Source organism: Microbacterium sp. SORGH_AS_0428, from assembly GCF_031453615.1.
Classification (GTDB): domain Bacteria; phylum Actinomycetota; class Actinomycetes; order Actinomycetales; family Microbacteriaceae; genus Microbacterium.
Map to the genome: position 1 here is coordinate 913194 of NZ_JAVIZT010000001.1, position 113896 is coordinate 1027089.

The 113896-nt window shown below is 70.5% G+C and carries 108 protein-coding genes, 1 tRNA gene and 1 riboswitch (2 of these 110 only partly in view); of the genes, 43 read left to right on the forward strand and 66 right to left on the reverse strand.

Annotated features, from left to right (window positions below):
• The 9 genes from atpA to prmC all read right to left on the reverse strand — a co-directional run.
• Positions 1-1295, reverse strand: partial view of a F0F1 ATP synthase subunit alpha gene (atpA, locus tag QE374_RS04460; RefSeq protein ID WP_309732525.1) — the 5' portion only. The gene continues 346 nt to the left of window position 1, outside the view; the window shows 1295 of its 1641 coding nt (coding positions 1-1295); it begins with the start codon at positions 1293-1295; its stop codon lies beyond the left edge, outside the window.
• A 63-nt stretch (positions 1296-1358) separates the two neighbouring features.
• A complete protein-coding gene (locus QE374_RS04465) occupies positions 1359-2150 on the reverse strand; it encodes a F0F1 ATP synthase subunit delta (protein ID WP_309732527.1) in 792 nt (263 codons plus the stop codon).
• Complete coding sequence (locus QE374_RS04470) at positions 2150-2710, reverse strand: F0F1 ATP synthase subunit B (RefSeq protein ID WP_309732529.1); 561 nt, start codon at positions 2708-2710, stop codon at positions 2150-2152. Before QE374_RS04470 ends, QE374_RS04465 begins: the two co-directional genes overlap by 1 nt.
• Positions 2711-2738: 28 nt before the next feature.
• Positions 2739-2975 carry a F0F1 ATP synthase subunit C gene (atpE, locus tag QE374_RS04475; protein ID WP_137416467.1) on the reverse strand — a complete coding sequence of 79 codons (237 nt, stop codon included), beginning with the start codon at positions 2973-2975 and terminating at the stop codon, positions 2739-2741.
• Between the two features lie 40 nt (positions 2976-3015).
• Positions 3016-3840, reverse strand: coding sequence for a F0F1 ATP synthase subunit A (atpB, locus tag QE374_RS04480; RefSeq protein ID WP_396653320.1), 825 nt, complete (start codon positions 3838-3840; stop codon positions 3016-3018).
• Between the two features lie 114 nt (positions 3841-3954).
• The gene (locus tag QE374_RS04485) at positions 3955-4452 is read right to left on the reverse strand and encodes a hypothetical protein (RefSeq protein WP_309732533.1); all 498 of its coding nucleotides are present in this window, start codon (positions 4450-4452) and stop codon (positions 3955-3957) included.
• Positions 4449-5615, reverse strand: a complete 1167-nt coding sequence (locus tag QE374_RS04490; RefSeq protein ID WP_309732535.1) for an MraY family glycosyltransferase — start codon at positions 5613-5615, stop codon at positions 4449-4451. The genes QE374_RS04485 and QE374_RS04490 overlap by 4 nt, the downstream gene beginning before the upstream one ends.
• On the reverse strand, positions 5612-6304 hold the full coding sequence (locus tag QE374_RS04495) for an L-threonylcarbamoyladenylate synthase (RefSeq protein ID WP_309732536.1): 693 nt from the start codon (positions 6302-6304) through the stop codon (positions 5612-5614). Before QE374_RS04495 ends, QE374_RS04490 begins: the two co-directional genes overlap by 4 nt.
• Positions 6305-6370: 66 nt before the next feature.
• The gene (gene prmC, locus QE374_RS04500) at positions 6371-7276 is read right to left on the reverse strand and encodes a peptide chain release factor N(5)-glutamine methyltransferase (RefSeq protein WP_309732538.1); all 906 of its coding nucleotides are present in this window, start codon (positions 7274-7276) and stop codon (positions 6371-6373) included.
• A 97-nt stretch (positions 7277-7373) separates the two neighbouring features.
• Between prmC and cysK the strand changes: the two genes are divergently transcribed.
• The 3 genes from cysK to QE374_RS04515 all read left to right on the forward strand — a co-directional run bounded on the left by cysK (position 7374) and on the right by QE374_RS04515 (position 10391).
• Positions 7374-8312: a cysteine synthase A gene (gene cysK, locus QE374_RS04505; RefSeq protein ID WP_309732540.1), complete on the forward strand. Its 939-nt coding sequence runs from the start codon at positions 7374-7376 to the stop codon at positions 8310-8312.
• Positions 8312-8887 carry a serine O-acetyltransferase EpsC gene (gene epsC, locus QE374_RS04510; protein WP_309732542.1) on the forward strand — a complete coding sequence of 192 codons (576 nt, stop codon included), beginning with the start codon at positions 8312-8314 and terminating at the stop codon, positions 8885-8887. Before cysK ends, epsC begins: the two co-directional genes overlap by 1 nt.
• A 106-nt stretch (positions 8888-8993) precedes the next feature.
• Entirely contained in the window at positions 8994-10391 is a 1398-nt protein-coding gene (locus QE374_RS04515) for an amidase (RefSeq protein ID WP_309732544.1), read from the forward strand.
• Between the two features lie 10 nt (positions 10392-10401).
• Here QE374_RS04515 and prfA read toward each other — a convergent pair whose 3' ends face one another.
• From prfA to QE374_RS04560, 9 genes are all read right to left on the reverse strand, one after another.
• Entirely contained in the window at positions 10402-11478 is a 1077-nt protein-coding gene (gene prfA / locus QE374_RS04520; RefSeq protein WP_309736613.1) for a peptide chain release factor 1, read from the reverse strand.
• Positions 11479-11504: 26 nt separating this feature from the next.
• A complete protein-coding gene (gene rho / locus QE374_RS04525; RefSeq protein ID WP_309732546.1) occupies positions 11505-13475 on the reverse strand; it encodes a transcription termination factor Rho in 1971 nt (656 codons plus the stop codon).
• 177 nt (positions 13476-13652) lie between these two features.
• Complete coding sequence (gene thrB / locus QE374_RS04530) at positions 13653-14597, reverse strand: homoserine kinase (RefSeq protein ID WP_309732548.1); 945 nt, start codon at positions 14595-14597, stop codon at positions 13653-13655.
• Entirely contained in the window at positions 14594-15679 is a 1086-nt protein-coding gene (gene thrC, locus QE374_RS04535; RefSeq protein WP_274287650.1) for a threonine synthase, read from the reverse strand. Before thrC ends, thrB begins: the two co-directional genes overlap by 4 nt.
• Before the next feature lies 1 nt (position 15680).
• Positions 15681-17003, reverse strand: coding sequence for a homoserine dehydrogenase (locus QE374_RS04540; RefSeq protein ID WP_309732553.1), 1323 nt, complete (start codon positions 17001-17003; stop codon positions 15681-15683).
• Entirely contained in the window at positions 17000-18397 is a 1398-nt protein-coding gene (gene lysA / locus QE374_RS04545; protein WP_309732555.1) for a diaminopimelate decarboxylase, read from the reverse strand. Before lysA ends, QE374_RS04540 begins: the two co-directional genes overlap by 4 nt.
• A 119-nt stretch (positions 18398-18516) precedes the next feature.
• Positions 18517-19326, reverse strand: a complete 810-nt coding sequence (locus QE374_RS04550; protein WP_309732556.1) for a DUF2993 domain-containing protein — start codon at positions 19324-19326, stop codon at positions 18517-18519.
• Position 19327: 1 nt separating this feature from the next.
• The gene (locus QE374_RS04555) at positions 19328-20992 is read right to left on the reverse strand and encodes an arginine--tRNA ligase (RefSeq protein ID WP_309732558.1); all 1665 of its coding nucleotides are present in this window, start codon (positions 20990-20992) and stop codon (positions 19328-19330) included.
• A 58-nt stretch (positions 20993-21050) separates the two neighbouring features.
• Positions 21051-21848, reverse strand: a complete 798-nt coding sequence (locus QE374_RS04560; RefSeq protein WP_309732560.1) for a transglutaminase family protein — start codon at positions 21846-21848, stop codon at positions 21051-21053.
• Positions 21849-21938: 90 nt separating this feature from the next.
• Here QE374_RS04560 and QE374_RS04565 point away from each other — a divergent pair, with 90 nt between their 5' ends.
• From QE374_RS04565 to QE374_RS04580, 4 genes are all read left to right on the forward strand, one after another.
• Positions 21939-22703 carry an SGNH/GDSL hydrolase family protein gene (locus QE374_RS04565; protein ID WP_309732562.1) on the forward strand — a complete coding sequence of 255 codons (765 nt, stop codon included), beginning with the start codon at positions 21939-21941 and terminating at the stop codon, positions 22701-22703.
• 190 nt (positions 22704-22893) lie between these two features.
• Complete coding sequence (locus QE374_RS04570; protein ID WP_309732563.1) at positions 22894-23157, forward strand: DUF6458 family protein; 264 nt, start codon at positions 22894-22896, stop codon at positions 23155-23157.
• A 4-nt stretch (positions 23158-23161) separates the two neighbouring features.
• On the forward strand, positions 23162-24496 hold the full coding sequence (locus QE374_RS04575) for a protein kinase domain-containing protein (RefSeq protein WP_309732565.1): 1335 nt from the start codon (positions 23162-23164) through the stop codon (positions 24494-24496).
• Positions 24497-24602: 106 nt separating this feature from the next.
• Entirely contained in the window at positions 24603-25211 is a 609-nt protein-coding gene (locus QE374_RS04580; protein WP_309732567.1) for an HD domain-containing protein, read from the forward strand.
• Between the two features lie 379 nt (positions 25212-25590).
• On the opposite strand, the gene QE374_RS04585 is transcribed toward QE374_RS04580, so the two are convergent.
• The 6 genes from QE374_RS04585 to QE374_RS04610 form a co-directional block, all read right to left on the reverse strand.
• Positions 25591-25663 (reverse strand) — tRNA-Arg (locus QE374_RS04585).
• Positions 25664-25710: 47 nt separating this feature from the next.
• The gene (locus QE374_RS04590) at positions 25711-26928 is read right to left on the reverse strand and encodes a hypothetical protein (RefSeq protein WP_309732570.1); all 1218 of its coding nucleotides are present in this window, start codon (positions 26926-26928) and stop codon (positions 25711-25713) included.
• Positions 26929-27100: 172 nt separating this feature from the next.
• Positions 27101-27424, reverse strand: a complete 324-nt coding sequence (locus QE374_RS04595; RefSeq protein ID WP_309732572.1) for a multidrug efflux SMR transporter — start codon at positions 27422-27424, stop codon at positions 27101-27103.
• A gap of 9 nt (positions 27425-27433) precedes the next feature.
• Positions 27434-27497, reverse strand: a riboswitch (guanidine-III (ykkC-III) riboswitch).
• Between the two features lie 31 nt (positions 27498-27528).
• Positions 27529-28368: a CPBP family intramembrane glutamic endopeptidase gene (locus QE374_RS04600; protein ID WP_396653321.1), complete on the reverse strand. Its 840-nt coding sequence runs from the start codon at positions 28366-28368 to the stop codon at positions 27529-27531.
• Between the two features lies 1 nt (position 28369).
• Positions 28370-29098, reverse strand: a complete 729-nt coding sequence (gene trmB / locus QE374_RS04605) for a tRNA (guanosine(46)-N7)-methyltransferase TrmB (protein WP_309732574.1) — start codon at positions 29096-29098, stop codon at positions 28370-28372.
• 21 nt (positions 29099-29119) lie between these two features.
• Positions 29120-29953, reverse strand: coding sequence for a DUF3097 family protein (locus QE374_RS04610; RefSeq protein WP_309732576.1), 834 nt, complete (start codon positions 29951-29953; stop codon positions 29120-29122).
• Between the two features lie 124 nt (positions 29954-30077).
• On the opposite strand from QE374_RS04610, the gene QE374_RS04615 reads away from it, so the two are divergent.
• The 5 genes from QE374_RS04615 (at position 30078) to QE374_RS04635 (ending at position 34954) form a co-directional block, all read left to right on the forward strand.
• Positions 30078-32075 (forward strand): TPM domain-containing protein, encoded by a 1998-nt coding sequence (locus QE374_RS04615; RefSeq protein ID WP_309732579.1) that lies wholly within the window; start codon positions 30078-30080, stop codon positions 32073-32075.
• Between the two features lie 33 nt (positions 32076-32108).
• Positions 32109-32906 carry a PspA/IM30 family protein gene (locus QE374_RS04620; protein WP_309732580.1) on the forward strand — a complete coding sequence of 266 codons (798 nt, stop codon included), beginning with the start codon at positions 32109-32111 and terminating at the stop codon, positions 32904-32906.
• A 52-nt stretch (positions 32907-32958) separates the two neighbouring features.
• Entirely contained in the window at positions 32959-33777 is an 819-nt protein-coding gene (locus QE374_RS04625) for an arginase family protein (protein WP_309732583.1), read from the forward strand.
• Positions 33774-34220: a Fe-S oxidoreductase gene (locus tag QE374_RS04630; RefSeq protein ID WP_309732584.1), complete on the forward strand. Its 447-nt coding sequence runs from the start codon at positions 33774-33776 to the stop codon at positions 34218-34220. Before QE374_RS04625 ends, QE374_RS04630 begins: the two co-directional genes overlap by 4 nt.
• A gap of 437 nt (positions 34221-34657) precedes the next feature.
• Positions 34658-34954: a GIY-YIG nuclease family protein gene (locus QE374_RS04635; protein WP_309732585.1), complete on the forward strand. Its 297-nt coding sequence runs from the start codon at positions 34658-34660 to the stop codon at positions 34952-34954.
• A 366-nt stretch (positions 34955-35320) separates the two neighbouring features.
• Here the strand turns inward: QE374_RS04635 and QE374_RS04640 are convergent, their stop codons facing one another.
• From QE374_RS04640 to QE374_RS04650, 3 genes are read right to left on the reverse strand one after another with little or no spacing between them, the layout of a single operon-like run.
• Positions 35321-35785: an SIP domain-containing protein gene (locus tag QE374_RS04640; RefSeq protein WP_309732586.1), complete on the reverse strand. Its 465-nt coding sequence runs from the start codon at positions 35783-35785 to the stop codon at positions 35321-35323.
• 54 nt (positions 35786-35839) lie between these two features.
• Positions 35840-36559 (reverse strand): tyrosine-protein phosphatase, encoded by a 720-nt coding sequence (locus QE374_RS04645; RefSeq protein WP_309732588.1) that lies wholly within the window; start codon positions 36557-36559, stop codon positions 35840-35842.
• Positions 36556-37032 (reverse strand): carboxymuconolactone decarboxylase family protein, encoded by a 477-nt coding sequence (locus QE374_RS04650; RefSeq protein WP_309732590.1) that lies wholly within the window; start codon positions 37030-37032, stop codon positions 36556-36558. Before QE374_RS04650 ends, QE374_RS04645 begins: the two co-directional genes overlap by 4 nt.
• Before the next feature lie 96 nt (positions 37033-37128).
• Here QE374_RS04650 and QE374_RS04655 point away from each other — a divergent pair, with 96 nt between their 5' ends.
• The 6 genes from QE374_RS04655 to QE374_RS04680 all read left to right on the forward strand — a co-directional run bounded on the left by QE374_RS04655 (position 37129) and on the right by QE374_RS04680 (position 43097).
• The gene (locus QE374_RS04655; RefSeq protein WP_309732591.1) at positions 37129-38058 is read left to right on the forward strand and encodes an alpha/beta hydrolase; all 930 of its coding nucleotides are present in this window, start codon (positions 37129-37131) and stop codon (positions 38056-38058) included.
• Positions 38059-38175: 117 nt separating this feature from the next.
• Entirely contained in the window at positions 38176-39678 is a 1503-nt protein-coding gene (locus QE374_RS04660) for an ABC transporter substrate-binding protein (RefSeq protein WP_309732593.1), read from the forward strand.
• Complete coding sequence (locus QE374_RS04665) at positions 39675-40628, forward strand: ABC transporter permease (RefSeq protein WP_309732594.1); 954 nt, start codon at positions 39675-39677, stop codon at positions 40626-40628. The genes QE374_RS04660 and QE374_RS04665 overlap by 4 nt, the downstream gene beginning before the upstream one ends.
• Entirely contained in the window at positions 40625-41518 is an 894-nt protein-coding gene (locus QE374_RS04670; protein WP_309732596.1) for an ABC transporter permease, read from the forward strand. Before QE374_RS04665 ends, QE374_RS04670 begins: the two co-directional genes overlap by 4 nt.
• The gene (locus tag QE374_RS04675) at positions 41515-42309 is read left to right on the forward strand and encodes an ABC transporter ATP-binding protein (RefSeq protein WP_309732597.1); all 795 of its coding nucleotides are present in this window, start codon (positions 41515-41517) and stop codon (positions 42307-42309) included. Before QE374_RS04670 ends, QE374_RS04675 begins: the two co-directional genes overlap by 4 nt.
• Complete coding sequence (locus QE374_RS04680; protein WP_309732599.1) at positions 42306-43097, forward strand: ABC transporter ATP-binding protein; 792 nt, start codon at positions 42306-42308, stop codon at positions 43095-43097. Before QE374_RS04675 ends, QE374_RS04680 begins: the two co-directional genes overlap by 4 nt.
• A 5-nt stretch (positions 43098-43102) precedes the next feature.
• On the opposite strand, the gene QE374_RS04685 is transcribed toward QE374_RS04680, so the two are convergent.
• From QE374_RS04685 to QE374_RS04695, 3 genes are read right to left on the reverse strand one after another with little or no spacing between them, the layout of a single operon-like run.
• Positions 43103-43711, reverse strand: coding sequence for an N-acetyltransferase family protein (locus tag QE374_RS04685; RefSeq protein ID WP_309732601.1), 609 nt, complete (start codon positions 43709-43711; stop codon positions 43103-43105).
• A gap of 10 nt (positions 43712-43721) precedes the next feature.
• Complete coding sequence (locus QE374_RS04690; protein WP_309732603.1) at positions 43722-44414, reverse strand: uracil-DNA glycosylase; 693 nt, start codon at positions 44412-44414, stop codon at positions 43722-43724.
• Positions 44415-44417: 3 nt separating this feature from the next.
• Positions 44418-44918, reverse strand: coding sequence for a phosphoribosyltransferase (locus tag QE374_RS04695; RefSeq protein WP_309736617.1), 501 nt, complete (start codon positions 44916-44918; stop codon positions 44418-44420).
• A 60-nt stretch (positions 44919-44978) separates the two neighbouring features.
• On the opposite strand from QE374_RS04695, the gene QE374_RS04700 reads away from it, so the two are divergent.
• The gene (locus QE374_RS04700) at positions 44979-46466 is read left to right on the forward strand and encodes an MFS transporter (protein ID WP_309732605.1); all 1488 of its coding nucleotides are present in this window, start codon (positions 44979-44981) and stop codon (positions 46464-46466) included.
• Between the two features lie 9 nt (positions 46467-46475).
• On the opposite strand, the gene QE374_RS04705 is transcribed toward QE374_RS04700, so the two are convergent.
• Both QE374_RS04705 and QE374_RS04710 read right to left on the reverse strand, forming a co-directional pair.
• Complete coding sequence (locus tag QE374_RS04705) at positions 46476-47237, reverse strand: hypothetical protein (protein ID WP_309732606.1); 762 nt, start codon at positions 47235-47237, stop codon at positions 46476-46478.
• 112 nt (positions 47238-47349) lie between these two features.
• The gene (locus tag QE374_RS04710; protein ID WP_309732607.1) at positions 47350-48129 is read right to left on the reverse strand and encodes an SDR family oxidoreductase; all 780 of its coding nucleotides are present in this window, start codon (positions 48127-48129) and stop codon (positions 47350-47352) included.
• A gap of 159 nt (positions 48130-48288) precedes the next feature.
• On the opposite strand from QE374_RS04710, the gene QE374_RS04715 reads away from it, so the two are divergent.
• Entirely contained in the window at positions 48289-49611 is a 1323-nt protein-coding gene (locus QE374_RS04715; protein WP_309732609.1) for a bifunctional o-acetylhomoserine/o-acetylserine sulfhydrylase, read from the forward strand.
• A 113-nt stretch (positions 49612-49724) separates the two neighbouring features.
• Complete coding sequence (locus tag QE374_RS04720; protein ID WP_309732610.1) at positions 49725-50930, forward strand: homoserine O-acetyltransferase; 1206 nt, start codon at positions 49725-49727, stop codon at positions 50928-50930.
• Positions 50931-50948: 18 nt separating this feature from the next.
• On the opposite strand, the gene QE374_RS04725 is transcribed toward QE374_RS04720, so the two are convergent.
• From QE374_RS04725 to QE374_RS04740, 4 genes are all read right to left on the reverse strand, one after another.
• A complete protein-coding gene (locus tag QE374_RS04725) occupies positions 50949-52160 on the reverse strand; it encodes an MFS transporter (protein WP_309736619.1) in 1212 nt (403 codons plus the stop codon).
• A gap of 89 nt (positions 52161-52249) precedes the next feature.
• On the reverse strand, positions 52250-52579 hold the full coding sequence (locus QE374_RS04730) for a thiamine-binding protein (RefSeq protein WP_309732612.1): 330 nt from the start codon (positions 52577-52579) through the stop codon (positions 52250-52252).
• Between the two features lie 13 nt (positions 52580-52592).
• Positions 52593-53861: a hypothetical protein gene (locus tag QE374_RS04735; protein ID WP_309732613.1), complete on the reverse strand. Its 1269-nt coding sequence runs from the start codon at positions 53859-53861 to the stop codon at positions 52593-52595.
• A gap of 38 nt (positions 53862-53899) precedes the next feature.
• Entirely contained in the window at positions 53900-54739 is an 840-nt protein-coding gene (locus QE374_RS04740) for an NAD(P)H-hydrate dehydratase (RefSeq protein WP_309732614.1), read from the reverse strand.
• A 28-nt stretch (positions 54740-54767) separates the two neighbouring features.
• On the opposite strand from QE374_RS04740, the gene QE374_RS04745 reads away from it, so the two are divergent.
• A complete protein-coding gene (locus QE374_RS04745; protein ID WP_309732616.1) occupies positions 54768-55832 on the forward strand; it encodes an NADH:flavin oxidoreductase/NADH oxidase in 1065 nt (354 codons plus the stop codon).
• Between the two features lie 7 nt (positions 55833-55839).
• On the opposite strand, the gene QE374_RS04750 is transcribed toward QE374_RS04745, so the two are convergent.
• Both QE374_RS04750 and QE374_RS04755 read right to left on the reverse strand, forming a co-directional pair.
• Positions 55840-56892, reverse strand: a complete 1053-nt coding sequence (locus QE374_RS04750; protein WP_309732618.1) for a hemolysin family protein — start codon at positions 56890-56892, stop codon at positions 55840-55842.
• Complete coding sequence (locus QE374_RS04755; RefSeq protein ID WP_309736621.1) at positions 56889-58220, reverse strand: hemolysin family protein; 1332 nt, start codon at positions 58218-58220, stop codon at positions 56889-56891. The genes QE374_RS04750 and QE374_RS04755 overlap by 4 nt, the downstream gene beginning before the upstream one ends.
• Before the next feature lie 444 nt (positions 58221-58664).
• On the opposite strand from QE374_RS04755, the gene QE374_RS04760 reads away from it, so the two are divergent.
• The gene (locus QE374_RS04760) at positions 58665-59078 is read left to right on the forward strand and encodes a hypothetical protein (RefSeq protein ID WP_309732619.1); all 414 of its coding nucleotides are present in this window, start codon (positions 58665-58667) and stop codon (positions 59076-59078) included.
• A gap of 120 nt (positions 59079-59198) precedes the next feature.
• On the opposite strand, the gene QE374_RS04765 is transcribed toward QE374_RS04760, so the two are convergent.
• Positions 59199-60656, reverse strand: a complete 1458-nt coding sequence (locus QE374_RS04765; RefSeq protein WP_309732620.1) for a GuaB1 family IMP dehydrogenase-related protein — start codon at positions 60654-60656, stop codon at positions 59199-59201.
• Between the two features lie 157 nt (positions 60657-60813).
• Here QE374_RS04765 and QE374_RS04770 point away from each other — a divergent pair, with 157 nt between their 5' ends.
• Positions 60814-64488, forward strand: coding sequence for a multifunctional oxoglutarate decarboxylase/oxoglutarate dehydrogenase thiamine pyrophosphate-binding subunit/dihydrolipoyllysine-residue succinyltransferase subunit (locus QE374_RS04770; RefSeq protein ID WP_309732621.1), 3675 nt, complete (start codon positions 60814-60816; stop codon positions 64486-64488).
• A 60-nt stretch (positions 64489-64548) separates the two neighbouring features.
• Here QE374_RS04770 and QE374_RS04775 read toward each other — a convergent pair whose 3' ends face one another.
• The 4 genes from QE374_RS04775 to QE374_RS04790 all read right to left on the reverse strand — a co-directional run bounded on the left by QE374_RS04775 (position 64549) and on the right by QE374_RS04790 (position 69251).
• On the reverse strand, positions 64549-65850 hold the full coding sequence (locus QE374_RS04775) for an alpha/beta hydrolase-fold protein (protein WP_309732622.1): 1302 nt from the start codon (positions 65848-65850) through the stop codon (positions 64549-64551).
• On the reverse strand, positions 65847-68336 hold the full coding sequence (locus tag QE374_RS04780; protein ID WP_309732623.1) for a DUF2156 domain-containing protein: 2490 nt from the start codon (positions 68334-68336) through the stop codon (positions 65847-65849). The genes QE374_RS04775 and QE374_RS04780 overlap by 4 nt, the downstream gene beginning before the upstream one ends.
• A gap of 76 nt (positions 68337-68412) precedes the next feature.
• On the reverse strand, positions 68413-68658 hold the full coding sequence (locus QE374_RS04785) for a zf-HC2 domain-containing protein (protein ID WP_137416407.1): 246 nt from the start codon (positions 68656-68658) through the stop codon (positions 68413-68415).
• Positions 68655-69251, reverse strand: a complete 597-nt coding sequence (locus QE374_RS04790) for a sigma-70 family RNA polymerase sigma factor (protein WP_192900669.1) — start codon at positions 69249-69251, stop codon at positions 68655-68657. Before QE374_RS04790 ends, QE374_RS04785 begins: the two co-directional genes overlap by 4 nt.
• A 110-nt stretch (positions 69252-69361) precedes the next feature.
• Between QE374_RS04790 and aroA the strand changes: the two genes are divergently transcribed.
• Genes aroA through bcp form a run of 3 tightly spaced genes read left to right on the forward strand, consistent with a single transcriptional unit; the run spans position 69362 to position 72218 of the window.
• Positions 69362-70690 carry a 3-phosphoshikimate 1-carboxyvinyltransferase gene (aroA, locus tag QE374_RS04795; protein WP_309732625.1) on the forward strand — a complete coding sequence of 443 codons (1329 nt, stop codon included), beginning with the start codon at positions 69362-69364 and terminating at the stop codon, positions 70688-70690.
• On the forward strand, positions 70687-71730 hold the full coding sequence (gene rsgA / locus QE374_RS04800; protein WP_309732626.1) for a ribosome small subunit-dependent GTPase A: 1044 nt from the start codon (positions 70687-70689) through the stop codon (positions 71728-71730). The genes aroA and rsgA overlap by 4 nt, the downstream gene beginning before the upstream one ends.
• A gap of 17 nt (positions 71731-71747) precedes the next feature.
• On the forward strand, positions 71748-72218 hold the full coding sequence (gene bcp, locus QE374_RS04805) for a thioredoxin-dependent thiol peroxidase (protein ID WP_309732628.1): 471 nt from the start codon (positions 71748-71750) through the stop codon (positions 72216-72218).
• A gap of 6 nt (positions 72219-72224) precedes the next feature.
• Here the strand turns inward: bcp and QE374_RS04810 are convergent, their stop codons facing one another.
• Entirely contained in the window at positions 72225-72614 is a 390-nt protein-coding gene (locus QE374_RS04810) for a histidine kinase (RefSeq protein WP_309732629.1), read from the reverse strand.
• Between the two features lie 245 nt (positions 72615-72859).
• Between QE374_RS04810 and QE374_RS04815 the strand changes: the two genes are divergently transcribed.
• Positions 72860-73108: a WhiB family transcriptional regulator gene (locus QE374_RS04815; protein ID WP_121060093.1), complete on the forward strand. Its 249-nt coding sequence runs from the start codon at positions 72860-72862 to the stop codon at positions 73106-73108.
• Between the two features lie 76 nt (positions 73109-73184).
• Here QE374_RS04815 and QE374_RS04820 read toward each other — a convergent pair whose 3' ends face one another.
• Genes QE374_RS04820 through QE374_RS04830 form a run of 3 tightly spaced genes read right to left on the reverse strand, consistent with a single transcriptional unit; the run spans position 73185 to position 76591 of the window.
• Positions 73185-74678 carry a histidine kinase N-terminal domain-containing protein gene (locus QE374_RS04820; protein ID WP_309732635.1) on the reverse strand — a complete coding sequence of 498 codons (1494 nt, stop codon included), beginning with the start codon at positions 74676-74678 and terminating at the stop codon, positions 73185-73187.
• A gap of 9 nt (positions 74679-74687) precedes the next feature.
• A complete protein-coding gene (locus QE374_RS04825) occupies positions 74688-75968 on the reverse strand; it encodes a P-loop NTPase (RefSeq protein ID WP_309732638.1) in 1281 nt (426 codons plus the stop codon).
• A complete protein-coding gene (locus tag QE374_RS04830) occupies positions 75965-76591 on the reverse strand; it encodes an SAF domain-containing protein (protein ID WP_309732640.1) in 627 nt (208 codons plus the stop codon). Before QE374_RS04830 ends, QE374_RS04825 begins: the two co-directional genes overlap by 4 nt.
• Before the next feature lie 114 nt (positions 76592-76705).
• Between QE374_RS04830 and QE374_RS04835 the strand changes: the two genes are divergently transcribed.
• Positions 76706-76987 carry a helix-turn-helix domain-containing protein gene (locus tag QE374_RS04835; protein WP_309732641.1) on the forward strand — a complete coding sequence of 94 codons (282 nt, stop codon included), beginning with the start codon at positions 76706-76708 and terminating at the stop codon, positions 76985-76987.
• A 5-nt stretch (positions 76988-76992) separates the two neighbouring features.
• Here QE374_RS04835 and QE374_RS04840 read toward each other — a convergent pair whose 3' ends face one another.
• The gene (locus tag QE374_RS04840) at positions 76993-77589 is read right to left on the reverse strand and encodes a hypothetical protein (protein ID WP_309732642.1); all 597 of its coding nucleotides are present in this window, start codon (positions 77587-77589) and stop codon (positions 76993-76995) included.
• Positions 77590-77705: 116 nt separating this feature from the next.
• On the opposite strand from QE374_RS04840, the gene QE374_RS04845 reads away from it, so the two are divergent.
• Positions 77706-78140 carry an Rv3235 family protein gene (locus QE374_RS04845; RefSeq protein WP_137416396.1) on the forward strand — a complete coding sequence of 145 codons (435 nt, stop codon included), beginning with the start codon at positions 77706-77708 and terminating at the stop codon, positions 78138-78140.
• A 55-nt stretch (positions 78141-78195) separates the two neighbouring features.
• On the opposite strand, the gene QE374_RS04850 is transcribed toward QE374_RS04845, so the two are convergent.
• A complete protein-coding gene (locus QE374_RS04850; protein ID WP_309732644.1) occupies positions 78196-79422 on the reverse strand; it encodes a pyridoxal phosphate-dependent aminotransferase in 1227 nt (408 codons plus the stop codon).
• Positions 79423-79562: 140 nt separating this feature from the next.
• Here QE374_RS04850 and QE374_RS04855 point away from each other — a divergent pair, with 140 nt between their 5' ends.
• On the forward strand, positions 79563-80021 hold the full coding sequence (locus tag QE374_RS04855) for an Lrp/AsnC family transcriptional regulator (protein ID WP_307319551.1): 459 nt from the start codon (positions 79563-79565) through the stop codon (positions 80019-80021).
• Between the two features lie 40 nt (positions 80022-80061).
• On the opposite strand, the gene secA is transcribed toward QE374_RS04855, so the two are convergent.
• Positions 80062-82848 carry a preprotein translocase subunit SecA gene (gene secA / locus QE374_RS04860; RefSeq protein ID WP_309732648.1) on the reverse strand — a complete coding sequence of 929 codons (2787 nt, stop codon included), beginning with the start codon at positions 82846-82848 and terminating at the stop codon, positions 80062-80064.
• A gap of 221 nt (positions 82849-83069) precedes the next feature.
• Here secA and QE374_RS04865 point away from each other — a divergent pair, with 221 nt between their 5' ends.
• Together QE374_RS04865 and QE374_RS04870 are read left to right on the forward strand one after the other, a co-directional pair.
• Complete coding sequence (locus tag QE374_RS04865) at positions 83070-83642, forward strand: PadR family transcriptional regulator (protein WP_309732649.1); 573 nt, start codon at positions 83070-83072, stop codon at positions 83640-83642.
• 56 nt (positions 83643-83698) lie between these two features.
• Entirely contained in the window at positions 83699-85015 is a 1317-nt protein-coding gene (locus tag QE374_RS04870; protein WP_309732652.1) for a hypothetical protein, read from the forward strand.
• 61 nt (positions 85016-85076) lie between these two features.
• Here the strand turns inward: QE374_RS04870 and hpf are convergent, their stop codons facing one another.
• The 5 genes from hpf to mtrA all read right to left on the reverse strand — a co-directional run bounded on the left by hpf (position 85077) and on the right by mtrA (position 90578).
• Entirely contained in the window at positions 85077-85736 is a 660-nt protein-coding gene (gene hpf / locus QE374_RS04875; RefSeq protein WP_137416390.1) for a ribosome hibernation-promoting factor, HPF/YfiA family, read from the reverse strand.
• 65 nt (positions 85737-85801) lie between these two features.
• Positions 85802-86458: a phosphoribosyltransferase family protein gene (locus QE374_RS04880; protein ID WP_309732654.1), complete on the reverse strand. Its 657-nt coding sequence runs from the start codon at positions 86456-86458 to the stop codon at positions 85802-85804.
• Positions 86459-86551: 93 nt separating this feature from the next.
• The gene (locus QE374_RS04885; protein WP_309732656.1) at positions 86552-88216 is read right to left on the reverse strand and encodes an LpqB family beta-propeller domain-containing protein; all 1665 of its coding nucleotides are present in this window, start codon (positions 88214-88216) and stop codon (positions 86552-86554) included.
• Entirely contained in the window at positions 88213-89895 is a 1683-nt protein-coding gene (mtrB, locus tag QE374_RS04890) for an MtrAB system histidine kinase MtrB (protein WP_309732657.1), read from the reverse strand. The genes QE374_RS04885 and mtrB overlap by 4 nt, the downstream gene beginning before the upstream one ends.
• 2 nt (positions 89896-89897) lie before the next feature.
• Positions 89898-90578, reverse strand: coding sequence for an MtrAB system response regulator MtrA (gene mtrA, locus QE374_RS04895; RefSeq protein ID WP_309732659.1), 681 nt, complete (start codon positions 90576-90578; stop codon positions 89898-89900).
• Positions 90579-90727: 149 nt separating this feature from the next.
• Here mtrA and QE374_RS04900 point away from each other — a divergent pair, with 149 nt between their 5' ends.
• Genes QE374_RS04900 through QE374_RS04920 form a run of 5 tightly spaced genes read left to right on the forward strand, consistent with a single transcriptional unit; the run spans position 90728 to position 96047 of the window.
• Complete coding sequence (locus QE374_RS04900; RefSeq protein ID WP_309732662.1) at positions 90728-92011, forward strand: glycerophosphoryl diester phosphodiesterase membrane domain-containing protein; 1284 nt, start codon at positions 90728-90730, stop codon at positions 92009-92011.
• On the forward strand, positions 92008-92643 hold the full coding sequence (locus QE374_RS04905) for a DUF4129 domain-containing protein (RefSeq protein WP_309732664.1): 636 nt from the start codon (positions 92008-92010) through the stop codon (positions 92641-92643). Before QE374_RS04900 ends, QE374_RS04905 begins: the two co-directional genes overlap by 4 nt.
• Complete coding sequence (locus QE374_RS04910; RefSeq protein WP_309732665.1) at positions 92640-93782, forward strand: DUF4350 domain-containing protein; 1143 nt, start codon at positions 92640-92642, stop codon at positions 93780-93782. Before QE374_RS04905 ends, QE374_RS04910 begins: the two co-directional genes overlap by 4 nt.
• The gene (locus tag QE374_RS04915) at positions 93779-94738 is read left to right on the forward strand and encodes a MoxR family ATPase (protein WP_309732667.1); all 960 of its coding nucleotides are present in this window, start codon (positions 93779-93781) and stop codon (positions 94736-94738) included. The genes QE374_RS04910 and QE374_RS04915 overlap by 4 nt, the downstream gene beginning before the upstream one ends.
• A 1-nt stretch (position 94739) precedes the next feature.
• Positions 94740-96047, forward strand: a complete 1308-nt coding sequence (locus QE374_RS04920) for a DUF58 domain-containing protein (RefSeq protein ID WP_309732669.1) — start codon at positions 94740-94742, stop codon at positions 96045-96047.
• A 152-nt stretch (positions 96048-96199) separates the two neighbouring features.
• Here the strand turns inward: QE374_RS04920 and katG are convergent, their stop codons facing one another.
• The 3 genes from katG to QE374_RS04935 all read right to left on the reverse strand — a co-directional run bounded on the left by katG (position 96200) and on the right by QE374_RS04935 (position 99973).
• Positions 96200-98443, reverse strand: a complete 2244-nt coding sequence (katG, locus tag QE374_RS04925) for a catalase/peroxidase HPI (protein ID WP_309732670.1) — start codon at positions 98441-98443, stop codon at positions 96200-96202.
• A gap of 19 nt (positions 98444-98462) precedes the next feature.
• Entirely contained in the window at positions 98463-98894 is a 432-nt protein-coding gene (locus tag QE374_RS04930) for a Fur family transcriptional regulator (protein WP_309732672.1), read from the reverse strand.
• A gap of 83 nt (positions 98895-98977) precedes the next feature.
• Positions 98978-99973, reverse strand: a complete 996-nt coding sequence (locus tag QE374_RS04935; RefSeq protein WP_309732674.1) for a stage II sporulation protein M — start codon at positions 99971-99973, stop codon at positions 98978-98980.
• 16 nt (positions 99974-99989) lie between these two features.
• Here QE374_RS04935 and QE374_RS04940 point away from each other — a divergent pair, with 16 nt between their 5' ends.
• Positions 99990-100814: an RDD family protein gene (locus QE374_RS04940; RefSeq protein WP_309732675.1), complete on the forward strand. Its 825-nt coding sequence runs from the start codon at positions 99990-99992 to the stop codon at positions 100812-100814.
• Here QE374_RS04940 and QE374_RS04945 read toward each other — a convergent pair.
• Positions 100811-101020, reverse strand: coding sequence for a DUF3499 family protein (locus QE374_RS04945; RefSeq protein WP_137416377.1), 210 nt, complete (start codon positions 101018-101020; stop codon positions 100811-100813). The two genes, QE374_RS04940 and QE374_RS04945, sit on opposite strands and share 4 nt — an antisense overlap.
• Positions 101021-101078: 58 nt before the next feature.
• Here QE374_RS04945 and QE374_RS04950 point away from each other — a divergent pair, with 58 nt between their 5' ends.
• Complete coding sequence (locus QE374_RS04950; protein ID WP_274287574.1) at positions 101079-101516, forward strand: metallopeptidase family protein; 438 nt, start codon at positions 101079-101081, stop codon at positions 101514-101516.
• A gap of 6 nt (positions 101517-101522) precedes the next feature.
• Here the strand turns inward: QE374_RS04950 and QE374_RS04955 are convergent, their stop codons facing one another.
• The 4 genes from QE374_RS04955 to manA all read right to left on the reverse strand — a co-directional run bounded on the left by QE374_RS04955 (position 101523) and on the right by manA (position 107534).
• Positions 101523-102932: a DUF5719 family protein gene (locus QE374_RS04955; protein WP_309732678.1), complete on the reverse strand. Its 1410-nt coding sequence runs from the start codon at positions 102930-102932 to the stop codon at positions 101523-101525.
• Positions 102929-105799, reverse strand: coding sequence for a glycosyltransferase (locus QE374_RS04960; protein ID WP_309732680.1), 2871 nt, complete (start codon positions 105797-105799; stop codon positions 102929-102931). The genes QE374_RS04955 and QE374_RS04960 overlap by 4 nt, the downstream gene beginning before the upstream one ends.
• Positions 105800-105873: 74 nt before the next feature.
• On the reverse strand, positions 105874-106200 hold the full coding sequence (locus tag QE374_RS04965) for a WhiB family transcriptional regulator (RefSeq protein ID WP_243227016.1): 327 nt from the start codon (positions 106198-106200) through the stop codon (positions 105874-105876).
• 170 nt (positions 106201-106370) lie between these two features.
• Positions 106371-107534 carry a mannose-6-phosphate isomerase, class I gene (manA, locus tag QE374_RS04970; RefSeq protein WP_309732683.1) on the reverse strand — a complete coding sequence of 388 codons (1164 nt, stop codon included), beginning with the start codon at positions 107532-107534 and terminating at the stop codon, positions 106371-106373.
• 41 nt (positions 107535-107575) lie between these two features.
• Here manA and QE374_RS04975 point away from each other — a divergent pair, with 41 nt between their 5' ends.
• Genes QE374_RS04975 through QE374_RS04985 form a run of 3 tightly spaced genes read left to right on the forward strand, consistent with a single transcriptional unit; the run spans position 107576 to position 111338 of the window.
• Positions 107576-108985 carry an O-antigen ligase family protein gene (locus tag QE374_RS04975; protein WP_309732685.1) on the forward strand — a complete coding sequence of 470 codons (1410 nt, stop codon included), beginning with the start codon at positions 107576-107578 and terminating at the stop codon, positions 108983-108985.
• Positions 108982-110289: an O-antigen ligase family protein gene (locus tag QE374_RS04980; RefSeq protein WP_309732687.1), complete on the forward strand. Its 1308-nt coding sequence runs from the start codon at positions 108982-108984 to the stop codon at positions 110287-110289. The genes QE374_RS04975 and QE374_RS04980 overlap by 4 nt, the downstream gene beginning before the upstream one ends.
• Positions 110290-110333: 44 nt before the next feature.
• Positions 110334-111338, forward strand: a complete 1005-nt coding sequence (locus QE374_RS04985; RefSeq protein WP_309732689.1) for a glycosyltransferase family 2 protein — start codon at positions 110334-110336, stop codon at positions 111336-111338.
• On the opposite strand, the gene QE374_RS04990 is transcribed toward QE374_RS04985, so the two are convergent.
• From QE374_RS04990 to QE374_RS05000, 3 genes are all read right to left on the reverse strand, one after another.
• The gene (locus QE374_RS04990) at positions 111323-112066 is read right to left on the reverse strand and encodes an ABC transporter ATP-binding protein (RefSeq protein WP_309732690.1); all 744 of its coding nucleotides are present in this window, start codon (positions 112064-112066) and stop codon (positions 111323-111325) included. The genes QE374_RS04985 and QE374_RS04990 overlap by 16 nt on opposite strands.
• Positions 112066-112857: an ABC transporter permease gene (locus QE374_RS04995; RefSeq protein WP_309732691.1), complete on the reverse strand. Its 792-nt coding sequence runs from the start codon at positions 112855-112857 to the stop codon at positions 112066-112068. The genes QE374_RS04990 and QE374_RS04995 overlap by 1 nt, the downstream gene beginning before the upstream one ends.
• Before the next feature lie 61 nt (positions 112858-112918).
• Positions 112919-113896: the 3' end of a DUF6541 family protein gene (locus tag QE374_RS05000; RefSeq protein WP_309732693.1), read on the reverse strand. It continues 1041 nt past the right edge of the window; the window shows 978 of its 2019 coding nt (coding positions 1042-2019); the start codon falls outside the window, past its right edge; the stop codon is at positions 112919-112921.

The window sequence follows — 113896 nt, forward strand, 5'->3', positions numbered from 1 at the left end:
AGCAGCTCGGTCAGACGAGCGCCGCGCTCGAGCTGACGACGCGAGGCCGCATCCAGGTCGGACGCGAACATCGCGAACGCCTCGAGGGAGCGGTACTGCGCGAGCTCCAGCTTCAGCGTGCCCGAGACCTTCTTGATCGACTTGACCTGGGCGTCACCACCGACACGCGAGACCGAGATACCCACGTCGACTGCGGGACGCTGGTTGGCGTTGAACAGGTCGGACTGCAGGAAGATCTGGCCGTCGGTGATCGAGATCACGTTGGTCGGGATGTAGGCCGACACGTCGTTGGCCTTCGTCTCGATGATGGGAAGGCCCGTCATCGATCCCGCCCCGAGCTCATCGCTCAGCTTGGCGCAACGCTCGAGCAGCCGCGAGTGCAGGTAGAAGACGTCGCCCGGGTATGCCTCGCGGCCCGGCGGGCGGCGCAGCAGCAGCGAGACGGCACGGTAGGCCTCGGCCTGCTTCGACAGGTCATCGAAGATGATCAGGACGTGCTTGCCGCCGTACATCCAGTGCTGGCCGATGGCCGAGCCGGTGTAGGGAGCGAGGTACTTGAAGCCGGCGGGGTCGGAGGCGGGAGCGGCGACGATCGTCGTGTACTCCATCGCTCCGGCGTCCTCGAGCGCGCCCTTCACGGAGGCGATCGTCGAACCCTTCTGACCGATGGCGACGTAGATGCAACGCACCTGCTTGTTCACATCGCCCGACTCCCAGTTGGCCTTCTGGTTGATGATCGTGTCGATCGCGATGGCCGTCTTGCCGGTCTGGCGGTCGCCGATGATGAGCTGACGCTGGCCGCGGCCGACGGGGATCATGGCGTCGATCGCTTTGATGCCGGTCTGCAGCGGCTCGTGCACGCTCTTGCGCTGCATGACGCCGGGCGCCTGCAGCTCGAGGGCGCGACGCCCCTCGGCCTCGATGGCGCCGAGACCGTCGATCGGGTTGCCGAGCGGGTCGACGACCCGGCCGAGGAAGCCGTCGCCGACGGGCGCGGAGAGGACCTCGCCGGTGCGCGTGACCGGGTGACCGGCCTCGATGCCGGCGAAGTCGCCCAGGACGACCACACCGGCTTCTTTCTCGTCGAGGTTCAGCGCGAGGCCCTGCGTGCCGTCTTCGAACACGACGAGCTCGTTGGCCATGAGGCCGGGGAGGCCTTCGACGTGCGCGATGCCGTCACCGGCGTCGATGACGGACCCGACCTCTGCCGTCGCGGCGCCGGTCGGCTCGTATGCTGCGACGAAGTCCTTCAGGGCGTCACGGATGACGTCGGGGCTGATGGAGATGTCTGCCATTGTCTTCCTTCGGTTCATGGGGCCTCGGCCCCGAAGTCTCCGCCGGTGCGGCGGGAAGTCTTGTCAGCCGGCGAGCCGCTGACGGAGGTCGGCGAGGCGCGCGGAGACGCTCGCGTCGATGACGTCGTCGGCGATCTGCACGCGCAGTCCGCCGACGATCGACGGGTCGATGACCGTGCTCAGCGACACATCGGCGCCGTAGCGTGCCGACAGGGTGCCGCGCAGGCGGTCGCTCTGCGCGTCGCTGAGCGGCGCCGCCACCGTCACGGTGGCCACGACTCGGCCGCGCTGCGCCGCGACCAATGACAGGGCACCCGCGAGCGCCTGGCGGACACGACGCTCGCGCGGCTGCTGCACGATACCCGACACCACCAGAACCGTCGCCGCACTCGCGCGGCCGTCGAGGAGCTTCTCGACGAGCGCACCCTTGGCGGCGTTGTCACCCATGCGCGAGCCGAGTGCGAGCTCGAGCTCGGGGTTCTCGGCGACCGTGCGGGAGAAGGCGAACAGCTCTCCCTCGAGGTCGGCGTCGGATGCCGCGACGGAGGCGGCGCGCACGGCGAGTTCTTCGACACCGTCGACGAGCTCGTCGGCGGAAGACCAGCGCTGCACCACCACGGCCTCCAGCAGCTGCACGGTGACCGAGGAGAACCTCGGACCGAACACGTCCGCGATGACCTTGCGGCGCGCGTCGGCGGCCGCAGCGGAATCGGACACCGCACCCGCGAGGGCAGGAGAGGAGCCGAGGACGCGGGCGGCCTGGAACAGCTCCCCCGCGACCTCGAGATCCACACCGGATGCGTCACCCAGAGCGGCGTTGGTCGCCGCGAGGGCTTGCGTGGTGGCGCTTCCCATTACTTGGCCGCCTTCTCAGAGGCCTCGAGCTCAGCGAGGAAGCGGTCGACGACGCCCTGAGCCGACTTGTCGTCGCTCAGCTTCTCTCCGATGACGCCGCCGGCGAGATCGAGAGCGAGCGTGCCGACCTCGGCGCGCAGCGTGACCAGGGCGGTCTGGCGCTCGGCCTCGATCTGGGCGCGCGCCTGGGCGCTGACCCGGGCTGCCTCCGTCGACGCGGCCTCGCGTGCCTCGGCGACGATCTTCTTGCCGTCCTCACGGGCGACCTCACGGATCTCACCGGCCTCCTTGCGCGCCTCGGCGAGCTGAGCGGTGTACTCCTCCAGCGCGGCCTCGGCCTGACGCTGTGCCTCGTCGGCCTTGGCGATGTTGCCCTCGATCGCGGCGGCCCGCTTGTCGAGGAGCTCCTGCATCCGAGGAAGCACGACGCGCCAGAAGACGAACAGGATGACGACGAAGCACACCGCCGACCAGACGATGTCGTACACCGCAGGGATGAGGGGGCTCGGGGCTGCCGCGCCACCTTCCTCGGCGGCGCGGGCGACAAGAGCGTTCAGCATCCTGTCTCCTTACTTTGGTCGATGGGGCTCAGGCGCCGAAGATGAAGCCGGTCGCGATACCGATGAAGGCGAGCGCCTCGGTGAAGGCGATACCGATGAACATGAGGACCTGCAGGCGGCCGGCGAGCTCGGGCTGGCGAGCGACGCCCTCGATCGTCTTGCCGACGACGATGCCCACGCCGATCGCGGGGCCGATGGCGGCGAGGCCGTAGCCGATCGTCGCGACAGATCCGGTCACCTGGGCGAGAACCGTAGTTGCGTCCACGGATGTTTCCTTTCGTTGTGGGCGGCGGGTGCCGTCCCGATCAGTGCTCTTCAGCGACGGCGAGCTGGATGTAGACCGCAGTCAGGATGGTGAAGACGTATGCCTGGAGGAAGGCCACCAGGATCTCGAAGAGGGTGAAGGCGAAGCCGAAGGCGAGCGTTCCGGCACCGAGCAGCGTCCAGAATCCGCTGAGCCCGAAGACGAAGAACTGCGTCGCGGCGAAGAACAGCACCAGCATGAGGTGTCCGACGATCATGTTCATCAGCAGACGCAGGGTGAGCGTCACCGGCCGGATGATGAAGGTCGAGAGGAACTCGAGCGGGATGATGATGATGTACAGCGGCCACGGCACGCCGGAGGGCATCAGCGAGTTCTTGAAGAACTTGCCCGGGCTCTTCTTCACACCCGCGTAGATGAACGTCACGTAGGCGACGACCGCGAGCAGCAGCGGAACCGCGATGACGCTGGTACCGGCGATGTTCAGACCGGGGATGATGCCCGTGATGTTCATGAACAGGACCATGAAGAAGATGGTCGTGAGAATCGGCAGGAAGCGATTGCCGTCTTTGCGCCCCAACAGGTCGTGCGCGATGTTGACCCGGACGAAGTCCAGCCCCATCTCCACGACGCTCTGGAAGCGGGTGGGGACCAGTCGCATCCGTCGCGTACCGACGAGGAACAGCACGACGAGCACGACGGTCGCCAGGATCTGGATCAGGTTGATCCGCGTGATCGCGAACGGAGTTCCCTCGAAGAGGATCGCATCCGGGAAGAACTCCCAGATAGAGGGCGCATGGAACTCGGCGCCGGATTCCTCGGCGGAAACGATCAGGGTCGCAGCTTGACTAAACAGCGCTTGCTCCAACTTCGGGGCACCGGTCTAAACCGTTGCGACGATGGATGATGTACACCGCGCTCGGGCACTCTGGCGCTCGTGGTCGGGTGCCGGAACAGCCTATCAAACTCCCAGGGTTGGAAGTCACACCGACCCCGTCGGGCGGACGTCGTCGGTGCGCTCCCCCTCTTCGGGGTCGGTGGGCAGCGTGGTGTCCGACACGTGGGGCAGCCGGCGGCGCATGAGCACGACGACGTCGACCACGAGCGAGGCGATGACGCTCACGACGAGGGCCACGAAGAAGACGCCCGGCACGATCCATGCCGCTCCGCGCAGCGCGAGCATGACGAGCACGAACACGACGAGCTTGAGGATCCAGCCGCCCAGGACGATGCCGAAGAAGATGGGCACGTACAGCGGGTCGCCGAACCACCGGTTGGCGATGAGGATGCTGCCGGCGGTGATTCCGAGGAACACGGCGGAGATCAGCACGCCCACGAGCGCGCTGACGAGGCCCTCGGCGCCGGCGACGAGCAGACCTCCGACGGCTCCGGCGACCAGCAGCACGCCGATCACGGCGGCGAACCACAGCAGGGCGGTGCGCAGGAAGGGAGTGCTGGAGACGGGTGTGGGGGCGCTCATGGTGTTTCCTCGGCGATCTCGTCGGGGGCGGTGGTGGATCTCGAACGGCGGGCGGGGAGGAAGGTGACGACGAGGCAGGCGGCGACGCCGACCACGCCGAAGGCGACACCGATCCAGTACTGGCCGAACCAGTCCTCGCGAGTGGCGATGTACATCAGCAGGAAGGTGATCCCGATGATCGCCGTCCACGCGTAGAAGATGAGCACGGCATCGCGGTCGGAGTGCCCCATGTCGAGCATCCGGTGGTGCAGATGCTTGCGATCGGGCGAGAACGGCGACTTGCCCGCCCGCATCCGGCGGAACACGGCGGATCCGAAGTCCAGCAGCGGAAGGATGACGACGGCGATCGGAAGCAGGATCGGGATGAACGCACCCAGCAGCTGCGAGCGACCGAGCTGATCGGGATCGAGCGCGGCCGGGGAGAGGTTGCCCGTGATCGACACGGCGGAGGTCGCCATGAGCAATCCCAGCATCAGGGCTCCCGAATCCCCCATGAACATCTTCGCGCGGTGCCAGTTGAAGGGCAGGAAGCCCGCGCACGCGCCGACGAGGACCACGGCGATGAACGAGGAGAGGTTGAAGTAGTTGTTCGAACCGATGTCGCGGGTGAGGACGTACGCGTAGACGAAGAAGATCCCGTTGGCGATCAGACACACGCCCGCCACGAGACCATCCAGCCCGTCGATGAAGTTCACCGCGTTCATCACGATCACGATCGAGAAGACCGTGAGCACGATGCTCATCCAGCTCGAGCCGACGGTGACCCCGCCGATCGGCAGCGCGTAGATCTGAATGTTGCCGAACCACGCGACGATGCCCGCGGCGACGAACTGGGCGCCCAGCTTGATCATCCAGTCGAGATCCCAGAGGTCGTCGGCGATGCCGACCAGAACGATCAGCAGAGTCGCGGCGAGGATCGACAACGTCGGCCACGGGTTCGTCCAGAAGATCGCGAAGAACGGGTTCGTGGAGGAGATAGCGAAAGCCGCGACGACGCCGAGGAACATCGCGATCCCGCCCAGACGCGGAGTCGGGCGGGTGTGGACATCGCGTTCACGGATCGCCGGGTGGAGCTTGTACCGGATGGCGACACGCCAGACCATCCACGACAGCGCCGCCGTGATGAGCGCCGTGACGAGGGCGATCAGCAGGTACTGCGTCACGCGGAGTCGCCCGCGCCCTCATCCGGCTCCGGCTCGAGCCGGTCGCCCAGGATCGCCAGGATCTCGGAGCGGTCGACCGCGCCGTAGCGGAGGATGCGGGCGTGTCCCGTGCCGCCGAACGCGAGCGGCGTCGCGTCGATGATCGTCGAGGGCACTCCGCGATCGCTCGCACCGTCGTCGAGGTACACGGAGACGCTGTCGCCGAGCATGTCGAACGCGGTGTGCGCGTCGATCGCGGCGGGCTTGCCGGTGAGGTTGGCGCTCGAGACGGCGAGCGGGCCGGTCTCCTCGAGGAGCTCCAGTGCGATCCGGTGCGCCGGCATCCGCACGGCGACCGTGCCGCGAGTCTCCCCCAGATCCCAGGACAACGAGGGCTGAGCGGGCAGGACGACGGTGAGCCCGCCCGGCCAATGCGCCTCCACGAGCCGTTCGACGGGCTCAGGCAGGTCGCTCACGAGCGCACGCACGGTCGACAGGCCCGCGACGAGCACCGGCGGCGGCTGCTGGCGCCCACGGCCCTTCGCCGCGAGCAGTGCCGCGACCGCGGAGGGGCTGAACGCGTCGGCGGCGACACCGTAGACCGTGTCGGTGGGCATGACGACGAGCTCGCCGCGCGCGATCGCCTGGCGGGCCCCGCGCATACCGGCCAGAAGCTGCGACTCGTCGCGGCAGTCGTAGAGAGGGGACATGTCGGCTCCATTCTAAGTGCGAGGCGGCCGCTGACCGGGGAACGGAGCGGCGTTCGCGTCAGAGGATCAGGGTCGGGTCGCGGTGGTGGCCCGGTCACGGAGTGTGAGGTCGGGATGTGTGGCGGCCGCCCGCCACCCCGCCGCGGTGAGCACCTCGCGCACGGACGCTCCCTGCACCTCGGCGTGCTCGATGATGATCGTGCCCCCGGGATGCAGCAGGCGGAGGCCGACACGCGCGAGGACGCGCACGACGTCGAGGCCGTCCTCGCCGCCGTACAGCGCCTGTGGCGGATCGTAGAGACGAACCTCCGGGTCGCGCGGAACAGCCTCCGCGGGGACGTACGGCGGGTTGGACACGAGAACCGAGACGCTCTGATCGAGATCCCCGAACGCGTCGGCGAGATCGGCGAACACGAGCCGGGCGTTCGGGGCGTTCACGCGTCCGAAGTTCTCCTTCGCCCAGATGAAGGCGTCGACGGAGTTCTCCGCGGCGTGGACGCGCGCGTGAGGAACCTCGGTCGCCATCGCCAGGGCGATCGCTCCCGAGCCGGTTCCCAGATCGACGGCGACCGGCTCCGGCGAGGCGCTGGCGCGCAATGCGTCGATGGCCAGCTGCGCGACCATCTCGGTCTCGGGGCGCGGCACGAACACGCCGGGCCCCACGGCGAGCTCCAGATGCCGGAACGGGGCGAGGCCGGTCAGATGCTGCAGCGGCTCACGTGCCGCGCGGCGCTCCACGAGGCGCATGAGGCGATCGAGCGCGTCGACGTCGAGCTCGGCCGCGCGGATCGCGGCAGCCTGCACCTCGCCGCGACCGATCCCCAGCACGTGGGCCACAAGCAGCTCCGCGTCGACGCGCGGGTCGACGATTCCGGCGCGTGCGAAGCGCGCCGAGACGTCGCCGAGGACGACGTCGATCCGCGAGATCGCGGACGCGTGGACGTGCTGATCAGAGGGCGTGGGAGGGCACATGAGCCCGCCCAGCCTACCCGCTGCGTCATACTCGGCCTCCGCCGGGATTGCTCCCCTAGGCTGGGCGCACCTCGTCCCCGACTCGAAAGGTCGCGTCATGCCCGGCATCCACTCCGACATCACCTCCGCGTTCGGCGAGACGCCTCTCGTGCGTCTGAACCGCGTGACGGAGGGCGTCGACGGCGTCGTCCTGGCCAAGCTCGAGTTCTACAACCCCGCCTCCAGCGTGAAGGACCGCCTCGGCATCGCCATCGTCGATGCCGCAGAGGCGTCCGGCGAGCTGAAGCCCGGCGGCACGATCGTGGAGTCCACGAGCGGCAACACCGGCATCGCCCTCGCGATGGTGGGAGCCGCCCGCGGGTACCGCGTCATCCTCACCATGCCCGCGTCGATGTCGAAGGAGCGGCGCATCCTGCTCAGGGCTTTCGGTGCCGAGCTCGTGCTCACCGACCCGACGAAGGGCATGTCGTTCGCGGTCGACGAGGCCAAGCGCATCGTCGCCGAGACGCCTGGCGCCGTCTGGGCCCGTCAGTTCGAGAACGAGGCGAATCCCGCCATCCACCGCCGCACCACGGCCGAGGAGATCCTGCGCGACACCGACGGCAAGGTCGACTACTTCGTCGCGGGCATCGGCACGGGCGGCACGATCACGGGTGTCGGCGAAGTGCTGAAGGAGCGCGTGCCGGGCGTGAAGATCGTCGCCGTCGAGCCCGCCGACTCCCCCATCCTGACCAAGGGACACCCGGGACCGCACAAGATCCAGGGCATCGGGCCGAACTTCGTCCCCGCCATCCTCAACCGCGACATCATCGACGAGGTCATCGACGTCGAGTTCGACGACGCGATCCGCGTCGCGCGGGAGACCGCGGCCAAGGACGGCGTGCTCGTGGGCATGTCCAGCGGCGCCGCGATCTGGGCGGCCCTCCAGATCGCCGCGCGTCCCGAGGCCGCGGGCAAGAACATCGTCGTGATCATCCCGTCGGCGGGCGAGCGGTACCTCACGACCGCGCTGTTCGAAGACCTGCGCGAGGACTGATGCCGGTCGCCGTGATTCGCCGCATCCGGGAGGACATCGCCGCCGCCCGGATGCGGGACCCGGCCGCTCGCGGCGGGGTGGAGATCGCCCTGCTGTACCCGGGACTCCACGCGATCTGGGCGCATCGCGTCTGGCACGCGCTGTGGCGTCGAGGCCTGCGCTTCGTCGCGCGGGCGGGCTCGCAGGTGACGCGATGGCTCACGGGCATCGAGATCCACCCCGGTGCTCGGATCGGGCGCCGCTTCTTCATCGATCACGGCATGGGCGTCGTCATCGGTGAGACAGCGGAGGTCGGCGACGACGTCATGCTTTACCACGGCGTCACCCTCGGCGGCCGCCAGCGCGAAGGCGGTAAGCGGCACCCGACGCTCGGCAACGGTGTCGCGGTCGGCGCCGGCGCCAAGATCCTGGGGCCGGTGCACATCGGCGCGCACAGCGTCGTCGGAGCCAACGCGGTGGTCACGCGGGACGCCCCCGCCGACAGCGTGCTGGTCGGCGTGCCCGCGAAGGTTCGCCCCCGCGGACGCAACGAGGACACCCGCGCACTGCTCGCCGCGCCCGAGTACTCGATCTAGCCGCGACGTCTGCACGGCCCGATCGAGCGACGCCGCCGCATCCGCCCCAACGGGACACTCCCGCACCGCCGGTCGTGCACATGTCGCGGCGCCGTACGCTCGGAGGATGAGCGAGCTGCACGAGTCGTCCCTCGTCGAGCTGGCGCGGATGCTGCGCGACGGCGATCTGGATCCGGTTCAGGTCACGCGGCATTACCTGGCGCGCATCGCGGCACGGGCGGAGCTGGGCGCGTTCGCCGCGGTCACCGCTGACGCCGCGCTCGAGCGCGCGCAGCGGCTCCCGCGGGGGACGGCGCCAGGCCCCCTGTACGGCATCCCCCATGCCGACAAGGATCTGGTCGCGCGGGCGGGCCTCCCCACGCGATACGGCTCGCGCGCCCGCGCGGATCACGTCCCGGCCGTGTCCGATCCGTTGGCGCTCGCCCTCGATGCCGCGGGCGTCGTGAACGTGGGCAAGACCGCGACGAGCGAGTTCGGCCTCACCGGCTACACGGAGCCGCGGACCGGGTCACCGGCGCGCGATCCCTGGGATCTGGCGAACGGCGCGGGCGGGTCGAGCGGCGGCGCGGCGGTCGCGGTCGCGGCGGGCCTGCTCCCGGCGGCCGTGGGTTCGGACGGCGGCGGCTCGATCCGCATCCCCGCCGCGACCGTCGGCGTCGTGGGGCTCAAGCCGTCGCGGGGACGCCTGCCCATCGGCTCGGGGCTGGACTCCCCCGACCAGCTCGCCGTGACCGGACCGCTCGCACGCAGTGTCACCGATGCCGCCTACCTGTTCGACACCCTGATCGGGCTCGCCCCCTACCCCTACGCGACCGCGGCGCCCGGACCGGGCAGCACCACCGATGCCCTGCGACGGATGCCGCAGCCCGCCCGGATCGGCGTCACCACCGTGTCCCCGTGGGACGACGACGAGGACATCCGCCTGGATCCCGACGCTCGCGAGGCGGTCGCGCGAGCCGCATCCTGGCTCGCCGGCGACGGGCACGAGGTCGAGGACGCGACCTGGCACCCACGCGGATATCCGGACATGTTCCGCCGGCTGTGGCGGGTCAGCGCCGCGCGCATCCCCCTCTCCGACACGGACATGGACCTCGTCGAACCCCTGACCGCGTGGCTCGTGCAGCAGGGACGCGCGCTGTCGGGCATCGAGGCGCTGGAGGCATTGAGCGCCGCGCGGGCGTTCGAGCGTCAGACCGTCGCCGCCTTCGCACCCTACGACGCTGTCCTGATGCCCGCCCTCGCGCAGACGCCGCGGCCGGTGGGCTGGTACGACGAACACGATCCGCTTCGCACGTTCGCCCTCCAGGTGGAGTACGCGCCGTACTCCAGCTTCGTCAACGTCGCGGGGCTGCCGGCGGTGACGCTGCCCGTGACGGTTGCGAGCTCCGGACACCCCGTGTCCGTCCAGCTGGTGGGCAGACCCGGCGGCGAGGCCGCCATCCTGTCGCTCGCGGCGCAGCTGGAAGATCACCGCGGCGCGCTGGCGCATCCGCCCGTCTGGTGACGAAGAGCGCTCACTCCCCCGCGAGCGCCGCCAGCCGAGCTTCTTCGTCCGCGGCGATGGCGGAGTCGATGATGGGCCCCAAGGCACCGTCCATGACCTGATCGAGGTTGTACGCCTTGTAGCCGGTGCGGTGGTCGGCGATGCGGTTCTCGGGGAAGTTGTACGTGCGGATGCGCTCGGAGCGGTCCATGCCCCGGATCTGCGAGCGTCGGGCGTCGGATGCGGCGGCGTCCCGTTCCTCCTGCTGCTTGGCGAGCAGGCGGGCGCGCAGCACGCGCATCGCCGCCTCACGGTTCTGCAGCTGGCTCTTCTCGTTCTGCATCGACACGACGATGCCCGTGGGCACGTGGGTGATGCGCACGGCCGAGTCCGTGGTGTTGACCGACTGACCGCCGGGGCCGGACGAACGGAAGACGTCGATCTTCAGATCGTTCTGATCGATCTGGATCTCCTCCGGCTCATCGACCTCGGGGAAGACGAGGACACCGGTGGTGGAGGTGTGGATGCGGCCCTGCGACTCGGTCGCCGGTACCCGCTGCACGCGATGAACGCCGCCCTCGTACTTGAGGTGGGCCCACACACCGGCGGCGGGGTCGGTGCTGGAGCCCTTGATCGCCACCTGGACGTCCTTGTAGCCGCCCAGGTCGGATTCGTTGCGCTCGAGCAGTTCGGTCTTCCACCCCTGAGACGCCGCGTACTGCACGTACATGCGCAGCAGGTCCGCCGCGAACAGCGCGCTCTCGGCGCCGCCCTCGCCGGCCTTGATCTCCATGATCACGTCACGCGCGTCGTCGGGGTCGCGCGGGATGAGCAGGCGCCGCAGCCGCTCCTGGGCGGCGTCGCGCTGCTCCTCGAGCGCGGGAACCTCATCGGCGAACGCCGCATCCTCGCCCGCGAGTTCACGCGCTGCTGCGAGGTCGTCCGCGGCCCCCTGCCACGCCTCGTACGCGTGCACGATGCGGGAGAGCTCGGCGTAGCGTCGGTTCACCCGCTTCGCGCGGGCCGCGTCGGCGTGCACGGCGGGGTCGGAGAGCTCCTCCTGGACCGCCTTGTGCTCGTCGAGGAGCCCGCGAACGGACTCGAACATGCCGGAATCGGACACGGCCGACAGGGTCAGCGGATGTTGTTCTCGTGACCGTGCGAATGTCCGCCCGAGGCCGGAGCCGGGATGGACTTCTGCATCTGCACGAGGAACTCGACGTTCGACGAGGTCTCCTTGAGCTTGCCGAGCACGACCTCGAGGGCCTGCTGCGGGTCGAGACCCGCCAGCGCGCGCCGGAGCTTCCAGGTGATCTTGACCTCGTCGGCCGACAGGAGCATCTCTTCGCGACGCGTGCTCGACGCGTTGACGTCGACCGCGGGGAAGATGCGCTTGTCGGCGAGCTGACGGCTCAGACGCAGCTCGCTGTTGCCGGTGCCCTTGAACTCCTCGAAGATGACGTCGTCCATCTTGGAACCGGTCTCGACCAGCGCGGTCGCGAGGATCGTCAGCGAGCCGCCGTTCTCGATGTTGCGCGCGGCGCCGAAGAAGCGCTTGGGCGGGTAGAGGGCGGCGGCGTCGACACCGCCGGAGAGCACACGACCGCTCGTCGGCGCCGACACGTTGTACGCGCGACCGAGGCGGGTGATCGAGTCGAGCAGCACGACGACGTCGCGACCGAGCTCCACGAGGCGCTTGGCGCGCTCGATGGCGAGCTCGGCGACCGTGGTGTGGTCTTCGGCGGGACGGTCGAAGGTGGAGGCGATGACCTCGCCCTTCACCGTGCGCTGCATGTCGGTGACCTCTTCGGGGCGCTCGTCGACGAGCACGACCATGAGGTGGACCTCGGGGTTGTTGTGCGCGATCGCGTTGGCGATCTGCTGCAGCACGATCGTCTTGCCGGCCTTGGGCGGTGCGACGATGAGGCCGCGCTGACCCTTGCCGATGGGAGCGACGAGATCGATGATGCGCTGCGTCAGCTTCTCGGGAGCGGTCTCCAGGCGCAGACGCTCCTGCGGGTAGAGCGGGGTGAGCTTGCCGAACTCGACGCGCTCGGCCGCATCCTCGACGGAAAGGCCGTTGATCGCGTCGACCTTGACGAGCGCGTTGTACTTCTGACGGCCCGACTGCTCGCCCTCACGGGGCTGCTTGATCGCGCCGACGACGGCGTCGCCCTTGCGGAGGTTGTACTTCTTGACCTGGCCGAGCGAGACGTACACGTCGCTCGCGCCCGGCAGGTAGCCGGTCGTGCGCACGAACGCGTAGTTGTCGAGCACATCGAGCACGCCCGCGATCGGGATGAGGACGTCGTCCTCGCCGATCTCGGTCTCGAACTCGTCGCCCTGCCCCTGGCCGCGGCGCTTGTTGCGCTGGCGGCCCCGGCCGGACTGCTGCTCGTCGTCCTCGGCGGCGGGGGCGGCATTCTGGCCCTGGTTCTGCTGGCTGCCCTGGCCGTTCTGGCCGGCTGCGCCCTGAGCGTTCTCGCGACGGTTGCGGTTGCGGCTGCGGCTGCGGCTGCGGCTGCGGCCGCTCTGCTCGCCGTCGGCGTTCTCCTCGCCGGAGGCTTCGGAGGCCTTCTCACCGGAGGCATCGGCAGCGGGCGCCGCGTCGGCTGCCTCGGCGGGCGCGGTCTCGGACTCGACCGATGCCGCATCCGTCGACGCGGCATCGACGGCAGCGGCTTCCGGCGCTGCCGGCTCGGCAGCGACCTCAGCGGTCTCGGCCGGCGCCTCTTCCGGAGCGGCTGCAGACTTGCGTGCCCGGCGCGGGGCCTTCTTGGCCGGAGCCTTCGTGACGGGCGCCTCTTCGGCCGCGACTGCGTCCTCCGCGGCGGGGGCGGCGTCGGCGGTTGCCTCGGCGGCCGGAGCCTCGGATGCGGCGGGCGCCTGGTCGGTGGCCTCGCCCGCAGCAGCGTCCGCGGCGGGGGCCTCGGCGCTCTTGGCTCGACGGGGCGCGCGCTTGCGCGGCGCCTTCGCCGGGGCCTCGACGGCCGGAGCCTCGGCCGCAGGCGCGTCGGCGGCCGGAGCCTCGGTTGCGGGGACGGCCTCGGCGACGTTGTCGTCGACGTTGGCGTCGGTGGACTGGATCTCGGAGATGGACTCCACGAGTACTCCCTTGATGAAACGTGTGTCAGCGCGTGACCGCACAGAAGGCCCAACAGACAGGCATTCGTCTACACCCAGCGCATGCTCGGGATACGCGCGACGGCATCGCGGGGATGTGTCACGGGTATGAGTGCAGGGGTCACGCGGCCGGTTCGCAGATTGCGACGGAGGCCAGATTCACGTCAGTGACGTGGCACCCTCCGCGTTGTCCCTCACTGTACCACCCTTGAAGTCGACCGCGAGCATGAGCGCCTCCCACGGAGTGTCCGCGTGCGAGGCGACCAGCTGCGCCGCTTCCAGACGACGTCCGGGACCGTCGGCGAGCACGAGGACGGAGGGCCCCGCCCCGGAGACGACCGCCGCGAACCCCTCCCGGCGCAGCGCCTGGACGAGGCGGTCGGTCTCCGGCATCGCCGCCGCGCGATAGCTCTGGTGCAGCTTGTCCTCGGTGGCGGCCATGAGCAGTTCGGGGCTCTGCGTCAGCGCCGCGATCAACAGCGCCGAGCGCGAGACGTTGAAGACCGCATCCGCGCGCGAGAACTGATCGGGCTGCAGGCCGCGCGCGACCGAGGTCGACATCGTGAACTCGGGCACGAAGACGATCGGGGAGACACCACGGTGCACGAGCAGCTTCTTGTGCTGCGGACCGTTCTCGTCGACCCACGCGATCGTGAGACCGCCGAAGAGGGCGGGCGCGACGTTGTCGGGGTGACCCTCGAGCTCCGTGGCGAGCCGCAGCAGCGTATCGGCGTCGAGATCCACCTCCCCCTCGAGCAGCCCCTTGGCGGCCAAGAGCCCGGAGACGACGGCGGCACCGGAGGAGCCCATCCCCCGGCCGTGCGGGATGACGTTGCGCGCGCGCAGCCGGAGGCCCGGCATGGGCAGACCCGCATCCGCGAAGGCGTACGCGATGGCGCGCACGACGAGGTGCGACGCGTCGCGCGGAACCTGGTCGGCGCCGGCCCCGTCGACCTCGATCTCCAGCAGGCCCGGCTCGAGGGCTTCGACCTCGAGCTCGTCGTAGACGCTCAGCGCCAGTCCGAGCGTGTCGAAGCCGGGGCCGAGGTTGGCGCTCGTGGCGGGCACGCGCACTGTCACCGCGCGGCCCACGGCGACCGTCATTGAGAGCCCTGCGGGGCGAGCTCCAGCACCGAGGCGACCTCCGACACGGAGTTGTCGACGACGGTGGGGGCGACCTCGCCGCCGGATGCGTCGCGCAAGGCCCACTGCGGGTCCTTGAGCCCGTGACCGGTGACGGTGAGCACGACACGGGCACCCGCGGGGATCACTCCGGCCTCGGCCCGGTCGAGCAGCCCCGCGACGGAGATCGCGGAAGCGGGCTCGACGAAGACGCCGACCGTCTCGCTCAGCAGCTTCTGCGCGGCGAGGATGCGGTCGTCCTCGATGGCGCCGAACCAGCCGTCCGTGGCGTCGCGCGCCTCGAGGGCGAACTGCCAGGACGCGGGATTGCCGATGCGGATGGCGCTGGCCACCGTCTCGGGGTTCTTGACGACCTCGCCGCGCACGAGCGGAGCGGAGCCGGCTGCCTGGAGTCCGAACATCCGGGGCACCTTGGTCGAGACGCCGCGTTCGGCCTCCTCGGTGTAGCCGCGCGTGTAGGCGGTGTAGTTGCCCGCGTTGCCCACGGGGACGATGTGGAAATCGGGGGCGTCGCCCAGTTGGGAGACGACTTCGTAGGCTGCCGTCTTCTGACCGTCGATGCGGTCCGGGTTGACCGAGTTCACGAGGTGCACCGGGTAGTTCGCGGCGAGCTCGCGAGCGATCTCCAGGCAGTCGTCGAAGTTGCCGCGGATCTGGATGAGCTTGCCGCCGTGCGCCACGGCCTGGCTGAGCTTGCCCATCGCGATCTTGCCCTCGGGCACGAGGACGGCCGCGGTGATGCCGGCGTGCGCGGCGTAGGCGGCGGCCGATGCCGAGGTGTTGCCCGTGGAGGCGCAGATGACGGCCTTGGCCCCGTGCTCGACCGCGCGCGAGAGCGCCACCGTCATACCGCGGTCCTTGAACGATCCGGTCGGGTTCATGCCCTCGAACTTGACCCAGACCTCGGCACCGGTGCGGTGCGACAGCGCCGGTGCGGGGATGAGCGGGGTGCCGCCCTCGCCGAGGGTGACCACCGTGGAGGCGTCGGTCACGCCGAGGCGGTCGGCGTACTCGCGGAGGACTCCGCGCCAGAGGTGTGCCATGTCAGTCTCCTTCTACCCGCAGGACCGAGACGACCCGCTCGACGACGTCGCTGTCCGCGAGTCGGTCGACCGTGTCGCTGAGATCCTGCTCGCGTGCTTTGTGCGTTCCGATGACCAGGCGCGCCCGGCCCGAGTCTGCGCCGTCTTCGGCGATGACCGTCTGCTCGACCGTCGCGATCGAGACGTGCCCCTCGCTCAGGGTGCCGGCGATGTGGGCGAGCACACCCGCCTGGTCGCTGACCTCGAGCGTGATCTGATACCGCGTCTGCGCGTGGCCGATCGGCAGGACCGGGAGGTTCGCGCGCGTGGACTCCCCCACCCCCACGCCGCCGGCGATGTGGCGACGTGCCGCGGAGACGACATCGCCCAGCACGGCGGATGCGGTCTGCACGCCGCCCGCGCCGGCGCCGTAGAACATCAGCGAACCCGCCGCCTCCGCCTCGACGAAGACCGCGTTGTTGGCGCCGTGGACACTGGCGAGCGGATGCGAGCGCGGCACCAGCGCCGGGTACACCCGCACCGAGATCGCCTCGCCGGTGGGAGAATCCTGCCCGGTGAGCCGCTCGCAGACCGCGAGCAGCTTGATGACGTAGCCCGCGTGGCGAGCCGCATCCATCATCTGCGTCGTGATCGCCGTGATGCCCTCGCGGTGGACGGACTCGAGCGGAACGGCCGTGTGGAAGGCGAGCGAGGCGAGGATGGCGGCCTTCTGCGCCGCGTCGTAGCCCTCCACGTCGGCCGTCGGGTCGGCCTCGGCGTAACCGAGCGCCTGCGCCTGCGCCAGGACGTCGGCGAACTCCGCACCCTCGGTGTCCATCCGGTCGAGGATGTAGTTCGTCGTCCCGTTGACGATGCCCATGATGCGCTGCACGCGATCGCCGGCGAGCGAGTCGCGCAGCGGGCGGATGATCGGAATCGCACCCGCCGCGGCGGCCTCGTAGTAGACCTGCGCCCCGACCTGGTCGGCGGCGTCGAAGATCTCGGAGCCGTAGGTCGCCAGCAGGGCCTTGTTCGCCGTCACGACGTCGGCGCCGGAATTGATCGCCTGCAGCAGGTGGGTCCTCGCCGGCTCGATGCCGCCGATGAGCTCGATCACGATGTCGGCGCCGACGATGAGCGACTCGGCGTCGGTCGTGAAGAGCTCCTGCGGAAGGTCCACGTCGCGCGGGGCGTCGACGTCGCGCACGGCGATGCCGGCGAGCTGGAGGCTCGCTCCCGCGCGGTCCGCGAGCTCATCGCCGTGCTTGAGCAGGAGAGCTGCGACCTGCGACCCGACGGCGCCGGCTCCCAGCAGAGCGACCCGGAGGTGGCGATGGTCGATCATGAATCACCTTTCTGCGCGAGGAGGGCGTCACGGGCGAGGAGGTCGTCGACCGTCTCGCCGCGCACGATGACGCGCGCCTCGGCGTCACGCACCGCGACCACCGGGGGCCGCGGCATGTAGTTGTAGTTGCTCGACAGCGAGAAGCAGTAGGCGCCGGTGGCCGGCACCGCGAGCAGGTCGCCGGGAGCGACGTCGGCGGGGAGGTACTCGGCGTCGACGACGATGTCGCCCGACTCGCAGTGCGATCCGACCACCCGGACGAGGGCGGGTGCCGCATCGCTCACGCGGGAGGCGATACGGGCGGAGTAGTCGGCGCCGTAGAGCGCCGGACGGGCGTTGTCGCTCATCCCGCCGTCGACGCTCACGTAGGTGCGCACGAGACCGTCGCCGAGGGAGACGGGCTTGACCGTGCCGACCTCGTACAGCGTGACACCGGCCGTTCCGACGATCGCGCGTCCCGGTTCGAACACGAGCGTCGGCACGGGCACGTCCAGGCGTGCGCAGGTCGCAGCGACAGCGGTCACGATGGCGTCGGCGAGCTCCTCGATCACGGCCGGCTGCTGGTCTCGCGTGTAGGCGATGCCGAAGCCGCCGCCGAGGTTGAGCACGTCGAGACCGCCCAGCTCCGCGTGGAGGGCGACGAGCCGCTCGGCGGATGCGGCGAAGCCCTCCGAACCGAAGATCTGGGAGCCGATGTGGCAGTGCAGGCCGACGAGCTCGACGCCGGGGATGGCGCGCAGCAGAGCCGCCGCCTCCCGCGCGCCGTCGAGGGAGAAGCCGAACTTCTGGTCTTCGTGCGCCGTCGCGAGGAAGTCGTGGGTCTCGGCGTGGATGCCGGTGTTGACGCGGATCAGGACGGGCTGACGGCGAGAAGCACCATCGGTCACCGACGCGAGGCGCACGATCTCGTCGACGCTGTCCACGATGATCGTCCCGATCCCGATCTCGACGGCCCGCGCCAGCTGGCTCGCAGACTTGTTGTTGCCGTGCAGGCCCAGCAGCGACGGATCCGCGCCCGCGGCCAACGCCACAGCCAGCTCGCCGGGGCTCGCGACATCGATGCGCAGACCCTCCTCGAGCACCCACCGCGCCACGGCCGCGGAGAGGAACGCCTTGCCCGCGTAGTAGACGCGCGCTTCGGCGCCGTGCCTTCCCGCGGCCCGCTGGAAGGCGGCGAGGATCCGACGGGCGCGGCCTCGCACCTCGTCCTCGTCGAGGACGTAGAGCGGGGTGCCGAAGCGTGCGGCGAGATCCCCCGCATCCACGCCGCCGATCTGCAGACGTCCGTCGCGACGCGAGGCGGATCCGGGCCACACGACCGGCGGGAGATCGTTCGCGTCGTCCGGCACGAGGAGCCACTCTTCGGCGGCAGCGCGGTCGTGCGAGGAGGACACTACGAGACCCAATCGGTGGTGAAGGGCGGCGGGAATCTCAGCGGCGGCGGAGCCGTCACGACACCCCGACGCGAGTCCCTTGAAGTCTAGGGCACCGCCTATGCCGCTCCCGCCATGCGTCAGGCGCAGCTGCCCTTCTCCCGCGCACCGGCATCCGTGAGCAGCTCGCCCGCGATGTCGAAATCGGCCGCGAGCCGATCGCCTTGCACCGCGACCTGGCTGAGGGTGAGCCCGCGCGGCAGGTACTGCGCGACGCACACCCGGTACCCGGCGAGCAGAGGGTCGGCGACGGAGCCGAACTGGGCGCGCAGGCCGTCCGCGGTCACCTCGGCACCGGCCACGCTCAGCGACACCGGGGTGAGCACGAGCCGCCCCTCCGCCGCCGACGGGGTGAGAGCGACCTGCACCGGCACGGCGAGGCCGAACACCGACAGCTGGGTCGACGCGCTCACGTCGGGCTGAGCGATCGTGAGGCCGTCGATGGCCACCGGCGCCGCCTCCGCCAGGAGCGGGCGGAGCTGCTCGGCGTTCAGCGACACCGTCGCCTCGCCGGAGCCGAGCGTGAAGGGTGCGCGGATGCCGAGATCGCGGAGGGTGACCGACACGTCGCCCGTGAAGTCTCCGACCGTCACATCGTCGGCGGCGATGCGCACCTGGCCGACCTGGCCCAGTGCCAGATCCAGCAGCAGCGAGGGATCGGCGATGTCCACATCGATCTGCTGATCCGCGGCGAGATCGAGTCGCGACACGAGCTGCTGCTTGACGGCCTTCGTCACGAGGTCTCGCGCCACCCATTCCCCCGCGAAGAACGCGGCGACGATGAGCAGCAGCACCACCAGCACCGCGACGAGCCACGGCCACCGGCGGCGCCGGCGCACGGTGCGGGGCGCGTCGTCCTGGTCGTCGAACAGCCCCATCACCTCGCTCATGTCACATCCGCTCGGGTGCGCTGACGCCCAACAGGTCCAGCCCGTTGCGCAGGACCTGGCCGGTCGCGTCGTTGAGCCACAGCCGCGTGCGATGCAGGTCGGTCACCTCGTCGTCGCCGAGCGGGATCACGCGGCAGTTGTCGTACCAGCGGTGATAGAGACCCGCGAGCTCCTCCAGGTATCGGGCGATGCGATGCGGCTCGCGCAGGTCGGCGGCGAAGGCGACCAGCCGCGGGAACTCCTGCAGCGCACCGAGCAGCGCCGACTCGGTCTCGTGGGTGAGCAGCTCCGGGGAGAATGCCGTGCGCTCCACCCCGGATGCGGCGGCGTTGCGCGCCACGTTGTGGGTGCGGGCGTGGGCGTACTGCACGTAGAAGACCGGGTTGTCGTTCGTGCGCTTCTGCAGGATCTCGGGGTCGAGCGTGAGCGGCGAGTCGGCGGGGTACCGCGCCAGCGAGTACCGCAGGGCGTCGGTGCCGAGCCAGGCGCGCAGGTCGTCGAGCTCGATGATGTTCCCCGCGCGCTTGGAGAGGCGGGCGCCGTTGATCGAGACGAGCTGGCCGATCAGCACCTCGATGTCCTTGTCGGGGTCGTCGCCCGCCGCGCCGGCGAGCGCCTTGAGCCGGTGGACGTAGCCGTGGTGGTCGGCACCGAGCAGGTAGATCTTGTGCGCGAAACCGCGATCCCCCTTGTTGAGGTAGTAGGCCGCATCCGCCGCGAAGTAGGTGTACTCGCCGTTCGAGCGACGGATGACGCGGTCCTTGTCGTCGCCGAAGTCGGTCGTGCGCACCCAGACGGCGTCGTCCTGCTCGAAGACATGGCCCTGCTCCCGCAGGCGTTCGACGGCCTCGTCGACGAGACTCGGGGACCCCGCGTGCAGGACGCGCTCGGAGTACCAGACGTCGAAGTGCACGTTGAACTGTTCGAGAGAGGCCTGGATCTCGCCCAGCTGCAGCGCGTACGCGAGCTCGGTGGTGAAGCTCAGCTGCTCCTCGGGCGAGGCGGACAGCACGCCGCCGGGCTCGCCGTGGAAGTCCGCCGCGCGCACGCGGTCGGCAAGCTCCTGGATGTAGGCGCCGACGTAGCCGTCCTCCGGAGCCGGCTCGCCCTTCACCGCGGCGAGCACGGAGCGGCCGAAGCGCTCCATCTGTGCACCCGCGTCGTTGATGTAGAACTCGCGCACGAGCGGGGCGCCGCTCGCCAGGAGCAGACGGGCGATGGCGTCGCCGAGCGCCGCCCAGCGGGTGTGGCCGATGTGGAGCGGACCGGTCGGGTTCGCGCTGACGAACTCGAGATTGATCGAGTTGCCGCGCTGGGTGGTGTTGGAGCCGAACGCCGCGCCCGCCTCGACGATTACGCGCGCGAGGGCACCGGCGGCCGCCGCATCCAGACGGATGTTGATGAACCCGGGACCGGCGATCTCGACGGAGGCGACGCCGGGAACATCACCGAGAGGGCCCGCGATCTCCGCGGCGAGCTCCCGCGGGTTCGCGCCCACCTGCTTGGCGAGCTTCAGGGCGATGTTGGACGCCCAGTCGCCGTGGTCACGATTCTTCGGGCGCTCGAGGACGATGTCCGACACCGCCACCTCGACACCGGGGCGTCGCGCCTCGACGATCGGTGCGACGACGGCGTGCAGGGCGGCGGAGAGCTGTTCGGGATCCATAGGCGTCCCATTCTACGTTCGTCCGCTGTCGCGCCCCGGTCCGCGTGGACGGGCCCGCTCAGGCCATCGGTACGAGCGCCGCGTGGTCGTCGACGGTGCCGGGCGCATCCTGCACGGTCGCGTCCACTTCGAGCCGCTCCAAGCCCACATATCCGCCGTGGTAGCTCAGGAACGCGCAGTCCGCCGCGTCTCTGCCTGTGGCGATCCGCACGAGCGAGGAGCGCGGGGCGAGGCGGGTGGCATCGACCACGCTCCATTCGCCCTCGACGAGCACCTCGGCGACGGCGTGGAAGTCCATGGGATCGAGCTGAGGCGCGTAGCAGGCGACGTAGCGGGCGGGCATGTCCATCGCACGCAACAGCGCGATGACGAGATGGGCGTAGTCGCGGCAGACGCCCTGCCCGCTGGCGAGGGTCGTGACCGCACTGTCGGTGCCGAGGCTCATGCCCGGCGTGTAGGTGACGCTCGTGGCCACGAAATCGGAGACGGCCTCCACGAGCTGTCGGCCGCTCAGCCCCCGGAAGAGTCGCCGCGCGGTGGCGAAGACCTCGTCGGACTGGGCGTAGCGGCTCGGCCGCAGAGCCGCGATGGTATCGATCTCCGTCGTGACAGGCGGTGCGCCCGGACCCACGACGGCCTCGTAGTGCACCTGGAGGAGTCCCGCCTCGCCCGTCAGGCGGTGCAGGCGGTTGCCTGCCGCGTCCAGGAGCTCCCTCGGCAGCAGCTCGCGCCCGTCCTGCACCAGGCTCAGCCGCTCGTTCACGACGCCCGCCGACCGCGCCACCGCGATCTGCAGGATGAGGTCGACGGAGGAGCCCAGTTCGAGGTCGAGTTCGGCTCTCACTTGGCGCTGCACCGGCCCATCCTCGCACGCGGATCGAGGGCCGGGGCCCGCCGCATCCCTCCTGCGCACCCGCTCCGGCCCGTCGCACCGTACGCTCGTGCCATGACCCGATCCGCCCGGCTTTCGCCGCGCCGCGCGATCGCCGTCCTTGCGGCGCTGGCGGCGGCGATCGCGTGCATCTGCGCACTCGCGCTGACGCGCCCCTGGGCGGCAGGGGCGCTGCCGGTCAGCCGAGCGGATGCGGGTGGCGCCGCGCCTGCTCCGGTGGTGTCGATCGCGCTCCCCGACAACCCCCGCATCCTCGTTCTCGGCGACTCCTGGACCTACGGCTCCGCCGCCTCCGCGCCGACGCTGGGTTACGCGTACCTCCTCGGCCCGCTCATGGGCGGCGAGACGAGCGTGAACGGTTCACGGGGCAGCGGCTATCTCGTTCCCGGCATCGACGGTGGAACCTTCTCCGAGCGCATCGCCGAGTTGGATGCGTCCGACCGCCCCGATCTGATCGTCGTGCAGGGCTCGATCAACGATCGGAAGGTCCCCCTCGAGGGCTACGACGAAGCCGTGCGCGAGGCCTGGGACTCGCTCGCCGCGCTGTACCCGGATGCGCAGATCGTCGTCCTCGGACCCGCTCCGCAGATCCTTCCCGTAGAGGCGGCGACCTCGGAGATCGACGATCGGCTGGGCCGGGCGGCGGCGTCGCGCGGCTGGCCGTACATCTCGCCCATCGGGGAACAGTGGATCACGCCGGACAATTACGCGTGGATCATCGACAGCGGACCGATCGGCCGCCATCACCCCACGACCGGGGGCCACGCGTATCTCGCGGAGCGGCTCGCGGCTGCCCTCGACGGCCTGCGCTCGGACTGAGCCTTCCGGCGCGGAGGGGCATTATGCACCTTTTCGCGGAGCGGGACCACCGGAGCTCCCCCGGCCCATCCGCTGGCTAACGTGATCGCCGGGGGCACGGCGACCCGCCGCGCCCGTGCCCGAGCGCCGGCCCCACCGTCGCCGTCCGGGACCCCACCTATCGGGCTGGTCCCGGGCAGGAGTCGTGAACATGGGTATTGGAAGCGGAATCGCACTCTTCGTGATCGGAGCGATCCTGGCGTTCGCCGTGAACGTCGATCTCGGCGGCTACGTCAACCTGAGTCTCATCGGATACATCCTGATGGGCGCGGGGGTCCTCGTCTTCCTGATCAGCCTGGTCCTGGTCATGCGTCGTCGTTCGAGCGTGTCGACCTCGCGCACCGCGGTCGACCCCGCCAGTGGTGAGCGCGTCACGACGCGTCGCACTACGGACAACGGCGAACCCCTCGCCTGAGTACGTGTCCGACATCCTCGACGCCGTTCCCGCCGGGACCGGCTCGCTCCTCGCCGGTCGCTACCGCCTGATCGAACGCGTCGGCAGCGGAGGAATGGGCACGGTCTATCGTGCCCGAGACGAACTGCTCGGCCGTGATGTCGCGGTCAAGCTCTTCCACTCGGAGCGTGCGGACGGCGTCGAGGACCGTCGGAAGGTCGGCGAGGCCACGATGCTCGCCTCGCTCTCGCATCCGTGCCTGGTCACCCTGTTCGACGCGTGCATCGGGACCGAGGCTCCGAGCTATCTCGTCATGGAGTACATCGCCGGCCCGACTCTGCGCCAACGCCTGGTGGACGGCGCCCTGGGGCTCGATGAGGCCGCCGCCATGGCGAGCGACCTCGCCGCGGCACTGGAGGCCGTCCACGCGGCAGGGATCGTGCATCGCGACGTGAAGCCCTCCAACGTCATGCTCCGTGCCCGCGGTCGCGGAGCCGGCAGCGTCGGCTATCAGGCGGTGCTCGCCGATTTCGGCGTCGCGCATCTGGTCGACTCGACGAGGCTCACGACACCCGGCGATGTCATCGGCACAGCGGCCTATCTCGCGCCGGAGCAGGTGCGCGGCCACGCGCCGGTTCCCGCCTCCGACGTCTACTCTCTCGGGCTGCTCCTGATCGAGGCGATCACAGGTCGGCATCCCTTCGCGGATGCGCCGGCGGCCAGCATGCTGCTGGCCCGGCTCACCCGGCAGCCCGATGTTCCCACGGGCATCGGCTACGCGTGGCGTTCCCTGCTCACCGCCATGACGGTGCACGATCCCGCTTCCCGCCCGAGCGCGAGCGAGGTCCTCGATCGGGCCCGTGCACTGCCCTCCACCACGGCGAGCGCCGCGACCGTCCCCCTGGACGACGCGTTGCTCGTCGCGACGTCACCGATCTCCGTCTCGGCTCCCCCCGCGGCGGCCACCGAACCGCTGCCTGCCCCGCTCGCGCTGCCGGCGCCTCGCCGCCGCCGGCGCATCGTGGCCATGTCGGCAGCTGCCGGCGTCCTCATCGTCGCAGCCGCGGCTGTGGGCATCTCGACCGTCCTGGCGCCGGCGCCGGTGAGCGAGGAGTCCGTCGTTCCCGTGCAGCTGAACACCGTCCCGACGGACGACGGATCCGACCAGGCGCCCGCCGAGACGGTCGAGTCCGACGATCAGAGCGTGGTGCCTGCCGACACCGTCACTCCGCGGCCGGGGCCGGTCACGGATCCACAGCCGGGGCCGGTCACGGATCCGCAGACGGGACCCGCATCGGAGAACGGTTCGAATCGGGGCCCCGGCAACAACAACGGGAACGGGAACGGCAAGAAGCCCTGACGTCGCAGGAACGCCACAGTCCGGCGTCATCCCGCCGTCCTCGGCACCGGGACCGATGAGGCGCGACGCGACGTTCGACACTGGGGGGCGAGAGACGAGGTACCGCGTGCCGTACGACATCGACGAACTCCTGCGCCCACCATCCGCCACCGCCGCGCTCGCGCTGCAGGTGGCCGAGCAGTGGTGCTCCCCGGCCGTCCTGCGGCACAGCATGCGCTCCTGGGTGTGGGCGCGATCGCTCGCGGATGCGGAGGGGCTGGACTACGACGCGGAGCTGCTGTTCGTCGCGGCCGCGCTGCACGACATCGGCGTGGCGGAACCGTTCGACGCACACCGGACGCCGTTCGAGGGCGCCGGAGGCGCTGCGGCATGGGTGTTCGCGGCCGGAGCCGGTTGGCCGAGCGAGCGCCGGGTCCGGCTGCAGGAAGTGATCGAACGCCACATGTGGGTCGAGGTCGACCCGACCCTGGACGCCGAGGGCCACCTGCTGGAGGTGGCGACGAGCCTGGACGTCGCGGGGGCGGGCTGGTCGAGGTGGGATGCGCAGCTTCTGCGCGTCGTGACCGCACGACTGCCGAGGACGGATTTCGCCGCCGAGTTCGACGCGGCGATCCGGGACCAAGCCGAACGCAAGCCCGCCTCCGCCGCGGCACGGCTCGCGCGGAGCGGACGCATCGCGGACGGCGAGCTCACCTGGCTCTCACTCGTGCGTTGACCCGCCTCAGCCTGGTGGGCCTCCACCCTCAGTCGGCCCGCGCGAACGGTCGCGAGGCATCGACGATGCGCCGCAGCGACACCGCCGCTCCCATCGATCGAGCGCGCTCGATCCCGACGAGTGCCGGATGCGGCGACAGTAGGCGGCGAGCGCCTGATCGCGTCCCCCAAGCGGGCGACAGACAGCGCGTCCCGCGGCAGCGTAACGTCGAAGGCCGCGGGGAATCGAGGCAGCGGGGCGCGCCGACGAGGGCGGCGCGCCCCCATGGGCGCCGCGAGATCATGGCCGGGCCTCGACGTGCACCCGCGCGTCGCACCGTTCGTCGTCGGGCGCGAAGAAGGCCCCGATCCGCGGAAGGATCGAGGCCTCTTGTACGCCGTGCCCCCGGAGGGATTCGAACCCCCGACCTACGGTACCGGAAACCGGCGCTCTATCCCCTGAGCTACGGAGGCGTACCGATCGAGACTATCACCGCCCGCTCCGGCCCCGTGACGGCGGATCAGGGGTAACCGCGGGTCCAGAGGCCGTAGACGGCGAAGAACTGCAGCACGACGAGGGCGATCAGGATGCCGTTGCGCGCCCGCTTGGACGCAGACAGCCTCTCATGCGCGAGAAGCGGAGACATCGGCATCAGCAGGCGGAAGGTGCTGGCCTGCGGCAGGAACACACCGAAGATGTAGAGCCCGTAGCTCAGCCCGTACGCCGCGACCACGATGCCGAGTCTGCGCACCGGTCGCGACCAGATCAGCAGGGCGAATCCCACCATGAGCGCGACCACGAGCAGCCAGCCGAACACGCTCAGGTACTCGCCCATGAAGCGGAACCATGGCGTGAGGGGCATGAACTCGCCGTTGCCGACGAACGGACGCCACCAGGCCGTCTCCGTGAGGAGGTAGGCATGCGGGGTGCCGGTCCACGCATCCGCGATCCACGACCACGCGAGCCCGGCGAGCGCTGTGACGCCGCCGGCCACGAGCAGCCCCACCACCTCGCGGCGCGGGAACGGATCGACTCCCCGGCGCCACCAGCGCACGAGGAAGACGATGCCCAGAGCCAGCGCGAGGGCGAGGGCGCCGGGTCGCGTGAACGCGGCGATCAGCGCGATCGGGGTGATCCATACGTACTTCCGCTTGACGGCCAGCAGCAGCGCGGCGAAGGTCAGCGTGAGAACGAGCGATTCCGCGTAGGCGATGACGAACACGAACGACAGCGGTGCGAAGGAGAAGAAGATCACCGCCCACTTGGCCTGGCGCGGCGACGCGACCGCACGCAGCAGCAGGAACAGCAGCACGGTCGCCGTGGCGCTGAAGAAGATGCTGAGCCCGATGCCGGCCGCACGCCAGTCGGAACCGACGAGGTCGCCGACGAGGCGCTCCAACCACGGATAGATCGGGAGGAAGGCCCAGTCGTTCTCGAGCACGTTGCCGTTGGGACCGATGGGGATGACGGGCGGATACCCGATCAGCGAGATGCGACCGTAGCGGTCGGCGTCCCATCCCGTCAGGAAAGCGGCGAACGTACCGACCGGTCGGTCCTGCGCACCGAAGCCCCATCCCGCGGCCGTCGATACCAGGTACCAGAAGAGCAGGAACGCGAGGTTCACTCCGCGGGCGATGGCCCAGTAGCCCATCACCTGGGCGAGCTCGATGCGGCGAACCGGCCGCACGCGGGGATCGGGTCGGGATGCGTCGTCGACCCAGCCGTGTATGGCCCTCACCGCACGACGCCATCGCGGCGTACGCGTGTTCTCCGAATCGGCATGCAGTTGCGAACCGGTCACCGTCACGACTTTCCTCTCCCCGCGTGGCGCGAGCGATCCTAGGCGAATCGGCTATGCCGGCCCCCACAGGATGCTCCCATCTTCGGGCGCCGAGCAAAAGCCTGTGGGCTCAGGAAGCGTCGCCGGTGAGCTTCAGACCGATCACGCAGCCCACGAGCCCCGCGATCAGCAGCAGCCTCACGATCGTGAACGGCTCGGCGCCGGTGACCATCGCCCAGATCACCGTCAGCGCGGCTCCGATCCCCACCCAGATCGCGTAGGCCGTGCCGGTCGGGATCTCACGCATGGCGAACGCGAGTCCGCCCATGCTCAGCACGAGCGCGACCGCGAAGACGATGCTCGGCAGGGGCTTCGACAGTCCCTCGGACCGGCCGAGCGCGCTGGCCCAGACGGCTTCGAGAACTCCGGAGATGATCAGGACGATCCACGACATGACGTGCCTCTCGGCCAGTCTTGTCGCTCTCCGGGTACTGATCCGTCGTCCGGGGGCCCGGTCGGGACCCGCGACGACTCTATCGGAGGCAGCAGGACAGAGGCTCAGACGAGGAACAGGCCGTCGAGCAGGCCGGGGTTGTGCGCGTGGACGAGCACCGCGAACACGACCGCGTCGAACAGCAGATGCACCGTGACGACGTACGCGAGGGAACGCGTGCGCAAGAAGATGTATCCCTGCAACAGCGCGAACGGGAGGGTGAGCACCGGCCCCCACGCGCGGTAGCCGAGCTCCCACAGGAACGAGACGAAGACGATCGCCTGCACGAGGTTCGCGGTCAGATCGGGCAGGTGTCGGCGCAGCAGCGCGAAGACGGTGCAGATGAAGAACAGCTCGTCCCAGATGCCGACCGCCCCGACGCCGATGAACAGGCGGGCGATGAGATCGGGGGTGTCCACGACGGGCCAGTTCTGATAGACGCCCGAGCTGATGAAGTAGAACGGCAGGATCAGCCACCCGAGAAGGAGCACCGCCACCAGCCACACCCACTGGAAACGGCTCCACCGGCCGCCCCCGCGCCACGGGAAGCGGATCGCTCGATCGCGATAGACGAACCTCGACACGACGTAGGGAACCGCGACGGCCCCGCCGAGCGCGAGGGTGAATCGCACCATCGCGGCGTTGTCGAGTTCGGCGGCGAGCGGGATGGCGCTGACGATGAGCATGCCGGCGGAGATCAGTGACAGATCGCGAAGAAGCGACGCGTCGCGGGGCTGACGGCGATCCGCCCACCACGCCGTGGCAAGGCCCGCCGCGAGCAGGCTCCACCCCAGCCAGGGAGTGAGGAGCACGAAGAACGCCGGCGCGGCGAGCGCGACCAGCAGCGAGGCCGCGAGCGGCCATGCCCGCAGCGGAGTGCGGCTGACCGTCTGCGCGGCGGGCACGTCAGTCGCCCGATCGACGGTAGGCGAGGTCGCGGATCGCGCGCCCCACGCGTTCGCCCTTGCGCTCGAACGCCGTGATGACACGCCCCTCGAAACGCGGCGCCCAGTCCCCCTCGAAGGCGCGATCGAATGCCGTCGTCTCATCCAGGACGGAGCGCATCTGCAGCGCGTAGTCCTCCCAGTCCGTGGCGAGGCGCAGCATCCCACCGGGGCGCAGCGCACGCGAGAGCGTCGGCACGACGTCCGGCTTCACCAACCGTCGCTTCGTGTGCTTCTTCTTGTGCCACGGATCGGGGAAGAAGATCCAGACCTCGTCGACCGATCCCGGCGGCAGCAGATGTTCGAGCACCTCGGGAGCGTTCGCCTCGACCAGGCGCAGGTTGCGCACACCGGCGCGGTCGGCGTCGAGCATGGTCCGCGCGAGCCCCGCGCGGAAGACCTCCACCGCGAGGAAGTCGATGTCGGGTCGCGTGGTCGACGCGTGCACGATGGCGTGGCCCTGCCCGGAGCCGATCTCGACGATCAGCGGAGCCCGCCTACCCCACACCGTCGACACATCGATCTGCGCGTCGGCCGCGACGGAGGTGGCGGCGTTGTCACGCGGGACCGGCAGCAGCAGGTGCGGGCCGAGCTCGGCCCAGGCGCGCTCCTGCGCCTCCGACATCCTTCCGCTGCGGCGCACGAACGAGACGGGGCGATCGCGGAAGACGCCGGATGCGGGATCGGTCATCCCCCCAGGATACGAAGCCCCTCAGGCCGTGACGAAGTCGATGAGCTCCTCGACACGCCCCAGCAGCGCCGATTCCAGGTCGCGGTAGCTGTGGACGCTGGCGAGGATGCGCTGCCATGCACGCGCGAGGTCGGCTTTGTCGCGCGCCGGCCACCCCAGCCCGCGACACACGCCCGTCTTCCAGTCGATGCCCCGCGGCACCTCCGGCCATGCCGGGATCCCGACAGCGCGCGGCGTGACGCACTGCCACACATCGATGAACGGATGACCGACGATGCGCACGTGGGCTCCGTGTCGACCGCGCGCGACCTCCGCCGCGATCCTCGACTCCTTCGACCCCGCGACGAGGTGGTCGACGAGCACACCGTAGCGACGCTCGACCGTGGGAGGCTCCGCCTCGAGCAGGTCGGAGAGTAGGTCGATGCCCTCGAGGTACTCCACGACCACGCCCTCCACCCGCAGGTCGTCCCCCCACACCTTCTCGACGAGCTCGGCGTCGTGCTTGCCCTCGACGAGGATGCGGCTCGGACGGGCGACACGGGCGCGCTGATCTGCAACCGCGAACGAACCGGATGCGGTGCGCGCACGCCCGGCGGCGGCCGCGGCCGACGGCGCCACGAGGCGGACGGCCTCGCCGTCGACGAGGAAGCCGGGGCCGAGCGAGAACATGCGTCGCCGACCGGTGCGATCCTCCAGCTCGACGAGTCCGCCTTCGACCGACGTCACCGCGCCGCAGAATCCGTCCTCGGCGACCTCCACCACCGTGTCGCGCTCGGCGGGGAGCTCGGCGAGGGTCTTCGTGTTCCGCTCCCGCCAGCCGGCGGCGAGCACATCCGTGGGGTACCGGTCATCCATAACGCCGAGCAGCGTAACCAGCGCGCGCACGCATACCCGGCAGCGACCCGCATCCATGGCGCACACAGACTCGCCCTCAATAGACTCGGACGAGGGCGCCGTCCGCCCCCGAGGGAGGCCATCGATGCGACCGCGCTGGGCATATGCACTGGTGGCCACGCTGGCCGCGGTCTTCCTGGTCGCGGGGCCTGCCGCAGCGACGCCGCCGGTGCAACTCGGCGCGTCCTACGTGAGCGACGAGGCGGGGGTCCTCGGCGACGCGGAGCGCGCTCAGGTCGAAGACCGCCTCGAGCAGCTCGCTGAAGCCGACAACCTGAACCTGTGGGTCGTCTACGTCGATCGCTTCAGCAGCCCGTCGGACGCGAAGGACTGGGCGACGCAGACCGCTGAGCAGGGCGGCCTGGGACCCAACCAGTACCTGTTGGCCATTGCCGTCGACGCGCGCCAGTACTGGATCTCCAGCGACACCTCGGGCCCGCTCAGTGAGAGCCAGATCACCACCGTCGATCAGGACTGGGTGTATCCGGCGCTCCGAGACGGCGACTGGGCGGGTGCCGCGATCGCGGCAGCCGACGGAATGTCCGCGGCCCGCAGCGGCGCAGGAGGCGCTGGCGACTCCGGCGGCAGCGGCGGCGTCGGCGGCGTGCCCGGCGCGGGATCCTCCGGCTCCGGCGGCGCGGTGGGCATCGTCATCGTCGTCCTCTCCGTCGTCGCACTGGTGGGGGTGGGCGCGTACTTCGTCATCCGCGCGGCTCGTCGGCGTGCCGCATCCCGCCCCGCGGAGAGCACCGAAGACCTGGGCACGCGGGCGGCCGCCGCTCTCGTCGCCACCGACGACGCCCTGCGCGAGGCGGAGCAGGAGCACGGCTTCGCGGCTGCGCAGTTCGGCGAAGAGGCGACGAGCGGTCTTCGTGATGCGCTGACCACTGCGCGCGCGGAGCTGGATCAGGCCTTCACGCTGCGCCAGCAGCTGGACGACGAGCTCCCCGACACCGATGAGCAGGTCCGCGCCTGGCACGAGCAGACGCTGCAGCTCGCTTCCGCCGCCGATGCGCGGGTGCAGGCGCAGCTGGACGCCTTCGCAGACCTGCGACGGATCGAGCAGGACCTTCCGGCCACGCAGGACCGGCTCCGCTCGTCACGGACCGAGGCGGCTGCCGCCCTCCAGGCCGCCCAGGAACGCTTCGCGCAGCTGTCCGCCCTCTACCCTGCCGCGGCGCTGAGCACGATCGCCGACAACGCAGCGCAGGCCTCCGACAGGCTCGCCCTCGCCGATGCCCAGCTCGCCGCGGCAGACGCCGCGGTCTCCGTCGGAGACACGGGTAAAGCCGCCGTCGCACTGCACACCGCCGAGCAGGCGGTGGCGCAGGCACGCCAGCTCGCCGATGCGGTGGGCGCGCACGGCGATCGCCTCGCCGCCGCACAGGCGGAGATCCCCGTTCTGCGTGCCGAACTCGCCCGAGACATCGCCGCAGCCGAGAGCCTGCCCGATCCCGACGGTCGACTGTCCGCCGCATCCGCGGCCGCCCGAGCGCAGCTGGACGCGGCGGACGAGGACCCGGTGGCGGCCCTCTCCGCGCTGCAGCGGGTCGACGACGAGCTCGACGCGCTGCTCAGATCCGCTCGCGACGCAGCGGCGCGCGCCGAGCACGCGCGACAGGTTCTGCCGCCGACCCTCGCACACGCACAGGCCCAGATCGGAGCCGCGGAGGACTTCATCTCCTCGCGGCGCGGGGCGGTGGGCGCCACCGCCCGCACCCGCCTCGCTGACGCCCGCGCATCGTTCGCCCTGGCCGAGCAGCAGGCGCAGACGGCGCCCGAGCAGGCGTTGGATGCGGCCTCGCGCGCCGCGCGCCTGGCAGCCGATGCCATCTCCGCCGCCCAGTCGGACGTCTCCGGCTTCTCCGGCGGTTCCTCGGGCGGGGGCGACTTCGGCGCGATGCTCGGCGGCATCCTCATCGGCTCGGCTCTCGGCGGCGGTCGCCGACGAGGCGGAGGCTTCGGCGGCTTCGGCGGCGGAGGCTTCGGCGGCGGTGGCTTCGGGGGCGGTGGCTTCCGCGGCGGCAGCGGCGGCGGCTTCGGCGGCGGAGGTTCCCGCGGGGGCAGCGGCGGCAGATTCTGACGGACTTCACGAACCACGACGAAAGGAAACACGATGGCCAAGCAGTCCATCTTCGGACGCATCTCCACCCTCGTCCGGGCGAACATCAACGCGATGATCGACCAGGCCGAGGATCCGCAGAAGATGCTCGACCAGCTCGTCCGCGACTACACGAACAACATCGCCGACGCTGAAGCGGCGATCGCCGAGACGATCGGCAACCTGCGCCTCCTCGAGCGCGACCACCAGGAGGACGTCCAGGCGGCCGCCGAGTGGGGCAGCAAGGCGCTTGCCGCCAGCCGCCGCGCCGACGAGATGCGCCGCGCCGGCAACACGACCGACGCCGACAAGTTCGACAACCTCGCCAAGATCGCCCTGCAGCGCCAGATCTCCGAGGAGAACGAGGCGAAGGCCTCCGCTCCGCAGATCGCGGCGCAGACCGAGGTCGTCGACAAGCTCAAGGACGGCCTCAACGGCATGAAGCAGAAGCTCGAGCAGCTTCGCTCGAAGCGCAGCGAGCTCCTTGCCCGCGCGAAGGTCGCCGAGGCTCAGAACAAGGTGCACGACGCCATCAAGAGCGTCAACGTCCTCGACCCCACGAGCGAACTCGGTCGCTTCGAAGACAAGATCCGTCGCCAGGAGGCGCTGGCCGCCGGCAAGGCGGAGCTCGCCGCATCCAGCCTCGACGCACAGTTCGAGAGCCTCGAGGACGTCGGGGAGCTGACGGAGGTCGAGGCGCGCCTGGCCGCGCTGAAGGCGGGCGGGTCCGCGCAGGGCGCCCTGGGTGCCGGCGCCGCGGGCGACGGACTCGGCCAGCAGCAGCAGCAGCTGCCGCAGCAGCACCAGCAGTGAGAAGACGGAGGGGCCGCGTGCGGCGCGGCCCCTCCCCCATCCGGGAGTCGAGATGACACGGTTCCTCATCACGCCCGTGTGGCAGGGCTCACCCTCCGCACGCGCGATGCAGCTTGTGGACGGTGCGGAGGCCATCGCGGGCGATCTGCCGCGCGCGGCGTGCACGAGCGTGCCGGTTCCGCTCGGAGCCGGCGAAGCGCTCGGCACCGGCGTGCACCGCTACAGCGCACTGCGCCAGGTGCAGCACGATCTGCGTGAGGCCCTCGCCGCATCCGACGAGCGCGCGCTCACCATCGGCGGCGACTGCGCCGTCGGCGTCGCCGCCGTCGAGCATTCGGCGCGCGCCGGTCGCATCGCGGTCGTCTGGGTCGACGCGCACCCTGATCTGCACACGCCGGAATCCTCCAGCTCGCACGCGTTCGGCGGGATGGCGCTGCGCGCCGTTCTCGGCGACGGCGCACCCGATCTTGCGCTACCCGTGGGCGCCGTCGCCCCGGCCGACGTCGTCCTGGTCGCCGCGCGCGCCGTCGACGAGGCCGAACAGGAGTACATCGACGCGCACGACATCACCGTGATCGGTGCGGCAGCGCTCTCGGATCCCGCTCTGCTCGCGCAGACGGTTCAGGGGCTCGGCGTCGACGCGGTCCACGTCCACATCGACGTCGACGCGCTCGATCCCGCCGAGATGCCCGGCGTGAAGGACTCAGAGCCCTTCGGCGCCTCGCTGGCCGAACTGGTCACGGCCTTGAAGGCGCTGCGGGAGGCGGTGCCGCTGGCCGGCTCCTCGCTCGCGGGATTCGCCCCCGCATCCCCCGCCGCCGCGAGCGATGACATGGGCACTCTGCTGCGACTGGTCGGAGCCCTCGCGTGAGTGCCGCACGACCGCCCGCGGGGTGGCAGCAGCGCGCCGACCGCGCCGTGGCGCGATCGCGCCAGGTGGAACGGTGGATCCCGTCCTTCCTGCTGGACTCGCCGATCAGCGCGCTGGGCTACGCCTACGGATGCGCGGTCGGATGGATCTGGGGAACGCTCTGGAGCCGCGGGCGCATCGAACGGCGCGGCCGCTTGTACGTGTTCCGCGGGATGCCGTCATGGGCGTTCCCGCGCGGCGGGGTGTGCGTGGGTCACTGCTTTCTCACCGGCGACGGCCGCATCGACGACAGGCTGCTCGCGCACGAGTCCGTGCACCAGCGCCAGTGGCGCCGGTTCGGGATGCTGATGCCAATCCTCTACAGCCTCGCCGGACGCGATCCGCTGCAGAACCGCTTCGAGATCGAGGCCGGTCTGGCCGACGGCAACTACATCCCCCGCTAACCCACGCTTCGACTCGCTCCGCTCGCTCAACGACCAAAACGCACACCGTTCGTCAAGCGACGAGCGCAGCGAGGACACGAAACGGAACCCACACCACGTCTCGACTCGCTCCGCTCGCTCAACGACCAAAACACGCACCGTTCGTCAAGCGACGAGCGCAGCGAGGAGACGAAACGACACCCACACCACGCTTCGACTCGCTCCGCTCGCTCAACGACCAAAACACGCACCACTCGTTGAGCGACGAGCGCAGCGAGGACACGAAACGACACCCACACCACGCTTCGACTCGCTCCGCTCGCTCAACGACCAAAACACGAACCGTTCGTTGAGCGACGAGCGCAGCGAGGAGACGAAACGTCCGCAACGGGCTGTGGATGACTGTTGCGGACTGTGGGAACAGCATCCGAGCACGACCGCGGGCCTAGCGTCTGCACATGCCCCATGTGTACATGCTCGAGTGCGCCGACGGCACGTTGTACGTCGGCAGCACGGTGGACCTTGAACGCCGGCTCGCGCAACATCAGAGCGGTGCGGGCGCCGCGTACACACGCCGCAGGCTACCCGTGCGGCTCTTCTGGTGTGCGGAGTTCGCACGCATCGACGAGGCGTTCGGCTGGGAGAAGCGCCTCCAGGGCTGGAGCCATGCGAAGCGCCGCGCCTTCGCCGAAGGCGGGCTGGATGCCGTGATCGGCTGGAGCGCCCGCTCGCGGCGCGAGGCTGCAGATTCATGAGCGACGAACGTTCCGTCACGACGTTTCGTCTCGCTCCGCTCGCTCAACGACCGGGGTCCGTCACGACGTTTCGTCTCGCTCCGCTCGCTCAACGACCGGGGTCCGTCACGACGTTTCGTCTCGCTCCGCTCGCTCAACGACCGGGGTCCGTCACGACGTTTCGTCTCGCTCCGCTCGCTCAACGACCGGGGTCCGTCACGACGTTTCGTCTCGCTCCGCTCGCTCAACGACCGGGGTCCGTCACGACGTTTCGTCTCGCTCCGCTCGCTCAACGACCGGGGGTGGTCACCGCGTTGCGGCTCGCTCGACGACCGGAGGGGGTCACCACGTTCCGCGCGCTCGACGCGCGCGCCGGAAACGGCGCGCTCAGGCGGTCGCGAGTCCGAAGCGCGCGGGCGTGTGGATGCGGGCCGCGTCGATGCCGCGACGCTCGACCAGGTGGTCGAAGATGTCGGCGGTGCCCAGGTAGCCGCCCAGCAGGGTGACCGCGGTGCCGCATCCGTCGTCGTCGCACAGCATCTCGTCGGCCCACGCCACGACCGCGCGGCTGAGCGCCTCGCCGGGCGCGCACGAGCGTCCGGTACCGGGAGCGCCGGAGCGGCTGTCGCGGGTCAACCACGTGATCGTCATGCGGGCAGGGACGCGGATCTCGGCGATGTGGGCCGCATCCGGAACCTCGACGAACACCCGGCCGGTCGAACACATCGGCAGCGTGGCGAGAAGCATCTCCAGGTCGTCGAGCGACGACTCGTCTGCGGTCACCAGGTGCTGCGCGCGGGCGTGCTTGGACGCACGGCACGCGTTCGCGTTGTGGACGTCGTTCTCGGGCATGATGAGGCGAGTATACGCCCACCAAGGAAGGTATGCCTCACCTTGGCTGGATCGCTATGCGATGAGAATGCGGCGAAGCTCGACGAGCTCGGCATCGCCGACGCCCGCGGCGGAGAGGTAGTCGCCGACCGAGCCGTACTGCGCGCGCAGCCGACCGAGCAGAGCCCGCATGACCGGGGCAGGTGACGCCGTGGCCAGTTCCACGGCGTGGCGGGCCTCGGGGTGGGCCGCGCGGAGCCACGCCACCACCTGACGGTTCCTCGCCGCAGGCAAGGATGCGGCGGTGCGGGCGTAGTCGGCGACCACGGCGTCCTCGTCGACACCCGCCGCTGCGAGGATCAGCGCGATCGAGACGCCGGTGCGGTCCTTGCCCACCGTGCAGTGCACGAGGACGGGCTGCTCCTCCACCACCGCCCGAGCGACGGCGGCCAACGCGGGCCCGGCGTCGTCGACGAGCCGGTCGTACATCTCGGCGAGACTCACGTCCTCGGCGAAGAACGACGCGACGGATCCGAGGAACAGCGGCACACGCACGGTCTCCGGCGCATCCGGCCCGAGGAAGCTGGGATCGGTACGCACCTCGTCGTCGTCGCGCAGATCCACGATGCGCCGCAGGCCGAGCTCGGCGATGCGGCGGCGGGTGCTCTCGTCCAGGCGGGCGAGGTTGCCGGAGCGGAACAGCACCCCGCTGCGGGTCGCCCTCCCTCCCGCGGGGAGCCCGCCGACATCGCGGAAGTTCACGGCCCCGGCGACGAGACCGCCGGGCTCGCTCACGGTGCCGGCGCGGTGCGGGGCGGCACCGGGTACCGTCCGGCGATGGCCACACGGTTGAACGCGTTGATCGAGATGACGATCCAGCTCAGCGCGACGTACTCGGCCTCGGAGAGGACGGAGCCGACCCGGTCGTAGACCTCGTCCGAGACGCCCTCCTCGTGGATGAAGGTGAGCGACTCGGTCAGCTCCAGCGCCGCACGCTCGCGCTCCGTGAAGACGCCCGACTCGCGCCAGGTCGGCAACTGGGCGACGGTGTCGACGTCGAGACCCGCCTTCATCCCGCGGTCGAGGTGCACGCGCACGCAGTAGGCGCAGCCGTTGAGCTGCGAGGCGTGCAGCTGCACGAGCTCCTTCAGCCGCGGCTCGACGCCGGCATCCGCCGCGAGAGCTCCCACCTGCTTGGCCATCGTATCGATCGCCTGATAGACCTCCGGTGCCGCCTTCGACAGGTGCACGCGCCGCTCCTCACCCATGCCGCCCACCCTACCCACGCCCGCGCCGGCACGGGGCGGTTGCGCAATGAGACGCATCGGCGCCCCGCAACCGCTCGCCCGCCGTAGCATTCGGGGGTGACCGACGACGCTTTCGACGAGTTCTCCTTCCTGCCCGCCCAGGCCGAGGGCCTCGGACTCACGACGCCGTTGCCCGCGACCGAGCGGCGCGATCTGACCCTGCCGGACGGCAGGACCCTCTCCGCCCTCCGCTACGGCGACGAACCCCCCGTCGTGACCTTCCTCCACGGCGCCGGCCTGAACGCGCACACCTGGGACACCACGATCCTCGCGCTCGGACTGCCCGCGCTGTCGATCGACCTCGCCGGGCACGGCGACTCCTCCTGGCGCGATGACGCGCGCTACGTCGCGCGCACGCTCGCCGAGGACGTGGTGCCGGCTCTCGAGGCCTGGACCGAGGCCCCGCAGGTGCTCGTCGGGCATTCCCTCGGCGCCCTCACCGCGACCGCCGTGGCAGCGGCGCGGGGCGACCTGGTGCGCAGCCTCGTACTCATCGACCTCACTCCCGGAGTGGATCCCGCGGCGGGCCCCGCGCAGATGCGCGCGTTCTTCGCCGGCCCCACGGACTGGGCCGACCGGGAGGAGCTCGTGGATCGGGCGCTCTCGTTCGGGTTGGGCGGCTCGCGCCAAGCGGCCACCCGCGGCGTCTACCTGAACTCGCGTGTGCGCCCCGATGGACGCGTGGAGTGGAAGCACCATTTCGCCCACCTCGCGGCGGCGGCCGCCGCATCCGATACCGGAGCCTTCGCACCGGATGCCATGCGGGAGCTTCTCGCCGCGAGCGGATGGGACGACCTCGCCGCCGTGCGCGCGCCGATCACTCTCGTGCGCGGCGACGCGGGTTATGTGACCGAGGCGGATGCGGACGAGTTCCGCAGGCATCGCCCTGATGCCGACGTCATCGTCGTGCCCGCGCACCACAACGTGCACGAGCAGATCCCGGACCGCCTCGCGGTCCTGCTGAGTCGGATCGTCGAGGCCGCATGACGCAGTCGAATTGTGACGTGACGCAGACTCCCGCAGCCGCGACGGCGATCTAGGCTGGTACACCGCACCGACCCCCGTCCTCCCTCCATGCCCCCGCGTCCGCGGAAAGGACCTCCCATGCACCGCCGAACGCCCCTCGCCCTCGCAGCGCTCGTGGCCGCCGCCGTTCTCTCCCTCTCCGCCTGCGCGCCCTCCACGACGCCGACGCCGACGGGCTCCCCGGATGCGGACTCCTCCGTCGTCGTCCGGCTCGCGCTCGAGCCCACGAACCTCGACATCCGTCAGACCTCGGGCTCCGCGCTGGATCAGATCCTCATCGACAACCTGTACCAGGGTCTCGTCGCGCGCACGCCCGAGCAGGAGATCGTGCCGGCCCTGGCGAGCGATTGGACGGTCTCGGACGACCGGCTGACCTACACGTTCACGCTGCGAGAGGGCGTCACCTTCCACGACGGCCAGCCGCTGACCCCCGAAGATGTCGTCTTCTCGCTGACCCAGCACCGCGACAACGCGGGATGGGTCGATGCCTCCACTCTCGCGAACGTCACCGGGGTGACGGCGGACGGCCAGAAGATCACGCTCACCCTCTCCGAGCCCGACTCGCAGCTGCTGTGGAACCTCAGCGGGCGCGCGGGCATCATCCTGAAGGAGGGCGACGGCGTCGACTACCAGACGGCAGCCAACGGCACCGGTCCCTTCACGCTCGAACGCTGGACGCGTGGCGACAACATCACATTCGCGCGCAATCCCGCCTATTGGGGCACGCCCGCCAAGGCGGCGGAGGTCGTCTTCGACTACATCCCCGACAACCAGGCCGCGCTCAACGCCGCGCTGGCAGGCGAGGTCGACGTGGTGACGGGCTTCGACGCGAACCTGAAGACGCAGATCGAGGCGAACGGCGACTTCTCGCTCGTCGTCGGCGACTCCACCGACAAGGGCACCCTCGCCTTCAACCAGACCTCGGGCCCGCTCGCGGACAAGCGCGTGCGTCAGGCCATCCGCCAGGCGATCGACCACGATGCCTTCGTGGAGGCGCTGGGCGCGGGCAAGACGATGTACGGCCCGATCCCGTCCCTGGACCCAGGCTACGAAGACCTCTCGGAGGTCGCCCCGTACGATCCTGACGCCGCGAAGAAGCTCCTCGCGGATGCCGGTGCCGCCGACACGACGCTGACGCTCACCATCCCGTCGTTCTATCCGCCGACGATCTCGCAGCTTCTCGTCTCGGATCTGAACGCCGTCGGGATCACCCTCAAAGTGGACTCGGTGGACTTCCCGACCTGGCTCACGAACGTGTACACGAACCACGACTACGAGCTGAGCTTCGTGCTGCACACGGAGGCGCGCGACTTCATCAACTGGACGAACCCGGAGTACTACTTCACCTACGACAACCCGCAGGTGACCCAGCTGTACACGCAGGCGCGTGCGGCCACGACGGATGAGGAGGCGGCGAAGCTCCTCGCGCAGGCGGCCCGGATCGTCTCGGACGACGCGGCCGCGGACTGGCTGTACAACGGAGCCAGCGTCGTCGCGGTCGGCACGAACGTGTCGGGCTTCCCCTCGGTGAACGTCAACGAGCGGCTCAACGTGACCGAGCTCGGCAAGAGCAACGGGTGATCCGATACGCGCTGATGCGACTGGCCCTGCTCGCCGCGGGGCTGGTCGTCGCCAGCGTGATCATCTTCTTCACCCTGCGCATCCTGCCGGGCGACGTCGCGCAGCTGATCGGCGGCACGAACTCCACACCGGAGCAGATCGCCGCCATCCGTGATCGGCTGAATCTGGATGCTCCTCTCGCCGCGCAGTACCTCGACTGGGTCGGCGGGGTGCTGCGCGGCGATCTCGGCGCCTCGCTGCTGACCGGAACCCCGGTCGCCGCCGAACTCGCCCAGAAGGCGCAGATCACCCTTCCGCTCGGCGCGCTCTCGCTGATCATCGCCCTGCTGTTCGCCGGCCCCCTCGGTGTCGTGTCCGCGCTGCGGCGTTCCCGGCTGGGCGGCACCGTCATCGGCGTGGGCGCGCAGACGCTCGCGGCGGTTCCGGTCGTGTGGGCCGGCATGATGCTCGTGATCGTGTTCGCCGTCTGGTGGGGCGTGCTCCCGGCACAGGGCTTTCCCCGCGACGGTTGGAGCGATCCGGGGGCGGCGCTTCGGTCGCTCGTGCTGCCGGCGTTGACGATCGGCATCGTGGAGGGCGCCATGCTGTTGCGATTCGTGCGCAGCGCCACGCTACAGGCCATGGGACAGGACTACGTGCGCACCGCCGCCTCGCAGGGACTCACGCGCACGCGTGCGCTCATCCGGCACGGGTTGCCGGGCGTCGGCCTGTCGGTGGTGACGGTGCTGGGGCTGCAGGTCGCCGGCATCATCGTGGGCGCCGTGGTCATCGAGCAGCTGTTCTCGCTGCCCGGCATCGGACGGATGCTCGTGCGTGATGTGTCGGCGCGCGACCTGCCCATGGTGCAGGGCGAGCTCCTCGCTCTCACGGCGTTCGTGCTGCTGGTCGGCTTCGTCGTCGACCTCGTGCACCGTCTGATCGACCCGCGTCAGAGGGAGTCGGGGGCATGAGCGGGTCGCGCGTTCCGTGGTGGCGCCGGTTGCTGTCGGAGCCGGCCGGTGTCACCGGCGTGGTCATCGTCCTCGCACTGCTGACGGTCGCCGCCCTCGCGACGTTCTGGACCCCGTACGACCCCCAGGCCGCGGATGTGGCGGGCCGCTGGGCCGGGCCGAGCCCCGCCCATCTGCTGGGCACCGACGCCACCGGCCGCGACATCCTGAGCATCCTCATGGCGGGCTCGCGCACCACCGTCGTGGTAGCCGTCGGCGCGGGTGTCATCGCGACGATCGTGGGGCTCTCACTGGCCGCTCTCGGCGCCCTCACCCACCGCTGGGTGCGGGAGTCGGTCGCAGTCCTCGTCGACATGCTCGTCGCCTTCCCGGTGCTGCTGATCGCGATGATGATCTCGGCGGTGTGGGGCGGCTCCCTCGCCGTCGTCGTGTGGTCCGTGGGGATCGGTTTCGGTGTCAACATCGCCAGGGTGAGCCGGCCCGAGCTGCGTCGTGTGCTGCACAGCGACTTCGTCCTGGCGGCGCGCGCATCGGGGCTGTCCGGATGGCAGAACCTCACGCGCCACCTGCTGCCCAACGTGGCCCCGGTGTTCATCGTGCAGTTGTCCTGGTCGATGGCCGTCGCGGTGCTCGCCGAGGCGGGACTCAGCTACTTGGGCTTCGGAGCCCCCGTGACGGATCCGTCATGGGGGGTGCTGCTGTCGCAGCTCCAGCAGTACCTCACCGTCTACCCGCTGTCGGTCCTGTGGCCCGGGCTCGCCATCACGGCCACCGTGCTCGGGTTCAACCTGCTGGGCGACGGACTCCGCGACGCCACGGACCCGACTCTTCGCACCCGGAACGGCTCGGCACGCCGGGCACGCACCCACCTGCCGGAGGTCGTCGCATGAGCCTCGAGGTGACCGACCTCGTCATCGACATCGACGGAGTTCGCGTCGTCGACGGGCTCAGCTTCCGGGTGGCCGACGGCGAGCGGCTCGGGATCATCGGCGAGTCCGGATCGGGCAAGTCGCTCACCGCGCTCGCGATCCTCGGACTGCTGCCCGAGGGCGCCACGGCAAGCGGCAGCATCCGGCTGAACGACCGCGAGGTGATCGGCGCCGCCGAGCGCGACCTTGCCCGCATCCGCGGCGACGAGGTGGGCATCGTGTTCCAGGAGCCGCAGACCGCCCTGAACCCGATCCGCACGGTCGGCCGCCAAATCGCGGAGGCGCCGCGCATCCACCGCCGGCTGGGACGCGCAGCACGACGAGAGGTCGCCGTCGCCGGCGCGCGGCGCGTGGGGCTTCCCGAGCCGGAGCGCATCATCGACCGCTATCCGCATCAGCTGTCGGGGGGCCAGCGTCAACGCGTCGCGATCGCGATGGCCCTCGCGATGGATCCGGGGCTGCTCATCGCCGACGAGCCGACGACCGCGCTCGACGTGACGATCCAGGCGGAGATCCTCGACCTGCTGGGCGCACTCGTCGCGGATGCGGGGATGTCGCTCGTGTTCATCACGCACGACCTGGCGGTACTCGCGCAGATCGCGACGCACGCCGTCGTGATGGAGAGCGGCCGCATCGTCGAGCAGGGTCCGGTGGCGACGCTGCTCACCGCGCCGCGCTCGGCGACGGCGCAGGGGCTGCTCCGGGATGCACGGGCGACGCTGTGGCGGCCCGACCAGAAGGAGGAGCGATGACCGCCCTGCTCTCCGGTCGCGGCCTCTCGCGCACCTACCGGGCGCCGCGCACCGCGCATCTCGCGCCGCGGGCGATGACGCATGCGCTCGACGGGGTCGACATCGATGTGCACGAGGGCGAGTCGCTGGGCATCATCGGCGAGTCGGGGTCGGGCAAGTCGACGCTCATCCGCCTGCTTCTCGCGCTCGACATCCCCACCACCGGCACGGTGCGCTTCGAGGGCCGGGAGGTCGACCCGACCGCTTCCGCGCGGCGGCTGCACTGGCTCAGGCGCCAGACCGGCATCGTCTTCCAGGACCCGTACGCGTCGCTCGATCCGCGGATGCGGGTGGGCCGCATCGTGGCAGAGCCGCTGTGGGCCCTGGGTATCCCGGGCGACCGCGAGGCGCGCGTGGCCGAGGTGCTCGCGGATGTGGACCTTCCCGCCGACGCCGCCGGGCGCTATCCGCACGAGTTCTCGGGTGGACAGCGCCAGCGGATCGCTCTCGCCCGCGCCCTCGTGCACCGGCCGCGCCTGCTGGTGGGTGACGAGCCGCTCTCGGCGCTCGACGTGACGGTGCGCGCGCAGATCATCGGCCTGATCGACCGGCTGCGCACGCGTGACGGACTCAGCCTCATGATGGTCTCGCACGACATCGGCGTCGTGCAGGCACTCTGCGACCGCGTGATCGTGCTGAAGGACGGCCGGATGGTCGAGGAGGGGCCGACCTCGCGTGTGCTGCGGCATCCGAGCGCCGAGTACACGCAGCGACTGCTGGCCGCCGTCCCCACGCTCCCCGAGGCCTGAGCGCGTCAGCGCGAGAACAGACCGCGCTTCTTCTTGGGCTTGAGCGACTTCTGCAGATAGACCGTTCCGAGCCAACGCCCGAACTTGAACCCGACGCGGCCCATGCGGCCGACCTCGGTGAAGCCGAGCTTCTCGTGGAGACGGATCGAACCCTCGGCGCCCTTGTCGCTGATGACCGCGACGAGCTCGCGGATGCCCTTGTCCTCGCAGGCCTCGATGAGCGCCGCCAGCAGAGCCGTCCCCAGGCCCTTGCCCGAAGCCGCCTGTCCGAGGTAGATCGAGTCCTCCACCGTGTAGCGGTAAGCGGATTTGCCCGCCCAGGGCTGTGCGAGCGCGTATCCGAGGATCTGCCCCGACGGACTCTCCGCCACCAGGAAGGGCAGCTCGAGCTTGCGAAGGTGATCGAACTTCTCCCGCCACTTCGTCAGCGACCACTTCTTCTCATCGAAGGTGACGACCGAGTTGGTGACGTAGTAGTTGTAGATCTCGCGGATGTCGGGGATGTCCGCGGTCGCCGCATCGCGGATGCGGAACTCGAAGCCGCGCTCGGGCGGAGCCTGGCGACGCAGGTGTCGCGGAAGCCGCCGACGGCGCTGGTATTCCTCTTCGAGCATGGCGCCCAGCCTACGCGGGAAGCCGCCAATCGATGCCCGTGCCGCCCTGCGCGATCAGCAGCTCATTGACGCGGGAGAACGGGCGGGATCCGAAGAACCCCCTGCTCGCGGACAGCGGCGACGGATGCGGGGACTGGATGCTCGGCACCTCGCCGAGAATCGGCGTGAGGCTCGCCGCATCCCTGCCCCACAGCACCGCGACGAGCGGGCCGCCTCGTCCGGCGAGGACGCGGATCGCGTGCTCGGTGACCTTCTCCCACCCCCATCCGCGGTGGGACGCGGGCGAGCCCGGCGCCACGGTCAGGACCCGGTTCAGCAGCATCACGCCCTGCTCGCTCCACGCGGAGAGATCACCGTGGACGGCCGGCGAGATGCCCAGGTCGTCGTTCAGCTCGCGATAGATGTTCGCGAGACTGCGCGGGATGGGCCGCACGTGCGCGTCAACGGCGAACGAGAGACCGATCGGGTGACCGGGCGTCGGATAGGGATCCTGCCCGACGATGAGCACCTTGACATCGGCGAGCGGCCGCTGGAAGGCGCGCAGGACACGGTCTCCCGCGGGCAGGTAGGCACGCCCCGCGGCCGTCTCGCGGCGCAGGCGCTCCCCCAGCGCGGCGATGTCGTCGGCGACCGGGGCGAGCGCCTCGGCCCACCCTGCATCCATGAGGCCCGCCGCGGCGAGCTCGGGCAGCGTCCTGGCCATGCGTCAGGCGGAGCCGGGAAGACCCTGGTCCTCTTCCAGGACCGAGCCCTGCCATGACCAGGGGAAGTCGATCCACAGATCGGTGTTCTTCCAGCTGAAGTCCGGCTGGATGATCGTCGTCGGCTTCGTGTAGATCACGGCGGAGCGCACATCCGCCCCCCGCTCGACGAGCAGGCGCACCGCGAGATCGAGTGTGCGACCGCTGTCGGCGACGTCGTCGACGAGAAGCACGCGACGCCCGTTGAGGTAGGTCATGTCGAGCTCAGGGGGAAGCAGCTCCGGAGCGTCGAGCACCGTGCCGATGCCGGTGTAGAACTCGACGTTGATCGCGCCGCAGTTCTTCACACCGAGTCCGTACGCGATCGCTCCCGCCGGCAGCAACCCGCCGCGGGCGATGGCGACGACGACCTCGGGCACGAAGTCGGCGGCGATCACGTCGCGGGCGATGTCACGGCTCGCTTCGCCGAACAGGTCCCAGGTCAGAGTTTCGCGTTCGGGCGCCACGGCGCTCTCCTCGTTCGTCACGGTCCCAGCCTAGAGCGCGGGGCGGTGTAGCGTTTCGCCATGACCGGCACCCGTGCGCCCGGTCGATCGGCGCTCGGCATCACGGCGGGCCTGATCGGCTGGTTCATCCTCGTCGAGATCGTCAGCGGCATCCTGCAGGGCTATTACGTGCCCCTGTTCAGCGACATCGTCGTGCACCTGGGCGTCCACGACGCCGACGTGAACTGGTTCGAGGCCGCGCAGCTGCTGCTGTCGGCCCTGGTCGTCCCGGTGATGGCCAAGCTCGGCGACATGTACGGGCACAAGCGCATCCTGCTGATCGCCACGGTCCTCACGGCCGGGGCGACGTGGTGGATCGCGTTCGCCGGTTCCTTCTGGAGCTTTCTCATCGCGTGGGCGCTGCAGGGCTTCTACGTCGTCTGGCTGCCGCTGGAGATCGCGCTGATCTTCGAGCGCGGCCGCCGGCAGGGCCGCGGCGTCTCCGCCACCCGCCGCGCGGCAGGTCTTCTCGTCGTCGGCCTCCAGGCCGGCGCCATCATGGGAGCGCTGGCGGCGGGGCGGCTGTTCGCCGCGACCGCCGAGAACCTTCCCCTGACCCTCATGCTGCCGGCGATCGCCGTGACCCTCATCGGCGTGGTCATCTGGCTGGGTGTCCCCGAGTCCGAGCCCGTTGCAGGGCGCCGGCTGGATGCGGGAGGCTTCGTCATCCTCGCGCTCGCGCTCCTGCTCGTCACCGGGGCGCTCACCTTCCTCCGCATCAACGGCCCCGGCTTCGTCTGGACGTGGCTGCTGCTTGCGGCCGGTCTCGTCGCCTTCGTGTGGTTCGTGCGATTCGAGCTCCGCCAGGAGGACCCCGCCGTCGACATCCGCGTCCTGCGCAGGCCCGAGATGTGGCCCGTGCAGGCAACGGCGGCCCTGGTGGGCATCAGCCTGCTCGGCGCGCAAGGCCCCCTGTCGACTTACGCCGGCACCGACTCCTCGCTCGGGTACGGACTTGGCCTGGACGCGACCGGCCGCTCCAACGTGATCGGCGTGTACCTCGTCTCCCTGATCGTCGGCGCGGTCATCTTCTCGATCACCTCGCGGCGGGCGAGCCCGCGCGTCGTGCTCATCGGGGCGGCTCTGCTCGTGGGCATCGGCTACCTGCTGTTCCTGCCGCTGCATCGCGAGCTGTGGCAGGTTCTCATGAACCTGTCGATCGCGGGTCTCGGGTCGGGTGCCCTCGTGGCCGCACTGCCCGCCGCCGCGGCGGCCGCCGCCCCGCGCGGCCAGACCGGCATCGCCTCCGCGCTCACCAACACGACCAAGACGATCGGCGGCACCTTCGCCTCCGCCGTGTTCGGCGTCGTGCTCGCGGTCGGCGTGGGGGCGGTCGCGAGTTCGACAGCGGCGTCCCTCGGCGGCTACATCACGGTGTGGATCGTGTGCGCCGCCGGCGGTTTCGCCGCTGCTGCGGTGCTTCTCGTGGTGCCCAAGGTGGCGTTCGCCGACACAGACACGGAGGCCACGGCGCACGCCGCTGTCTCCGGAGGCACGACCGCGCGCTGAGCCCGAGGATCAACCGGCGTCGCGGCGACTCTCCGTCTGTTCGATCCCGTCGATGACGAGGGTCGTGGTGCGCAGGATCTCCGACCACTCCGTCGGGTCCGTCGTCACGACATCGCGCGAGCGGGTCAGAAGCAACTGATCGTCGATGACCTCGACGTCCCACCCCTTCAGCCCCGCGAGGAGGGCGGAGCTGAACGAGAGACCGTCCTCCTCGGACGGCACGCCCGGTGCAGGCTGCGATCCCGCAGCCAGGGCGCGCGCGTCGCTGTTCGCCGACGGGAGCACGATGCGCGGCAGTGGACGGTCGAGACGGATGCGGATCCACCCGCCGAACTGGGTGGTGCGGTACGCGCTCGTGCCCCACTCCTGCACGAAATCCGACCACTCGATGCGACATCCGTCCGGCGTCATCCACCGCAGCGCGCGCGTCTGAAGCAGCCGCCCGCGATAGCTCCGGGTCGGCAGGTCAGCGGGGAACGGGCCCGGGTGATAGGTGAAGCCGTTGTCGGCCGCGAAGCGGGCGAGCGCCCAGTGCTGACGAGGCCACATCCGACGTCGTCCGGTTCGCACAGCGGCGCGTCCCAGCGCGATCAGTGCGAGGGCGAACAGCACCGCGGCCGCCATCGCGCCGATCACCTCGACGGGCGTCGCCCCTTGTCTGCGGGTCAGCAGCGACACCGTCCCGAGAACGGCGATGAGCGCGGCGAGGCCGCTCAGGCCGGCCCCGCAGAGCAGGAGCACGACGCGGGGGCGGGAGCGCGGAGGATGCACCCCGGGATGCTCCCCCACGAATGCGCGCCAGAACCGACGGAGCTCGCGACGACGGGGCCTCGCGGTCAGCGCGTCAACAACGAGTGCCGGTGCGCTCGCCGCGCCCACGCGCTCAGGCCTCGCGTACGCGCAGAGGCTCGCGGGCGACGAGGTGCTGCGCGGACTGCGCGACGGGCCGCACCGTCACGAGGTCGAGGTTCACGTGACCGGGGGCGTTCAGCGCGTACGCGATGACGTCCGCGACGTCGTCGGGAGTGAGAGGGTTCTCGACGCCGCGGTAGACGGCCTCCGCCGCATCCTTGTCACCGCCGAGCCGGTTCAGCGAGAACTCCTCCGTGTAGACCATCCCCGGAGCCACCTCGCTCACGCGGATGGGCTCGCCGTTGAGCTCCAGCCGCAGCGCCTTGACCAGCATGCTCTCCGCGGCCTTCGCGGCGTTGTACCCGCCGCCGCCCTGATAGGCGACCTGGGCGGCGGTGGAGGTCACGAAGAGCGTGTCGGCGTGGCCGTCGGATGCGGCGGCCCGCCGCAGCTGCGGCAGCAGCAGCGCGACCAGACGCTGGGTCGAGACCACGTTGGCCTCGTACATCCATCGCCAGTCGTCCGGGTCGCCGTCGGCGACGTCGTCGACACCGCGCGCGCCGCCCGCGACCTGCACGAGAGCGTGCACCGGACCGGATGCGGCGAGCCAGTCGGCGAGCGCCTGGACGTCGGCCTCGACCGTCAGATCGGCGGCGTACGCCACGGCGCCGGTCTCGGCCTCCAGAACCGCCAGCCGCTCGGCGCGACGCGCGACCGCGACGACCTCCCATCCGTCGGCGCGGAGTCGGCGAGCGCTCGCCTCGCCGATCCCCGTGCTCGCACCCGTCACCACTGCTCGTCTGTTCGCCATGCACTCACGCTAGGCCCTCGCGGTGAACCCGGTGTTACACCGCCGCTGCCGAGCCCTTGTTACCCCGCGTTTCTCGGACGTTGTCGCCCGCACCGCGCCCCTCTAGCCTCGTCATGTTCGCGACAGCCGCCGCGGCACCCGCAGACTTAGGAGCACGTGATGTCCGCACCCGAGAACTGGCTCTTCGAGACCAAGCAGATCCACTCCGGCGCCGCACCGGATCCCACCACCAAGGCGCGCGCGACGCCGATCTACCAGACCACGTCGTACGTGTTCGACAACGCCGATCACGCCGCGAACCTCTTCTCGCTCGCCGAGCCGGGCAACGTCTACACCCGCATCATCAACCCCACGCAGAGCGTCGTCGAGGAGCGCATCGCGGCGCTCGAGGGAGGCACGGCGGCGTTGCTGGTCGCCTCGGGTCAGGCGGCCGAGACGTTCGCGGTGCTCAACATCGCCGGAGCCGGCGACCACATCGTCTCCTCTAGCTCGATCTACGGCGGCACGTACAACCTCTTCAAGTACACGCTCGCCAAGCTCGGCATCACGACGACGTTCGTCGAGAACCAGGACGACCCGGAGGAGTGGCGTCGCGCGGTCCGCCCGAACACCAAGCTCTTCTTCGCCGAGACGGTCGGAAACCCCAAGATCAACGTCCTCGACATCCGCGCCGTCTCCGACATCGCGCACGAGGCCGGCGTTCCCCTGATCGTCGACAACACGATCGCGACCCCGTACCTCATCCGCCCCTTCGAGTTCGGTGCCGACATCGTCGTGCACTCGGCGACGAAGTTCCTCGGCGGACACGGCACGACGATCGGCGGCGTCATCGTCGACGGCGGCCGCTTCCCCTGGTCGCAGCACGTCGACCGCTTCCCCGAGCTCACCGAGCCCGACCCCTCGTACCACGGCCTCAGCTACACGGGCGCGCTCGGCGACGGCGTCGCCTACGTCACCAAGGCCCGCGTGCAGCTGCTGCGCGACCTCGGTGCCGCGATCGCCCCCATCAGCGCGTGGCTGCTGCTGCAGGGCATCGAGACCCTCTCGCTGCGGGTCGAGCGCCACGTGCAGAACGCGCAGGAGATCGCGGAGTGGCTCGAGAACCAGGACGACGTCGCCTCCGTGAACTACTCGGGTCTTCCGACCTCGCCCTGGTACGCGGCCGCGAACCAGTACGCCCCCAAGGGCGTCGGCGCGGTGCTCTCGTTCGAGCTCAAGGGCGGTGTGGGCGCCGGACGCGCCTTCGTCGACAACCTCACCCTGTTCAGCCACCTCGCCAACATCGGTGACGTGCGCTCGCTCGTGATCCACCCCGCCTCCACGACGCACTCGCAGCTGACGCCGGAGCAGCAGCTGACGGCCGGCGTGACCCCGGGCCTCGTTCGCCTGTCGGTCGGCCTCGAGAACGTCGCCGACCTCAAGGCCGACCTCGAGAGCGCGCTGGCCGCCGCCCGGCGTGCCTCGGAGGCCGCGCGCGCCTGAACCGCCTGACACGAACGCCCCGGATGCCGCATCCGGGGCGTTCGTGCGTCCGCGAAGCGTCGTCGTGACGTAACACGGACGCGGCAGGGCGAGGAGGCCGGGAGAATGGAGCGATGGACTGGCAGACCTCCGAGGACACGGTGCCGAGCGCGCCCGTCACGGAGGCGGACGCCCGGCTCGCCCGTGGCCGGCCGCCCGCGAGCGGTGCCTGGCGCGACGGCGACCCGGCCGGCGACCGGCGGTTCGCGGCCTTCCGCGGTTTCCGCACCGAGAACGGCGCCGTCCTGCCCGCCGCGCGTCTCGCCTACGAGAGCTGGGGCGAGCTCTCTCCCGCGGGCGACAACGCGATCCTGATCCTGCACGCTCTGACCGGCGACAGTCACGTGCGTGGCGACGCGGGGCCGGCCCACCCCACCGACGGATGGTGGCACGAGATCGTCGGGCCCGGTGCCGCGATCGACACGGACCGCTGGTTCGTCGTCGCCCCCAACATGCTCGGCGGATGCCAGGGCTCGACCGGTCCCGCCACCATCGCCCCCGACGGCACCGAGTGGGGCGCGCGCTTCCCGTACCTGACGATCCGCGACCAGATCGCGGCGCAGGCCCTGCTGGCGGACGAGCTCGGCATCGGCAGCTGGCGCGCCGTCGTCGGCGGCTCGATGGGCGGTATGCACGCGCTCGAGTGGGGGGCGACCTACCCCGAGCGCGTGGAGCGGCTGGCTGTGCTGGCGGCGCCCCCGCTGACCACGGCCGACCAGGTCGCCCTGAACTCAGTCCAGCTCGAGGCCATCCGCATCGACCCGGGCTACGCCGGTGGCGACTACTACGACGCGCCGGCCGGCGAGGGCCCCCACCGCGGACTCGCGCTGGCTCGACGCATGGCGCTGCTGAACTATCGGAGTCCGACCGAGCTGAACCTCCGGTTCCAGCGCTCCTGGCAGTCCGAGGTGAGCCCGCTCGGGCGCGGCGGCCGGTTCGCGGTGGAGTCCTACCTCGATTTCCACGGCAACAAGTTCACGCGCCGGTTCGACGCGAACAGCTACCTCACCCTCGTGGAGGCCATGAACTCGCACGACGTGGGGCGCGAGCGGGGCGGCGTCGAGGACGCTCTGGGACGCATCACCGCGCGCACCCTCGTGCTCGGCATCGACAGCGACCGTCTCTTCCCGGTCGAGGGGCAGCACCGCATCGCCCACGGCATCCGCGACACGCTCGACGGCGACCAGGCGGCCGTCATCACGAGCGACTACGGCCACGACGGTTTCCTCATCGAGACGGATGCGGTCGCCCACCACCTGGGCCGACTGCTCGACGCGTAAGGCCGCCCGCAGCGCCCGTCAGCCCGCTGACGATGTGGAGTGCGCGTAGACGATCGGGACGCCCCGGCGGCGTTCGACCCCGTACGCGGTGAAGGCGATCGCGAGTCCCGCCGCCGCGAGGGCGGCGCCGACCCAGGGCGGCGCGACGAAGCCCCACCCTGCGGCGATCACGGCACCGCCGAGGGCGGCACCTAGGCTGTTGCCGATGTTGAGCGCGGAGTGGTTGAGCGCGGCGGCGATCGACTGGTTGTCGCCCGCCACATCCATCAGCCGCGTCTGGATGGCGGGGCTCAGCGCCGACGAGACGGCACCCACGACGAACACCATGACCGCGAGCGCCCAGATCCAGGCGGCCGTCAGGGCGAGAACGGCCAGCGACACCGCCAGCACCGCGAGGCCGAGCAGCAGCGTCCGGCGCAGGTTGACGTCGGAGAGGTGTCCGCCCAGCAGGTTGCCGACCGTCATCCCGAGCCCCATTCCGACGAGCACGAGCGGCACGACCGCCTGCGGCGCGCCGGCCACCTCCGTCACCAGCGGGGCCACGTAGCTGTAGACCGCGAAGAAGCCGCCGAAGCCGATCGAGCCGATGCCCAGCGTGAACCAGACCTGCGGGATGCGGAACACGCCCAGCTCCGCACGCAGCGTGCGCCCCGGCCGTCCCGGCGCGCGCGGCACGAAGACGGCGATGCAGATCGTGGCGAGCGCGAAGATCGCGGCGACCACGCCGAACGCGACGCGCCATCCGAACTGCTGTCCGAGGTAGGTCCCCGCCGGCACCCCGACGACGTTCGCGACGGTCAGTCCGGTCAGCACGAACGCCACACCCTGCGCACGCCGGCCCGGCCCGAGCACGTCGGCCGCGACCAGTGCGCCGATGCCGAAGTACGCGCCGTGCGGGAGCCCCGCCAGAAAGCGCGACACCGCGACCAGCTCGAAGTTCGGCGCGATCACGGTGAGGGCGTTGAACACAGTCAGCGCCAGCGCGAGGACCACCATGACGCGGTGGCGCGGGAACCTCGCGACGAGTCCGGCGATCGTCGGCGCACCGACGACGACGCCGAGTGCGTAGAGGCTGATCAGCCAGCCGGCCTGGGCGATGGCCGCATCCGGGTCCGCCGCCGCCTGGTTCGGCAGAAGCGCGCCCGCGATGTCGGGCAGCAGGCCCATGACCGTGAACTCGGTCATGCCGATGCCGAAACTGCCGATGGCGAGAGAGAGGAGCGCCCACATCGCCGCCCCCTTCGTCTGGGTCGAAGAGGTCACCGGAACATGTTAGTCATGCGGACCGGGGCCGCCGAATCGTTTCGCTCGCCGGATCGTCAGGCCGAAGCGGCGTCGCCGGCGGCCGCATTCCCGATCGCCCGCTCGAGGCGCTCGATCTTGCCGTCCAGCTCACCCGTGTACCCGGGGCGGATGTCGGCTTTCAGCACCAGCGACACACGCGAACCGAACGGCAGCACCGCGTCGGTGGCCGCCTTCACCACGGTGAACACCTCGTCCCACTCCCCCTCGATCTCGGTGAACATCGAGCTGGTGCGGTGCGGGAGTCCCGATTCGCGCACGACCTTCACGGCCGCTGCGACCGCGTCGTGGACGGATCCGTCCGCACGGCCGGTGCCGCTGGGAGCGACGGAGAAAGCGACGAGCATCGCGGGCCTTTCGTCAGGCGGTGAGCACGCGGGGCGTGCGGGTGAAGCTCGAGCGTGTGCGCACCCGAGCGAGCTTGACCACCGTCCACGCGGCGATCACGACGAGCAGGATGTTGCGGACCGTGATGACCACGACCGGGAACGGCAGCGCCACCAGCAGATCGAAGTAGACCATCGGATAGATGATCTGCGTCGCACCGGCGATCGCGAGCACGAGGACGGCGGGACCGTACCAGCGCCTGCGGTCCAGGACCAGGGCGATCACCAGCGGCACGCTCAGCCACACCATGTACTGGGGCGAGCCGACCTTGTTCAGCGCGATGAAGGCGGCGACGAGTGCGAGCGAGAGCGTGGGGAAGACGGCGCTGAAGTGAGCGCCGCGCCACATCTTGTACGCACCCAGCGCCGCGATGCCCAGCACGCCGACGGCCAGCAGAGGCGTCATCACGGCGATCACCGGGTTGACGGCGGGGCCCGACACCTCGAACGTCAGAAGATCGGGGTCGTAGAAGATCTGCGAGGGGCCGCCGAGCATCGCGTCCCACAGGTAGAAGGTGCTGACGGGCGATTCCACCTGCAGTCCTCGACCGGTCTGGTCGCTGACGAACCCGAAGGCGTAGGCCGCACCGCCCAGCAGCAGGACGGCGCCGAGCGTCACGCCGCTGACGGCGGCGGCCGCGCCGATCACGGCGAGACGTCGACGGACGGCGATGACCGCGGCCGCCAGGAGGGCCGCCGGCCACACCTTGATCCACGTGGCCACGGCGAGAAGACCGGCGCCGAGCCACGGACGGCCGACCAGCCACAGCGCTCCCATGATGCCCAGCGGCACCGTCACCGCATCCAGTCGGTAGAGCGCGACCGGGCCCATCAGCGCGATGAACGCGAGCCAGAACCAGGCCGCCGTGACACGTCCGCGGGAGCGTCCGCGCCCCACGAGGACGGCGAACGCGGCGGCATCGACGAGGCCGACCATGATCGCCCACGCAGGCGTGTACGACACCGCCCAGGCGAACAGCCACGTGGCGAGCATCGGCAGCATCGCGAGCTGCGGGTAGACCCAGGCGTCGGTCAGTCCGACGAAGCCGTAGTAGGCGCTGACCTCCTGGCCCGTCGCCGTGTCGGTCTGCGGCCACCACCCACCGTTCAGGTACGCGCCCGACCACGGCTCGTACACCCGATAGACGTCGCCCATGGGTTCGTTGGGCATGACCCATCCGAGAACGGAGACCCCGATATGGACGACGAGGAAAGCGATCCACAACAGAGCCCGTCTCGACACGGGCCTCATCCTACGTGGCGTGCCACGGAGCTTCCTGATCAGCCGTGGGTCGCGAGGGTCGCCCCCACCGCCCGCGGCAGGTGCTCGGCGACGTCCCCCGCCGTGATCGGACCTCCCCGGCTCCCCCGGCGCTCGGCGGCCAGCGCGCCGGCGCGTCCGTGCAGCCACGCCGCGGCGGCCGCTGCATCCGCCAGTCGTTCCGGCGAGGGATCGCCCGCCGCGACCGCACCCGCCACGACCGCTCCGAGCGCACCCGCGAGCACGTCTCCCGTGCCGGCGGTGGCGAGCCAGGGCACGCCGGAGCGGATGCGGCGAAGGCCGCCGTCGGGATCCGCCACAAGCGTCACGGATCCCTTCAACAGGACGACGGCGCCCATCTCGCGAGCGGTCTGGAGGGCCTCGTCCTCCCTGTCGCCGAGGGGCGCGAGCCCGAGGGCGTCGCGAAGCCGCGCGAACTCCCGGGCGTGCGGAGTGAGGATCGTCGGAGCCGCGGCATCGGGCGCCAGATCGAGCGCCCCCGCGTCCACGACGACGGGGTCGCCGCCGGCCAGCACCTCCCGCAGCGCCGCGGTCTCGGACGGATCGCGAGACGCGGCATCCGTTCCCGAGCCGATCACCCAGGCTTGGACGCGTCCGGGCGCGGTGACCGTCTCGGGTCGGTGCGCCAACACCATGTCCGCCGCACGAGAGGGCCCGATGTAGCGCACCATCCCGCATCCGGTGCGCCAGGCGGCACTCACTCCCAGCACCGCCGCGCCCGGATAGGCCGCCGACCCGGTGCGCAGGCCCACCACCCCCCGGGAATACTTGTCATCGTCCGCTGTTGGCATGCGAAGGATGCGCGCGGTACGCGCCGCATCCTGTTCGATCGCCGTCATGGCGCCACCCTATCCGCGAAGGAGTACCGTGACCGCGCTGTTCAGCCCCTACACGATTCGAGGCGTCGAGTTCCGCAACCGGCTGTGGGTGGCCCCCATGTGCCAGTACAGCGCGAAGGACGGCTTCCCCGGCGAGTGGCACCACGTGCACCTCGCCCAGTTCGCGTCCGGCGGAGCGGGTCTGGTCATCAGCGAGGCGACCGCGGTGTCACCCGAGGGGCGCATCTCCCCCGAGGACACGGGCATCTACTCCGACGAACAGCGCGACGCCTGGGCGCCCATCGTCACGGCGATCCACGCCCGCGGTGCGGCCGCCGGGATCCAGCTCGCCCACGCCGGGCGCAAGGCGTCGACCTACTCGCCCTTCTCCGGGCATCGCGGCACCGTGCCGGCCGAGGCCGGCGGATGGGAGACCGTCGCCCCCTCGGCGATCGCCTTCGAGGGGTACGCCACCCCGCGCGAGCTCACGCTCGACGAGATCGACGCGCTCGTCGCCTCCTTCGCCTCCGCCGCGCGCCGCGCTGTCGAAGCGGGCTTCGACGTCCTCGAGGTGCACGCCGCACACGGCTACCTGCTGCACGAGTTCCTCTCGCCGCTGTCCAACCACCGCACCGACGAGTTCGGCGGCCCGCTCGTGAACCGCGCGCGTCTCCTGCTTCGGGTCGTCGCCGCAGTGCGCGACTCGGCGGGCGAGCTTCCCGTCTTCGTCCGCTTCTCCGGCACCGACTGGGCAGAAGGCGGCTGGGACATCGAGGAGACCGCACAGGTCGCCGTCTGGGCGGCGGAGGCCGGCGCCGACTTCTTCGACATCTCCTCCGGCGGGCTCGTCGCCCACCAGGACATCACCGTCGGCCCCGGCTACCAGGTTCCGCTCGCCCGTCGCGTGCGCGATGAAGGACTCGCCGTCAGCGCCGTCGGACTCATCGAGACCGGCGCGCAGGCCGAACAGGTTCTGCAGGACGGCGACGCGGACGCGATCATGGCAGCACGCGAATGGCTCCGCGATCCGCACTTCGCGCTCCGCGCCGCCGATGAGCTCGGTGTCGTCGGCCCCTGGCCGCCGCAGTACGAGCGCGCCGCACGCCGCCGCTGAATCCGATTCAGCGGCCGCGCCTGGTCGCGTCCTGCACTTCGCCGATCAGCTCCTCGATGACGTCCTCCAGGAACAGGACGGCGGTCGTGTTGCCCTGGGCGTCGCGCACCTGAGCCAGGTGACGCCCCGCCCGCCGCATGGCCGCCAGCGCATCCTCCAGGTCGGTCGTCTCCTGCACCTGCACCATGTGGTGGATCCGCTTGCTGGGGATCGGACGGTCGACCGAGGGGTCGACGCCGTCCTCGGCCACGCGCAGGACATCCTTCAGGTGCACGTAGCCGACCGGCATCCCCTCGTCGTCGACGATCACGTAGCGCGAGAAGCCGTGGCGGGCGACCGCGCGCTCGATCTCGTCCGGAGTCGTCAGCTGCGGCAGCGTCACCAGATCCTCGAGCGGGACGGCGACGTCGCCGGCATCCTTGTCCGTGAACTCGACGACCGCGGACACCGTCCCGGCCGCATCCTCCAGGACGCCCTCGATGCGCGACTGGTTGACGATCGTCGCCACCTCTTCGAGCGTGAAGGTCGAGGCCGCCTCGTCCTTCGGCTCGACGCGGAACAGGCGCACGACGTGGTTCGCGATCCAGTTGAGCGTGACGATGACGGGGTGGAACACCCGCGACACCCCGACGAGCGGCGGCGCCAGCATGAGCACCGCACGGTCGGGCACGGAGAACGCCAGGTTCTTCGGCACCATCTCGCCGAACACCACGTGCAGGTAGGACACCAGCACGAGCGCGACGATGAACGCGATGACGTCGACCGCCGCCTCACCCCAGCCGGTCAGCTCGAGCGGCACGGCCAGCAGGTGGTGGATCGCCGGCTCCGAGACGTTCAGGATCAGCAGCGAGCAGATCGTGATGCCGAGCTGACACGTCGCGAGCATGAGCGTCGCGTGCTCCATGGCCCACAGCGCGGTCTTGGCGGAGCGCGACCCCTTCTCCGCGAGCGGCTCGATCTGAGAGCGCCGCGCGGAGATCACGGCGAACTCCGCGCCGACGAAGAACGCGTTGAACACCAGCAGCACGACCAGCCAGAGGATTCCCGCCCAGTCGCTCATCGCGTCCGCTCCTGCTCGTCGATGTCCGCATCCTCCGGGACGGGTCTGGGGGTGAAGCGCACGCGGTCGACGCGGCGACCGTCCATGCGCACGACGGCGAGCGTGCCGTCCTCGATCTCGACCTCGTCGCCGACGGCCGGGATGCGGCCGAGCTCGGCCATGAGGAAGCCGCCGAGGGTGTCGTAGACCTCGCCCTCCGGAACCCGGACGCCGGTGCGATCCAGGACCTCGTCCGGACGCAGCGCCGCCGACACGGTGAGCGAGTCCACCCCGCGCACGATCTCGGCACGGCGACGGTCGTGCTCGTCGAGCACTTCGCCCACGATCTCCTCGACGAGGTCCTCGAGGGTGACCACACCCGCCGTTCCGCCGTACTCGTCGAGCACGACGGCCATCTGGTAGCCGCGGGCACGAAGCTCCGCCACGAGCTGATCGAGGTGCACGGTCTCGGGCACCCGCAGCGGCTCGGTCGCGAGGGCGGCGGCGGGCACCTCGGTGCGGCGCTCGCGGGGAACACCGACGGCGGCCTTCAGATGGACGATGCCGACGATGTCGTCCATCGAGTCGCCGAAGACGGGAAAGCGGCTGTGCCCGGTCTTGCGGGCGAGCTGGATGACGTCGTCCGCCGAGTCGGATGCCGCGACCGCGTGCACCCGGGGGCGCGGCGTCATCACGTCGTCGGCGGTCAGGCGCGCGAAGGTGAGGCTGCGATCCAGCAGCGACGCCGTGTCCTCCTCCAGCACGCCGGCGCTCGCGGATCGGCGCACGAGGCTGGAGAGCTCCTCGGCGGTGCGGGCGCCGGAGAGCTCTTCCTTCGGCTCGATGCCGATGGAGCGCAGGATGCCGTTCGCACTGCCGTTGAGCACGGACACCGCCGGACGGAACACGGTCGTGAACGCGACCTGGAACGGCATGACCAGCTTCGCGGTCTGCCGCGGGATCGCGAGGGCGAAGTTCTTGGGGACGAGCTCGCCGAGGATCATCGAGAAGACGGTCGCGATCGCGATGCCGATCGTGGCCGCGAGCCCCACCACGATCGCCTCCGGCACACCCCAGCCCGCGAGCACGGGACGCAGCAGGTTCGAGATCGCCGGCTCCATCGTGTAACCGGTCAGCAGCGTCGTCAGCGTGATGCCCAGCTGCGCGCTCGACAGGTGGGTCGAGGTGATGCGCAGCGCACTGATGGTCATGGCGAGTCGCGACTCACCCGCATCCCTGCGCGATTCGAGGTCTGCGCGGTCGAGATTCACCAGCGCGAACTCACTGGCGACGAACAGACCGGTTCCGATCGTGAGCAAGAGCCCCACGCCCAGCATGACGTAATCCATCACACGTCACCTCCCTCGGGGGAGGCGGGTCGGTGGGGCCATCGTCTGCAACTGGGAGGGTCGTCCATCGTGCCGGACAGTCTACGGGAGCCCCGGCTCCTGCGTCCCGTTCCTGTGCACTCCGCCCGCACCGCTCCGCCCCGCCCCGCTCGCCATTGCCCGAGTTGCGTCGTATATGCGCATCCGCCACAGTTCTGCGCAATCGCGACAGACCGTGACTGTCGCGATTGCGCACATGTGTCGCCCCCGGTGGCAGGTCGGCCGACAACCGGCATGCGCCGCCCCCTCCTCCCCCGGGCGCAGGATGCGGCGCGTCCTCCCACGGAGACGGATGCGGCGGCGCACCCCCGCGCAGCGCGCCGCACGATGGCCGCATGACGTGGCGCGACGCTCCCCCGCTCACCCGCCTTCGCCGACGGCGCGGCCGCCCTCCACGGCATCGACATGCTCGGCGAGTGGCCCGCGCGGCTGGATGTCTCCGTCGAGGCGGATGCGGGAGGGCGCTCGACCGGGCTGATGCGTCGGCACACGCGCGCGATGGCGGAGGCGGAGCTCCTGACGTGGGGCGACTGCTTCGTCACCAGCCCGGCGCAGACCGCGCTCGACCTCGCCGCATCCGGTCCGCTCGTGCAGGGAGTCGCCGCGATCGACCAGGCCATCTGGCCCGGGCGTCCCGGTGGGGCGCTCGCCACCCTCGCGCAGGCTCTCGCGGCGGAGAAGGATCGGGAGGATGCGCTCCGGCGTGCGGTCAGTGGGTTCTCGCGGTGGCGTGCCGGCGATCTCGATGACCCGCGGCGCCTGTACGACATCCTCCGCGGCGCCGGACTCCCGACATCCCGCCCGCGTCCGCTGGGCTAGCCGCGCTGCCGCCACACTTCTGCGCACCTGCGCCTGTCAATACGTGTGGCGGATGCGGAAAAGTGGCGCATCTGCGCACATGCGACGCAACTCGGGCACCGGAGGGCGCGCCGAGACGGGTCACCAGCTGACGGGAAGGGCCTTGCCCTCCTCGTAGCCGGCGGCCGACTGCAGCCCCACCAGCGCGCGCTCGTGGAACTCGGGCACGGTCGCCGCCCCCGCGTAGGTGAACGAGGAACGCACGCCCGAGGTGATCATGTCGAGCAGGTCCTCGAGCCCCGGCCGCAGCGGGTCGAGGTAGATCTTCGATGACGAGATCCCCTCGGCGAACAGCTCCTTCCGGGCGAGCTCGTAGGCGTCCAGTCCGCCGAACCGCGCGTGCACCGCCTTCGTCGAGGCCATCCCCCACGACTCCTTGTAGACCCGTCCCTGCGCATCCGCGAACAGCTCTCCGGGAGCCTCGATGGTCCCGGCGAACCAGGAACCGACCATGACGGATGCGGCACCCGCCGCCAGCGCGAGCGCCACATCCCGCGGGTAGCGCACGCCGCCGTCCGCCCACACGTGCGCGCCCAGCTCCCGCGCGGCCGATGCGGTCTCCAGCACGGCCGAGAACTGCGGCCGGCCCACGGCGGTCATCATGCGCGTGGTGCACATGGCACCGGGACCCACACCGACCTTCAAGATGGACGCTCCCGCGGTGACGAGATCGTGCACGCCGTCCGCGGTGACGATGTTGCCCGCCACGAGCGGCAGCCCGAGGTCCAGCTCCGCGACGGCGCGCAGGGCGCGGAGCATGCCCTCCTGGTGCCCGTGGGCGGTGTCGAGCACGAGCACGTCGACCCCCGCGGCGGCCAGCGCACGCGCCTTGGCGGCCACGTCGCCGTTGATGCCGACCGCCGCAGCGACGATCAGGCGCCCGTCGACGTCCACCGCCGGGCGGTACAAGGTCGAGCGCAGTGCGCTGCGCCGTGAGAGCGTGCCGACGAGGTGGCCGCGCTCGACGACGCACACCGTCTCCGCATCCGCCGCGACGAGCAGGTCGAACGCATGACGGGCGTCGATCACGTCGTCAGCGTCGATGGCGAGAGGCCGGGCGCGCACGAGATCGCCCAGGGTCGCGTCCGGCAGCGCGGTCGCGAGGCGCGTGGCCGGCACGACGCCGACGACGTCGGCCAGGTCGAGGGATGCGGCCGAGGGATCGGCCACGACGATGCCGTACCCCTCTGTCGCGGGAAGGAGCTTGGTGGCGTCCGCCGCTGTCGCCGTCGGAGGCAGCACGATCGGGGTGTCCCAGCGCACGGGCTGACGCTTGACCCACCGGATGGCGGCGTCGAGCTCCTGCAGCGGCATGTCCTGCGGAAGCACGCCCAGTCCGCCGCGCCGAGCGAGCGTCGCCGCGAGCCGCGCACCGGTGACGGAGTTCATGTTGGCGGAGACGAGCGGAATGCGCATCGCTGTGCCGTCGCCCGGCGACAGGTCCACATCCAGACGACTCGTGATCCCGGAGCGTCGAGGCACCAGGAAGACGTCGGAGTAGGTGAGGTCGGTCTCGGGTTGCGCGCCGTAGAACTCCATGTCTGCAGAGCGTACGCCGCCCATACTCCGACGGGCCTGTCAACAGCGACGCGCCGGGAGCGAAGCCCGGAATACTCGACTAGGCTTGCGTGTCGTGCGTGTGGGCCCACGACGGCCCCGCATTGCGGATGAATCTCACGAAAGCGGGCGATCGAGAGTGTCGAGCCAGGTGACGGGCGTCGGAGTATCGAACGAAGGAGAGTTCGGAGCCAATGAGTGGCTCGTCGAGGAACTCTACGAACAGTTCCTTGTCGACCGTAACTCGGTCGACAAGTCCTGGTGGCCGGTCCTGGAGGCCTACCACTCCCAGGCCGGATCGGGCGGCGCCCCCACGGCCGCGCCCGCCGCATCCGAGCCCCACCCGGTGACCGCGCCCATCCCCGTGATCGGCTCGCAGCCGGTGGCACGTACGACCGGCAAGCCGGCCAAGCCGCAGCCGATTCCGGCGCAGGCCCCCAAGGCCCAGCCCTCCGACCCCGCCGGCGAGGTGCAGGAGGACGTCGTCACGACGCTCAAGGGGATGACGAAGACCCTCGCCGCCAACATGGACGAGTCGCTGACGGTGCCCACCGCGACGAGCGTTCGCACCGTGCCGGCGAAGCTGATGATCGACAACCGCATCGTCATCAACAACCACATGGCGCGAACCCGCGGCGGCAAGGTGAGCTTCACGCACCTGATCGGGTGGGCGCTCATCCAGGCGCTCAAGGAGTTCCCGAGCCAGAACGTCTTCTACGCAGAGGTCGACGGCAAGCCCTCGGTCGTCGCTCCCGCCCACATCAACCTGGGCATCGCGATCGATCTCCCCAAGCCCGACGGCACGCGCGCGCTCATGGTGCCGAGCATCAAGCGCGCGGAGTCGCTGACGTTCAACGAGTTCCTCGCCTCCTACGAAGACCTCGTCAAGCGCGCCCGCACCAACAAGCTGACCGCGGCCGACTTCCAGGGGACGACGCTCTCGCTCACCAACCCCGGCGGCATCGGCACCGTGCACTCCGTGCCCCGCCTCATGAAGGGTCAGGGCTGCATCATCGGCGCGGGCGCCCTCGAGTACCCCGCCGAGTTCCAGGGCTCGAGCGAGAAGACGCTCGTCGAGCTCGGCATCGGAAAGACGATCACGCTGACGAGCACCTACGACCACCGTGTGATCCAGGGCGCCGGCTCCGGCGAGTTCCTCAAGAAGGTCCACGAGCTGCTGATCGGGCAGCGCGACTTCTACGAGGGCATCTTCGCGGCGCTGCGCATCCCGTACGCCCCCATCCGCTGGGGCAGCGACATCAACGTCGACCTCGCGGAGCGCATCGACAAGGGCGCGCGCGTCCAGGAACTCATCAACTCCTTCCGCGTCCGCGGGCACCTGATGGCAGACATCGATCCGCTCGAGTACGTGCAGCGCACGCACCCGGATCTCGAGATCGAAAGCCACGGGCTCACCTTCTGGGACCTCGACCGCGAGTTCATCGTTGGCGGCTTCGGCGGCAAACGACAGATGAAGCTCCGCGACATCCTGGGCGTGCTGCGCGACTCCTACTGCCGCACCCTCGGCATCGAGTACATGCACATCCAGGACCCGGTGCAGCGCAAGTGGTTCCAGGACAACGTCGAGGTCAAGTACCAGAAGCCCGGCCACGACGAGCAGCTGCGCATCCTCTCCAAGCTCAACCAGGCCGAGGCCTTCGAGACGTTCCTGCAGACCAAGTACGTCGGCCAGAAGCGCTTCAGCCTCGAGGGAAGCGAATCGGTCATCCCGCTTCTCGACGAGATCCTGCAGGGTGCGGCCTCGGCGGGCCTCGACGGCGCCGCCATCGGCATGGCACACCGCGGACGCCTGAATGTGCTGACCAACGTCGCCGGAAAGACCTACGGCCAGGTCTTCCGCGAGTTCGAGGGCACCAGCCTCCCCGGCAACAAGCGCGGCTCGGGCGACGTGAAGTACCACCTCGGCACCGAGGGCACGTTCCAGTCGGATGCGGGCACGGAGCTCCCGGTGATCCTCGCCGCCAACCCCTCCCACCTCGAGACCGTCGACGGCGTGCTCGAGGGCATCGTGCGCGCCAAGCAGGACCGCAAGCCGATCGGCACCTTCGCGTGGCTGCCGATCCTCGTCCACGGCGACGCGGCCTTCGCGGGCCAGGGCGTGGTCGTGGAGACGCTGCAGATGTCCCAGCTGCGCGGATACCGCACCGGTGGCACGGTGCACGTCGTCATCAACAACCAGCTCGGCTTCACGACGCTGCCCGTGGACGGGCGCACCTCGGTCTACGCGACGGATGTGGCCAAGACCATCCAGGCCCCCATCCTCCACGTGAACGGTGACGATCCCGAGGCCGTCGTGCGTGCGGCCGAGCTCGCCTTCCGGTACCGCCAGGAGTTCCACCGCGACATCGTCATCGACCTGGTCAGCTACCGCCGCCGCGGTCACAACGAGGGCGACGACCCGTCGATGACGCAGCCGCTCATGACGAACCTCGTCGAGGCGAAGCGCTCGGTCCGCCGCCTCTACACGGAGTCGCTCGTCGGTCGCGGCGACATCACCGAGGAGGAGTACGAGCAGGCCAAGCGCGACTTCCAGGACCGCCTCGAGGTGGCCTTCGCCCAGACGCACGAGGCCGAGACGGGGACCCATCCGGTCGTCGCTGAGAGCGTCGAGGTCGAGCGGGCCGTCGGCGAGCCGGAGACGACCGGTGTGTCGACCGACGTCGTCCAGCTGATCGGCGACGCCTTCGTGAACAAGCCCGACGGCTTCACCGTGCACGCCAAGCTGCAGCAGTTGCTCGACAAGCGGCACACCATGAGCCGTTCGGGCGGTATCGACTGGGCGTTCGGGGAGCTGCTCGCGTTCGGCTCGCTCCTCGTCGAGGGCACGCCGGTGCGCCTGGCGGGCCAGGACTCCCGCCGCGGCACGTTCGTGCAGCGCCACGCCGTCTTCCACGACCGCAACAACGGCCAGGAGTGGCTGCCGCTGACGAATCTCAGCGACGGTCAGGGACGCTTCTTCGTCTACGACTCGCTGCTCAGCGAGTACGCGGCCGTCGCGTTCGAGTACGGCTACTCGGTGGAGCGCCCTGAAGCGCTGGTGCTGTGGGAGGCGCAGTTCGGCGACTTCGCCAACGGAGCCCAGACCGTGATCGACACCTACCTCTCGTCGGCCGACCAGAAGTGGGGCCAGCAGTCGAGCGTCGTGCTGCTGCTCCCTCACGGATACGAAGGCGCCGGCCCCGACCACTCCTCCGCCCGCATCGAGCGCTTCCTGCAGATGTGCGCGCAGGAGAACATGACCGTCGCGCGTCCCTCGACGCCCGCCTCCTACTTCCACCTGCTGCGCCGACAGGCCTACGCCCAGCCGCGCCGTCCGCTCGTCGTGTTCACCCCGAAGGCGATGCTGCGTCTGCGCGACGCCGTCAGCCCCGTCGAGGCATTCACGCAGGGCAAGTTCGAGCCGGTGCTGGACGACGAGCGCGGCATCGACAAGAACGCCGTCACGCGGGTGCTGCTGCACGCCGGCAAGATCCACTGGGATCTGCGCTCGGAGCTCGACAAGAACCCCGACGACCGTGTGGCTCTGGTGCGTCTCGAGCAGTACTACCCCGCGCCGATCGACGAGCTGAACGCCGTGATCGACAGCTACCCGAACGCGGAGCTCGTGTGGGTCCAGGAGGAGCCAGAGAACCAGGGCGCGTGGCCGTTCATCGCCCTCGAGGTCGTCAAGCACCTGCACGACCGCACGATCCGTGTCGTCTCGCGCGCCGCATCCGCCTCCCCGGCGGCCGGTTCCGCGAAGATGCACCAGATCGAGCAGGCCGAACTCCTGCGCCGCGCTCTCACCTTCTGAGACGCTGCACGTGAAGGCGGGCTCCGGGATACCGGGGCCCGCCTTCTCTCGTCCCGGGCGTCACCCCGCGGCGGGTGCCTCCAGGCCGAGGCGGGGCGCGAGCGCGCCGATCGCATAGTCCAGCCCCTTCTGGAGAACGGGTCCGGTGTGCCCTTCCCCCGGGATGGTCTGCGTGAGCACCGCGAATCCGGCCGCGTGTGCACGCGCGGCGTTCGCGACCTGACCCGGGCCGAACTGCGCGTCCTGCTCACCGTGCGTGAAGACGGCCTCATGCCCCGCGTACTGCCCGGGATGCGCGGCGAGCAGCGCAGCCGGACTCGCCGCGTCGAAGGCTGCACGATCTCCTCCGAAGACCTCTTTGACCGTCTGATCGATGTGTTCGGAGCCGGGGTACTCGTTGCCGGAGATGTCCATGATGTTGCCCCAGGTCTGCGGGAACTGGGCACCGTATGTGAGAGCGCAGGCTCCCCCGTTCGAGTAGCCGCCGATGACCCAGTAGGCGGGGTCGTCGACGATGTTCAGATGCGCCCGCGCGTACGCGGGGACATCGACGTTGAGATACGTGGAGACCTTCCCGTACTTCGTGGAATCCGCGCACGCGGGGTCGACATCGACCGAGCCGAGCTGATCGGCGACGATCGCGATCGGAGCGAGGCCGTTGTGGGCAGCCGCGAAGGCGTCGAGGCTCTTGGCCAGCACCGTCGGATCGGGGGTGCCGGGCTGGCCCATCATGAACACCAGCAGCGGCAGACGTGGCGGGTCCGGCACCAGAGCTGCGGGCGGCAGGTACAGCGCCGCGTCTCGCGCCTGGAAGCCTGTGGCCGGGATCTTCTGATCCCCCGACAGCGCACTCACTCGGCCTTTCGAGGGCATGCCCGCCGGCGGTGTCCATGTCTGGTAGAGGGTCGCTGCGTCCCCCGATGCGGCAGACGTCCCCGGCAGCGGAGCACTGTCCAATGCCTGTATGCCGAGGATCGCGGCGAGATTTCCGGTGAGTCCGTAGGCGGCATTGACGCTCACCCCCATCCCGATCACGCCGGTGACGATCAGCAACGCGGCCACCGCGCGACGCCACCACGGACGGACGAGCACCCCCACCGCGCCCATGGCGACGGTCGCGACACCCGCCGACATCCAGAGGGCGGCATGCACCGGAAGCGGCCCCTGGAAGACGTCCCATGCCTCCAGCAGATGGGCGCCGGCGTAGCCGATGACGGCGCCCGCCGCGGCGGTGATCAGCAGACGGCGGATGCGGCGCGGCGGCACGATGAGGACGACGAGCGCGCACACGGCGGCGACCGACCAGACCACCCATCGCAGCGGACTGTTGATGAGCTCGAGAGTCAGCAGCCACTGGATCATCTGTCTCCTCCTCGAGCGCTGCGCAGCAGCGCCAGCACATCACGCACAGTAGCGTCGGGCAGGTAGGCGCGACCGATGGCGGTGCCGATCCGCGGGAGATCGACCGGGTCACCGTACGCCAGCCAGATCGTGCGATACCGAGGGTGGAACTTCCGCTTGAAACGGAAGAGCGAGTCGAAGCCGTAGGCCGGCTCGAGGGTCTGCGCCAACCAGCCCAGCACCCCCGAGAGGATCGTCGTGTCGCCGGGCGCTTCGGCATCGGGCTTCACCGCCATCGGAGCCCCGGAGAGGCTGAGCTCCGCCACCCCGTCTGCGGCCGCCTGCTGCGCTGCGCGAGCGATCGCGAACTCCATCAGTCCGTTGGGCCCGTCGGCCCGACGCCGCATGAAGTCGAGCGTCCATCCGGTGCGCGCCCCGCCGCGCCAGGAGGGCATCCAGCTCGTCACGACCTGGATGCGGCCGGCGTCGTCGACCGCGAGCAGCAGCGCCACGTCCGGATCCATGATCTCGTCCAGCGTGCCCAGGGTGAATCCCATCTCGGGCAGCGCCTTGTCGGCGACCCACTGCTCGTCGATCTCGCGGATCTGCGAACGCTCGGCGGCGCTGAGATCCGCCCACCGCGTCCAGACCGCCGTCATGCCTTCGCGTTCTGCGCGGGTCACCGGCTGGCGCACCTTCTGCCACTGCTTGCCCTCGAGAGTGACCTCGGAGGCGTCCAGCACCGTCTCCTCGCCCACGGAGACGTACTTCCATCCCATGTCATCGAAGACCGGCAGAGCGTCGTCGTGGATGCTGTAGAAGGCCGCCGTCCACCCCGACTCGCCGCAGAAGTCGACGAAGCCCCTGATGGCGCGCTCCTGCTCTCCACTCGGCGCGAGCGGGTCACCGACCGCGAGAGCGACATCGCCCACGAGGCGGTACGCGACGGCGCAGGTGCGGTCGACGCTGTACCAGTAGCTGGTGCCGCGCCAGGTCCCGAGGAACGAGAGGGTCCCGCCGCCCCGACGCAGCAGATCGCGGTACAGGCGCGCATCCGCATCCTCGGGACGACGGACGCTGCGGTAGAGGCGCACGAGAGCGAGGACGACGATCGCCCAGAAGACGACGCCGACCCACTGGTAGATCCAGAGGGCTGCGCCGTGACGCGGGAACGGCGGCTGGCCGATGCCCTGCAGGAAGGCAGGAGGCACGAACCGGCGCCATGACTCGACGACGATGTCCGTGAGCGTCGGGGTCACGTCGAACGACTGCCGCAGCAGCGTCTCACTCGCCACGAAGACGGCACCGCAGGCGAGGAAGGCGATCAGCACCGTCGCCGCGAAGGTTCGGGCCGCATGACGGGTCGCGCGAACGGGGAACCGTCGCCGCACCACGATCAGCGCCGAGGCGCTCGCGACGGGTACGCCGATCGAGGCGATGCCCCACAGCAGGTACTCGAGTCCCGACCCGTCCGCCCAGGGCTCGATGGCGAGCTCTCCGCTGAGCAGCGCGTAGAGGGCGAGGACGGCCAGCACGCCCTGGACGCAGACCGCCAGCACGAGGCCGGCGCGGCGTCCGCGTCGAAGACCCAGTGCGGCCACGATCAGCAGCACCAGCGGCACGAGGGCGAGGAGCACGGGTCCGACGCCGCGCGTGAGCACGAGCGCGAACTCGTGATCGCACACGGGTCGGTAGCTCACCTCGCACCGCTGGACGAGATGCTCGTCGAAGGCGAGGAAGGACGAGGCCACCAGGGAGAACGGACCCCGACCGCCGCCCGCGATCACCGCGGCGAGCGGCCCGAGACCGGTGATCGCGACGAGCACCGCCATCAGAGCGCGCACCTCGCGCGAGGAAGATCGGTGCCAGTCCAACCGGGGCATCCGCCGCGCCATGAGTGACCCCGCGACGAGTCCCAGCAGGGCGGCGATCAGCCGGTACCAGGAGTCGGCATCGCCCGCGTACAGGGCGAACATGACGACGGTGGCGAGCGCGACGAGCCTGATCCGACGCCGCCAGAGAGCGGAAGAGAGAGCGGATGCGGCCAGCACGCCCGCGAAGATCCCCATCGACGGATCCAGCACGGGGTCGTTGGACTCCAGGGGCCGAAGCTCGTCGAATCCCCATAGCACGGCGTGCGCGAGCGCGCCGAGAAGGATCGAGAGGACTCCGCCGCACAGGAACACGATCGCGGACCGGAGATGCCCCAGCAACGACTCCGCGTACGCGAACGCCGTCAGCGCCAGAAGAATGCTCAGGAAGACTTCGACCGTCGAGTCGGGCACGACCAGAGCGGTCACGACGGACCACCATCTGCCGTCGGCGAGCGCCGCAGCGCCGCTGCCCCATGCCGTCGCGTCCGCGCCCCACAGCGAACCGGTGGCGACGGAGGCGGTGAGGATGAGAGCCGCGAGGCCGAGGCTGACAGGATGGTGCGCCGCGTATCGACGCACCTGCGCCGATGTGATCACGTGGCGCCGGGTGCGCGACGAGTCCGCCTGTGACACGCGACCTCCCACGGACTCAGAGTGCCGCCGTCACCTTATCGATCGGGGATCGTGCGCAGGCGTGGAACCCTGTGCGTCAGTGATGAGTCGCCTGTGCGGCGCGGAGCCGCTCGAGAACCTGGTCGCGGAGCTTGTCGGGGGCCGTCTCTTTGCACGCACGCGCGACGACCTCGGTGAGCGTGGTCGCGACGAGCGCCTCGTCGCGGCACTCCGCGCACGTCTCGAGGTGCTCGCGGATATCGCTGTGCTCGACGTGGCACATCTCGTTGCGGAGGTACTCCTCGAGATCGCGCCGAGCCTTCTCGCAGCCGCAGTCGGTCATTTCTTGCTCCTGGGTGCTGACGGGGCGATGCCCCGTTCCTTCGCGTAGTCGGCGAGCAGGTCACGAAGCATGCGCCGGCCTCGGTGCAGGCGGCTCATGACCGTGCCGATAGGGGTCTTCATGATGTCGGCGATCTCCTGGTAGGCGAAACCTTCGACGTCGGCGAGGTACACCGCCAGTCGGAAGTCCTCGGGGATCGATTGCAGCGCCTCTTTGACGATCGACGCAGGCATATGATCGATCGCCTCCGCCTCGGCCGAACGGGTGCTGGTGGCGGTGGTCGACTCTGCGCCGCCGAGCTGCCAGTCCTCGAGATCGTCGATGGCGCCCTGATAGGGCTCGCGCTGCTTCTTGCGATACACGTTGATGTACGTGTTCGTGAGGATGCGGTACAGCCACGCCTTGAGGTTCGTACCCTGCGTGAACGTCGCCCACGAGGAGAACGCCTTGACGAAGGTCTCCTGCACGAGATCGGCTGCGTCCGAGGGGTTGCGCGTCATGCGCATCGCCGCCGCGTACAGCTGGTCCATGAACGGCAGCGCCTGCTCCTCGAACTGAGAGCGGGTGTCCACGGCAGAGCTAGTGTCGTCCATCGTGGGCAATCCTACGCGTTGCCCACGAGCGACCTTCGGGCGCTCGAGCACGGCATTCATACGCGTCCTTCCTTCACCGTCGATCGGAACGGTTCAGTAGGGTGGAACCGATGAGCGACGAGCGCTATTCCCCCGATCTCGCCGGCTGGGCCGCACCGAGCGCGTCTGCGGCGGTGCGGGCGATCGTCCATGTGCCCGGCTCCAAGTCGCTGACCAACCGCGAACTGGTCCTCGCAGCCCTGGCCGACGGCCCCGGCATCCTGCGCGCACCGCTGCACTCCGACGACTCGGCGCGGATGCTCGACGCCCTCGCGGCCCTTGGTGTGGGCATCGAGCGACTCGAGGGGTCGGGCCCCTTCGGCGACGACCTGAGGATCACGCCCGCCACCACCGCTCCCGCCGACGTCGTGGTCGACTGCGGCCAGGCAGGCACCGTCATGCGCTTCGTGACCCCGATGGCCGGCTTCGCGCGGGGCGACGTGACCGTGACCGCCCATGAGAGCGCGCTGCACCGTCCGATGGGCGAGATGATCCGAACGCTGCGCGAGGTCGGCGTCGACATCGATGACGCCGGCACATGGTCCCTTCCCTTCCTGGTCCGCGGGCGCGGGCATGTGCGCGGCGGCGAGGTGACGATCGATGCGAGCGCGTCGAGCCAGTTCGTCTCCGGCCTCCTGCTGTCGGCGGCACGCTTCGACGTGGGGCTCCACCTGCGCCACGAGGGGGCGCGTCTGCCCTCGATCCCCCACATCGACATGACCGTGGAGTCGCTCGCGCACCGCGGCGTGCACGTGGAGCGCCCGGCACCGGGCGAGTGGATCGTCCCTCCCGGACCGATCCGCGCGAAGGACATCGCGATCGAACCCGACCTCTCCAACGCGGCTCCGTTCCTCGCGGCCGCACTGATCACCGGCGGCGAGGTCACTGTCGGCGGATGGCCCGCGCATTCGACGCAGCCGGGCGCTCAGCTGCCCGAGCTGCTGGCAGCGTTCGGCGCACGGAGCAGTCGCCGTCACGGCAGCCTGACGATCACCGGCGGCGATGCCATCACTGGCGTCGACCTCGATCTCTCGCCGGTGGGAGAGCTCGCCCCCACGTTGGTCGGACTCGCACTCCTGGCGGATGCGCCCTCCACCTTCGTCGGCATCGGTCACCTGCGCGGCCACGAGACCGATCGCCTGGCTGCGCTCGTCCACAACGTCCGCGCTCTGGGCGGCGAGGCGGAGGAGCTCGAAGACGGCATCCGCGTCGTCCCCCGCCCCCTCTCCGGAGGGATGTGGCGCGCGTTCCATGATCACCGGATGGCCACCACCGGCGCGGTGGTCGGACTGGCCGTGCCGGGCGTCGTCGTGGACGACATCGGCACGACGGCGAAGACCATGCCGGAGTTTCCCGAGCTGTGGGACCGCATGCTCGCGGGCACGGAGTCCGCCGGGTGAGCTGGCTGCCGCCGGACGACGACGAGGACGACCTCGCCTACGACGAGTCCGCCTTCCGGGCGCGCCCGAACCCCAAAGCGAACAAGCCGCGCACCAAGCGCAGGCCGGCCCATGCCGACGCGCGCATCGCACGCGTCCTCGGCGTGGACCGCGGGCGCTACCAGGTGCTCGTGGACGAAGACGAGCCCACCGAGCGCGAGATCGTGGCCACTCGCGCGCGGGAGCTGCGGCGCACCCCGATCGTCACGGGCGACCGCGCCCGCGTGGTCGGGGACGTGAGCGGCACCGAGGGCACGCTCTCCCGCATCGTGGGCATCGAGGATCGCACCACCCTCCTCCGGCGCAGCGCCGACGACACCGACCAGGTGGAGCGCGTCGTGGTCGCCAACGCCGACCAGATGCTCGTCGTCGTGGCCGCGGCAGACCCGGAGCCGCGAGCACGCCTGGTCGACCGCTATCTGATCGCCGCGCTCGACGCCGGGATCCGCCCGCTTCTCGTGGTGACCAAGACCGATCTCGCCGACCCGGCGCCGTTCCTGTCGCACTTCGACGGCATCGACATCGAGGTCTTCACGAGCGCTCGCGGCGAGATGCCGGTCGAACGCATCGGCGCCGCGCTGATCGGACACTCCACCGTCTTCGTCGGACATTCCGGCGTCGGCAAGTCGACCCTCGTGAATGCGCTCGTGCCGGGCGCCGGGCGCGCGACCGGCCACGTCAACGAGGTCACCGGGCGCGGGCGCCACACCTCGAGCTCGACGGTGTCGCTGCGCTACCGAGGCGATGGGGGCTCCGGCTGGGTGATCGACACCCCGGGCGTGCGCTCCTTCGGGCTGGGTCACGTGGACCCCGCGAACATCCTGCGCGCCTTCACCGACCTGGCCACGATCGCCGAGGACTGCCCGCGCGGCTGCACCCACCTGCCCGACGCCCCGGACTGCGCGATCATCGCCGCGGTGGCAGAGGGCAGGCTGGGCCCGAGCGGTGCGGCGCGCTTGGACTCTCTGCAGCGCCTGCTGACCACGTTCGGGGGTCGCTGAGCGCCTACGCTGGAGTCATGACTCAGCTGCAGCCCGGCGACATCGCCCCCGACTTCACGCTCCACGACCAGGACGGCGACGCCGTCTCGCTCGAGGGGTTCCGCGGCCGGCCCGTCATCCTCTACTTCTACCCCGCGGCCATGACGCCGGGGTGCACGACCCAGGCGTGCGACTTCCGCGACAGCCTCTCCTCCCTCACCGCCGCCGGGTACACCGTGCTCGGCGTCTCACGGGACTCATCCGAGAAGCTCCGCACGTTCCGTGAGCGCGACGGCCTCACCTTCCCGCTGCTTTCCGACCCCGACCACGCGGTGCACGATGCCTACGGCGCGTGGGGCGAGAAGACGAACTACGGCAAGACCGTCGAGGGCGTGCTCCGCTCGACGTTCGTGATCGACGCGGACGGACGCATCGAGCAGGCGCTCTACAACGTCAAGGCGACCGGTCACGTCGCCCGACTGCGCAAGCTCCTCGGTATCGAGGGCTGATAAGGATCAGTCCTCGCGTCGGGCGCCCTGAGCCGCCCGACGCGCCGCCGAGATCAGAAGAACGAGCACGATCAACGCGGGAACGCCCAGCTGGAGCCCGTTGAGCGGATGCCCGTACGTCCCGGTCACCGCTCCGATCGCGACGGCGAGCACCAGCAGCTGGACCACGATGCCTCCCGAGCGACCGGCCGATCGACCGCGTGCCGCGGCGACGCCGAAGGCGACGACCAGCGCGGCACCGAGCAGCGTCAGCACGATCAGGGCGATCGCCGTCGCCGGGGACGCCGTGTCGCCTTGCGCGAGCGCGATGAGCTGCCAGAGGGCCAGCCCCGCGAGCGCGGCGCCCTCGAGGACCACGAGTCCGCCCGCCACGAGGCTCAGCAGGTCGTTGCGCATGGCATCTCCGGAGTTGTGGGATTGGACAGTATTCGGACGCATGCAGTTGGTGACGGGACACAAAACAACCGGTGAACCCTTGATTCACCCTGGTCACTGTGGAACGATTGACGACGTCGTGTGCTCCCACAGCGGCGTGGGGCGAGCTGAAGCTCGCACATCACACAGGGTACCGGACCCCGATCCGGGCTCTTTCACAACCCACCCGTTCTGACCTTTTTCCGACGCCTGAGGAGCAACATCACATGGATTGGCGCGACAAATCAGCCTGCCTGACCGTAGACCCGGAGCTGTTCTTCCCGGTCGGCAACACCGGTCCGGCAGTCGACCAGATCGAGAAGGCCAAGTCCGTGTGCGCTCGCTGCACCGTCACGGAGATCTGCCTGCAGTACGCCCTCGAGACCGGCCAGGACTCGGGCGTCTGGGGAGGCCTCTCCGAAGATGAGCGCCGCGCCCTCAAGCGCCGCGCCGCGCGCGCCCGTCGCGCTTCCTGAGCGCTCCGACACGCTTTTTACTCCGCATCCGCCGTTCCTGCGCTCACAAGCGCTAGGTGCGGCGGATGCGTCGTTCTCACACCTCGCCGCGGTCGATGTAGCGCAGCGGGATGTCGATCGTCACCTCGGTGCCCCGGCCCATGATCGTGTGCCAGTCGATCGTGCCGCCCAGCTCTCCCTGGATCAGGGTGCGCACGATCTGCGTGCCCAGGCCGCGGCCCACTTGACCCTCGGGCAGGCCCACGCCGGTATCACGGACCCGGACCTCGAGATTGTCCTCGGAACGCTCCGCAGCGATCTCCACCTCGCCCTCCTGCCCCGCGAGGCCGTGCTCGACGGCGTTGGTGACGAGTTCGGTCAGGGCGAGCGCGAGCGGCGTCGCGTACTCGCTGGGCAGCGTTCCGAACGAACCGGTCTTGCGGGTGCGAGCCCGCGTCGTGGGCGCGGCCGCCACCTCGGCGACGAGCTTCAGCACGCGCGAGAAGACCTCGTCGAAGTCGACGTTCTGGGTAAGCCCCTCCGAGAGCGTGTCGTGCACCACGGCGATCGCCGACACGCGCCGCGTGGCGTGCGTGAGGGCGTCGCGGGCCTCGTCCGAGTGCGTGCGGCGAGCCTGGATCCGCAGCAGTGAGGCGACGGTCTGCAGGTTGTTCTTGACCCGGTGATGGATCTCACGGATCGTGGCGTCCTTGGTGATCAGCTCCTGGTCGCGGTGGCGCAACTCGGTCACGTCGCGACACAGCACGATCGCGCCGATGCGGTTGCCGTGGTCGCGCAGCGGAATGGCCCGCAGCGCCACCGTGACACCCCTGGCCTCGATGTCCACGCGCCACGGCGCGCGGCCCGTGGCGACGACGGGCAGCGACTCGTCGAACTGCCGCTTCTCGGGGAGGATCTGCGTGATGACCTCCACGAGCGGCTCACCCTCGAGCTCGTCCTCGAATCCCATCCGGTAGAACGCGGAGAGCGCGTTCGGGCTCGCGAACGTCGTGAGTCCGTCCACGTCGATCCGGATGAGGCCGTCGGACGCGCGGGGCGCGCCGCGGCGCGGCGACGCGGGTGCGGCGACATCGGGGAACTCGCCCGTCGCCACCATTCCGAACAGGTCGTCTGCGCAGTCGTTGAAGGTGATCTGCTGACGCGACGGCGTCCGAGCCTCTCCGAGGTTCGTATGACGCGTGAGGACGCCGAGGACACGGGCGTGCGAGTCCGCCCCCGAGCGAGCACGGACGACGGGCACGGCGCGCACGCGCGTGGGGGTCTCCTCGAACCAGTCCGGCGACGCGGAATCCACGATGCGACCGGTGCTGAAGGCCTCGCGCACCTGGGCACGCCACTGCGGCCGGACGCGGTCGCCCACGATGTCGCGGTAGAAGAGCGTCGCTGCGCCCGAGGGACGCGTGTGCGCGACGGCGATGAAGGAGTCGTCCTCGGTGGGCACCCACAGCACGATGTCCGCGAAGGCGAGATCCGCGAGCAGCTGCCCGTCCCCGGCCAGCCGGTGCAGCCACTCCACATCGGCGGGATCGGAGAAGCCGTGCGCGTAGACGAGATCGCTGAGGGTCGACACCCCTCCACCCTATGCGGAGGCGGCCCACGGTTCGTGCGGGCTCCGGCTGCCGCGGCGTTCGCGTCGGGTGGTCGCGACCGGCATCGGGGGCAGCAGCGCCTCCCCGACGATGCGCCGGATGGCGGACACCATCGCGGACCTCCCGGCCACCTCTGCGGCGGGCCGCGCCGCGAGCATCGCCGCATCCGCTGCTCTGCGGTCCTCCGGGACGAACCACATCTCGCGGATGTCCGCATATCGCTCCAGCGTGCGGCGCAGCTGTCCGCGTGCATCGATGCCGACGCCGCCGCGACGGAGCCGGTTCACGACGACCGTCAGCGGCGTGGACCCCGCGATCGCCCGCAGCTCCGCCACCGATCGCAGGAAGCGCGCGACGGAGACGGGGTCGGCGGCGAGAACCGCCACGATGTGATCGGCGGTCTCGAGCGCGGCCAGCGTCGCCGCGTTCCGCCGCGGCCCGGCGATCACGTCGCTCACGATCTCTTCGTCGCGCTCCAGCGATGCGGCGACATCCACCACGGTGTGCTCGGCCCAGCCGGCGCAGGCGGCGAGCGCGGCACGCACGCGCTTCTCACTGAGCTCCGGCCACCGCGACGGGCGGTTGATACCGGTGAGCACGTCCACGTCAGCGCCGCCGAGAGCCACCGAGATGCGCTGGAGTTCGACCTCGTCCAACGCATCCAGCTCGGCCTGGCGGCATGCGACGGCGAACCCGGGCCCCTCGTCGGGAAGACCGAGGGCCATCGCCAGCGAGGGGGCGTGGGCGTCCGCGTCGACGAGCGCCACGTGACGACCGCCGCGGGAGAGTTCGGCGGCGAGCCCCACGGCGATGGTGGATCGTCCGGGAGCGCCGTGCGGCCCCCAGACGGCGATCAGGCGGGGACCGGCGACGGCGGGCCGGGGACTCACGGCCGACGCGGACGCGGTGGCGAGGGCGGCCGCCGCATCCCTCGCCGAGCCGGTCACCGGAACAGGAGAGCAGAGCCCGAAGGCTGCCGCCAGACGAGCGGCGCCCGCATCATCGCCGAGCGGGAGGACGCGCACGCCGCGGGCATCCGCGAGGGCGACGGTGTGAGCGGTCAGCTGGTCGACGCGCGCGGCGAGCACCAGAGTGTCGGCGGCGGCGAGCAGTGCGTCGAGTTCCGCATCCGGTGCGTGACCGAACGCGACGGTGCCCGCGAACCTGTCCGGAGGATAGATCGCCGCCTCGGCAGCGCCCTCCAGCAGGAGCTGCTCCCGCAGTTCGAGAGCGAGAGGCCGCGGGAGGACGAGCACCACGCGTGAGATCACGAGACCCCCTGCGCGGGGACCACCGACAGCGTCGCCTCACCCGCGAGCGCCGCAAGCACGTCCGCCACGGACTCGCGGGGCACGATGAGCTCGACGGAGGGCGCCGTGGTCGCCATCACGGAGTCGCTGCTCGGAAGAGCCGCGACCGCCGCATCGGCGACAAGGATGCGGGGGGCCTGCCGGATGCCCTCGCCGTCCAGCGGGGCGGCCCAGATCTCCACCGGAGTCCCCACCTCCACGGAGGCGGGGATCGCGGTGCTGCTGGGGACGACGATGGTGGTCGTGCGCACCTCGGATGCGGCGCCCACGGCAGCCGCGGGGATGAGCTCGCCCGCGGGGATCGTGCGGGTCGCCACGGCGTCGGGCGGCAGGGTGTCCCCCGACGCATAGGCGCCCTCCAGCGACCCCAGCGCGACGTCGACGACGCGCAGCTCCGAGGGCGAGATGCTCTCACCGGGCACGAGAGTTCGCGTCGCCGCATAGACGGGAACCGTCTGCCGCGACGATGCGACGACGAACCAGACGCCGGCGACGGAGACGAGAACGAGCACGACGCCGATCACGAAGCGCGCGTCCGCCCAGAGCGCGCGGGGGCGCTGGCGAGGCGCGACCTGAGCTGTCATGGCGTACATGCTGACCGAGGCCGGCCAGGGCCGTCGGATCTTATCCACAGCGCGCTTATCCACATGGCGCGCCACCGCGCCGAGGTGTCGGAACGGCACCGCATAATTGAGGACATGCCCGACACGACCCCGCCCGAGGGCCGCCTCCTCGCTCCGGCATCCGTTGCCGAGGCGCTGTCGGTGTCGGTCGACGAGGTCATCGCGTTGGTCATGGAGGGCAGGCTTCGCGGCGTCCGCATCGGCGAGAGCCGCCAGTGGCGCATCGAAGAGGCCAGCGTGTCGGACTATCTGGACGACGAAGCCGAAGACGCCCGCCGGATGGCGCTGTGGCGGCAGTCGAACGCCGCCAGTTTCCCCGAGCTCTGGGGGCATGGTCGGGTGCGGAATCCCGACTGAACGCCTCAGAGCACCTCGACGCCCTCCCACCTCACCCACGACACTGCGGTGAACGGAACCAGACGGTAGCCGCGGACGCTGGCGGAGCGACGCGGCTCATCGATGTCGTGCAGTGCAAGATCCAGGTGGTCCGCCCCCGCACGATCGATCGTCCCCGACACCGCACGCGTTCCCACCTGCACCGTGACGGGAACGCGTCGACGTGCGAGGTCGCGAAGGACGAAGCCCATCCCCATGCGTTCCGACACCCCCACCCGAGGTGAAGGATGCGGCCGCGCCGCGCGCAGGAGGTCACCCTCCCCCAGGCCCACCGAAGACACCGACGCCACCGGGACCAGCACGCTGCGCCGCTGCACCTCGAGTCCCATCCAATCGGCGCCGACCGCGGTCAGAACGCCGATCATCGCATCCGCGGCGACCAGATCGACGGCGAGATCGGGGCGTTGCGTCTCATCTGTGCGAGCGAGCACCAGAAGCCTCTCGCGCAGCGTCACGCGCGACAAGCGCAGCCGCTCGGCCTCCGTGTCCAACACGGCGCGTTCCACTTCCCACTCGGCATCGAACTGCCCCTGCAGGTCCTCGAAGAAGCGTTCCCAGCGCACGCCGCGAGATTAGACCGATACCCCCGTAATCATGAGAAGTTTTCCACAAACCGTTTCTGACCTGGCCGAACTGCTCTACTGATCCCGCTCAGGATCCCCGTTCATGTGAGGCCCAGATGGTTCAGATCGCCACCGGCGCGACGCGCCCCGAACGCAGCTTCATGCGCTTGTCCGCAGACTTCTTCGCGCCGCAGCCGACGTCCTCGTCCGAGCTGCCCGATCCCGTTCCGCTGGTGCGCAACCTCACCAACGGCGTGCTCGAGGCTCTCGCGGGGGTCCGCGACATCGATCAGCTCGCACGATGGATGACCGAGGACACCTACCGCGCACTTCTCACGCGGGTGAACCTCGCCACCCGAGCCCGCAGCGCACGCGGCGTCGCCGCCGCCCGCCCCGTGCACTCGATCCTCAGCGTGCACCACTCGGAGCCCGCCGACGGCGTGGTCGAGGCCGTCGTGGTCGTCGCGGGTCCCGCGCGCACGCGCGCCGTGGCCATCCGCCTGGAGGGCATGGACCGCCGCTGGCGGGCCACCTCGCTCGCCCTCCTGTGACAATGCTCTCATCGCCCGCAGGGCGCTGAGAGCCGGCCGCAGACGGTCCGCCGGCCTATTGGCGGTAGGACGACAGGAAGTTGCCGAGACGCTCGATGGCCTCCGCGATCACGCGGGCCTCGGGAAGCGTCACGATCCGCAGGTGGTCCGGGGTCGGCCAATTGAAGCCCGTCCCCGGCACGAGGAGGATGTGCTCGGCCACGAGGAGATCGTGGACGAGCTTCGCGTCGTCACGGATCTCGTGCACCTCCGGATCCAGCCGCGGGAACGCGTACAGCGCGCCGGCCGGCTTGACGCAGGAGACACCCGGAATGGCCTCCAGGCCTTCCCAGGCCGCATCCCGCTGCTCGTGCAGGCGACCGGTCGGAGCGATCAACGCGTCGATCGACTGCACGCCCGACAGCGCCGCTTGTACCGCGTGCTGCGCGGGGACGTTCGGACACAGCCGTGTGGACGCGAGCAGGTTGATGCCCTCGAGGAAGCCTCGCGCGTGGTGGCGGGGTCCGGTGATGACCATCCACCCGCTGCGGTAACCGGCCACGCGATAGGTCTTGGACAAGCCGTTGAAGGTGAGGCAGAGCAGATCGGGCGCGAGCGTCGCGAGCGGGATGTGGCGAGCCCCGTCGAAGAGGATGCGGTCGTAGATCTCGTCTGCCAGCAGGAGGAGCGAGTGCTCGCGGGCGAGTTCCACGATCTGGGTCAGCACCTCACGCGTGTAGACGGCGCCGGTGGGGTTGTTGGGGTTGATGACGACGATCGCCTTGGTGCGATCGGTGATCTTGGAACGGATGTCCTCGATGTCGGGCTGCCAGCCGTTCTGCTCGTCGCAGACGTAGTGCACCGGGGTGCCGCCGCCGAGGCTCGTCATGGCCGTCCACAGCGGGTAGTCCGGTGCCGGGATGAGAACCTCGTCACCCTCGTCCAGGAGCGCCTGCATCGTCATCGTGATCAGCTCGGAGACACCGTTGCCGAGGTACACGTCGTCGGGCGTGAAGGTCGGGAAGCCCGGCTCCTGCTCGTACCGGTACACGACGGCGCGACGCGCGGACATGATGCCCTTGCTCTCGCTGTAGCCGTGCGCGGAGGGAATCGCATCGATCATGTCGCGCACGATCTGGAAGGGCGCATCGAAGCCGAAGACCGCCGGGTTGCCCGTGTTGAGCTTCAGGATCGTGTGTCCCTCGGCTTCGAGCCGGTCGGCCTCCACCAGGGCCTCGCCGCGGATCTCGTAAAGGACATCCTTCAGCTTCCGGGACTGGTCGAGGGGGCGCAGCGAGCTCATCCGATCAGGATAGTCCGGCCACGGCAGGGCCAATCCGCATCTGCTGGCACGTCTGGCGCTTACCGCGCGTCATTCGGCGGTTCTCACATAAACGCCGCCGATACGGTGAAGAGGTAACACCCCTTACCCGAAGGACTCCCATGGCCGCGCGCGATCGACTCGACGACACCTCCAAACGCATCATCGAACAGCTTCAGGAGAACGGGCGCCGCTCCTACGCCGAGATCGGCAAAGCCGTCGGGCTGAGCGAGGCCGCTGTGCGACAGCGGGTGCAGCGCTTGACGGATTCGGGCATCATGCAGGTGGTCGCCGTCACCGACCCCATGCGACTCGGCTTCCATCGTCAGGCGCTCGTGGGTCTGCGCGTCAGCGGCGACAGCCGCGCCGTGGCGGCCGAGCTCGAGCAGATCTCCGCCGTCGACTACCTCGTGCTCACCGCGGGCAGCTTCGACATCCTCATCGAGGTGGTCTGCGCATCCGATCAGGACCTCGCCGAGCTGCTGAACGCCCGCATCCGCACGATCCCCGGCGTCATCTCCTCGGAGACGTTCGTCTACCTCGAGGTGCGCAAGCAGTCCTTCGACTGGGGCACGCCCTGAACGAGCGAGCGCCCCGCATCCTGCGGGGCGCTCGCCGATCTCACTTCTTCTTCGCTCTGCGCTGCGCGCGATTCTGCGCCTCGGGCTGGGGCGCCTGGGTCCGCTGACCGAACGCGCCGCGAGGAGCCTCGGCGGCGGGCGGCGCTGCGGCGGCCGGAGCCGCAGCCTGGCGCGCGCGGCCCGTGGCCGCCTTCTGCACCTGGCCGCGGTCGTTGCGCACCTCGACGTCGCCGTCCTCGGTGGGAGCACTGTACTCGAGCCGCTGGCCTTCGACCGAAGGGGCGACGAGCCCCTTGGCCTCGACCTCGGTGTGCTCGCCGTCCGGACGACGCACCTCGACCTCGAGGTTGAAGAGGAACCCGACCGACTCCTCCTTGATCTGCCCCATCATCGCCTGGAACATCTCGTAGCCCTCGCGCTGGTACTCGATGAGCGGATCGCGCTGGGCCATCGCCCGGAGCCCGATGCCGTCCTTCAGGTAGTCCATCTCGTACAGGTGATCGCGCCACCGGCGGTCGAGCACCTGCAGCACCACGCGACGCTCGAGCTCGCGCATCGCCTGCTCGCCGAGCTGCTCCTCGCGGGCCGCGTACGCGATGGATGCGTCGCTGCGCAGCTCCCGCTTCAGGCCGCCAGGGGTCACGCGACCCTTCTCGCCCGCTTCAGCGACGACCTCGTCGATCGTCACGCCGACGGGGTAGACGGTCTTCAGCTCGGTCCACAGGGCGTCGAAGTCCCAGCTCTCGGTGTGGCCGCTGCCGGTGTGGTCGTCGACGATCGCGTCGATCGCGTCCTCGATGAACTTCGTGACGCGCTCCTGGATGTCGTCACCGTGGAGGATCTGGCGGCGGTCCGTGTAGATCGCCTCACGCTGACGGTTCAGGACGTCGTCGTACTTCAGGACGTTCTTGCGCATCTCGGCGTTACGCGCCTCGACCTGCGCCTGCGCGCTCTTGATCGCACGCGAGACCATTCCGGACTCGATCGCGACATCGTCGGGGAAGTTGGTGCGCGCGAGGATCGCCTCCGCGGCGCCCGACTGGAACAGCCGCATGAGATCGTCGGTCAACGACAGGTAGAAGCGGCTCTCGCCGGGGTCGCCCTGACGGCCCGAACGGCCGCGCAGCTGATTGTCGATGCGTCGCGACTCGTGGCGCTCGGTACCGAGCACGTACAGGCCGCCGGCCTCGACGACCTTCGTGGCCTCTGCCGCGACGGTGTCGCGCACCTGCTGGTAGACCTCGTCCCACGCAGCCTCGTACTCCTCGGGAGTCTCGACCGGGTCCAGGCCCTTGCTCTTCATCTCCTGCACCGCGAGGAACTCCGCGTTGCCGCCGAGCATGACGTCGGTGCCTCGACCGGCCATGTTCGTGGCGACCGTGACCGCACCCAGGCGTCCGGCGCGGGCGACGATCTCCGCCTCACGGGCGTGGTTCTTGGCGTTGAGGACCTCGTGCTTGACGCCCTTCTTGGCGAGCAGACGCGAGAGGTACTCGCTCTTCTCGACGCTCACCGTGCCCACGAGCACGGGCTGGCCCTTCTCGTGGCGAGCAGCGATGTCCTCGACCACCTGGGCGAACTTGGCCTGCTCGTTCTTGTAGACGAGGTCGGGCTGGTCCTTGCGGATCATCGGCTTGTTCGTCGGGATCGGCACGACGCCGAGCTTGTAGGTCGACATGAACTCGGCCGCCTCGGTCTCGGCGGTACCGGTCATGCCGGAGAGCTTGTCGTACAGACGGAAGTAGTTCTGCAACGTCACCGTGGCGAGCGTCTGGTTCTCGGCCTTGACCGGGACGCCCTCCTTCGCCTCGATCGCCTGGTGGATGCCCTCGTTGTAGCGGCGTCCGACGAGGATGCGGCCGGTGTGCTCGTCGACGATCATGACCTCGTCGTTCATGACGACGTAGTCGGTGTCGCGCTTGAAGAGCGCGAGGGCCTTGATCGAGTTGTTCAGGAAAGAGATGAGGGGCGTGTTCGCCGACTCGTACAGGTTGTCGATGCCGAGGTAGTCCTCGACCTTCTCGATGCCGGGCTCGAGCACACCGATCGTGCGCTTCTTCTCGTCCACCTCGTAGTCGACGCCGGCTTCGAGGGTGCGCGCGATCTTGGCGAACTCCGCGAACCAGCGGTTGGCCTCGCCCGAGGAGGGTCCGGAGATGATGAGCGGTGTGCGGGCCTCGTCGATGAGGATCGAGTCGACCTCGTCGACGATCGCGAAGAAGTGGCCGCGCTGGACCAGGTCCTCCCTGCGCCACGCCATGTTGTCGCGGAGGTAGTCGAAGCCGAACTCGTTGTTGGTTCCGTACGTGATGTCGGCGTTGTACTGCTCGCGGCGCACCTCGGGCGTCTGGCCGGAGACGATCGTGCCCGTGGTCATCCCCAGCGCGCGATACACACGTCCCATGAGCTCGGCCTGATAGCTGGCGAGGAAGTCGTTGACCGTGATGACGTGGACGCCCTCGCCCGCGATGGCGTTGAGGTAGGCCGCGAAGGTCGCCGTCAGGGTCTTTCCCTCACCGGTCTTCATCTCGGCGATGTTGCCGAGGTGCAGGGCCGCGCCGCCCATGATCTGAACGTCATAGGGACGCTGGCCGAGCGTGCGCTTGGCAGCCTCGCGGATGGCGGCGAAGGCTTCGGGCATGAGCTCGTCGAGCGTCTCGCCCGCCTGATAGCGCGCGCGCAGTTCCGCCGTCTCGCCGCGGAGCTCCTCATCGGTGAGCTGCGTGTACTCCTCTTCGAGCGCACCGACGGCTTTCACGACCTGCTGCAGGCGGCGGATGACGCGGCCTTCGCCGGCACGGAGGAGTTTCTCGAGAGGGTTGGCCACGTGGCATCTCCATCTGTCGGGTGGGCGTGCTTCTGCCCAGTCGCACCCGGAGCCCGGGCACACCGCCCCCATGTTATCCGTCTGTGACCTCTCAGAGCACGACGAACGACGGGTTCAAAGCCATTGCCCACCCAGCCGCGGCCTCGCGGCGCGCCGTGAGGCCGCGGGGAACGTTTCCCGGTATGCATATATGCGTCCCCCGTCACCCCCGAAGGAGCCCCATGTCGGTCAGGCAGTCGCTGCTCGCCATCCTCGCGCAGGGCGCGTGCTACGGCTATCAGCTGCGCGCCGAACTCGAGCGGCGCAGCGGATCGGACTGGAGCGTGAACGTCGGGCAGATCTACAACACGCTCGATCGGCTCGAGCGCGACGGACTCGTGACCAAGGGCGCCGTCGATGCGCAGGGCCACGTCTACTACGCCGCGACCGAGGCGGGCGTCGCATCCGCGTCAGGCTGGCTCCTGCGGCCCCTTCCCACCGCGAGCGGTTCGCGGGACGAGATCGCGACCAAGATCGCCCTGGCGGCGACGTTGCCCGGCGTGGATGCGGAGGCCGCGACCCGCGCCGAACGGGATGCCGCCGCCGACCGGCTCGCGCAGGCGCGCACAGCCGCAACCGGGCAGCACGACCTGGCGCGGTCGATCGCGCACGAGGCGCGCGTGGCGGGCGCGGAGGCGCAGCTGCGGTGGCTGGAGCGTGTCCTCGAGCGGCTGGAGGCCACCCCCGAGAGGTCCCGCGTCCAGCCGATCTCGCAGTCCCGCCCGCGTCGGGGACGCCCCTCCCGAATCGCGTGAACGTCCGATCCACGCCGGCTGAGAACAGGCACATCCAGCGCGCCTAGGATCGAGCCATGGCCGGTTTCTGGGGTAAGCGCAAGCGTGAGCAGCAGGCCGAGATCGACGCGCAGGACGCGGATCTCGCCCGCCGCGCGCAGCAGAGTCTCGTCGCCGCGGATGAGCGCATCCGCGCCACGACGGAGGAGCTCGCCTTCGCCGAGGCGGAGCTCGGCGAGCGCTCGACGAAGGAGCTGCGCGAGGCGCTGCAAGCCGTGCGCACCCACCTCGGCGAGGCGTTCCAGCTGCACCAGCTCAATCACGACGAGATCCCCGACACCCCGGAGGAGTTGCGCACCCGGAATGCGCGCATCGTGCAGCTGTGCGAGTGGGCCGAGGATCTCCTCGACGATCGCACCTCCGCACTGGCGGGGGCGGTCGCCCGCATCCGGGAGGCGCCGCAGGTGCTCGCCGGCGTCCGTGCCGATGCCGAGAGGCTGCGCGAACGCGTGCCCGGCGCGCGCGAGGTCGTCGACCGTCTCCGCCAGCGATACTCCCCCGCCGCTCTCAGTCAGATCGAGAACGCCCCCGCCGAGGCGGAGCAGGTGCTGACCTTCGCCGCTCACAGCGCGGAGGTGTCGGTACGCCGCCGGGAGGCGAATCGCGCCGAAGAGGCGAACATGGCCCTCGAGGCCGCGACCGAGGCCGTGCGGCGGGCAGAATCGCTCTTGGACGGCGTGGAGGACTTCGAGATCGAGGCGCTGCGCGCCGAGTCCACCCTCGCCGAGGTCATCGCGGACTCGCGCGACGACATCGTCCGCGCCCGGTCGCTGCCGGCGAACCCCGAGATCCAGCGAGCGATGAGCGAACTGGAGAGGGCGCTGGCGGCTCTCCCGCCGGCGGGGAGTCCCGCCGACCCCTTCACGCAGCTCTCGCAGCTGCGCAGCGCCAACACGGCGCTGGACGAGGCGGTCGCCAAGGCGCGACGCCGTGCCGAACACCCCCTTCCCAGCCCCGCGCAGGTCAGCCACGCCGTGGACGACGCCGATCGTCAGATCGCGGTCGCCCGCAGCCTCATCAACGGTCACAGCGGGTGGATCGGAGCCGACGCGCGCACGCGTCTCGCCGAGGCGGAGCGCACGCGGCTGGAGATCGCCAACCTCCCGGACGAGGAGGACTCCCGCGAGAGCGCGCTGCAGCTCGCGCGCCGCAGCGGACAGCTCGCCAGCGAGGCACTGCAGCTGGCCCAGCGCGACATCGACTCCTCCCGCCCGCGCCACGACGACTGGGGCGGCTACGGTCGCGGCGGTCGCGGCGGCGGCATGGGCGACGCGATGGGCGGCATCCTGGGAGGCCTGGTCATCGGCGGTCTCCTGGGCGACATGTTCGACTGACGTCCTCCTCGACCGACAGAAGGGGCCGCCTCTGAAGAGGCGGCCCCTTCTGTTCTCGTCGTCAGGAGGCGACGCGTGCGGGCTGCGCCAGGGTGTCGAGCGCGATGACTCCGTAGTCCCACCCCTTGCGGCGATAGACGACGCTCGGCTGGTCACTGCGTGCGTCGATGAAGAGGAAGAAGTCGTGCCCGACCAGTTCCATCCGATCGACGGCGTCCTCGACGCTCATCCACTCGGCATCGAACTGCTTGGTGCGGATGACGACGGGCGTGTAGTCCTGCTCGTCCTCGGCACCGGTCATCACGGGCACCTCGCCCGTGGCGACGGCCTTGAGCACATCGACGGATGCGGGCTGAACATCGATCCCGGCGATCTCACCCGTGCCTTTCTCGTAGTGGGCTCCGCGCGGGTGGTTCCGGGCGTCGACGCGCTTGTCCTTGGCACGGCGCACCTGCTCGCACAGCTTGTCGACGGCGAGATCGAGGGCGGTGAACTTGTCGCCGTCGACCGCCTCGGCGCGGATGACCGGCCCCTTGCCGGTGAGGGTCAATTCGACCGTGGAGTCCTCGTGAGCACCGTTGCGGTACGCCCGATGGGTGACCTTGACCTCGAGCCCGGCGGCCCGCGGCGCGATGTTCTCTATGCGGCTGGACTTCTCGTCCACGACAGAGCGGAAACGGTCCGAGATGCCGACGCCCACGCCGACGATGTTGGTTTCCATCCTTGACCTCCTTGTTCCGGTCCACCCGGTCAAGGGCGGACCTTCGTCGCCTTGTCACCCCCACGCTAGCCCGGGTTCATGTCCGTGTCACGAACGAATCCGGAGCGCCGCGTGTGAGCGACGCACACGACCCCCGCGACCTCGGCACCCGCCTCCCGCAGCGCCCGCGCCGCCTCGCCCACGCTCGCTCCCGTCGTGACGACGTCGTCGACGATGACGACGCGCCGGCCGTCCAGTCGCCGACGGGCGCGAAGGCTTCCGGCGACGTTGCGCGCCCGCTCGGCGCGGCCGAGTTCGCGCTGGTCGCGCGTGCTCCGGATGCGGCGCAGCACCGACAGGGCCGGCAGGCCGCTGCGATCCAGGATCGCCTCCACCACCCGGTGTCCCCGCCGCCGAAAGGCCGCAGCGGAGGTGGGCATCGGAACGAACAGCACGTCCGCATCCGGAAACCCCGCCCGCGCCGCAGCGGCCAGCGCTGCGGCGAACGGCCTCACGAGCGAGGTGCGTCCCTCCTCCTTGAGCGTGCGCAGCGCGCGGGCCGGTCGATCGGCGAAGTCGAAGGCCGCGTGGACGACGAGGCCGGACGCCAGCACGTGGCGCAGCGGCCTCGGCGCGGCGATCAGGTCGGTGCACGTCGCGCACAGGACGCTGTCCGGGACGCCGCATCCCGCGCAGTCGACGGGCAGGATGAGGGCCAGGGCGTCGGAGAGCACGGCGATCACCCGACCACCCTGCTCCGCACCGGACACGACGCGACGGCACCGCTGCGACCCGCGAGCGCGACGCGCCGACGCCTGCCTGGTGGGGAGGACGACTCAGTCGGCGTCGCCCTGCTGCGTGGCGAGCACCTGGACCCCGGTCGCGGTCTGCACCCAGTTGGACTGGCGGCGCACGTACAGGGTGCCGTCGGCCGCGAGGATGCGCACCGCCGCCGGCGAGTTCGCGCCGGAGATGGCCACCGCGTCCACCGGCGCGTCGACGACGGTCGCGGCTCCCCCCACGACCTGCTGCACGAACACGGGCGCCGCCGCGTCGCCCGACACGACGCCGACCGTCGTCGTGTCGAGCCACGCCAACCCGCGGGTGGGCGCATCGAGCGTCGTCAGCGACACGGCGGGTCCCAGGGCACTGGGCACACCGGCCGAGTCCCGCTCGACGCCGGCCACGACGAGCATCGACCGGCCGCCCGCGGTGAGCACGGCCGCCATCCGACTGCCGTCGCGGGAGATCTGCATGGCGTCGATCCGACTCGCCCCCCACGCGGACGGCACCTCGAGCGCGGTGCCGTCCGTCCCGGTCGCACGCACGCGGGACGGATCGGCGGCGGGCACGGTCCAGATCATGCCGAACGGATCGATCGTGGGCGCGAGCACACCCGCCCGCTCGTCGACGACGCGGCTGGTGCCGTCGTCGGCGACCTCCGCCGCCGTGCCGTCGGGAAGCAGGACCGCCGCGACAGTGCGACCGACGCCGAGCTGCACGGTTCTCGGCTCGACCTCCAGCAGGGCCGGCGACAGACCGGGCAGCGGTGTGAGCTCGCCCGAGAGGAGGTACCCGAACCCGTCGGCGTCGCGCACCAGCGCCCGAGAGTCGACGAGGGTCGAACGCGTCGGGATCCTGGACGCGTTCACTCGTGCGCCGTCCACCTGCATCTCGACCGCGGTGACCTGGGCGGTGACCAGGCTCGCGGAGAGCTGCGTCTGCATCCGGTCCAGGGTGACCTGGTCCAATCCGAGCGCCTGCTCGCTCAGCTGCGCCTGTGCGACGCCGTTGGACAACGGCACGGAGGGGACGAGCGTGACGTTGTCGGGGAAGGCGGAGACGACGGATGCGGCCAGCCAGGGCGAGGGCTCGCCGTTGACGACGGCGGCGGCGATCCGCGTCAGCGCGTTGGTGGTGGGGAACCAGCGCACGTCGGGAACGAGGTAGCGCCACGTGGGATCGAAGTACATGACGTCGTACGAGCGGAACACGTTGCGGAACAGGTCCTCGTCGAGCACGATGCCGTCCGGCGCGTGCGTGATGCGCCACTCGCCGTCGGCACCCTGGGCGAGTGCGAACGGCAGGGGGACGCTGGCTCCCTCGTCCGACAGCGTGTACGTGCCGGCCTCGTCGATCGTCGCCTGCGGGGTCACGTCGAGGACGATCTCGTCGTCGATCTCGGCATAGCTGCGGTCCGCGAGAACGTCGACGATCACGCCCGCCTCGGGCTTCCACTGATCGCGGTAGCTCTCCGAGAGGAACTGCCGGGCCACCTGCCAGTTGTCCTGCGGCCCGGATGCGGCGCGCACGAACCCGTCCACGATCTGCCTGGCCGTCGCGCCGGGCTGCGGCCCGTCCGGACGGTAGATGACGTCGGGCGCCGTGGAGTCCGACCCCAGCTGCGGCCCCGGCTGCACCGTCCCGGTCGTCGGAAGACCGGCGCACGCCGTCAGGACGAGCGCGAGAGCTCCCAGCAGAGCGATGAGGATCCGTCTCATGTGGACTCCTTGCCTCGCAGTGCGCTGTCGACATCGATCGGCTGGGTGAGCCCGAGATCGTCGAGGCCGTCCCCCTCCGGCGCCAGCGACAGGGGTGAGGCGACCGGGTCCGCGCCGGCGCGGCGCGGCAGGGTCAGCACGAAGTTGGTGCCGAGCCCGAGCGACGACCAGACGCCCAGCGTGCCGCCGTGCAGACGGGTGTCGCCCAGGGCGATGGCCAAGCCGAGTCCCGTGCCGCCGATCGTGCGCTTGCGCGACGGGTCGGCACGCCAGAAGCGGTCGAAGACGCGCTCCTGGTCTTCGGGCCGCATTCCCATCCCGTAATCGCGCACGCCGACCGCGACCGCATCCTGATCCGAATCCACGGTCACGACGATGGGCCGGCCCTCGCCGTGCTCGATCGCGTTGCCCAGGAGGTTGCGGACGATCCTGCGCACCCTTCGGGGGTCCATCTCGACGGGCGAGTAACCGCCCGGCGCCACGAGGCGCACGTCGCTGCCGCGCTGTTCGGCGAGCTGGTGCATCTGGGCGACGACGTCCTCGGCGAGATGCGCGAGGCTGGTGGGCTCGAGTTCGAGCTGCACGGATCCGGCGTCGTAGCGGCTGATCTCGAGCAGGTCGGTGAGCAGCGTCTCGAACCGCTGGACCTGCGCGTGCAGCAGCTCCGCGGCGCGCGCGCTCACCGGGTCGAAGGCCTCCCGGTGATCGTTGAGCACGTCTGCGGCGAGACGGATGGTGGTCAACGGCGTGCGCAGCTCATGGGAGACGTCCGAGACGAAGCGCTGTTGCACGAGTGAGAGCTCGGCAAGTTCCTTGATCTGCGCTTGGATGCTGTCGGCCATCGCGTTGAAGGAACGACCGAGGGTGGCGATCTCGTCCTCGCCGTGCACATCCAGCCGCACGTCGAGTCGGCCCGCCGCGAGTTCCGCCGAGGTGTGCGCCGCCGCCCCGATCGGCACGGTCACCGACCGCAGGACGAACCACGAGATCCCCGCGATGATCGCGATGAGGGCCAGCCCCACGACCCAGAGCGTGCCCTGCACGAAGCCGAGGGTCTGATCGGCCGCGGCCAGGTCGTAGGCGATGTAGAGCTCGTACGCGCCGACGCCCGCGACGTTCAGCTGCTGTCCGACCGCGATCCCGGGCACCACGCGCCCCGACGCGTCGGTGAGGGCGATCGACTGCCACCACTGCACGTCCGCGTCCGAGCGCACCTTGTCGCGCAGCGCATCCGTGATCTGGCCGTCCCAGTTGCCGCCGCCGAGCACGAAGTCCTGCGGCGCGGTGGCCGACGGGGTCTGATCGACGCGGAACATCGCGACCAGGTCGGAGTCGGACTGGCGCCCGAGGCTGGCCATGACGCTGTCGACGACGTTGCGCACCTGGGCGCTGTCGCCCTGCAGCGCAGAATCCAGCGTGGCCTGAGCCGCGGTCGTGGCGCGGCGTGCATCACCCAGCACCTGGTCGCGACGCGACTGGAAGAGGTCGTTCTGGATCGCCAGCGCCATCCAGACGCACGCCACGAGGATGGCCAGCGTGGACAGCGCGATCGTGAGAACCAGCGTGCGGAAGCGCAGTGAGCGCTGCCACGAGCCCAGCACCCGCGACGGCCACGTGCGCCAGGCGCGCAGCTCGCGCCGCAGGCGGACTGCCGGCCGGGGGGCGGTCGCGGCGGGCATCCTCAGCTCGCGGCGCCGGCGCGGTATCCGACGCCGCGCACCGTCGTGACGATCTTGGGGTTGTCGGGATCGAGCTCGACCTTCGCGCGCAGCCGCTGGACGTGCACGTTCACGAGTCGCGTGTCCGCCTTGTAGTGGTAGCCCCATACCTGCTCGAGGAGCATCTCGCGCGAGAAGACCTGCTGCGGCTTCGAGGCCAACGCGACGAGCAGCTCGAACTCCAGCGGCGTCAGCGGGATGGGTGTCGATCCCCGGCGCACCTCGTGCGCGGCCACGTCGACGGTCAGATCGCCGATACGCAGGCTCTCCCCGGCATCCGTCGCGGCCGGACGGAGCCGGGTACGGATGCGGGCGACCAGCTCCTTCGGGTTGAACGGCTTGACGATGTAGTCGTCGGCACCCGACTCGAGCCCCGCGACGACGTCGGCGGTGTCGGTGCGCGCGGTCAGCATGATGATCGGGACACCGGACTCCGCACGCAGGCGCGTGCAGATCTCGATGCCGTCCATACCGGGCAGCATCAGATCGAGCAGCACCAGATCGGGGCGCTCGGAACGGAAGGCGTCGACCGCTTGGGCGCCGTCGGCGCAGAACACCGTCTCGAAGCCCTCCGTGTCCAGCACGATCCCGATCATCTCGGCCAGGGCCGTGTCGTCGTCGACCACGAGAATGCGTGATGTCATGAAACGCGTTCTTCCTTTGCGTCCGCTCGGCGGCCGGGTTCCACCGATGCCCCCGTGCGCCCCTTCAGAGTAGTCCACACGCGGGCCGCGGCCCACGAGCGGCCTCCCAGGTGTGTCACGATGAAGGCGATGACGACCGCGAGGAGATCATGACGACCGCGCAACCCGGATGGACGCCCGCTCCGCGCGCGGGAATCGTCCCGCTGCATCCGCTGACGTTCGGAACGGTGCTGGGGCGCTCGTTCGTCGCCCTGCGGCAGAACCCTCGCGTGCTGCTCGGGTTCGCCCTGGGCATCCAGATGGCCACGTACCTCGTGCTACTGGTCGCCGTCGGCGGCATCGCCTTCGCCAGCTTCTCCCGCCTGGCCACCGTGCCGGTGTCGAGCCCCGACTACCCCGACCTGTTCGCGGGCGCGACGGCGATCACCGTGATCTCCAGCCTCGTGCTCGGTATCGCGAGCTCCGCACTGACGGTCATCGTCCAGGGCGTGGTCGTGGCCGACGTCGCGCACGGCGTCGTCGCCGAAAAGCTGACCGTCGGCGCACTGTGGCGCCGGATTCGGCCCGCCTTCTGGCGACTGTTCGGCTACACGCTGCTGGCTTCGGGCGCGGTGCTGGTCGCCGTGGCGATCCTCGCCGCTGCCGCCTTCGCGCTCGGCCTGCTGGCCCTGGCCGCGGGGATCATCGCCGCGGTCGTGCTCCTGCTCGCCGCCATCCCGCTCGCCTTCTGGCTGACGACACGGCTCTTCCTCGTCACGCCGATCCTTGTCCTGGAGGGGTCGGGCGTCTTCGCGGCCATCGCCCGGTCCTGGCGCCTCACGCGCGGGAGATTCTGGCGAACCCTCGCAACGTGGTTCGTCATCCAGACCGGCTTCGGAATCATCACCCAGATCGTCGTGGTGCCGCTCAACTTCTTCAGCGGCATGTTCGTGGGCGTGCTCTCCCCCACGGGCGATCCGAACGTCGCCGCCGTCATCGGCACCTTCGGAGTCGGCCTCGTGGTGCAGATGGTGTCGCTGCTGGTCCAATCGATCACCCTCGTCGTGAACGCCACGGCCGCCTGTCTCGTGTACGTCGACGCCCGGATGCGGACCGAGGGCCTCGATCTCGACCTGCAGTCGTACGTCGATCAGCGTCAGATGGGAGCGGGCGTCGCCGACCCCTATCGGTGGCACATCGGCCGGACGGTGGCACCGCAGCCCGCCGGCTGGCCGCCGCAGACCGCCCCGTGGCCGGGCGCGTACCCGGCCCCGCAGGCATACGCATACGGCGCGCCGCCCGCGTACACGCCGCCCGCGTACACGCCGCCCGGCCCCGACGCACCGGCGCCGGCACCGTCTGCCGCGGATCGGCCTGCGGGCGACCAGCCGCCGGCCGGCACGCCCGCGTCGACCGACTGGGCTCCGCCGCAGGCCGGTCCGGAACAGCGGTGATCCTCGCCGCGGCCGCGCCGTTGATCCCCGACGGCGACGAGGCCAGACGTCTCGCCGAGCGGGAGCTCGCGGATCCGAGCTACCGTGCGGCCGAGCCGACCCCCTTCGACCGCATCGCACGAGCCATCGGCGACGGCATCGCCCAGCTGTTCACCGGCGGCGTGGATGCGGCGTGGGCGCCTGTGGTCGCCGTCGCCGCGCTGCTGCTGGTCGTGCTCCTGGTCGTGCTCGCCGTGCTCATCTGGGGCCGGCCGCGCTCCCGAGGGCTCGTGCATGCCTCCCGGGGCGAGCTCTTCGGCGACGCCGTGACCGCCGGGGCCGGCGAGCTGCGGCGCACCGCAGCGGCGCTCGCCGACCAGGGCGACTGGGAAGCGGCGACCGTCGCCGCCGTGCGCGCCCTGGCGCGCAGGCTCGAAGAGCAGCAGCGCGTCACCGTGGCCCCGGGGGCCACAGTGACCTCCTTCGCACGCTCGGCGGGCACCGTCTTCCCCGACGAAGCCTCCTCGCTCATCCAGGCGGCGCACGACTTCGATGATGTGCGCTACCTGCGCCGGCCGGGAAGCCGCGAGGCCTACGAGCGCGTCCGCGCCCTGGACGATCGGCTGTCCCGCGCCGCGGTGACGCAGCGATGAGCGTGCGTCCCCGCCTCGCCCGTGCGCGCACCTGGGCCGTGATCGGCGCCGTCATCGTGGTCGTCGGCATCATCGGCGCGGTGATCTCCGCAAACATGCGCTTCAGCGCATACGACAGATTCGATCCCGAAGATCCGGGTCCCGACGGGATGCGCGCGCTCTCGCGCATCCTGTCCGAGCAGGGCATCGACGTGATCGTGACACGAGATGTCGCGTCCGCGGAGGCAGCGCTTCGCGAGGGAGAGAACACCCTCGTCCTGCCCGACTCGCCCCTGCTCTCGGATGCGCAGCTGACCTCGTTGGCGCACGCTGCGGACTCGGTGGTCGTGTCCGATCCTCGCGCGCGCTCGATCCGCCTCCTCTTCGACGGCCGGATCCAGGGATACGGCCCCGCTGTCGCCGTCGCACCCAATTGCGACCTGCCGGTGGCGCGGCGCGCGGGAGACGTCAGCGTCGGCGCGACCTTCACGGCCCCGGATGCGGTCGGCTGCTATCCGGCCGACGACGGGTTCGGGCTGCTGTGGCAGCAGCGCGAGGGCGCCACGCGCGCCGCCGTGGACGGATCGGTCGTCTTCACGAACGAGCACCTGGCCTCCGACGGGAACGCGGCTCTGGCGCTGGGCCTGCTGGGGGCACACGATCGCCTGGTGTGGCTCGTGCCCGCCCTCACGGCCGGATCCGGCACGACCGGCGCCACGCTGGGAGAGCTCACCCCGCCGTGGGTGACGCCGGCGATCGTGCTGCTCGGTGCGACGGCTCTGGCGGCCGCGATCTGGCGCGGCCGCAGGTTCGGCCCGCTCGTGCACGAGCGGCTCCCGGTCACGGTGCGCGCCGGCGAGACCACGCGCGGTCTCGGCAGGCTCTACGCCCGTGCCGGCGCGCGCGAGCACGCCGCCGCCCTCCTGCGCGAGCGCGCCCGTGTGGCCGCCGCCGCCGCGCTCTCCGTGCCCCGCAGCGCCGATACCACGGCGATCGCGGATGCCGTCGCCGCCGCCACCGGCATCCCCCCGGCCCGCAGCAGGGCGCTGCTCGGCGACGAGCCCGTTCCCGACGACCGCGCGCTCGCCCGACTCGCCGCAGATCTCCGCGCCCTGGAGGCGCGACTGACCCCGTCCCGCCCGCGAAAGGAATCGCAATGACCGACACCTCCGACGACGCCCTGCGGATGACGATGCACGGCGTGCGCACCGAGATCGGCAAGGCCGTGGTCGGCCAGGACGGTGTCGTCACCGGGCTCCTGGTCGCGCTGCTGGCCCGCGGCCACGTCCTGCTGGAGGGAGTGCCCGGCGTCGCGAAGACGCTGCTCGTGCGCGCGTTCAGCCGCGCGCTCGGACTCGACACGCGCCGGGTGCAGTTCACCCCCGACCTGATGCCGGGCGATGTCACCGGCTCGCTCATCTACGACGCACGCTCGGGCGAGTTCGAGTTCCGCGAGGGGCCGGTCTTCACCCAGGTGCTGCTCGCCGACGAGATCAACCGCACGCCGCCCAAGACACAGTCGGCGCTGCTGGAGGCGATGGAGGAGCGGCAGGTGTCCGCCGACGGTGTGACCCGTCCGCTGCCGGTGCCGTTCCTCGTGGCCGCCACCCAGAACCCCGTGGAGCACGAGGGCACGTACGAGCTGCCCGAGGCGCAGCTCGACCGGTTCCTGCTGAAGCTCCGCGTCGACGTGCCCGAGCGGGATGCCGAGGTGAAGGTGCTGCGCCGTCACGCCGACGGGTTCGACCCGCGCGCTCTCGATGCCGTGACGCCGGCCACGGATGCCGCGGGGATCGCCTCGGCGCAGCGAGCAGCCGCATCCGTGGAGGCCTCGGACGACCTGCTCGGATACATCGTCGACCTCGCGCGGGCGACCCGCGACGCTCCCTCCGTGCAGCTGGGCGCGAGCCCCCGCGCCGCCACAGCGCTGCTGGCCACCGCGAAGGCGTGGGCCTGGCTGGGCGGCTACCCGGCCATCACGCCGGATCACGTCCAGACGATGCTCACCCCGACCTGGCGCCACCGGCTGCGCCTGAACCCCGAGGCGGAGTTCGAGGGCGTCACGGTGGACGGCGTGCTCGCCTCTGTCCTCGCTCAGACGAGGGTCCCGATCTGACGTGTTCGTCACCGGCCGTCTCCCGATCGTCGTCGCCGTCGGTCTCGTCCCCTTGGTACTGCTGTCCGCCGCGGGGGTGCCGGCGTGGGCGGTGTTCGGCGCGTGGCTCGTCCTCGTCAGCGCGGCGGTCGCCGTCGACGTGGCGCTCGCGCCCCGCCCCGCCGACCTGCGCGTCGCGCGGACCCTGCCCGCGCGCGCCCGGCGCGGCGAGCTCGCGCTGAGCGAGCTGCGCCTGACGAACCTCGGCAGCCGTCAGGTGCGGGGATGGGTCAGGGATGCGTGGCAGCCGACCGCAGGGGCGCCCGCGGCCCGCGCGCGGATCGCCGTCCCCGCGGGACAGACCCTCACGCTGCGCACCTCGCTCGTGCCACGCCGACGGGGCGAGCTCGCGAGCGACTTCGTCGTCGTCCGCGCGCTCGGTCCCCTCGGACTGGCCGGACGCCAGCAGCGCATCGACGCGCGCGGGGTGCTGCGGGTTCTGCCGCCGTTCTCTTCGCGCCGTCATCTGCCGTCCCGCCTGGCACGCCTGCGGGAGCTGGACGGCGAGACGAGCGTGCAGGTACGCGGTCGCGGCACGGAGTTCGACAGCCTGCGCGAGTACGTCCGCGGCGACGATGTCCGCTCGATCGACTGGCGCGCCACGGCGCGCTCCGGCACCACGATGCTGCGCACGTGGCGGCCGGAGCGCGACCGGCACATCGTCGTGGTCGTCGACACCGGACGCACCGCCGCGACCCGCGTCGACGACGGCGTGAGACTGGACGCCGCCATGGAGGCCACGTTGCTGCTCGGCGCGCTGGCCGCCCGCGCCGGCGACCACGTGCACCTAGTGATGATGGATCGTCTCGTACGGGCGCGAGTGAGCGGCGTCGACGGCGCCGGACTCGTCCCCGCGCTCGTGGACGCCATGGCTCCCGTGGAAGCCCAGCTGATCGACACCGACTGGAGCGACGTCGCCTCCCTGGTGCGCAGGCTGACGGTCCGCCCCGCGCTCGTGGTGCTGCTCACCGCACAGGACGACCCCGCCGCCGCGCGCGGCTTCCTCGCCGCGCTGCCCGCGCTGACGGCCCGGTCCCGGGTGCTCGTGGCCTCCGCATCCGCCGTCGGTGACGCCGACGACGAGACCGCGACGACCGATGCGGACGCCGCCTACACCTGGGCGGCGACGGAGCACGCGCGCCAGGGCGGCGAGCGCGTCGGGGCGGCGATCGGACGCGCGGGCGCTGTCGCCGTGACAGCGGATGCGGCATCCCTCCCGCCGCGCGTGGCCGATCACTATCTCGCGCTCAAGCTCCGCGGCCTGCTCTGAGCTCGGCCCCACCGAGGACCGGCCGGGCCCACCCCTCCCCCGTCCCAGATCGACGCGGAACGCGCGATCTGGGACAGGGGAACGATCCGCGCCGTGCCCGGGGATGCAGAACGCCCCTCCGCACGGGGCGGAGGGGCGTTCGTGGTCGCGGGTCAGGCCAGGTCGAAGCGGTCGAGCTCCGTGACCTTCGTCCACGCGGCGACGAAGTCCGCGACGAACTTCTCGGTCGCGTCATCCGAGGCGTAGACCTCGGCGAGCGCGCGCAGTTCGGAGTTCGAGGCGAACACCAGGTCAGCGCGCGTGCCGATGCCGACCAGCTCGCCGGTGGCGTCCTTCGTGCCCTGGAACGCGTGGGATCCGGGGTCGAGGGGCTTCCAGGTGTTGCCGAGCTCGAGCAGGTTCACGAAGAAGTCGTTCGTCAGCACACCCACACGCTCGGTCAGCACGCCGTAGCGTGAGCCGTCCCAGTTCGCACCGAGCACGCGCAGACCTCCCACGAGCACCGTCATCTCCGGTGCGCTCAGGGTCAACAGGTTGGCCTTGTCGACGAGCAGGTACTCCGCGGGAAGCGAGGGACGCCCCTTGAGGTAGTTGCGGAAGCCGTCGGCGGCCGGCTCGAGGAAGGCGAAGGAGTGCTCCTCGGTCTGCTCCGCCGTCGCGTCGGTGCGTCCCGGACGGAACGGCACCTCCACGATCACGCCCGCGTCGGCCGCAGCGCGCTCGACACCGGCGTTGCCGGCCAGCACGATCAGGTCCGCGAGCGAGACCCGACGACCCGCCGCCTCGAACTCGGCCTTGACCTCTTCGAGGACCGCGAGCACCTTCTGCAGCTGAGCGGGGTTGTTGACCTCCCAGTCCTTCTGCGGCGCCAGCCGGATGCGGGCGCCGTTCACGCCGCCGCGCTTGTCGCTGCCGCGGAAGGTGGATGCCGCCGCCCACGTCGTCGAGACCAGCTCGGACACACTCAGCCCGGACTCGAGGATGCGGGACTTCAGCGCGACCGCATCCGCCGCGTCGATCAGCTCGTGGTCGACGGGGGGCAGCGGATCCTGCCAGATGAGGTCCTCCGCCGGCACCTCGGAACCGAGATAGCGCACCTTGGGTCCCATGTCGCGGTGGGTCAGCTTGAACCACGCGCGGGCGAACGCGTCCTGGAACTCGTCGGGGTTCTCGAGGAAGCGCTTGGTGATCTTGCCGTACTCCGGGTCGACGCGCAGGGCGATGTCGCTCGTGAGCATGCGCGGCTCGCGGCGCCCGTCGGAGTGCGCCAGGGGCACCATGTCGCTGCCCGCGCCGTTCGCGGGACGCCACTGCCACGCGCCCGCCGGGCTCTTGAACAGCTCCCACTCGTACGCGTAGAGGATGTGCAGGAACTCGTTGTCCCAGCGCGTCGGGTGATAGGTCCAGGTGACCTCGAGCCCGCTCGTGATCGTGTCGTCGCCCTTGCCCGTGCCGTGCGCGTTCTTCCAGCCCAGTCCCTGGTCCTCGATGCCCGCGGCTTCCGGGTCCTCCCCCACGTTCTCGTCGGATGCCGCGCCGTGCGTCTTTCCGAAGGTGTGGCCGCCGGCGATGAGCGCGACCGTCTCCTCGTCGTTCATCGCCATGCGGGCGAAGGTCTCACGGATGTCGCGCGCCGAGCGCAGCGGGTCGGGCTCGCCGTTGGGGCCCTCGGGGTTGACGTAGATGAGCCCCATCTGGACGGCCGCGAGCGGCTTCTCCAGCTCGCGGTCGCCCGAGTAGCGCTCGTCGCCGAGCCACGTGGTCTCGGGGCCCCAGTACACGTCGTCGTCCGCTTCCCACACGTCGGCACGTCCGCCGGCGAATCCGAAGGTCTTGAAGCCCATGGACTCCAACGCGACGTTGCCGGCGAGGATCATGAGATCCGCCCAGGAGATCGACTGGCCGTACTTCTTCTTGACCGGCCACAGCAGTCGGCGCGCCTTGTCGAGGTTCACGTTGTCCGGCCAGCTGTTCAGCGGCGCGAAGCGCTGCTGTCCCTGCCCGCCGCCGCCGCGCCCGTCGGTCACACGGTAGGTGCCGGCACTGTGCCAGGCCATACGGATCATCAGCGGGCCGTAGTGACCGAAGTCGGCCGGCCACCAGTCCTGCGACGTCGTCATGACCTCGAGGATGTCCTGCTTGACCGCCGCGAGGTCGAGAGCCTCGAAAGCGGCCTTGTAGTCGAAGTCCTCGCCGAGAGGATTGCCCACGACCGGGTTCTTCGCCAGCAGACGCAGGTTCAGCTTCTTCGGCCACCACACGCGGTTCGCGGATCCGGCGGTCGGATGCGGCAGCGCACCGTCGGGCTCGGCGTCGACCGGCGAGGGCCCGACGGGCAACCGCGTCTCGTCGGCACCGTCGTGGGGTACAGGGCAACCCGTCGTGATGTCGGACATCTGTTTCCTTTCGTGGGGGTCATTCGCTCTGGGCGGCACATGCCGGACACATGCCCCAGAAGGTCACCTCGGCAGCCTCGACCGAGAAGCCATGCGTCTGCTGGGGATGCATGCACGGCGCCGCTCCCGCGACGCAGTCCACATCCTCGACGCGCCCGCAGCCGCGGCAGACGAGGTGGTGGTGGTTGTCGGCGACGCGCAGCTCGAACAGGCCGGGATGACCCGCGGGTTCGATGCGCCTGGCCAGCCCCGCGTCGACGAAGTCGCCGAGCGCGTTGTAGACCGACTGCATGCTCGTCGCCGGCAGACGCTCGCGCACGCGGGCGAACACCTCGTCGGCCCGGGCGTGCGGCGACGCGTGCAGCGCGTCGTAGACCCCGCGCCGCGTCTCGGTGACACGAAGGCCCGCGTGACGCAGGGCGATCTCTGTCTCGACGGATGCGGGGGCCACCCCCGTATCCTGACATTGTTTTGATCTATTCAAAAATACGACACGCCCACGAGCGGGTGAACGTTCGCTGAAGCCGTTCCGGCTCAGCCCGCGACGAGCTCGGCCTGGCCGATGTCGTCCTCGTCCAGATCGCCCGTCTGGCCACGCCGCGCGGCCCGGCGCCCGACCACGAGCATGTAGAACAGGAAGACACCGAGCGCCAGGGCTCCGAGCACGATCTTCACCGGCCACGGCCACGGCTGCGGGGTGACATAGGCCTCGACGACCCCCGACAGGGCGAGGGCGAAGACCAGACCGACCGCGACGGTGGCGAGCGAGCGACCCGCTGCGGCGAGCGACTCGCGACGGGAGCGGGGGCCGGGAGCGACCCATGCCCAGAAGACGTGGAGCCCCGCCGCCGCCGCGACGAACACGCTCGTCAGCTCGAGCAGACCGTGGGGCAGGATGTACGCGAAGAACACGTCGAGCCGGTCGAAGGAGCCCATGACCGCAGCCGCCGTGCCGACCCCGATCGCGTTCTGGACGACGACGGAGACCGGCCAGATGCCGGTGATGCCGAACAGCACGCACTGCGCCGCGATCCAGGCGTTGTTCGTCCACACGGTGCCGGCGAACACGGCCGCCGGGTTGTCGGAGTAGTAGGCGACGAACTCGTCGTTCGCGTACGCGGAGAGCTGCGCCTGTGAGCCGAGGGTCGCGACGAGTGCGGGATCGGACGAGATCCACAACGCCACCAGCGCCGCGGCCAGCACGAACGCGACCGCGACCGCGAGTGTCGTCCAGCGCACGCGGTACAGCGCCGCCGGCAGCTGATCGAGGAAGAACTGCGGGATCCGGCGGAACAGGTTGCCGTCGCCCGCGGTGAGCCGCAGCCGGGCACGCGCGAGCACGAGTGAGAGGTGATCGGCCTGCGGGCTGCGCCCCGCCGCCGTCTTCAGCTCGGCAAGATCCGCGGACGCCGCCCGGTAGCGCATCACGAGTTCGTCCGCCTCAGGACCGCTCAACCGCCGACGACCGGCCAGTTCGTCCAGACGCTCCCACTCGGACCGGTGAGCGGCCGTGAGCGCGTCGAGGTCCATGTGTTTCACTGTAGCCATGCCCTCCGCCGTGACGTTGGTCGAGATCGGTCAGGATGAGATCCTCACCGGCGAAGCCGTCGCCCTCGACGTGCAGCCCGCGGGGTTCTTCCTCCGACTGGCGGGGGCCGCGATCGACATGATCGTGACGATGGCCACCGCCTTCGTCGTGCTGCTGGCGCTCGGGCTGACCGGGGTCCTCTCCGCAGGTGCGGGACTCGGCACGATCGTCTCGATCCTGCTGGCGGTCGTCCTGCTGGTCGTGGCGCCGACGACGATCGAGACCGCCACGCGCGGACGCAGCCTCGGCAAGCTCATCGTCGGCGCCCGCATCGTTCGCGCCGACGGCGGGGCGGCGGGCTTCCGGCAGGCGCTGATCCGTGCGCTCGTCGGCGTCCTGGAGATCTGGTTCACCTTCGGAGCGGTGGCCGCGCTGACCGGGATGTTCACGCCACGCGCACAGCGCCTCGGCGACCTGATGGCGGGCACCTTCAGCCAGCGCACCCGCACCGGACGCCTCGCCGCGTTCGAGCCGCAGGTGCCTGCGCCCCTCGTCGAATGGGCCCGTATCGCCGACGTGGCGCCGCTGCCGGCGCCGGTCGCGCGGCGTTTGGCCCGGTTCGTCCGGCAGGCGGAGCAGCTTCAGCCGCACGCGCGACGGATGCTGGCCACCCAGCTCGCCGCCGAGGCGGCCGCATCCGTCTCCCCCGTTCCGCCCGCGGATCCGGAGCTGTTCGTCCGGGCTGTGGCGGCGCTGCGCTTCCAGCGGGAGTTGACGGCCGTCCAGGCGCGCGACGCACGGGCCGCGGCACTGCTGCCCGCGCCCGCGACGCGTCGGGGCTAGGAGGCGCGGAGCGTCTCGTGACGCACGACCAGCCAGCCCTTCGGCACCGAGAGTCGCTCGGTGTGCACCTGGCACAGGTCGTGCGCGTGGGGGTCTCCCGCCCGGCCCAGCGGCCCCACCGCTGCCATCTGGTCTGCGTAGTCGTAGGTGAGCGTCGCCACCGCTTCACGCGCGCACGCGACCTTGGAGCACTGACGTTCCTGCACGGTGCGACCCTAACGCGCCCCGCGGACACCCGACGTGCGCCGCGCCTAGGATGGTCAGATGATCCGCCGCCGGTCGCGCCCCGCACCCGCAGCTCCGCGTCCTGAGCGCCATGGCCGCCACGGCCGACAGGGCCGCAGCGCCGTGGTACGCCCGCCGCTGCCGCCCCTGGAGACGCGCGTGGACCGGTTCGATCTGGCTGTCGGCTCGGTCGCGGAGTTCCTCCGTGGGGCCTGGCCGGAGCTGCGCGAAGTGCGCTTCGAGATGGCCGACATGCCCCCGGCCGCGGATGCCGACGGCATTCCGCGCTGGAGCGTGCTCGCCGACGAGAAGCGCATCGTGCTCTACCGGCTGCCCATCGAGCGTCTCGCGCACCTCCACCGCAACGACGACGCCCATCGGCGCATGATGATCGAGAGCTGCGTCTTCCGCGCGGCGGCGGAGTTCCTCGGGCGCGACCCGTGGGACCTGGGCCCCGATCGCTTCCGCTTCCTCTGAGCGGGCTCAGGGGCGAACGATGATCTCCGCCGCGGCGGCATCCGCCGGCCACACCGGGAACGCGCTGATCGCGCCGTCCGCGAGGTAGCTCACCGAGGCCCGCACCGGGCTCGAGGTCTCGATACGGTACACCGCGCCCGGCTGGACCGGCACGGATGCGGTGTCGCCGGCCGCGACGCGGAACCGCTCCGTGTCGGTGGCGCCGCTCAGCGGCGTCAGCACGACATCGGCGGACCCGGCCGTCGAGCCTGCGACCACCAGCAGGGGCGAGGGTCCGTCCGCCACGGCGACAACGCTCGGTCCGACGATGGGCTCGGCCGCGGTGTACCAGGCGAAGTCCGCACCGTCGGCGAAGTCGGTCGTCTGCCAGACGGCGCTGACGACGGCCGATGTGGCCTCGACGCGCACGGTGTAGGCGCCGGCCGGCAGACCTGCGAGATCGAGTTCGGTGGGAAGGTCCGCGCCGAGCGGAACCTCCTGCGTCAGCGCGGTACGCCCCGTGTCGTCCTGCACGGTGACGGCGGCTGTCGCGTCGGCACCCGGAGAGAGCAGCCGCAGGAGCGTCGTCGCGCCGGCGGAGGCCGCATCCACCGCGCTCTGCGGAACACGCACTCCGGGGATCACCTGCTGCGTCGCGGAACCGACGATCGCCCCGCTCTGCTCGACGCCCCCGGTCAGCAACGTCCGGGAGAGGCTGGACTGCAACGCCGCGGCGACCGGGGCTCCGGAAGCGGTGACGCGCACGACCGGCGCACCTTCGCCGACCGCCAGCGCGGCCAGCGGCACGAGACGCTGCGTGTGGGCGTCGACGCGGAGCCCGCGCCCCGACGGCGGGGTGGAGGCACCCGTCGCGCTGTACAGCGTGAGATCGACGGTCGCGGCCACGTCCGCGGGGTTGGAGAGGAGGATGACGTCCGCCGAGCCCGTGGTGGTCGCACCGGCGACGAGCCAGGATTCGATGAGCGGCGGCTGGCACGCGGAGGCGGCGAAGCCACGAAGATCCTCCGCGGCGACCGTGCCGCTCGCGGATGCGGCGGCATCCGAACGCGTCGCGTCGACCGGCGGGGCGGCGAACACGGGGTGCCCGTCGGAGCCGACCACTTCGGGCGCACTCGGTTCCGTGGCCTGCGTCAGCGTCGCGCCGTCCGATCCCGATACGGTCGCCGTCGGTGCCGCGCTGGCGATCTGGTCGGCCTGCGTCGCATCGCGGCCGAGGGCGAGCAGAGGCCCGGCGCAGGCGAGCACCGTGTCCGCGGGCGTCGGGGTCACCCCCACGGCGAGCGGCTCGTGCGTGTGGGTGGGCCAGTTCGCGGCCACGCCGACGCCCACCGCACCGACGATGCCGACGGCGAGGGCCGTACCCACGACGAGCCGCGTGCTCGTCGCAGCCCAGCGCCACATCCGCTGCCTGGTCATTCCTGCTCCTCCCGCGAACGCGGACCGACGGTGCGCGGGGTGCGACGAGCCTCGCGGCGCGATGCGGCGGTGGGGAACGAGAGCAGCAGGGCGATCGCGACGACCACGAGCTGGACGGCCGTGATGACCCACCCTTGGCGCATGATCTCCGCGCTCGGCGCGGGGCGCTCCGCCACGTCCGTCGTGACCCGCCAGAGCGTGCCCTTGGGCGTCGCGCCGACCACATCGAGGTCGTCGCGCTGATCGAGAGCCGTCTGAGCCGAGAGCCGCAACGCGCGCGCTGCGTCGCTCTCGTCCGAGGTCTCCGGAGCGACCACGATGAAGCGGATTCCCGCCGCCGCGACGCGTGCGACGACATCCTCCGAGGTCGAGGTGACCAGATCCGCGGTGAGCCCGGCCACTTCCCGGTCCGACGCCGAGGCGACGGTGCGCGTCGCATCCAGCGTGGAGACGCCCGACAGCGTCTCGCTGCCGCCCCACACGACCTGGGCTGCGACGGAGCCGTCGGCCAGAGGTGAGAGCACGATCGTGCCGACGCTCGAGTCATCGCGCCCCTGCGCCGCGACATAGGCGGGCAGCGTGGACGGCGAACCGACCTGCAGTCCGCTCTGCCCCCGGCCCATCGCGGTGACGGAGGGAACGGCGAGAAGCACGAGGGTGCCCATGACGGCGACGGCGCCGAAGACGCGCAGCCCTCCCGCGCGTGCGGGGACACCGGAATCGAGCGTCACCGTGGCAGCCGCCACGATCCCCAGCCAGGCAAGGCTCAGGGCCGCGCCCGGCCAGAGGGCCACAGGCGTGCCGCGCGTGTCGACCGAGACGGCGAGGCCGACGGCCGCGAACGCCGTGGCGATGCCGAGAAGCGCGACCACGAGCAGCACCCCGGCGACCATCCACCGCGGGGTGAGCAGCGACAGCAGAGCGAGCACCGCGAGCGGGGCGACGAAGACGACCACCGCGGTCACGAACGGCCCGATGGTCGTCGAGCCGAGAAGGCCCGCCCACCCGGCGAAGTCCGTGGTCGGGAACCCCGCCGCCAGCGCGAACCGCCCGGCCGCGTCGGCTCCCGCCTGCGTGCCCGCCCACACCGGGCCCGGGTCGGCGAGCAGGCCCCACACCGTACCGCCGTGCAGCTGAGCCCAGATCAGAGGCGCGAAAAGTGCGAGGGCCGGGACGCCCGTCCAGACGATCTGACCTGCCCCGCGTCCGCCTCGCGCCACCACGACGAGCATCATCGCCAGCATCCAGACGATGATCAGAGCCGGTGCGAGCGACGGGGCGCACGCGAGCACGCCCGCCAGCAACAGGGACGCCGCCCCTGCCGCGGCCCACGATCGATGGGCGACCGCACCGGCGTAGAACAGCCACGGCAGCAACAGGTGCACGATCACGCCCGTGGGTCTGCCGTCCACGAGGGCCGTCCAGAACGTGGGTGCAAGCGCCCAGGCGATCGCGGCGGTGTTGCGCAGCAGCGACCGGGACGTGAGGCGCGTCGCCGCGAACCAGCCGCCCAGTACCGCGAGCGGCAGCGCCGAGAGCCACAGCACGATGAGGACCCGCGACGGGTCTGCCGGCCAGAGCGAACCGAGCAGCGCCACGACGGCGGCGAAAGGATCGGCCGGTCCTGCCATGTCCAGTCCGGTCGCGCGGGCGCCGAATGCGGCGTCGGCCCAGAGCTGACCGAGCGTCGCCCGCAGCGGCTCGAGTGCGCCGCCGCCGAGAGCCGGCCACGCCAGGAGGGCGGGGAATGCGGCCGCGGAGACGACCAGTCCTGCCAGCACGAGCCACGCACCGCCGCCCGTGAAGAAGTGGAGTTCGCCGCGCACCGGCCGGTTCATCGCGTCGGCGTCGGCGTCCGCGTCGAAACGCTGCCGGAGCGCCGACCCCGTGATGCGCAGCAGGGAGAGCTGGGACCACGAGGCCGCCCGTGAGCGACGGATGACCCCGCGGGATGCGGCGATCGCGCCCCACCGGAAGAAGGCGACGATCGACGCGCCCCACTCGGGCAGAACTCGCGAGGGCTGCTTCGCCACCAGCAGCGCCGCCGCGCGCCAGAGCGCCAGCGGAATGAGAGAGAGCAGGTGCAGCGGCACCGCCGCGGCCGGTGCGTAGGCCAGGCGACGGTGGATCTGGGCGAGTCGGCGCGCGTAGGCGCGACGACGCCGGGCGCGCCTCGTCGGGGCCGCGGGCAGGCCGGCCACGCCGTCGCCGGCGACCGCCACCCGCGCGGTGGGCACGAGACTCACCCGGTGCCCCGCGAGGCGGGCACGCACGCCGAGATCGAGCCCCTCGTCTGCGCCGCCGAGCGCGGGGTCGACCCCGCGGAGCGTGCGCCACAGGTCGGCGCGCACGAGCACACCGCGCACATCGGCCCCGAGGACGTCCTCTTCACCGTCGTGCTGACCCTGGTCGAGTTCGTCCTGCACCATCTCGACCGCGCGGCCGAACGATGTCATCGTCACGCCGAGCGAGACGATGCGGGCTGGGTCATCCCACTCCACCAGTTTGGGAGCGACGACGGCGACCGAGGGCGCGCGCTCGAGTCCGGCGAGCAGGCGCTGCAGGGCCTCCGGTTCGGGCGCGGTGTCCTGGGCGAGGAGCCACACGAACTCGCCGCTGATCCGCACGGAGGCGAGGCGCACCGCATCGGCGAACGACGTCGAGGCGCCGGCGGTGATCACGCCCTCGGCGCCGGATGCGGTGACCAGCTGCGTGAGGTGGGAGTCCCCGCCGCAGAGCACGATCGTGAGCGCGTCGACCTGGCGGGTCTGGGCGGCGAGGGCTGACAGAGTGCGCTCGAGATGCGCCGCTGCTGCCGTACGCCCTTCAGGGCGCACGACGAGGAGAGCGTGGACACGGGCCGACATGACTGAGTCAGCCTAAGCACGAGTTCGCGACACGCGAGGTGCACGCGCCGCAATCGGTGATCTCGATAGGGCGTTCAGCTCACACGACGCTTGAGTTTGCGGCGCTCGCGCTCGCTGAGCCCGCCCCAGATCCCGAAACGCTCGTCGTTGCGCAGCGCGTACTCCAGGCATTCGTCGCGGACGTCGCAGGTCGTGCAGATGCGCTTCGCATCGCGGGTGGAGCCGCCCTTCTCGGGGAAGAACGCCTCCGGATCGGTCTGTGCGCACAGCGCATCCGTCTGCCACGACAGCGGATTGTCGTCCTCCACCGGGGCTTCGCGACGGACACCGGGGACGCCGAGGAAGACCGGATCGACGTGCCAGTTGTCGGGAACGCCTGAGCGGTACGGTGCGCTCGCCATGTGCTCTCCCCACGATCTCGAAACCACGCCCCGCGGTGGGCGGGTGCCTAAATTACACAGGTGTGATTCGAGGAAAGCAAGTCGCGGATCGTAAACCCTCAACCCACGCTTTAATCTTCACGACGCGCCGACGGCGTGTCGATGGAGCGGATTCGTTACGACGCGGCCGTTCAGCGTCCGGGCATCGCGAGGAACAGCTCTCCCGCACCGGTGATCTCGAGGTGCTGCTCGTCGGGCGTGGCGAACGCCGCGGCGCCGGGTGCGAGCTGCACCCGCGCATCCGCTGCCGACACGATCGGCGCGCCGGCGGTCGCCACGGCGATGGCGGGCCCGCGAAGGCGCACACGACGCACCTCGCCCTCTTCCACCGTCACCCGCAGCAGCTCGAAGTCGGGGATCCCGGGAGCGAACACGTCGACGCCCGGCTCCCCCACGATCGCGGGCAGCCTCGGCGCTTCTCCGGGCGTCGTGTCGAGGATGCGCAACAGCTCGTCCACGTCGATGTGCTTGGGAGTGAGGCCCCCGCGCAGCACGTTGTCGCTGGCGGCCATGATCTCGACGCCGAGGCCGGAGAGGTAGGCGTGCAGCACACCGGCCGGCACGAAGATCGCCTCGCCTCGCGCCAGCACCACGTGGTTCATGAGCAGCGCCACCACCACACCGGGATCGGACGGGTAGGCGTCCGCGATACGGGCCAGCGCGACGAAGTGGTCGGTGGGCGTCGTCGCAGCAGCCTCTCGCACGGCGTCGATCACCCCGTCGACGGCACTCTGCGCCTGACCGGAGAGCAGCCAGCCGAGGACGTCGCGCAGCGTGGCGGCCTCGTCGTGGCCGTCGAGCGCCCGGGCGAGAGCCGTCACGCCTTCGTTCGGAGGAAGAACGGCCAGGATCTCCCGCGTCGCGGCCAGGGGCCGCAGTCCGGCGAGCGCCTCGAAACGGTTGCTGACGGCGACGATCACCTCGGGCTTGTGGTTGTCGTCCTTGTAGGTGCGGTGCGCCGCGTCCCGGGGGACGCCGGCCGACTCCTCCCGCGCGAAGCCGTCGACGGCCTGGGCTCGCGAGGGGTGCACCTGGATCGACAGCGGCGAGCCGGCGGCGAGCAGCTTGAGCAGATACGGCAGTCGTGCCGCCGGGCCCGCATCCGCGTCCTGCGCATCGAGCCAGGCGTCCAGGGTCATCCCGAGGGACGGGAGCAGGGCGGGCGATCCGGGATGGTCACCGAACCACACCTCCGCTTCAGGGGCGCCGGAGGGCTCACGACCCTGTAGGTCGGCGATGAGATGGGAGGAGCCCCACGAGTAGTCACGGGGGACGTTGGTCAGCTCGGCCAGCACACCCCTAGCCTAGAAGGGTCCCGGGATAATCTGGGGGCATCATGGCCGTCCGAACCCAACATCCGGCAGGTCCCGCGCCGGCACCGCCGCTGCGCGAGCGCACCGGGCACCTGCTGCTGCGCGCGTGGTGTGTCTTCGTCGTCTTCCAGGCGATCGCGGGCACCGCGTGGACGCTGGCCTTCGGGGTCGCCGTCTCGACCGTGATCGTGGTCGCCTCCGCGATCGTCTCCCTCGTCGTGTGGCTCCTGGTCCGACCGCCCGTCGACACACGCCGGCTGCCGTGGTTCGTCCTCGCGTACGGCATCTGGGCGACCGCCTCGCTGATCTGGTCGGCGTGGCCTGCGACCACCGGCACCACGCTCGCGCTGTGGCTGATCACCACGGGCCAGGGCCTGTTCGTGGCGGCGATGCTCACCTGGCGCGAGATCGTCGCCGCCGTCTCGGCTGCGCTGAAGTGGTCGCTGGGTCTGTCGCTCGCCTTCGAGCTCGTCGTGTCGCTGTTCGTGCGGCGTCCCGTCCTGCCCGGCTGGGTGCTTCCGGAACGGGGCGTGAAGTACGACCCGATCGTCTACTGGTCCCGCAACAACCTCTTCGATCTCGACGGGCGCATCCAGGGCATCCAGGGCAACGCCAACCTCCTCGCGGTCGTCGCGCTTGTCGGACTGATCGTCTTCTGCATCCGGTGGGCGGCGCACGCCGAGCGGCGGGGCTCCGCGATCGTCTGGATCTCGATCGCGGCGCTGCTGTTCGTCCACGCCGGCTCCGCGACCGCCTACCTCTCGGCAGCGGCCGTCGTCGTCGTGCTCGTGACGGTGCTGCTCATGCGAACGGTCACGAAACCGGGCGGACGCACGGTGTACTACGCGGCCTACGCCGGCGTGGCTCTCGCCGGCGCGGCGGTCCTCTTCTTCGCGCGCGACACGCTCTTCGCGACTCTCGGCCGGTCGGCGGATCTGACGGGACGGGAGGGCATCTGGGAGCAGGTGCTGGCGAGAGCCGTCGAGCACCCCGTGATCGGTTGGGGTTTCGCCTCGCCGTGGCTGCCCTGGGACAGCCACTTCGACGGCTGGATCGTCGACCACGGCGAGACTGTCATGCAGGCGCACAACATGTGGATCGACGTCTTCCTGCAACTCGGCGTGATCGGTGTGCTCCTGATGGCGGGCGTCTACGCGACCTTCATCTGGCGCGCCTGGTTCTTCGCGATCGACCGCCCCCGATGGGATCTGCGCGATGACCGCCCGTACTCGCCGCTGACGCTGCTGCCCACGCTCGTCGCCACCGTTCTGCTCGTGCAGGGCCTCGCCGAGTCCGGCCCGCTGGTGGTGTGGGGCTGGATGCTCGTCGTGCTGCTCGGGCTCAAGGTGCGCCAGTCGCCGCTGCTGGGAGTCGGTCCGGCGGAGACGTCGTGGCGCATCGAGCGCGGCGACCCCGTGTCGGATCAGGGATGATCGCCGCCTCCGCCTCCGGTGTGGGCGAACTGCTGCGCTCGCCCCGGATGGCGCGCGCGTTCACCCTCGTCGTGTTCGGCACGACCTTCGGCGCCTTCGCGATCGAACGCCTCATGGGCCGGGTGACCTACGTGACGATGGTCGCGGGACTGTGCGCCCTCGCCGTCGCCATGCTCGTGGCGCGCCGCGGGGAGCTGTCGCCGCTGCGACTGGCATCCGCAACGCTCGCGCTCTTTCTCGGGTGGACGTTGGTGAGCGTCTTCTGGTCGACCGATCAGCCGAAGTCGCTCATCGGCTGGGTGGCACTGGCGGCACTGTCGCTGCTGGGCGTCACGATCGCCCACGTGCGCGACACCCTGCAGACCGCTCGCGCGCTCGGAGATGTCATGCGGTGGCTGCTCGCGGTCTCCCTGGGCGTCGAGATCCTCTTCGGCATCCTCATCGACATGCCGTTCCCGCTGTTGGGGGTGCAGGGTCTCATCGCAGAACTGGGACCCGTGCAGGGGATCTTCGGCACACGCAACGCGCTCGGCTTCGTGGCACTGCTCGCACTGATCACCTTCCTGGTCGAGTGGCGTACCCAGTCCGTGCGCCCCGGGCTCGCCGTCTTCTCGGTGCTGCTGGCGGGCGGGATGGCCGTCCTGAGCGACTCACCGACCGTGATCGTGATCGCCCTCATCGTGGGCCTGGCGACTCTGACGCTCATGGTGGTGCGCCACACCCGAGCCGAGTCGAGGCCCATGCTGCAGGCGACGCTCGCCGGGATCGTGGTGGTCGCCCTGGCGGTCGCCTACGCGGCCCGCGGCCCGATCATCGCCATGCTCGGCGCCGGCAGCGACTTCTCGACCCGCGCCGATCTGTGGAACACGATCCTGGACTACGTCCGCTACCACCCCGTGCAGGGATGGGGTTGGTACGGCACGTGGTCCACGACCGAGTTCCCGTTCCTCTCCATCAACGTGAACCTCGGCGCGCGCCACGCATCCGCGCTCAACGCGTATTTCGACATCCTCCTGCAGGTCGGATGGTTCGGCCTGCTGCTGTTCGCGGGGTTCTGCGCCATCGCGCTCGTGCGGTCATGGCTCGAGGCCAGCAACCGGCGCGCCGTGGTCTACACCTGGACGCCCCTCATCCTCACCGCGCTGCTCGTCGATTCGGTGTTCGAGAGCTTCACGCTGTTCGGATACGGATGGCTGCTTCTGGTGGTGTGCGCCAGCCGGGCCGGGCAGTCGCGCTCGTGGCGGGACCGCCTCGACGGCGGCGATCACCTCGCGCCCGTCCTGCCGGAGGCGCCCGCGCGCTGAGCGTCCAGTCCGTTCCGAGACGCTCGGGGTAGTATCGGGTCGCTATGGCCGCCGCATCCGAGAGTCCCGACGTGCCCTCCCACACCCCGTTTGATCCCGCATCCGCCACGATCGTGGTCGTCACCTACAACCGCTCAGCTCTGCTGACGCGGTTGCTCACCAGCGTCGCGGCGATGGATCCGGCTCCCGGCCACCTCGTGGTGATCGACAACGCCTCGACCGACGACACCACCGAAGTCGTCGAGCGGTTCCGCCCGCGCCTGAACACGCAGGTCGTCTATCGCCGCCTGGAGACGAACACCGGCGGCTCCGGCGGGTTCAGCGAGGGGATGCGCACCGCCTACGAGCTCGGGTCCGCGTGGATCTGGCTCATGGACGACGACGTCGAGGTGCTTCCCGACGGTCTGGCGCGGATGGGGAAGTGGGCCCCGCGCTTCAAGAGCATCCAGGGCCGGCGCTACGACTACGACGGCAGCGAGTTCTACTGGCAGTACCGGGTCGCCGACCGCATGGGCATCCCGATCCCGTTCGCCCCCGCCGGCTTCGACGCCTCCGGGTTCAAGGAGATGAACTCCGGCTGTTTCGAGGGGATGTTCATCCACCGCGACGTCGTCTCGCGGATCGGGCTGCCCGATCCGCGGTTCTTCATCTACTGGGACGACCAGCTCTACGGCTGGCTGGCCTCCCGCGTCACGACCTCGGTCATCGTCGACGAGTTCGTGCTGCGCCGAACGCGCGAGATCAAGCAGTGGGACATGGGCATCCGCCACATGAACGCCTCGAGCGACGCGTACCGCTACTACATCATGCGCAACCGCGCCTACATCAAGCGTTACTACCGTGAACTCGGCGTGTACAACCCGTTCCTCTTCGGACTCGGCACGGCGATGACCTTCGCCAAGGAGCTCATCCGGCTGGTCGTCGTCGAACGCAAGGTGCGCGGCACGAGCAACCTGTTCCGCGGCCTCCGCGACGGCCGTAAGATCGCGCGCGACCGGTCGTGGAAGCCGATGCCGCCGCTCACGCAGCAGCCTCAGCCCGCGGCGTAGTCGGCGTTGTAGCGCTCGAGGACCTCGCCGATCGGTGCGTCCATCTTCAGCGCGCCCTTGTCGAGGTACAGTCCGCGCGCGCAGAACCGGCGCAGGTCCTTCTCGTTGTGGCTGACGAAGAACAGCGTCCGCCCCTCGGCGAGCAGCTCGTCGATGCGGCGATAGCACTTCTCCCGGAAAGCCTTGTCGCCCACGGCGAGCACCTCGTCGACGAGCAGGATCGGCTCCTCCAGCTGGGAGACCACGGCGAAGGCGAGCCGCACCTTCATCCCGTTCGACAGATGCTTGTACGGCGTGTCGACGAAATCGTGGAGCTCGGCGAAGTCGATGATCGAGTCGAAGCGCCGCGAGATCTCGGCGCGACTCATGCCGTGCAACCCGGAGGTCAGGCGGACGTTCTCACGCACCGTGAGATCACCCACGAAGCCGCCGGTGATCTCGATGAGCGGCGCCACGCCGCCGAGGACGCGAACGGACCCCTCGTCGGGCAGGAGGACGCCGGCGACGAGCTTGAGCAGCGTGGACTTGCCCTGCCCGTTGCGTCCCACGACGCCGATCGACTCTCCCGGCGAGACGGTGAACGTGACGTTGCGCAGCGGCCAGAACTCGCCCGGACGGGCGCGCCGGGATGCTCCGCCGAACAGGTCCTTGAGGCTGCGCCGCCCCCGTCGGTTGCGCCGGAACCGGACGCCGAGCTCCTGCACATCGATCGCGAGGTCCGCGGCCATCACAGCTCCTTCAGCACGGGTCGCTCGAGGCGTCGGAAGACCAGCACGCCCAGCGCGAGGATGACCAGACTCACGACCGCTCCGGTCACCACCGAGAGGGTGTCCCACTGGTCCGGGAAGAACCCCGCACGGTACAGCGTGAAGATGCCCGCGAGGGGGTTGAACGCTGCGACCTCGCGGAAGCCCGCGGGCAGGTCCGAGACGCCGTAGATGATCGGCGAGGCGTAGAAGAGCGCCCGCAGGATGAGCCGGGTCGTGCGCTCCAGGTCCCCCCAGAGCACGCACAGCGGCGCGACGATGAGTCCCAGCCCGACCAGCAGCGCGACCTGCAGCAACGCCGCCACGGGGAACAGGAGCAGACCCCAGCCGGCCGTCGCTCCGGCGAACACGGCGAAGAGCACGAGCACGGGAATCGAGCACAGGAACTCGACGCCCTTGCTCAGCACGATGCGGTTGATCCAGATCGACCGCGGGATGGCGGTGGACCTCACGAGTCGGGCGTCCTTGTTGAACGCGCGGGTGAAGTCGGTGACCGCGGCGTTGAACCAGACCCAGGGCAACAGCGCGGTGATGAGGAAGACGATGTAGGGCTTCTCGCCCACATCCCGCCCGAACACCTGCGTGAAGACGAACCAGTAGATGGCGCTCATCACGAGCGGATCGAGCACGGACCAGAGATACCCCAGTGCGCTGGTCGCGTATCGCACCTTCAGGTCGCGGGCCGACAGAAGCCACAGCGAGTGGAGGTAGCGCCGCCGGGATCCGGGGGCACCGACGGCGGCTGAGCTCACCAGGAGAGTCTAGAGCCGGACGGTGCGCCACCCTCGCAGGCGTGCTCGGGCCGCTGCAGCCTCACGAGAGCGGCCCGCACTGCCCGATGCGGTAGAGCACCGAGTCGCCGTCTGTGGCCACGGGCTCGAACAGCCCCTCCTCCACGGCACGGTGAACGGCGGCGAAGTGATTGCCGGAGGGATCGCCGCCGCCGAACTCGTGCGGGTGGTAGAGCACGTAGCGCACCCGCAACGCGTCGAGCGCCTGGCAGACCGCGGGGTCGTCATCGATGCGCTCCAGCTGCCACGCCAGCACGAGGCGTTCGGGATCCCACTGCCCGTTCACGTGGGGGAAGACCGGCTCACGCCCCGCGTAGAGCTGAGAGAGCGCCGATCCGTCCCACGGATCGCCGAGCAGACGCTGGTCCGCGGGCACGGTCTGCGCCACCGCGGTGCGCATGAAGTCGATCTGGGCCTGGGAGACCACTGCGGTCCGAGCGTGCGCGTCCGGCAGCCGGAAGATCGCGGCGACGGAGCGTGAGACGCCGCCCCACGCCATGGCGATCGCGCTCGTCGCCACCACCGCCGTGACCAAGGCGACGGCGATCGGCAGGCGACGCGCCGTGGACCGGCGGGCGAGACGTCGCGAGGTCCACAGGATCGCCAGCGTCGCGAAAGCGACGCCGAGCACGGGAAGTGCGGAGCTGAGCCGGTAGCGATCCTTGTACCAGAGGGCGGTGGCGAGCTTGGCGAACACGTCGTCGGCGCCCGCGGCCAGCGCGAACAGCACCGCGAGAAGCGCATAGGCGGCGACCGCCCATCGCATCCCGCGCCTGCGTGACGCCAGCACGAGACCCAGCGCGACCGCCGCCGCCAGCAGCACTGCGGGGAACACGATCTGTCCCCCGACGCCCGTCGGCCAGGATTGCAGGGCGACCTGCACCAGGCCGTCGAGGACGGACTGGGTGGCCATGGCCTGGGGTCCGCCGAGCCTGTCCTCGAGAGGACGTCCGAACAGGTCCAAGCGGAGGACGAGGTACGCGAATCCCGCGATCGCGCC

What these genes read in the sequence shown, in the direction of transcription:
- QE374_RS04465 (WP_309732527.1), bottom strand. Translation starts at nt 2,150, where the DNA reads ATGGGAAGCGCCACCACGCAAGCCCTCGCGGCGACCAACGCCGCTCTG.
- QE374_RS04470 (WP_309732529.1), bottom strand. Translation starts at nt 2,710, where the DNA reads ATGCTGAACGCTCTTGTCGCCCGCGCCGCCGAGGAAGGTGGCGCGGCA.
- QE374_RS04485 (WP_309732533.1), bottom strand. Translation starts at nt 4,452, where the DNA reads ATGAGCGCCCCCACACCCGTCTCCAGCACTCCCTTCCTGCGCACCGCC.
- QE374_RS04495 (WP_309732536.1), bottom strand. Translation starts at nt 6,304, where the DNA reads ATGTCCCCTCTCTACGACTGCCGCGACGAGTCGCAGCTTCTGGCCGGT.
- prmC (WP_309732538.1), bottom strand. Translation starts at nt 7,276, where the DNA reads ATGTGCCCTCCCACGCCCTCTGATCAGCACGTCCACGCGTCCGCGATC.
- cysK (WP_309732540.1), top strand. Translation starts at nt 7,374, where the DNA reads ATGCCCGGCATCCACTCCGACATCACCTCCGCGTTCGGCGAGACGCCT.
- epsC (WP_309732542.1), top strand. Translation starts at nt 8,312, where the DNA reads ATGCCGGTCGCCGTGATTCGCCGCATCCGGGAGGACATCGCCGCCGCC.
- QE374_RS04515 (WP_309732544.1), top strand. Translation starts at nt 8,994, where the DNA reads ATGAGCGAGCTGCACGAGTCGTCCCTCGTCGAGCTGGCGCGGATGCTG.
- prfA (WP_309736613.1), bottom strand. Translation starts at nt 11,478, where the DNA reads ATGTTCGAGTCCGTTCGCGGGCTCCTCGACGAGCACAAGGCGGTCCAG.
- thrB (WP_309732548.1), bottom strand. Translation starts at nt 14,597, where the DNA reads ATGACGGTCGCCGTGGGCCGCGCGGTGACAGTGCGCGTGCCCGCCACG.
- thrC (WP_274287650.1), bottom strand. Translation starts at nt 15,679, where the DNA reads ATGGCACACCTCTGGCGCGGAGTCCTCCGCGAGTACGCCGACCGCCTC.
- QE374_RS04540 (WP_309732553.1), bottom strand. Translation starts at nt 17,003, where the DNA reads ATGATCGACCATCGCCACCTCCGGGTCGCTCTGCTGGGAGCCGGCGCC.
- QE374_RS04550 (WP_309732556.1), bottom strand. Translation starts at nt 19,326, where the DNA reads ATGAGCGAGGTGATGGGGCTGTTCGACGACCAGGACGACGCGCCCCGC.
- QE374_RS04555 (WP_309732558.1), bottom strand. Translation starts at nt 20,992, where the DNA reads ATGGATCCCGAACAGCTCTCCGCCGCCCTGCACGCCGTCGTCGCACCG.
- QE374_RS04565 (WP_309732562.1), top strand. Translation starts at nt 21,939, where the DNA reads ATGACCCGATCCGCCCGGCTTTCGCCGCGCCGCGCGATCGCCGTCCTT.
- QE374_RS04570 (WP_309732563.1), top strand. Translation starts at nt 22,894, where the DNA reads ATGGGTATTGGAAGCGGAATCGCACTCTTCGTGATCGGAGCGATCCTG.
- QE374_RS04595 (WP_309732572.1), bottom strand. Translation starts at nt 27,424, where the DNA reads ATGTCGTGGATCGTCCTGATCATCTCCGGAGTTCTCGAAGCCGTCTGG.
- trmB (WP_309732574.1), bottom strand. Translation starts at nt 29,098, where the DNA reads ATGACCGATCCCGCATCCGGCGTCTTCCGCGATCGCCCCGTCTCGTTC.
- QE374_RS04610 (WP_309732576.1), bottom strand. Translation starts at nt 29,953, where the DNA reads ATGGATGACCGGTACCCCACGGATGTGCTCGCCGCCGGCTGGCGGGAG.
- QE374_RS04615 (WP_309732579.1), top strand. Translation starts at nt 30,078, where the DNA reads ATGCGACCGCGCTGGGCATATGCACTGGTGGCCACGCTGGCCGCGGTC.
- QE374_RS04620 (WP_309732580.1), top strand. Translation starts at nt 32,109, where the DNA reads ATGGCCAAGCAGTCCATCTTCGGACGCATCTCCACCCTCGTCCGGGCG.
- QE374_RS04625 (WP_309732583.1), top strand. Translation starts at nt 32,959, where the DNA reads ATGACACGGTTCCTCATCACGCCCGTGTGGCAGGGCTCACCCTCCGCA.
- QE374_RS04635 (WP_309732585.1), top strand. Translation starts at nt 34,658, where the DNA reads ATGCCCCATGTGTACATGCTCGAGTGCGCCGACGGCACGTTGTACGTC.
- QE374_RS04640 (WP_309732586.1), bottom strand. Translation starts at nt 35,785, where the DNA reads ATGCCCGAGAACGACGTCCACAACGCGAACGCGTGCCGTGCGTCCAAG.
- QE374_RS04650 (WP_309732590.1), bottom strand. Translation starts at nt 37,032, where the DNA reads ATGGGTGAGGAGCGGCGCGTGCACCTGTCGAAGGCGGCACCGGAGGTC.
- QE374_RS04660 (WP_309732593.1), top strand. Translation starts at nt 38,176, where the DNA reads ATGCACCGCCGAACGCCCCTCGCCCTCGCAGCGCTCGTGGCCGCCGCC.
- QE374_RS04670 (WP_309732596.1), top strand. Translation starts at nt 40,625, where the DNA reads ATGAGCGGGTCGCGCGTTCCGTGGTGGCGCCGGTTGCTGTCGGAGCCG.
- QE374_RS04675 (WP_309732597.1), top strand. Translation starts at nt 41,515, where the DNA reads ATGAGCCTCGAGGTGACCGACCTCGTCATCGACATCGACGGAGTTCGC.
- QE374_RS04680 (WP_309732599.1), top strand. Translation starts at nt 42,306, where the DNA reads ATGACCGCCCTGCTCTCCGGTCGCGGCCTCTCGCGCACCTACCGGGCG.
- QE374_RS04685 (WP_309732601.1), bottom strand. Translation starts at nt 43,711, where the DNA reads ATGCTCGAAGAGGAATACCAGCGCCGTCGGCGGCTTCCGCGACACCTG.
- QE374_RS04690 (WP_309732603.1), bottom strand. Translation starts at nt 44,414, where the DNA reads ATGGCCAGGACGCTGCCCGAGCTCGCCGCGGCGGGCCTCATGGATGCA.
- QE374_RS04700 (WP_309732605.1), top strand. Translation starts at nt 44,979, where the DNA reads ATGACCGGCACCCGTGCGCCCGGTCGATCGGCGCTCGGCATCACGGCG.
- QE374_RS04710 (WP_309732607.1), bottom strand. Translation starts at nt 48,129, where the DNA reads ATGGCGAACAGACGAGCAGTGGTGACGGGTGCGAGCACGGGGATCGGC.
- QE374_RS04715 (WP_309732609.1), top strand. Translation starts at nt 48,289, where the DNA reads ATGTCCGCACCCGAGAACTGGCTCTTCGAGACCAAGCAGATCCACTCC.
- QE374_RS04720 (WP_309732610.1), top strand. Translation starts at nt 49,725, where the DNA reads ATGGACTGGCAGACCTCCGAGGACACGGTGCCGAGCGCGCCCGTCACG.
- QE374_RS04725 (WP_309736619.1), bottom strand. Translation starts at nt 52,160, where the DNA reads ATGTGGGCGCTCCTCTCTCTCGCCATCGGCAGTTTCGGCATCGGCATG.
- QE374_RS04730 (WP_309732612.1), bottom strand. Translation starts at nt 52,579, where the DNA reads ATGCTCGTCGCTTTCTCCGTCGCTCCCAGCGGCACCGGCCGTGCGGAC.
- QE374_RS04740 (WP_309732614.1), bottom strand. Translation starts at nt 54,739, where the DNA reads ATGACGGCGATCGAACAGGATGCGGCGCGTACCGCGCGCATCCTTCGC.
- QE374_RS04750 (WP_309732618.1), bottom strand. Translation starts at nt 56,892, where the DNA reads ATGAGCGACTGGGCGGGAATCCTCTGGCTGGTCGTGCTGCTGGTGTTC.
- QE374_RS04755 (WP_309736621.1), bottom strand. Translation starts at nt 58,220, where the DNA reads ATGGATTACGTCATGCTGGGCGTGGGGCTCTTGCTCACGATCGGAACC.
- QE374_RS04760 (WP_309732619.1), top strand. Translation starts at nt 58,665, where the DNA reads ATGCTCGGCGAGTGGCCCGCGCGGCTGGATGTCTCCGTCGAGGCGGAT.
- QE374_RS04765 (WP_309732620.1), bottom strand. Translation starts at nt 60,656, where the DNA reads ATGGAGTTCTACGGCGCGCAACCCGAGACCGACCTCACCTACTCCGAC.
- QE374_RS04775 (WP_309732622.1), bottom strand. Translation starts at nt 65,850, where the DNA reads ATGATCCAGTGGCTGCTGACTCTCGAGCTCATCAACAGTCCGCTGCGA.
- QE374_RS04785 (WP_137416407.1), bottom strand. Translation starts at nt 68,658, where the DNA reads ATGACCGACTGCGGCTGCGAGAAGGCTCGGCGCGATCTCGAGGAGTAC.
- QE374_RS04790 (WP_192900669.1), bottom strand. Translation starts at nt 69,251, where the DNA reads ATGGACGACACTAGCTCTGCCGTGGACACCCGCTCTCAGTTCGAGGAG.
- aroA (WP_309732625.1), top strand. Translation starts at nt 69,362, where the DNA reads ATGAGCGACGAGCGCTATTCCCCCGATCTCGCCGGCTGGGCCGCACCG.
- bcp (WP_309732628.1), top strand. Translation starts at nt 71,748, where the DNA reads ATGACTCAGCTGCAGCCCGGCGACATCGCCCCCGACTTCACGCTCCAC.
- QE374_RS04810 (WP_309732629.1), bottom strand. Translation starts at nt 72,614, where the DNA reads ATGCGCAACGACCTGCTGAGCCTCGTGGCGGGCGGACTCGTGGTCCTC.
- QE374_RS04815 (WP_121060093.1), top strand. Translation starts at nt 72,860, where the DNA reads ATGGATTGGCGCGACAAATCAGCCTGCCTGACCGTAGACCCGGAGCTG.
- QE374_RS04830 (WP_309732640.1), bottom strand. Translation starts at nt 76,591, where the DNA reads ATGACAGCTCAGGTCGCGCCTCGCCAGCGCCCCCGCGCGCTCTGGGCG.
- QE374_RS04835 (WP_309732641.1), top strand. Translation starts at nt 76,706, where the DNA reads ATGCCCGACACGACCCCGCCCGAGGGCCGCCTCCTCGCTCCGGCATCC.
- QE374_RS04845 (WP_137416396.1), top strand. Translation starts at nt 77,706, where the DNA reads ATGGTTCAGATCGCCACCGGCGCGACGCGCCCCGAACGCAGCTTCATG.
- QE374_RS04850 (WP_309732644.1), bottom strand. Translation starts at nt 79,422, where the DNA reads ATGAGCTCGCTGCGCCCCCTCGACCAGTCCCGGAAGCTGAAGGATGTC.
- QE374_RS04855 (WP_307319551.1), top strand. Translation starts at nt 79,563, where the DNA reads ATGGCCGCGCGCGATCGACTCGACGACACCTCCAAACGCATCATCGAA.
- QE374_RS04865 (WP_309732649.1), top strand. Translation starts at nt 83,070, where the DNA reads ATGTCGGTCAGGCAGTCGCTGCTCGCCATCCTCGCGCAGGGCGCGTGC.
- QE374_RS04870 (WP_309732652.1), top strand. Translation starts at nt 83,699, where the DNA reads ATGGCCGGTTTCTGGGGTAAGCGCAAGCGTGAGCAGCAGGCCGAGATC.
- hpf (WP_137416390.1), bottom strand. Translation starts at nt 85,736, where the DNA reads ATGGAAACCAACATCGTCGGCGTGGGCGTCGGCATCTCGGACCGTTTC.
- QE374_RS04885 (WP_309732656.1), bottom strand. Translation starts at nt 88,216, where the DNA reads ATGAGACGGATCCTCATCGCTCTGCTGGGAGCTCTCGCGCTCGTCCTG.
- mtrB (WP_309732657.1), bottom strand. Translation starts at nt 89,895, where the DNA reads ATGCCCGCCGCGACCGCCCCCCGGCCGGCAGTCCGCCTGCGGCGCGAG.
- mtrA (WP_309732659.1), bottom strand. Translation starts at nt 90,578, where the DNA reads ATGACATCACGCATTCTCGTGGTCGACGACGACACGGCCCTGGCCGAG.
- QE374_RS04900 (WP_309732662.1), top strand. Translation starts at nt 90,728, where the DNA reads ATGACGACCGCGCAACCCGGATGGACGCCCGCTCCGCGCGCGGGAATC.
- QE374_RS04910 (WP_309732665.1), top strand. Translation starts at nt 92,640, where the DNA reads ATGAGCGTGCGTCCCCGCCTCGCCCGTGCGCGCACCTGGGCCGTGATC.
- QE374_RS04915 (WP_309732667.1), top strand. Translation starts at nt 93,779, where the DNA reads ATGACCGACACCTCCGACGACGCCCTGCGGATGACGATGCACGGCGTG.
- katG (WP_309732670.1), bottom strand. Translation starts at nt 98,443, where the DNA reads ATGTCCGACATCACGACGGGTTGCCCTGTACCCCACGACGGTGCCGAC.
- QE374_RS04935 (WP_309732674.1), bottom strand. Translation starts at nt 99,973, where the DNA reads ATGGACCTCGACGCGCTCACGGCCGCTCACCGGTCCGAGTGGGAGCGT.
- QE374_RS04940 (WP_309732675.1), top strand. Translation starts at nt 99,990, where the DNA reads ATGCCCTCCGCCGTGACGTTGGTCGAGATCGGTCAGGATGAGATCCTC.
- QE374_RS04950 (WP_274287574.1), top strand. Translation starts at nt 101,079, where the DNA reads ATGATCCGCCGCCGGTCGCGCCCCGCACCCGCAGCTCCGCGTCCTGAG.
- QE374_RS04955 (WP_309732678.1), bottom strand. Translation starts at nt 102,932, where the DNA reads ATGACCAGGCAGCGGATGTGGCGCTGGGCTGCGACGAGCACGCGGCTC.
- QE374_RS04960 (WP_309732680.1), bottom strand. Translation starts at nt 105,799, where the DNA reads ATGTCGGCCCGTGTCCACGCTCTCCTCGTCGTGCGCCCTGAAGGGCGT.
- QE374_RS04965 (WP_243227016.1), bottom strand. Translation starts at nt 106,200, where the DNA reads ATGGCGAGCGCACCGTACCGCTCAGGCGTTCCCGACAACTGGCACGTC.
- QE374_RS04975 (WP_309732685.1), top strand. Translation starts at nt 107,576, where the DNA reads ATGGCCGTCCGAACCCAACATCCGGCAGGTCCCGCGCCGGCACCGCCG.
- QE374_RS04980 (WP_309732687.1), top strand. Translation starts at nt 108,982, where the DNA reads ATGATCGCCGCCTCCGCCTCCGGTGTGGGCGAACTGCTGCGCTCGCCC.
- QE374_RS04985 (WP_309732689.1), top strand. Translation starts at nt 110,334, where the DNA reads ATGGCCGCCGCATCCGAGAGTCCCGACGTGCCCTCCCACACCCCGTTT.
- QE374_RS04990 (WP_309732690.1), bottom strand. Translation starts at nt 112,066, where the DNA reads ATGGCCGCGGACCTCGCGATCGATGTGCAGGAGCTCGGCGTCCGGTTC.